General features: G+C 72.5%; 83 protein-coding genes and 5 tRNA genes. 73 read left to right on the top strand and 15 right to left on the bottom strand.

The annotated features are described in order from the left end of the window. Positions 1-235 precede the first annotated feature (235 nt). From ACFWPI_RS24020 to ACFWPI_RS24000, 5 genes are all read left to right on the top strand, one after another. Positions 236-307 (top strand) — tRNA-Gln (locus ACFWPI_RS24020). Positions 308-344: 37 nt separating this feature from the next. Further along, positions 345-417 (top strand) — tRNA-Glu (locus ACFWPI_RS24015). A gap of 27 nt (positions 418-444) precedes the next feature. Next, a tRNA-Glu gene (locus ACFWPI_RS24010) sits at positions 445-517 on the top strand. 26 nt (positions 518-543) lie between these two features. Then, positions 544-616, top strand: a tRNA-Glu gene (locus ACFWPI_RS24005). A gap of 49 nt (positions 617-665) precedes the next feature. Next, positions 666-740: transfer RNA gene (locus ACFWPI_RS24000), tRNA-Gln, on the top strand. A 105-nt stretch (positions 741-845) separates the two neighbouring features. On the opposite strand, the gene ACFWPI_RS23995 is transcribed toward ACFWPI_RS24000, so the two are convergent. Then, complete coding sequence (locus tag ACFWPI_RS23995; RefSeq protein WP_063347714.1) at positions 846-1,559, bottom strand: IclR family transcriptional regulator; 714 nt, start codon at positions 1,557-1,559, stop codon at positions 846-848. Between the two features lie 232 nt (positions 1,560-1,791). On the opposite strand from ACFWPI_RS23995, the gene leuC reads away from it, so the two are divergent. From leuC to ACFWPI_RS23975, 4 genes are all read left to right on the top strand, one after another. Then, positions 1,792-3,228, top strand: coding sequence for a 3-isopropylmalate dehydratase large subunit (gene leuC / locus ACFWPI_RS23990; RefSeq protein WP_063347713.1), 1,437 nt, complete (start codon positions 1,792-1,794; stop codon positions 3,226-3,228). 5 nt (positions 3,229-3,233) lie between these two features. Next, the gene (leuD, locus tag ACFWPI_RS23985; RefSeq protein WP_380376597.1) at positions 3,234-3,830 is read left to right on the top strand and encodes a 3-isopropylmalate dehydratase small subunit; all 597 of its coding nucleotides are present in this window, start codon (positions 3,234-3,236) and stop codon (positions 3,828-3,830) included. A gap of 181 nt (positions 3,831-4,011) precedes the next feature. Next, a complete protein-coding gene (locus tag ACFWPI_RS23980) occupies positions 4,012-4,359 on the top strand; it encodes a hypothetical protein (protein ID WP_371517045.1) in 348 nt (115 codons plus the stop codon). Between the two features lie 133 nt (positions 4,360-4,492). Next, the gene (locus tag ACFWPI_RS23975) at positions 4,493-5,209 is read left to right on the top strand and encodes an HU family DNA-binding protein (RefSeq protein ID WP_063347711.1); all 717 of its coding nucleotides are present in this window, start codon (positions 4,493-4,495) and stop codon (positions 5,207-5,209) included. A gap of 208 nt (positions 5,210-5,417) precedes the next feature. On the opposite strand, the gene ACFWPI_RS23970 is transcribed toward ACFWPI_RS23975, so the two are convergent. Beyond that, positions 5,418-5,639, bottom strand: a complete 222-nt coding sequence (locus tag ACFWPI_RS23970; protein WP_063347710.1) for a hypothetical protein — start codon at positions 5,637-5,639, stop codon at positions 5,418-5,420. Between the two features lie 56 nt (positions 5,640-5,695). After that, positions 5,696-6,379, bottom strand: coding sequence for a 2-phospho-L-lactate guanylyltransferase (gene cofC, locus ACFWPI_RS23965; protein ID WP_063347709.1), 684 nt, complete (start codon positions 6,377-6,379; stop codon positions 5,696-5,698). Between the two features lie 232 nt (positions 6,380-6,611). Between cofC and ACFWPI_RS23960 the strand changes: the two genes are divergently transcribed. From ACFWPI_RS23960 to ACFWPI_RS23950, 3 genes are all read left to right on the top strand, one after another. Continuing rightward, positions 6,612-7,436 carry a 1-acyl-sn-glycerol-3-phosphate acyltransferase gene (locus ACFWPI_RS23960; RefSeq protein WP_063347708.1) on the top strand — a complete coding sequence of 275 codons (825 nt, stop codon included), beginning with the start codon at positions 6,612-6,614 and terminating at the stop codon, positions 7,434-7,436. Positions 7,437-7,450: 14 nt separating this feature from the next. Continuing rightward, on the top strand, positions 7,451-8,434 hold the full coding sequence (locus ACFWPI_RS23955) for an NAD(P)H-dependent glycerol-3-phosphate dehydrogenase (protein WP_079135606.1): 984 nt from the start codon (positions 7,451-7,453) through the stop codon (positions 8,432-8,434). Between the two features lie 90 nt (positions 8,435-8,524). Beyond that, positions 8,525-9,670, top strand: coding sequence for a D-alanine--D-alanine ligase family protein (locus ACFWPI_RS23950; protein WP_363375958.1), 1,146 nt, complete (start codon positions 8,525-8,527; stop codon positions 9,668-9,670). A 66-nt stretch (positions 9,671-9,736) separates the two neighbouring features. Here ACFWPI_RS23950 and ACFWPI_RS23945 read toward each other — a convergent pair whose 3' ends face one another. Both ACFWPI_RS23945 and ACFWPI_RS23940 read right to left on the bottom strand, forming a co-directional pair. Beyond that, positions 9,737-10,255, bottom strand: a complete 519-nt coding sequence (locus ACFWPI_RS23945) for a DUF3515 domain-containing protein (RefSeq protein WP_380376604.1) — start codon at positions 10,253-10,255, stop codon at positions 9,737-9,739. Between the two features lie 20 nt (positions 10,256-10,275). Then, entirely contained in the window at positions 10,276-10,509 is a 234-nt protein-coding gene (locus ACFWPI_RS23940) for an Lrp/AsnC ligand binding domain-containing protein (protein ID WP_363375953.1), read from the bottom strand. A 206-nt stretch (positions 10,510-10,715) separates the two neighbouring features. On the opposite strand from ACFWPI_RS23940, the gene ACFWPI_RS23935 reads away from it, so the two are divergent. The 3 genes from ACFWPI_RS23935 (at position 10,716) to thiD (ending at position 13,782) form a co-directional block, all read left to right on the top strand. Continuing rightward, positions 10,716-11,681, top strand: coding sequence for a thiamine-phosphate kinase (locus ACFWPI_RS23935; protein WP_063347704.1), 966 nt, complete (start codon positions 10,716-10,718; stop codon positions 11,679-11,681). A gap of 196 nt (positions 11,682-11,877) precedes the next feature. After that, positions 11,878-12,903, top strand: coding sequence for a 6-phosphofructokinase (locus tag ACFWPI_RS23930; protein ID WP_063347703.1), 1,026 nt, complete (start codon positions 11,878-11,880; stop codon positions 12,901-12,903). Between the two features lie 81 nt (positions 12,904-12,984). After that, entirely contained in the window at positions 12,985-13,782 is a 798-nt protein-coding gene (gene thiD, locus ACFWPI_RS23925) for a bifunctional hydroxymethylpyrimidine kinase/phosphomethylpyrimidine kinase (RefSeq protein ID WP_063347702.1), read from the top strand. A 167-nt stretch (positions 13,783-13,949) separates the two neighbouring features. Here the strand turns inward: thiD and rpmB are convergent, their stop codons facing one another. Next, positions 13,950-14,135 carry a 50S ribosomal protein L28 gene (gene rpmB, locus ACFWPI_RS23920; RefSeq protein WP_014138233.1) on the bottom strand — a complete coding sequence of 62 codons (186 nt, stop codon included), beginning with the start codon at positions 14,133-14,135 and terminating at the stop codon, positions 13,950-13,952. Positions 14,136-14,434: 299 nt separating this feature from the next. On the opposite strand from rpmB, the gene ACFWPI_RS23915 reads away from it, so the two are divergent. From ACFWPI_RS23915 to mutM, 10 genes are all read left to right on the top strand, one after another. Further along, positions 14,435-16,066 (top strand): DAK2 domain-containing protein, encoded by a 1,632-nt coding sequence (locus ACFWPI_RS23915; protein WP_380376610.1) that lies wholly within the window; start codon positions 14,435-14,437, stop codon positions 16,064-16,066. 51 nt (positions 16,067-16,117) lie between these two features. Then, positions 16,118-18,334, top strand: coding sequence for an ATP-dependent DNA helicase RecG (gene recG / locus ACFWPI_RS23910; protein WP_380376613.1), 2,217 nt, complete (start codon positions 16,118-16,120; stop codon positions 18,332-18,334). Between the two features lie 105 nt (positions 18,335-18,439). Continuing rightward, complete coding sequence (locus tag ACFWPI_RS23905) at positions 18,440-18,973, top strand: hypothetical protein (protein WP_063347699.1); 534 nt, start codon at positions 18,440-18,442, stop codon at positions 18,971-18,973. Positions 18,974-19,117: 144 nt separating this feature from the next. Next, positions 19,118-19,702 (top strand): 16S rRNA (guanine(966)-N(2))-methyltransferase RsmD, encoded by a 585-nt coding sequence (gene rsmD / locus ACFWPI_RS23900; RefSeq protein WP_380376618.1) that lies wholly within the window; start codon positions 19,118-19,120, stop codon positions 19,700-19,702. A 49-nt stretch (positions 19,703-19,751) separates the two neighbouring features. Further along, positions 19,752-20,243 carry a pantetheine-phosphate adenylyltransferase gene (gene coaD, locus ACFWPI_RS23895; protein ID WP_063347697.1) on the top strand — a complete coding sequence of 164 codons (492 nt, stop codon included), beginning with the start codon at positions 19,752-19,754 and terminating at the stop codon, positions 20,241-20,243. A 207-nt stretch (positions 20,244-20,450) separates the two neighbouring features. Beyond that, positions 20,451-21,647 carry a cell division initiation protein gene (locus ACFWPI_RS23890; RefSeq protein WP_380376621.1) on the top strand — a complete coding sequence of 399 codons (1,197 nt, stop codon included), beginning with the start codon at positions 20,451-20,453 and terminating at the stop codon, positions 21,645-21,647. Between the two features lie 172 nt (positions 21,648-21,819). Further along, positions 21,820-22,464 carry a DUF177 domain-containing protein gene (locus ACFWPI_RS23885; RefSeq protein WP_063347695.1) on the top strand — a complete coding sequence of 215 codons (645 nt, stop codon included), beginning with the start codon at positions 21,820-21,822 and terminating at the stop codon, positions 22,462-22,464. A gap of 2 nt (positions 22,465-22,466) precedes the next feature. Further along, positions 22,467-22,640 (top strand): 50S ribosomal protein L32, encoded by a 174-nt coding sequence (gene rpmF, locus ACFWPI_RS23880; RefSeq protein ID WP_030056747.1) that lies wholly within the window; start codon positions 22,467-22,469, stop codon positions 22,638-22,640. A 20-nt stretch (positions 22,641-22,660) separates the two neighbouring features. Further along, entirely contained in the window at positions 22,661-23,452 is a 792-nt protein-coding gene (gene rnc, locus ACFWPI_RS23875; RefSeq protein ID WP_079135603.1) for a ribonuclease III, read from the top strand. 51 nt (positions 23,453-23,503) lie between these two features. Then, positions 23,504-24,382, top strand: a complete 879-nt coding sequence (gene mutM / locus ACFWPI_RS23870; protein WP_380376625.1) for a bifunctional DNA-formamidopyrimidine glycosylase/DNA-(apurinic or apyrimidinic site) lyase — start codon at positions 23,504-23,506, stop codon at positions 24,380-24,382. Positions 24,383-24,413: 31 nt separating this feature from the next. On the opposite strand, the gene ACFWPI_RS23865 is transcribed toward mutM, so the two are convergent. After that, a complete protein-coding gene (locus ACFWPI_RS23865) occupies positions 24,414-25,334 on the bottom strand; it encodes a hypothetical protein (RefSeq protein WP_380376627.1) in 921 nt (306 codons plus the stop codon). Positions 25,335-25,627: 293 nt separating this feature from the next. On the opposite strand from ACFWPI_RS23865, the gene ACFWPI_RS23860 reads away from it, so the two are divergent. The 5 genes from ACFWPI_RS23860 (at position 25,628) to ftsY (ending at position 33,147) form a co-directional block, all read left to right on the top strand. Then, positions 25,628-26,986, top strand: a complete 1,359-nt coding sequence (locus ACFWPI_RS23860) for a hypothetical protein (RefSeq protein WP_380376630.1) — start codon at positions 25,628-25,630, stop codon at positions 26,984-26,986. Positions 26,987-27,105: 119 nt separating this feature from the next. Continuing rightward, complete coding sequence (locus ACFWPI_RS23855; RefSeq protein ID WP_063347690.1) at positions 27,106-27,405, top strand: acylphosphatase; 300 nt, start codon at positions 27,106-27,108, stop codon at positions 27,403-27,405. A gap of 402 nt (positions 27,406-27,807) precedes the next feature. Then, a complete protein-coding gene (locus ACFWPI_RS23850; protein WP_063347689.1) occupies positions 27,808-28,011 on the top strand; it encodes a hypothetical protein in 204 nt (67 codons plus the stop codon). Positions 28,012-28,201: 190 nt separating this feature from the next. Then, positions 28,202-31,849 carry a chromosome segregation protein SMC gene (smc, locus tag ACFWPI_RS23845; RefSeq protein WP_380376633.1) on the top strand — a complete coding sequence of 1,216 codons (3,648 nt, stop codon included), beginning with the start codon at positions 28,202-28,204 and terminating at the stop codon, positions 31,847-31,849. A gap of 47 nt (positions 31,850-31,896) precedes the next feature. Then, entirely contained in the window at positions 31,897-33,147 is a 1,251-nt protein-coding gene (ftsY, locus tag ACFWPI_RS23840) for a signal recognition particle-docking protein FtsY (RefSeq protein WP_063347687.1), read from the top strand. 149 nt (positions 33,148-33,296) lie between these two features. Here ftsY and ACFWPI_RS23835 read toward each other — a convergent pair whose 3' ends face one another. Further along, positions 33,297-33,974, bottom strand: a complete 678-nt coding sequence (locus tag ACFWPI_RS23835; protein ID WP_063347686.1) for a bifunctional DNA primase/polymerase — start codon at positions 33,972-33,974, stop codon at positions 33,297-33,299. A 605-nt stretch (positions 33,975-34,579) separates the two neighbouring features. Between ACFWPI_RS23835 and ACFWPI_RS23830 the strand changes: the two genes are divergently transcribed. The 7 genes from ACFWPI_RS23830 to ftsH all read left to right on the top strand — a co-directional run bounded on the left by ACFWPI_RS23830 (position 34,580) and on the right by ftsH (position 45,211). Then, positions 34,580-36,034, top strand: coding sequence for a hypothetical protein (locus tag ACFWPI_RS23830; protein ID WP_363375923.1), 1,455 nt, complete (start codon positions 34,580-34,582; stop codon positions 36,032-36,034). 309 nt (positions 36,035-36,343) lie between these two features. After that, on the top strand, positions 36,344-37,756 hold the full coding sequence (locus tag ACFWPI_RS23825; protein WP_380376637.1) for an ammonium transporter: 1,413 nt from the start codon (positions 36,344-36,346) through the stop codon (positions 37,754-37,756). Continuing rightward, positions 37,753-38,091 carry a P-II family nitrogen regulator gene (locus tag ACFWPI_RS23820; RefSeq protein ID WP_063347683.1) on the top strand — a complete coding sequence of 113 codons (339 nt, stop codon included), beginning with the start codon at positions 37,753-37,755 and terminating at the stop codon, positions 38,089-38,091. The genes ACFWPI_RS23825 and ACFWPI_RS23820 overlap by 4 nt, the downstream gene beginning before the upstream one ends. 216 nt (positions 38,092-38,307) lie before the next feature. Beyond that, on the top strand, positions 38,308-40,731 hold the full coding sequence (locus tag ACFWPI_RS23815) for a [protein-PII] uridylyltransferase (RefSeq protein WP_380376640.1): 2,424 nt from the start codon (positions 38,308-38,310) through the stop codon (positions 40,729-40,731). A 199-nt stretch (positions 40,732-40,930) separates the two neighbouring features. After that, entirely contained in the window at positions 40,931-42,496 is a 1,566-nt protein-coding gene (gene ffh / locus ACFWPI_RS23810; RefSeq protein ID WP_380376652.1) for a signal recognition particle protein, read from the top strand. A 59-nt stretch (positions 42,497-42,555) separates the two neighbouring features. Next, complete coding sequence (locus ACFWPI_RS23805) at positions 42,556-43,098, top strand: GNAT family protein (protein WP_363375916.1); 543 nt, start codon at positions 42,556-42,558, stop codon at positions 43,096-43,098. Positions 43,099-43,267: 169 nt separating this feature from the next. Next, entirely contained in the window at positions 43,268-45,211 is a 1,944-nt protein-coding gene (ftsH, locus tag ACFWPI_RS23800) for an ATP-dependent zinc metalloprotease FtsH (RefSeq protein WP_380376643.1), read from the top strand. Positions 45,212-45,393: 182 nt separating this feature from the next. Here the strand turns inward: ftsH and ACFWPI_RS23795 are convergent, their stop codons facing one another. Further along, entirely contained in the window at positions 45,394-46,218 is an 825-nt protein-coding gene (locus ACFWPI_RS23795; protein WP_380376646.1) for a class I SAM-dependent methyltransferase, read from the bottom strand. 274 nt (positions 46,219-46,492) lie between these two features. Here ACFWPI_RS23795 and proS point away from each other — a divergent pair, with 274 nt between their 5' ends. From proS to ACFWPI_RS23705, 18 genes are all read left to right on the top strand, one after another. Next, positions 46,493-47,905: a proline--tRNA ligase gene (gene proS, locus ACFWPI_RS23790; RefSeq protein ID WP_380376648.1), complete on the top strand. Its 1,413-nt coding sequence runs from the start codon at positions 46,493-46,495 to the stop codon at positions 47,903-47,905. A 398-nt stretch (positions 47,906-48,303) separates the two neighbouring features. Further along, complete coding sequence (locus ACFWPI_RS23785) at positions 48,304-48,882, top strand: hypothetical protein (protein WP_063347677.1); 579 nt, start codon at positions 48,304-48,306, stop codon at positions 48,880-48,882. A gap of 646 nt (positions 48,883-49,528) precedes the next feature. Next, entirely contained in the window at positions 49,529-49,957 is a 429-nt protein-coding gene (gene rpsP, locus ACFWPI_RS23780) for a 30S ribosomal protein S16 (protein WP_063347676.1), read from the top strand. A 2-nt stretch (positions 49,958-49,959) separates the two neighbouring features. Then, positions 49,960-50,199, top strand: a complete 240-nt coding sequence (locus ACFWPI_RS23775) for an RNA-binding protein (RefSeq protein WP_063347675.1) — start codon at positions 49,960-49,962, stop codon at positions 50,197-50,199. A 130-nt stretch (positions 50,200-50,329) separates the two neighbouring features. Then, the gene (gene rimM / locus ACFWPI_RS23770) at positions 50,330-50,980 is read left to right on the top strand and encodes a ribosome maturation factor RimM (RefSeq protein WP_380377529.1); all 651 of its coding nucleotides are present in this window, start codon (positions 50,330-50,332) and stop codon (positions 50,978-50,980) included. 35 nt (positions 50,981-51,015) lie between these two features. Further along, positions 51,016-51,834, top strand: a complete 819-nt coding sequence (gene trmD / locus ACFWPI_RS23765; RefSeq protein ID WP_380377530.1) for a tRNA (guanosine(37)-N1)-methyltransferase TrmD — start codon at positions 51,016-51,018, stop codon at positions 51,832-51,834. 154 nt (positions 51,835-51,988) lie between these two features. After that, positions 51,989-52,339, top strand: coding sequence for a 50S ribosomal protein L19 (gene rplS / locus ACFWPI_RS23760; protein ID WP_063347674.1), 351 nt, complete (start codon positions 51,989-51,991; stop codon positions 52,337-52,339). A gap of 368 nt (positions 52,340-52,707) precedes the next feature. Then, a complete protein-coding gene (gene lepB / locus ACFWPI_RS23755) occupies positions 52,708-53,361 on the top strand; it encodes a signal peptidase I (RefSeq protein ID WP_380377527.1) in 654 nt (217 codons plus the stop codon). Positions 53,362-53,479: 118 nt separating this feature from the next. After that, entirely contained in the window at positions 53,480-54,400 is a 921-nt protein-coding gene (gene lepB / locus ACFWPI_RS23750) for a signal peptidase I (protein WP_380377525.1), read from the top strand. 240 nt (positions 54,401-54,640) lie between these two features. Beyond that, positions 54,641-55,657 carry a signal peptidase I gene (gene lepB / locus ACFWPI_RS23745; RefSeq protein ID WP_380377523.1) on the top strand — a complete coding sequence of 339 codons (1,017 nt, stop codon included), beginning with the start codon at positions 54,641-54,643 and terminating at the stop codon, positions 55,655-55,657. A gap of 145 nt (positions 55,658-55,802) precedes the next feature. Then, positions 55,803-56,558 (top strand): signal peptidase I, encoded by a 756-nt coding sequence (gene lepB / locus ACFWPI_RS23740; protein ID WP_363375895.1) that lies wholly within the window; start codon positions 55,803-55,805, stop codon positions 56,556-56,558. A gap of 112 nt (positions 56,559-56,670) precedes the next feature. Further along, positions 56,671-57,144: an NUDIX domain-containing protein gene (locus ACFWPI_RS23735; RefSeq protein WP_363375893.1), complete on the top strand. Its 474-nt coding sequence runs from the start codon at positions 56,671-56,673 to the stop codon at positions 57,142-57,144. Positions 57,145-57,199: 55 nt separating this feature from the next. Then, positions 57,200-57,526: a DUF2469 domain-containing protein gene (locus tag ACFWPI_RS23730; RefSeq protein WP_030056781.1), complete on the top strand. Its 327-nt coding sequence runs from the start codon at positions 57,200-57,202 to the stop codon at positions 57,524-57,526. A gap of 253 nt (positions 57,527-57,779) precedes the next feature. Continuing rightward, complete coding sequence (locus ACFWPI_RS23725) at positions 57,780-58,262, top strand: YraN family protein (RefSeq protein WP_363375975.1); 483 nt, start codon at positions 57,780-57,782, stop codon at positions 58,260-58,262. 1 nt (position 58,263) lies between these two features. Further along, a complete protein-coding gene (locus ACFWPI_RS23720; protein ID WP_380377521.1) occupies positions 58,264-60,117 on the top strand; it encodes a YifB family Mg chelatase-like AAA ATPase in 1,854 nt (617 codons plus the stop codon). Between the two features lie 5 nt (positions 60,118-60,122). Then, positions 60,123-61,292 carry a DNA-processing protein DprA gene (gene dprA, locus ACFWPI_RS23715; RefSeq protein WP_380425013.1) on the top strand — a complete coding sequence of 390 codons (1,170 nt, stop codon included), beginning with the start codon at positions 60,123-60,125 and terminating at the stop codon, positions 61,290-61,292. Between the two features lie 351 nt (positions 61,293-61,643). Then, positions 61,644-62,588: an RNA polymerase sigma factor WhiG gene (whiG, locus tag ACFWPI_RS23710; protein WP_380377519.1), complete on the top strand. Its 945-nt coding sequence runs from the start codon at positions 61,644-61,646 to the stop codon at positions 62,586-62,588. Positions 62,589-62,874: 286 nt separating this feature from the next. Next, the gene (locus ACFWPI_RS23705; RefSeq protein ID WP_063351115.1) at positions 62,875-63,459 is read left to right on the top strand and encodes a TetR/AcrR family transcriptional regulator; all 585 of its coding nucleotides are present in this window, start codon (positions 62,875-62,877) and stop codon (positions 63,457-63,459) included. 49 nt (positions 63,460-63,508) lie between these two features. On the opposite strand, the gene ACFWPI_RS23700 is transcribed toward ACFWPI_RS23705, so the two are convergent. Then, on the bottom strand, positions 63,509-64,072 hold the full coding sequence (locus ACFWPI_RS23700) for a M23 family metallopeptidase (protein ID WP_380377517.1): 564 nt from the start codon (positions 64,070-64,072) through the stop codon (positions 63,509-63,511). A gap of 694 nt (positions 64,073-64,766) precedes the next feature. On the opposite strand from ACFWPI_RS23700, the gene rpsB reads away from it, so the two are divergent. The 6 genes from rpsB (at position 64,767) to rlmN (ending at position 71,032) form a co-directional block, all read left to right on the top strand. After that, entirely contained in the window at positions 64,767-65,669 is a 903-nt protein-coding gene (rpsB, locus tag ACFWPI_RS23695; protein ID WP_380377515.1) for a 30S ribosomal protein S2, read from the top strand. 129 nt (positions 65,670-65,798) lie between these two features. Beyond that, complete coding sequence (tsf, locus tag ACFWPI_RS23690; protein WP_063347667.1) at positions 65,799-66,638, top strand: translation elongation factor Ts; 840 nt, start codon at positions 65,799-65,801, stop codon at positions 66,636-66,638. 261 nt (positions 66,639-66,899) lie between these two features. Beyond that, positions 66,900-67,664, top strand: a complete 765-nt coding sequence (gene pyrH, locus ACFWPI_RS23685) for a UMP kinase (protein WP_030056790.1) — start codon at positions 66,900-66,902, stop codon at positions 67,662-67,664. A gap of 98 nt (positions 67,665-67,762) precedes the next feature. Further along, positions 67,763-68,320: a ribosome recycling factor gene (gene frr / locus ACFWPI_RS23680; protein WP_063347665.1), complete on the top strand. Its 558-nt coding sequence runs from the start codon at positions 67,763-67,765 to the stop codon at positions 68,318-68,320. Then, on the top strand, positions 68,320-69,798 hold the full coding sequence (locus ACFWPI_RS23675; protein WP_380377513.1) for a phosphatidate cytidylyltransferase: 1,479 nt from the start codon (positions 68,320-68,322) through the stop codon (positions 69,796-69,798). The genes frr and ACFWPI_RS23675 overlap by 1 nt, the downstream gene beginning before the upstream one ends. 133 nt (positions 69,799-69,931) lie before the next feature. Beyond that, positions 69,932-71,032, top strand: coding sequence for a 23S rRNA (adenine(2503)-C(2))-methyltransferase RlmN (gene rlmN, locus ACFWPI_RS23670; RefSeq protein ID WP_063347664.1), 1,101 nt, complete (start codon positions 69,932-69,934; stop codon positions 71,030-71,032). Positions 71,033-71,076: 44 nt separating this feature from the next. On the opposite strand, the gene ACFWPI_RS23665 is transcribed toward rlmN, so the two are convergent. The 4 genes from ACFWPI_RS23665 to ACFWPI_RS23650 form a co-directional block, all read right to left on the bottom strand. Next, positions 71,077-72,234 carry a hypothetical protein gene (locus ACFWPI_RS23665; RefSeq protein ID WP_380377511.1) on the bottom strand — a complete coding sequence of 386 codons (1,158 nt, stop codon included), beginning with the start codon at positions 72,232-72,234 and terminating at the stop codon, positions 71,077-71,079. A 27-nt stretch (positions 72,235-72,261) separates the two neighbouring features. Next, complete coding sequence (locus ACFWPI_RS23660) at positions 72,262-73,017, bottom strand: ABC transporter ATP-binding protein (RefSeq protein ID WP_380377509.1); 756 nt, start codon at positions 73,015-73,017, stop codon at positions 72,262-72,264. A 212-nt stretch (positions 73,018-73,229) separates the two neighbouring features. Then, positions 73,230-74,624 carry an aspartate aminotransferase family protein gene (locus ACFWPI_RS23655; RefSeq protein WP_063347661.1) on the bottom strand — a complete coding sequence of 465 codons (1,395 nt, stop codon included), beginning with the start codon at positions 74,622-74,624 and terminating at the stop codon, positions 73,230-73,232. Then, positions 74,621-75,094 carry an Lrp/AsnC family transcriptional regulator gene (locus ACFWPI_RS23650; RefSeq protein WP_030243538.1) on the bottom strand — a complete coding sequence of 158 codons (474 nt, stop codon included), beginning with the start codon at positions 75,092-75,094 and terminating at the stop codon, positions 74,621-74,623. The genes ACFWPI_RS23655 and ACFWPI_RS23650 overlap by 4 nt, the downstream gene beginning before the upstream one ends. A 301-nt stretch (positions 75,095-75,395) precedes the next feature. On the opposite strand from ACFWPI_RS23650, the gene ACFWPI_RS23645 reads away from it, so the two are divergent. The 3 genes from ACFWPI_RS23645 to ACFWPI_RS23635 all read left to right on the top strand — a co-directional run bounded on the left by ACFWPI_RS23645 (position 75,396) and on the right by ACFWPI_RS23635 (position 79,728). Next, positions 75,396-76,841 carry a gamma-aminobutyraldehyde dehydrogenase gene (locus tag ACFWPI_RS23645; RefSeq protein ID WP_380377507.1) on the top strand — a complete coding sequence of 482 codons (1,446 nt, stop codon included), beginning with the start codon at positions 75,396-75,398 and terminating at the stop codon, positions 76,839-76,841. Positions 76,842-77,101: 260 nt separating this feature from the next. Next, positions 77,102-78,460, top strand: a complete 1,359-nt coding sequence (locus tag ACFWPI_RS23640; RefSeq protein WP_380377505.1) for an aspartate aminotransferase family protein — start codon at positions 77,102-77,104, stop codon at positions 78,458-78,460. Between the two features lie 68 nt (positions 78,461-78,528). Continuing rightward, positions 78,529-79,728 (top strand): spermidine/putrescine ABC transporter substrate-binding protein, encoded by a 1,200-nt coding sequence (locus tag ACFWPI_RS23635; RefSeq protein ID WP_380377503.1) that lies wholly within the window; start codon positions 78,529-78,531, stop codon positions 79,726-79,728. A gap of 39 nt (positions 79,729-79,767) precedes the next feature. Here ACFWPI_RS23635 and ACFWPI_RS23630 read toward each other — a convergent pair whose 3' ends face one another. Continuing rightward, complete coding sequence (locus ACFWPI_RS23630; protein WP_380377501.1) at positions 79,768-81,423, bottom strand: PucR family transcriptional regulator; 1,656 nt, start codon at positions 81,421-81,423, stop codon at positions 79,768-79,770. Between the two features lie 356 nt (positions 81,424-81,779). Between ACFWPI_RS23630 and ACFWPI_RS23625 the strand changes: the two genes are divergently transcribed. The 9 genes from ACFWPI_RS23625 (at position 81,780) to ACFWPI_RS23585 (ending at position 92,342) form a co-directional block, all read left to right on the top strand. After that, positions 81,780-83,291, top strand: a complete 1,512-nt coding sequence (locus ACFWPI_RS23625; protein ID WP_380377499.1) for a gamma-aminobutyraldehyde dehydrogenase — start codon at positions 81,780-81,782, stop codon at positions 83,289-83,291. A 69-nt stretch (positions 83,292-83,360) separates the two neighbouring features. After that, entirely contained in the window at positions 83,361-84,611 is a 1,251-nt protein-coding gene (locus tag ACFWPI_RS23620) for a spermidine/putrescine ABC transporter substrate-binding protein (protein ID WP_380377498.1), read from the top strand. Between the two features lie 47 nt (positions 84,612-84,658). Beyond that, complete coding sequence (locus ACFWPI_RS23615) at positions 84,659-85,801, top strand: ABC transporter ATP-binding protein (protein ID WP_380340579.1); 1,143 nt, start codon at positions 84,659-84,661, stop codon at positions 85,799-85,801. After that, positions 85,798-86,727: an ABC transporter permease gene (locus tag ACFWPI_RS23610; protein WP_350882859.1), complete on the top strand. Its 930-nt coding sequence runs from the start codon at positions 85,798-85,800 to the stop codon at positions 86,725-86,727. Before ACFWPI_RS23615 ends, ACFWPI_RS23610 begins: the two co-directional genes overlap by 4 nt. Continuing rightward, complete coding sequence (locus tag ACFWPI_RS23605) at positions 86,727-87,530, top strand: ABC transporter permease (protein WP_380377495.1); 804 nt, start codon at positions 86,727-86,729, stop codon at positions 87,528-87,530. The genes ACFWPI_RS23610 and ACFWPI_RS23605 overlap by 1 nt, the downstream gene beginning before the upstream one ends. 63 nt (positions 87,531-87,593) lie before the next feature. After that, positions 87,594-88,988, top strand: coding sequence for an NAD(P)/FAD-dependent oxidoreductase (locus ACFWPI_RS23600; RefSeq protein ID WP_380377494.1), 1,395 nt, complete (start codon positions 87,594-87,596; stop codon positions 88,986-88,988). Positions 88,989-89,169: 181 nt separating this feature from the next. Beyond that, positions 89,170-89,601 (top strand): hypothetical protein, encoded by a 432-nt coding sequence (locus ACFWPI_RS23595; protein WP_063347650.1) that lies wholly within the window; start codon positions 89,170-89,172, stop codon positions 89,599-89,601. Between the two features lie 71 nt (positions 89,602-89,672). Beyond that, positions 89,673-90,485, top strand: coding sequence for a hypothetical protein (locus tag ACFWPI_RS23590; protein WP_380377492.1), 813 nt, complete (start codon positions 89,673-89,675; stop codon positions 90,483-90,485). A gap of 333 nt (positions 90,486-90,818) precedes the next feature. Further along, positions 90,819-92,342, top strand: a complete 1,524-nt coding sequence (locus tag ACFWPI_RS23585) for a CoA-acylating methylmalonate-semialdehyde dehydrogenase (protein WP_350882849.1) — start codon at positions 90,819-90,821, stop codon at positions 92,340-92,342. Positions 92,343-92,672: the final 330 nt, after the last annotated feature.

Genomic DNA, 92,672 nt, shown 5'->3' with positions numbered 1-92,672 from the left:
CTGCGGGCCCGGCCTCGTGCCGGGCCCGCAGCCTGCCCGGACGTCACCGCCGGGACGTCACCGCCAGGTCGCCCGGCCGCTGCCTGGGGTTATCGATTTTGGAGCCGGGGCCGGCGTCGGGTAATGTTCTTTCTGCGCCGCCCGGGAGGGAACGGACGAGGGAGCGAAACCCTCCGCCCGGCCCCGAACGAGAGGCGCAACGCCTGAGAAGGCCCCGACAGGGGTTCAACTCTGGTGGGGTATGGTGTAATTGGCAGCACGAGTGATTCTGGTTCATTTAGTCTAGGTTCGAGTCCTGGTACCCCAGCGCAGTACGCAAGTCCAGCAGTACAAGTGAAGAACAAGCCCCCGTTGTGTAGCGGCCTAGCACGCTGCCCTCTCACGGCAGTAGCGCCGGTTCGAATCCGGTCGGGGGTACTGATCCCGCAAGGGATCACCTGGAAAGCCCCCGTTGTGTAGCGGCCTAGCACGCTGCCCTCTCACGGCAGTAGCGCCGGTTCGAATCCGGTCGGGGGTACTGATCCCGCAAGGGATCGCCAGGAAGCCCCCGTTGTGTAGCGGCCTAGCACGCTGCCCTCTCACGGCAGTAGCGCCGGTTCGAATCCGGTCGGGGGTACTTCAGAGCATGAAGCCGGTGGGTTATCCCATCGGCCCTTGCTTTGCGTTGGGGTATGGTGTAATTGGCAGCACGAGTGATTCTGGTTCATTTAGTCTAGGTTCGAGTCCTGGTACCCCAGCCAGAAATTCAAGGCCCCGGTTTCCGGGGTCTTTTTTTGTATTTCCCGGAGCATTCCGAAGGGCCCCGCGCGGTGGTGCTGCGCGGGGCCCTTTCCGGATGGCGGCGGTCAGCCGCGGCGGAGCGCCTCGGTGAGCCGGTTCGCGGCCTCGATGATGGCCTGGGCGTGCAGGCGGCCCGGGTGACGGGTCAGCCGCTCGATCGGGCCGGAGACGGAGACGGAGGCCACCACGCGGTTGGAGGGGCCGCGCACGGGAGCGGAGACGGACGCGACGCCCGGCTCGCGCTCGCCGATCGACTGGGCCCAGCCGCGCCGGCGGACGCCGCTGAGCGCGGTGGCGGTGAAACGGGCGCCCTGGAGGCCGCGGTGGAGCCGCTCGGGCTCCTCCCAGGCCAGCAGGACCTGGGCGGCCGAGCCGGCCTTCATCGGCAGGGTGCTGCCGACCGGGACGGTGTCCCGCAGGCCGGAGAGCCGCTCGGCGGCGGCTACGCAGATCCGCATCTCGCCCTGGCGGCGGTAGAGCTGTGCGCTCTCGCCGGTGACGTCGCGCAGGTGGGTCAGGACCGGGCCCGCGGTGGCGAGCAGCCGGTCCTCGCCCGCCGCGGCGGAGAGTTCGGAGAGACGGGGGCCGAGGATGAATCGCCCCTGCATGTCCCTGGTGACCAGACGGTGGTGTTCGAGTGCGACGGCGAGCCGGTGGGCCGTGGGGCGCGCCAGACCGGTGGCGGCGACCAGCCCCGCCAACGTGGCGGGGCCCGACTCCAGTGCGCTCAGCACCAGAGCGGCCTTGTCGAGAACGCCGACGCCGCTAGAGTTGTCCATGCCCTAAGACTGCAGTCTCATTCCGCGAGACGCAAGTTCAATCTTCCGGGAAAAGCGCCACTCTGGATGCAGCAGCCCGGGAGGCATCCAGGATGCGACCTCGCCAGAGTGTCCGCATCGTGGACAGCGATCCGGCGTGCAGGTCGCGAGAACGCGCCCGCCACAGGGCGGCGGGAGCTCCGACCTCGACGACACGAGAAGGCCGGCAACGCGGCCGGCTGGAGGGAATCCGATGGGACGGACACTCGCAGAGAAGGTCTGGGACGACCACGTCGTGCGGCGCGCGGAGGGAGAGCCCGACCTGCTCTTCATCGACCTCCACCTGCTCCACGAGGTGACCAGCCCGCAGGCCTTCGACGGGCTGCGGCTGGCCGGCCGGACGGTCCGCCGCACCGATCTGACGATCGCCACCGAGGACCACAACACCCCCACCGTCGACATCGACAAGCCGATCGCCGACCCGGTGTCCAAGGTGCAGTTGGAGACGCTGCGCCGCAACGCCGCCGAGTTCGGCGTCCGGATCCACTCGCTCGGCGACATCGAGCAGGGCGTCGTGCACGTGGTCGGCCCGCAGCTGGGCCTGACCCAGCCCGGCATGACCGTGGTCTGCGGCGACTCCCACACCTCGACCCACGGCGCCTTCGGCGCACTGGCGTTCGGCATCGGCACCAGCCAGGTCGAGCACGTGCTGGCCACCCAGACGCTGCCGCTGGCGCCGTTCCGGACGATGGCCGTCACGGTCGAGGGCGAACTGCCCGAGGGCGTCACCGCCAAGGACCTGATCCTGGCCGTGATCACCAAGATCGGCACCGGCGGCGGCCAGGGATACGTCCTGGAGTACCGCGGTTCGGCGATCCGGGGCCTGTCCATGGAAGCCCGGATGACCATCTGCAACATGTCCATCGAGGCCGGCGCCCGGGCGGGCATGATCGCCCCGGACGAGACCACCTTCGACTACCTCAAGGGCCGTCCGCACGCCCCGCAGGGCGAGGACTGGGACGCCGCCGTCGCGTACTGGTCGACCCTGGGCACCGACGAGGACGCGGTCTTCGACCACGAGATCTTCATCGACGCGGCCGCGCTGACCCCGTTCGTCACCTGGGGCACCAACCCCGGCCAGGGCGCCCCGCTGGGCTCCGACGTGCCGGACCCGGCCTCCTTCACCGACCCGCAGGAGCGCGCGGCCGCCGAGAACGCCCTCGCCTACATGGGCCTGGAGGCCGGCACCCCGCTGCGCGAGGTCACCGTCGACGCCGTCTTCGTCGGCTCCTGCACCAACGGCCGGATCGAGGACCTGCGCGCCGCCGCCGCCGTCGTGGAGGGCCGCCGGATCGCCGACGGCGTACGGATGCTGGTCGTCCCCGGCTCCGTCCGGGTCGCCCTGCAAGCCGTGGAGGAGGGCCTGGACAAGGTGTTCACCGCAGCCGGCGCCGAGTGGCGCCACGCGGGCTGCTCGATGTGCCTGGGCATGAACCCCGACCAGCTCGCCCCCGGCGAGCGCTGCGCCTCCACCTCGAACCGCAACTTCGAGGGCCGGCAGGGCAAGGGCGGCCGGACCCACCTGGTGTCCCCGCAGGTCGCCGCCGCGACCGCCGTCCTGGGCCGTCTGGCCGCACCGTCCGATCTGCCCTCCGACCTGGCGGACACCAACGTGGCTGTGGAGGCCTGAGAACCATGGAGAAGTTCACCACCCACACCGGCCGGGCCGTTCCGCTGCGGCGCTCGAACGTGGACACCGACCAGATCATCCCGGCCCACTGGCTCAAGAAGGTCACCCGTTCCGGTTTCGAGGGCGGCCTTTTCGAGGCCTGGCGCAAGGACGAGTCGTTCATCCTCAACCGGTCCGAGCGGCAGGGCGCCACGGTCCTGGTGGCCGGCCCGGAGTTCGGCACCGGCTCCTCCCGCGAGCACGCCGTCTGGGCGCTGCAGAACTACGGCTTCCACGCGGTCATCTCGTCGCGCTTCGCGGACATCTTCCGTGGGAATTCCCTGAAGAACGGACTGCTGACGGTCGTCCTGCCGCAAGAGACCGTGGAACGGCTCTGGGCGCTCACCGAGAGTAACCCTTCGGCCGAGATCACCGTTGATCTGGAAGCCCGCGAAGTCCGGGCCGAGGGCGTCACCGCGTCTTTCGAACTGGACGACAACGTCCGGTGGCGGCTGCTCAACGGGCTGGACGACATCAGCATCACCCTGCGGCACGAGGCCGACATCGCGACCTTCGAAGCGACCCGTCCGGCCTTCAAGCCCCGTACTCTGCCGGTTGCCTGAGATCCCCTCAGAACAAGCATTCTGGCGATCCACCGGATGGCCCGCCTCCCCTTCGGGGGGGCGGGCCATCCGCCGTTCCGGAGCACGAGTTAGCGCCGCGGCCCACCCCGGATTGCCCATTTGGCTTTGCCGGAGAGGGCCCCGCGCAAGTACAACTGCGGGTAGATGGCACAATCAGTACATGCACCGGCACCATGAACCTCCGTACGCGGGCGGCGAACCCGCGGCTCCGGAGTCCGTGGGCCGGGGATCCGAACGCCGAATTGACGATCGGCCGGACGTCGCCTCCGCACCAGCTGAGGGGCCGGACGACCAGGAAGTCGCAGCGCTCTACGCGCTTGTGGCCGAGCGGTTGAAGCAAGCTCACGCCCGCGTGCATGCGCTGAACGTGTCTGCCGATGCAAAGACCGCTCTCTCCCGTCAACTCCTCATCGTCACCGAGACCGCCAAGCGCGATCTTCCGGAGGCGGCAAGGCGGTTGAGTCGCTTTGTACATGACCTCGACGAGGGGCGCCCGCCCGTCGCCTGAGGTCGCCGACGCGCAAATCCATTGCGACACTAGGGTGATTCGCGCGTTTGGTAATTGAAAGTCCGCAGATACATACCTAACGTGCGAAAAGAACGGATGGAATCATCCGGCGCCCGTTTCCGAAGGGGAAGACGTGAACAAGGCTCAGCTTGTCGAAGCGGTGGCCGAGCAGCTGGGCGGTCGCAAGGCTGCCGCAGAGGCCGTCGACGCAGTGCTCGACACCATGGTCCGTGCCGTTGTGGCCGGTGACCGGGTTTCGGTCACTGGTTTCGGCACCTTCGAGAAGGTGGAGCGCTCCGCGCGCTTCGCCCGCAACCCGCAGACCGGCGAGAAGGTCAAGGTCAAGAAGACCTCGGTGCCCCGCTTCCGTCCCGGCCAGGGCTTCAAGGACCTGGTCAGCGGCAGCAAGAAGCTGCCGAAGGAAGGCCCCTCGGTGAAGAAGGCCCCCAAGGGCTCCCTCACCCCGGGCAAGAGCGGCGTCGCCGCCACCCCGGCCGCCAAGCGCGCCGCGACCAAGCGTGCCGCCACGGCCGCCGCCGCCGCTGCTCCGGCCAAGAAGGCCGCCGCCAAGAAGGCGACCACCACGGCCGCGGCCAAGAAGACCACCGCGACCGCGACCAAGAAGACGGCCGCCGCCGCCAAGAAGGCGACCACCACCGCCGCCGCGAAGAAGACCACCGCGACCGCGACCAAGAAGACGGCCGCCGCCGCCAAGAAGGCGACCACCACCGCCGCCGCCAAGAAGACCACCGCGACCGCCAAGAAGGCGACCGCGACGGCCAAGAAGACGGCTCCGGCGAAGAAGACCGCCACCCGCAAGACCACCGCGCGCAAGACCTCTGCCAAGTAGTCCCGCGCAGCGGTCCTCGGACGGCCTTCGGCAGAGAGCCGCGGCACCCCCCTCCGTGAATTGCGGAGACCGGGTCGCCGCGGCTCTTTCGATTTCCGGGCGCTTAGTCAGGATTCTCCGACCGACGGTGACCAGGCACGGAACGCGAAGGCGGGCGTGCCGGACGGGGGGGGGGAGGAGCAGCGGGGGGACGGCCAGCGGAGGGCGGTCAGCCCGCGGCGGGGTCGGGGAAGGTCTGCAGCGTCACGAAGACCACCCGGCGGGCCTCGCCGGCGCCCTCGGTGCGGATCCGCACCCGCTGGCCCGGCCGCAGCAGCCGCAGACCGCCGGCGTCGAAGGCGGCCGCGTCGAACGGCACCGGGGTCCCGTCGTCGAGCAGCACGGAGCCGGCCCGGGTGGCGGGGTCGAAGGTGAACGCGGTGGCCTGCATGGCAGCAGCATAGCGAGCGGCCCCGACCGGCCGGACGGCGTCCTGCGGGGCGGCGGTCAGGCCCGTGCCAGCCGGGCGAACAGACTGCTGGTGTACGGGCCGAGGCCGAGCACCGCGGCCTCGCCGAGGTCCGCGCCGGTGTCGACGTCCCGGCGCACCGACTCCACGTCCGCCAGGCGCAGTTCGAGTGCTCCGCCGGCCGCGTGCCGGGCCCGTGAGCCGTCCCCGAAGGCGGGGGAGAGCGGGCGGCCGGGGGTGCAGGCGAGCAGCGTGGTGCCGAGGCCGGGGGAGTCCGGCAGGAAGGCCCGGCCGTCCGGTGGCACCGCGCCCAGCACCCGGGCCAGTTCGACCGGGCGCAGGGCCGGCAGGTCCGCCGAGAGGGCGGCCAGCGGCGAGCGCGGGGCGAGTGCCAGGGCGGCCGCCGCGCCGTGCACCAGCGCCTCGTTGAGGCCCTCGCCGGGTTCGTCGGCGACCACCACCGCGCCCAGCGCCGCCAGCCGGGCGCCGGCCGCCGCGTCCCGGGTGACCACCAGGACCCGGGCGACGCCCGGGGTGGCCAGCGCGGCGGTGGCGGTGTCGAGCGCGAAGGACAGCGCGAGGTCCGCCCGGTGCGGCCCGGCGTACGGGGCCAGTCGGCTCTTCGCGAGGGCGAGCGGCTTGAGCGGCAGCACCAGCGACCAGTCGGTGGTGGGTGCGGGGGGCGCGACGGGCCCGTTGGGGCGTACGGTGTCCTGGGTCATCGGCGTCATTGTGACGCCGGTCCCGGAGCCCTCGCCAGGCCGTCCGATCTGTGCGGACGTGCGTTTGATCACGCCTGCCGGGCGGGTTGGTGCGGTCGCTCGACAGCCGGTGAGCAGCCGGGCGAGACTGTTCCGCACCCGTGATCCGGGCACCGGTCCCGTACCGGTGCGCGGTACCGGGAGGTTATGACCGCGGCACCCCACGTGCCGCTTCGGATGAGGAGGACCTGGGGTGGCCCGCCGCTCGTACGCCAAGTTCGGCAACGCCGACTACGGCATCTGGTACCGCTTCGCGGCCGTGCTGGTGAAGCCGGTGACGACCGCGCTGGTGAAGCCCGACTGGCGGGGCTGGGAGCACCTTCCGAAGGAAGGCGGCTTCATCGCCGCGGTGAACCACAATTCGATCATCGACCCGGTGATCTACGCGCACTGGCAGTACAACAGCGGCCGTCCGCCGCGCATTCTCGGCAAGTCCTCGCTGTTCTCGATTCCCTTCATCGGATTCATGCTGCGCAAGACCGGCCAGATTCCGGTGTTCCGCGAGTCCACCGATGCCGCGCAGGCTTTCCGGGCCGCTATCGACGCCGTCAACGGCGGCCAGTGCGTGCAGTTCTACCCGGAGGGCACGCTCACCCGGGACCCGGACCTGTGGCCGATGACCGGCAAGAGCGGCGTCGCCAGGGTCGCGCTGATGACCGGCGCGCCGGTCATCCCGGTCGCGCACTGGGGAGCGCACGAGATCATCCCGCCGTACGGCCGGCCGGGCTTCGGGAAGGGCAAGTTCAACCTCTTCCCGCGCCACCGGGTCACCGTGGCGGCGGGGCCCGCGGTGGACCTGAGCAAGTACCGGGGCCAGGAGCTCACCGCCCAGGTGCTGGGCGACGCCACCGAGGACATCATGACGGCGATCACCGCCGTGCTGGCCGACGTCCGCGGCGAGGAGCCGCCGGCCGAGCGCTACGACATGCGCAAGGCCGCCCGGAACCGCGCCGCCGCGGCCGCCGCCGAACGCCGGCGCGCCAAGGGCGGAAACGACGACGAGGAGGGCGGCCGGTGACCCGCTGCGCAGTGATGGGGACGGGCTCGTGGGGCACCGCCTTCGCGATGGTGCTGGCCGACGCGGGCAGTGACGTCGTCCTGTGGGCCCGCCGCCAGGAACTCGTCGACGCCATCAACACCACGCACGAGAACCCGGACTACCTGCCGGGCGTGCCGCTGCCGGGCTCCGTCCGGGCCACCACCGACGCCGCCGAGGCGCTGGCCGGCGCCGACTTCGCCGTCCTGGTGGTGCCCTCGCAGACGCTGCGCGACAACCTGGCCGCCTGGACGCCGCTGATCGAGCCGCAGACCGTGCTGGTGAGCCTGATGAAGGGCATCGAACTCGGCACCGCCAAGCGGATGAGCGAGGTGATCGACGAGGTCACCAAGGTCGGCCCGGAGCGCGTCGCAGTGGTCAGCGGGCCCAACCTGGCCCGGGAGATCGCCAACCGGCAGCCCGCCGCCAGCGTCGTCGCCTGTGCGGACGAGGCGGTCGCCAAGCGGCTCCAGGCGGCCTGCCACACGCCGTACTTCCGCCCGTACACCAACACCGACGTGCTGGGCTGCGAGCTCGGCGGCGCGGTCAAGAACGTGATCGGCCTGGCGGTCGGCATGGCGGCCGGCATGGGGCTCGGCGACAACACCAAGGCGACGCTGATCACCCGCGGGCTGGCCGAGACCACCCGGCTCGGCGAGGTGCTCGGCGCCGACCCGCACACCTTCGCCGGGCTCGCCGGGATGGGCGACCTGGTCGCCACCTGCTCCTCGCCGCTGTCGCGCAACAACACCTTCGGCATGAACCTGGGCCGGGGCATGTCGCTCGCGGAGACCATCGCGGCGACCCGGCAGACCGCGGAGGGCGTCAAGTCCTGCGAGTCGGTGCTCGACCTGGCCCGGCGCAACGGCGTCGACATGCCGATCGTCGAGGCGGTGGTGGACGTCGTGCACAACGGGCGGCCCACCCAGGAGGCGCTCCAGGCCCTGATGTCCCGTTCGGCGAAGGCCGAGCGGCGCTGAGCGGCGCTGACGGCGCGGCGGTGGTCCGGGGCGGTGGCCGGGGGCGGCTGACGCCCCGGAAACCCTTCGCACGGTAGTCTCAAACCCGATATGAGCATCGAACAGTCCTCCCCGAACCCGTCCGCTGCGAAGCCGCGCGTCGCGCTGGTCTTCGGCGGACGCAGCTCCGAGCACGGCGTCTCGGTGGTCACCGCCGGCAGCGTGCTTAAGGCGATCGACCGCGAGAAGTACGAGGTGCTCCCGATCGGGATCACCCCCGAGGGCCGCTGGGCGCTGGTCAGCGACGAGCCCGCCCGGATGGCCATCACCGACGGCCGGATGCCGGACGTCACGGGCGTCGCCGAGTCCGTGGACGGGCAGGTCGCGCTGCCGATCGCCCCGGGCGACCGGGAGGTCGTCCTGAGCGAGCCGGGCAGCACCCCCAAGGCCCTCGGCGAGGTCGACGTGGTGTTCCCGCTGCTGCACGGCCCCTGGGGCGAGGACGGCACCCTGCAAGGCCTGCTGGAGCTGTCCGGCGTGCCCTACGTCGGCAACGGCGTGCTCTCCAGCGCGGTCGGCATGGACAAGGAGTTCACCAAGCGGATCCTGGCCTCGCACGGCCTGGGCGTCGGCCGGTACACCATCGTGCGGCCGCGCGACTGGGAGAGCGAGGCCGGCCGCGCCGCGGTGCGCGAGCGGGCCGCCGAGCTCGGCCTGCCGCTGTTCGTGAAGCCCTGCCGGGCCGGTTCCAGCATGGGCATCACCAAGGTCAAGGACCTCGCCGACCTCGACGCCGCGATCGAGGAGGCCCGCCGGCACGACCCCAAGCTGATCATCGAGGCCGGCGTGAGCGGCCGCGAGATCGAGTGCGGCGTGCTGGAGACCGAGGACGGCCCGAAGGCCAGCCTCCCGGCCGAGGTGCTGGTCGGCGACGGCTTCGACTTCTACGACTTCGAGGCCAAGTACATCGACTCGTCCGAGGTGCAGATCCCGGCGAAGCTCGACGACGGGCAGACCGCCGAGATCCGCCGCCAGGCGGTGGCCGCGTTCGACGCGCTCGGCTGCGAGGGCCTGGCCCGGGTGGACTTCTTCCTGCTGGAGGACGGCACCTGGATGGTCAACGAGATCAACACCATGCCCGGCTTCACCCCGATCTCGGCCTACCCGAAGATGTGGGAGGCCACCGGGCTGTCCTACCCGGAGCTGATCGACCGGCTGCTCCAGGCGGCGCTGCGCCGCTCGACCGGCCTGCGGTAACCGCACGCGGACGACGGAGGGCGGGCCGGGAAGCTCCCGGCCCGCCCTCTCGGCGCCTTCGCGGGCTCAGCCCGGGATGGTGGCCTTCACCGCGCCGGTGAGGGCGGCGGCCGGGTCCAGCGGGCTGGCGTAGACGCCGGCCGGGGAGGTCACCTCGACGTACGCCGCACGCATGGTCGCGACGAAGCGGTAGCCGCCGTCGTCCAGCTTCTGCGACCACCACGTGAGGTCGTCGACCGTCGGCGACATGTCCGCGGCGTGCGGGCCGTTCAGCTCGTCCGGGCGGTCGATCCCGCAGCGCAGCACCGTCCGGGGTGTGGTGTCCCACGCGGCCACGTACGGAGAGGCGGGCGACGGGTCCTTGCGGGCGTGGCCGAGCAGCTCCTGCGGCAGGGCCGCGGCCAGCGCGCGGCAGTACTCGGCCGCCTTGCCGCCCGGCCGGGGGGCCGCCACCGATTCGTCGGCGGAGCCCCAACTGCCGAGCAGCACGACGACCGTGCAGGTCAGGGCGAGCGGCAGGGCCAGCCAGCGGACGGGCGCCGGCAGTGCCGTCAGCGCCCGGGGGATTCGGAGTTCTCTGGCCACCCGCCGATGGTAGCCGGGCCTTACAGGTGCACCACCGGACAGGTGAGGGTGCGGGTGATGCCCTCGACCTGCTGGACCTTGGCCACCACCAGGCGGCCCAGGTCGTCCACGGTGTCGGCCTCGGCCCGGACGATGACGTCGTACGGGCCGGTGACGTCCTCGGCCTGGAGGACGCCGGGAATCTCGGAGATCGACTGGGCCACGGCGGTGGCCTTGCCGACCTCGGTCTGGATCAGGATGTATGCCTGTACCACGGGGACCTCCGGCGGCCGGTTACGGGGATCGCCGCCGTGAGCGCCCGGACGGTCGTCGGGGTGGGAACGGGCTCACCGGCAGTCTGATCACCACGCTACCGCGCGGTGGGCCGGGGAGGGGAGACCCCGACACCCCGGAAGGGCGTACGCTGCGCGCGGGGGCGCGACGGGGACGAGTTCAGTATGGACATGCGAGAGGACGGCAGATGCAGGGGACCGTGGGCGAGCTCGGCGAGTTCGGTCTCATCAGGGAGCTGACCGCCCGGGTGCCGCTCACCGACGCGGTCGACCTCGGCCCCGGTGACGACGCCGCGGTGGTGAAGGCCCCGGACGGCCGGGTGGTGGCCACCACGGACGTCCTGATCGAGAACCGGCACTTCCGCCGGGACTGGTCCACCGCCTACGACGTGGGCCGCAAGGCCGCCGCCCAGAACCTCGCCGACGTGGCCGCCATGGGAGCGGTGCCCACCGCGATACTGCTCGGCCTGGTCGCCCCCGCCGACCTGCCCACCACCTGGGCCACCGAGCTGATGGACGGGCTGCGCGACGAGTGCCAGGTGGCCGGGGCGACGGTGGTCGGCGGCGACGTGGTGCGCGGCGACACCGTCACGCTGGCCATCACGGCGCTCGGCGACCTCCAGGGGCGCGCGCCGGTGACGCGCGCCGGTGCGCAGGTCGGCGACGTGGTCGCGGTGACCGGCTGGCTCGGCTGGTCGGCCGCCGGACTCACCGTGCTGCAACGCGGCTTCCGCTCCCCCCGCGCCTTCGTCGAGGCGCACCGCCGGCCCGAGCCGCCGTACCACGCGGGCCCGGCCGGCGCCGAGTTGGGCGCGACCTCGATGATCGACGTGAGCGACGGACTGGTCGCCGACCTCGGCCACGTGGCCCGGGCCAGCGCGGTGGACATCGACCTGAAGGCCGCCGACTTCGACGTCCCGGCGCAGATGGCCGACATCGGACAGGCGGTCGGGGTGGACCCGTTGGTCTGGGTGCTGTCCGGCGGCGAGGACCACGCGATCGTGGCGACCTTCCCGCGCGGGGTCCAACTCCCGGCCCGCTGGCGGGTGGTGGGCGAGGTGACCGGCCGCCCCCGGGGCAGCCGCAGCGGCCGGGTGACGGTGGACGGCGCGCCCTGGGACCGGGTCGGCGGCTGGGACCACTTCGCCGAGTGACGGGCGGCCGCGCCGATTGTCGTACGGCACACGGCGGGTGACCCCCGGACACCGGCGCGCGGCGGGCGGCGCGTGACCCCCGCACTCGCGGCGCACGGGCTTCGCGGGTCCGTTTTGCGTAGGCTGGCGACAACCGAGCCCGCCCGCCGTCTGCTGTGGGTGGTCTGAACCACTGCGAGCGGGAGCGCACCCAGTCATGCGTATCGGTGTACTGACCAGCGGCGGCGACTGCCCCGGCCTCAACGCGGTGATCCGCTCCGTCGTGCACCGGGGCACGGACGTGCACGGCGACGAGATCGTCGGCATCCTGGACGGCTTCCTCGGCCTGATCGAAGGCCGCACCCGGCCGGTCTCGCACGACGACGTCACCGGCCTGCTCACCCTCGGCGGCACCGTCCTGGGCTCCGCCCGGGTGCAGCGCGAGCGGATCTCCTGGGCGGTGGAGAACGCGAAGACGCTGGCCCGGGACATCGGCATCGACGCGCTCATCGCGATCGGCGGCGAGGGCACGCTGACCGCCGCCAGGCTGTTCAGCGACGCCGGACTGCCGGTCGTCGGGGTGCCCAAGACCATCGACAACGACATCAACGCCACCGACGCCACCTTCGGCTTCGACACCGCGGTGCACGTCGCGACCGAGGCGATCGACCGGCTCAAGACCACCGCGGAATCCCACCAGCGCGTCATGGTCGTCGAGTTGATGGGCCGTCACACCGGCTGGATCACCCTCACCGCGGGCATGGCCGGCGGCGCGCACGGCATCCTCATCCCGGAGAAGCCCTTCGACATCGAGGCGGTGGCCCGGATGGTCGACGACCGCTTCGACCGCGGCAAGAAGTTCGCCATCATCGCCGTCGCGGAGGGCGCCGCCCCGATGCCCGGCACCATGCGCTTCGACCACGGCGAGGTCGACCAGTACGGCCACCGGACCTTCGGCGGGATCGGCAACCGGCTCGCCCACGAACTGGAGAACCTGCTCGGCAAGGAGGCCCGCCCGGTCATCCTCGGGCACACCCAACGCGGCGGCACCCCGACCGCCCGGGACCGCGTGCTCGCCACCCGCTTCGGCTGGCACGCCGTCGAGGCCGTCCACCAGGGCGCGTTCGGCCACTTCACCGCGCTGCGCCGGACCGGGATCGAGCTGGTGCCGATCGCCGACGCGGTGACCCGGCTGAAGACGGTACCGGAGGACCGCTGGGTGGAGTCCGAGGCCGTGCTCTGAACGTGCGCAGGTAGGTTGCCGTGCTCCGAACGCGCGCAGGTAGGTTGCCGCGCTCCGAACGCGCGCAGGTAGGTTGACCTCATGGTTTCGACTGCCCCTCCCCGTGTGCTCACCGTCGCCGGCTCCGACTCCGGCGGTGGCGCCGGTATCCAGGCCGATCTCAAGGCGATGCTCGCCCTCGGCGTCCACGGCATGAGCGTGATCACCGCCGTCACCGCGCAGAACTCGCTCGGCGTCCAGGGCTACTGGGAGCTGCCCGCCGAGGCCGTCCGGGCGCAGTTCCGCAGTGTGGTCGACGACATCGGGGTGCAGGCCGTCAAGACCGGCATGCTCGCCTCGATCGAACTGGTCGAGACCGTCTCCGAACTGCTGGCCGGGGTGGACGCCCCGGTGGTCGTCGACCCGGTCGGCGTCTCCAAGCACGGGGACGCCCTGCTGGCCGCCGAGGCCGTCGCCACCGTCCGCGAGCGGCTGCTGCCGGTCGCCACCCTGGCCACCCCCAACCTGCACGAAGTGACCCAGCTCACCGGCCGGACCGTCGAGGGCGAGGGGCAGATGCTGGACGCCGCCAAGGCGTTGCTCGACCTCGGGCCGCGCTGGGCGCTGGTCAAGGGCGGCCACCTGGAGGGCGAGGCCGCGGACCTGCTCTACGGCGGGCCCGGCGAGGTGCACTGGTACCGGGCGCCGCGCTACGACAACCGGCACACCCACGGCACCGGGTGCACCCTGGCCAGCGCGATCGCGGCCGGGCTGGCCAAGGGCGAGTCGCTGCCGGAGGCGGTCGGCTCGGCCAAGGCGTACATCACCGGCGCGATCGCCGGTGGCTTCGCGCTCGGCGCCGGGATCGGCCCGGTCGATCACGCCTGGCGCTGGCGCTGACCCGGCCGGTGGGCGGGCCCCCGGTCCCGCCCACCACCACGGGTGTGGCGGGAAACACGGGTGCGGCGGGACAACAGCGGCGGGAAAGCGAGGCAGGAAAAACAGTGAAGCCGGTTCATCCGAGGATGAACCGGCTTCACTGGAGGACCGGCATGCCGGTCTGCGCGTCAGCGCGAGACCTTACCGGCCTTGATGCACGAGGTGCAGACGTTGAGCCGCTTCGGCGTCCGCCCAATCACAGCGCGCACCGTCTGAATGTTGGGGTTCCAACGACGGGGGGTACGGCGGTGCGAGTGGGAGATGCTGTTGCCGAAGCCCGGCCCCTTGCCGCAGACGTCGCAGTTGGCAGCCACAGGAGTCACTCCAAGACTTCAGATCATTTACGTTCGACAACCCCGCTGGACCAGCGGAGCACTCGCGTGAACCTGACCGGACCGAGGGGTGAGCCTGGATTGTTCCAGGCAACCGGAAGAGCATACAACGCCTGTTCCGGTTCAACGAAACTACCATGTCCGGCAGGGTGATCGCTCCGGTCGCCGGTCCGGGCGACCCTCCCCGGCCCCCGATAACCTGCCGGTATCACCCCTCGCCGCGGCCTTGGCCGTGCTGCTGCCCCGCAGGCCGTCGCGGCGTCCCACCCGGAGGAGACCTGGTGCTGCACACGCTCGACGCCCCGGCGGTGCGCACCTGGTGCCAGCTCGCCCTGCGTGCGCTCGGCCAGGCCCGCGAGGAGATCGACGCGCTCAACGTCTATCCCGTCCCGGACGGCGACACCGGCACCAACCTCTACCTGACCGTCGAGTCCGCCGCCGCCGAGGTGGAGAGCCGCTTCGCCGACCCCGCCGCCGACCCGGCCCCCGGCCTGGCCGACACCGCGCGGGCGATGGCCCGCGGCGCGCTGGTCGGCGCCCGCGGCAACTCCGGGGTGATCCTCGCCCAGTGGCTGCGCGGCACCGCCGAGACGCTCGCCGAGGGCGGCGGCGCCGACCAGCTGCGGGCCGCCCTGCAACGGGCCGCCGACTCCGCTTACCAGGCCGTCGCGGAGCCCGTCGAGGGCACCCTGCTGACCGTCGCCCGGGTTGCCGCCCGGGAGGCCGTCCGGGCCGGGGGCGGACTCGCGCAGGTCGCCGACACCGCCTACCGGGCCGCCCGGGACGCGCTGCGGCACACCCCCGAACAACTCGCCGTGCTGGCCGAGAACGGGGTCGTGGACGCCGGCGGGCGCGGCCTGGTCGCCGTGCTCGGCGCGCTCGCCGACGCCGTCGCCGGGCAGCAGCCGATGGGCCCGGTCGCGCTGCGCGGGGACGTCCGGGCGGTCGAGAGCTGCGCGGTGCACCTGAGGCCGCCGGGCCCCGGCCACCCCGCGTTCGAGGTGATCTACCTGCTCGACGCTCCCGACGAGGCCCTGCCCGCGCTGCGCGAGCGGCTCGGCGCGCTCGGTGACTCCCTGGTGGTCGGCGGCGGCGACGGCCTGTGGAACGTGCACGTCCACGTGGACGACGCGGGCGCCGCCGTCGAGGCGGGGGTCGAGGCCGGGCGGCCGCACCAGATCCGGATCACGCACTTCGCCGAGGCCGCCGCCCGGGCCGGCAGTGCCGCCGAGCGCGGCGAACGCCGGGAACGGGCCCGCGCGGTGCTCTGCGTGGTGTCCGGCGAGGGGCTGGCCGAGCTGTGCGAGCAGGCCGGCGCCGTCGCCCTGCACGCCGACCCGGACCGCCCGCCGGCCAGTGCCGAACTCGCCGCCGCCGTGCGCCGCTCGGCCGCCCGCGAGGTCGTCCTGCTGCTCAACGACCCCGAACTGCGTGCTGCCGCCGGGGCCGCCGCCGACCAGCTGCGCGAGGAGGGCGTGCGGATCGCCGTGCTGCCGACCCGCTCGCCGGTGCAGGGCCTGGCGGCGCTCGCGGTGCACGAGGGCGGCCGCCGCTTCGACGAGGACGTGGTCGCCATGACCTCCGCGGCCGGCGCCACCCGGTACGCCGAACTCGCCGTGGCCGAGGGGGAGTCCTGGACGATGGCCGGGGTCTGCCAGGCCGGGGACGTGCTCGGCCTGATCGACGGCGACGTCGCGGTGATCGGCACCGGGCTGGCCGAGGTCGGGGCGAGCGTGCTGGACCGGATGCTCGGCGCGGGTGGCGAACTCGTCACCCTGGTCCTCGGCGAGGGCGCCGACGAGGCGCTCGCCGACCGCCTGGTGGCGCACGCCCGGCACCGGCGGCCCGAGGTCGACGCGGTGGTCTTCCACGGCGGCCAGGAGTCCGCGCCGCTGCTCATCGGGGTGGAGTAGGGCACGCCGCGGGGCCCGGAATGTCGGCCCCGTGGTGTAGACAGGGGCCTGATGGGCGCTCTCGATGAACCACTGACCAAACTCGTCGGCGACCGCACCGCGAAGGTGCTCGCCGACAGCCTCAAGCTGCGCACGGTCGGGGACCTGCTGCACCACTATCCGCGCCGCTACGTCGAACGCGGCCAGCTCACCAGCCTGGACGAGCTGGAGATCGACGAGCACGTCACCGTGCTGGCCCGGATCGAGAAGGTCACCCTGATCCCGTTCCGCGGCCGCAAGGGCGACCGGCTGGAGGTCGTCGTCACCGACGGCCGCAGCCGGCTCTCGCTGGTCTTCTTCAACCAGGGCTGGCGGCAGAAGGAGCTCAAGTCCGGCGCCCAGGGCCTGTTCGCGGGCAAGGTCGGCGTCTTCAACCGCAGCCGCCAGCTGGTCTCGCCGGACTACCAGCTGCTCGACGAGGAGGCCGGGTCGGACGCCGCCCGGCAGTTCGCCGGCCGGCTCATCCCGGTCTACGGCGCCAGCGCGCAGATGCCCAGCTGGAAGCTGTCGATCTGCATCGAGACGGCCCTCACCAAGCACCTGGGCGACGTCGGCGAGCCACTGCCCGCCGAACTGCGCGAGCGGCACGGGCTGATCCCGTTGCCCGAGGCGCTGGAGCTGATCCACCGCCCGCGCGGCCAGGCCGACCGCGAGCTCGCCCAGAGCCGGCTGCGCTGGGACGAGGCCTTCGTCCTCCAGGTCGCCCTGGCCCAGCGCCGGGCCGCCGAGTCCGCGCTGCCCGCCGTCCCGCGCCGGGCCCGCGCGGGCGGCCTGCTGGACGCCTTCGACGCCCGGCTGCCGTTCACCCTCACCGAGGGCCAGCAGAAGGTGTCCGCCGAGATCGCCGCCGACCTCGCGAGCGAGCACCCGATGCACCGGCTGCTCCAGGGCGAGGTCGGCTCCGGCAAGACCCTGGTCGCGCTGCGCGCCATGCTCGCCGTGGTCGACGCGGACGGCCAGGCGGTGCTGCTCGCGCCCACCGAGGTGCTGGCCCAGCAGCACCACCGCTCGATCGTCGAGATGATGGGAGACCTGGCGGAGGGCGGCATGCTCGGCGGCTCCGACCTCGGCACCCGGGTGGTGCTGCTGACCGGCTCCATGGGCGTCCCGGCCCGCCGCCAGGCGCTGCTCGACATGGCCTGCGGCGACGCGGGCATCGCCATCGGCACCCACGCGCTGATCGAGGACAAGGTCCAGTTCCAGGACCTCGGCCTGGTCGTGGTCGACGAGCAGCACCGCTTCGGCGTCGAACAGCGGGACGCCCTGCGCGCCAAGGGCGAACAGCCGCCGCACCTGCTGGTGATGACCGCCACCCCGATCCCGCGCACCGTCGCGATGACCGTCTTCGGGGACTTGGAGACCTCCGTCCTCGACCAGCTGCCGGCCGGCCGCTCGCCGATCTCCACCCACGTCGTCCCCGCGCTGGAGAAGCCCAACTTCCTCACCCGGGCCTGGGAGCGCGTGCGCGAGGAGGTCGCCAAGGGCCACCAGGCGTACGTGGTCTGCCCCCGGATCGGGGACGAGGAGCCCGCCGCCGAGCCGAAGAAGAAGCGGAAGGCGGCCGAGGAGGACCTGGAGGACGTCGCCGACGCCGGTGCCGGGAGCGACGAACGGCGGCCCCCGCTCTCGGTGGTGGAGACCGCCGGGAAGCTGGTCGAGGGGCCGTTGCAGGGCCTGCGGGTGGAGATCCTGCACGGCCGGCTGGCTCCGGAGGCCAAGGACGAGGTGATGCGCCGGTTCACGGCCGGCGAGGTGGACGTGCTGGTCGCCACCACCGTCATCGAGGTCGGCGTCAACGTCCCCAACTCGACCGCGATGGTCATCATGGACGCCGACCGCTTCGGCGTCTCCCAGCTCCACCAGTTGCGCGGCCGGGTCGGCCGCGGCAGCGCCGCGGGCCTGTGCCTGCTGGTCAGCGACATGCCCGCGGGCAGCGCCGCCCGGGCCCGGCTGGACGCGGTGGCCGGCACCCTGGACGGCTTCGAGCTGTCCCGGATCGACCTCGAACAGCGCCGCGAGGGCGACGTGCTGGGCCAGGCGCAGTCCGGGGTGAAGTCCTCGCTCAAGGTGCTCTCGGTGCTGGAGGACGAGGAGGTCATCCTCACCGCCCGGACGGAGGCCACCCGGCTGGTCGCCGAGGACCGCGAGCTGGCCGCCCACCCGGAGCTGCGCACCGCGCTGGAGAGCCTGCTCGACGAGGACCGCGCGGCCTACATGGAGAAGGGCTGAGCGGCCGCCGCCGGCCCCGGAATTGTCAGACCCCCGCGAGAGAATGAAGGTGTTCAGGGCGCACCCCCAAGGTGCGTACCTGGCACGACATTTGGGGGTCCTGCCATGGCATTCCGTCATCTCAACGAGCTCCCGCTGGGCGACAAGGTCTTCCGGATCGAACTCGCCAGCGACGACGACCGCGAGGTCACCCTCACCCTGACCGGCTGGCGCGAGGGGGCGGCCGCCCAGCCGCTCGCCTCGGGCAAGCTCCGCCTGCCGGTCGAGGACGTCGCCTCGCTGCGGATCGCGCTCAACCGCGCGCTGCGGGCGCTGGCGATCGTCGCCGACGTCTCCGAGCCCATCCCCGACCGCGACGTGCTGCGCGAGCTGTACCCCGGCCACGGCGCCCCCTGGGTCCCGCAGCACGAGGAGGAGCTGGTCCGGCGCTTCCACGACGGCGAGACCATCGCCCGGATCGCCGCCCGCTTCGGCCGCACCCCCGACTCCGTCCGCACCAAGCTGCGCGAGCTCGGGCACGACCCGCGCCGCCCCGAGTTCTGCCCGCCCGACGGCTGCCTGTCCTGGTCCCGCTACGCCTCGCCGGCGCTGCTCGGCGCGGCCGCCCCGGTCCCGCCGGCGGGCTCCGAGGCGAGCTGAAAGGCAAGCTGAGAGGCGCCCCGGGGCCGGCTGGGACGGTCTCCGGGGCGAGCTGAGCCGTGACCCCGAGGCCCCACCGATCCGTCGGTGGGGCCTCGACCCGTATAGCGTGGTCGGGCAGCGACGAAAGGACCTTCCCCCACCATGACCCGCGTGATCGCCGGGCTGGCCGGCGGCCGCCGGCTGGCCGTACCGCCAGGCCGGGGCACCCGCCCGACCTCCGACAAGGCCCGCGAGGCGATGTTCTCCACCCTGGAGGCGCTGCGCGGCACCCTGCACGGGGCCCGGATGCTCGACCTGTTCGGCGGATCGGGCGCGGTCGGCCTGGAGGCGCTGTCGCGCGGCGCCGAGCACGTCCTGCTGGTCGAGGCGGACGGCCAGGCGGCCCGGGTGATCCGGGAGAACGTCCGCACGATCGGCCTGCCCGGCGTGGAGGTGAAGGCCACCAGGGCCGAGCAGGTGCTCGCGGGCCCGCCCCCGCAGACCCCGTACGACCTGGTCTTCCTCGACCCGCCGTACGCCGTGACGGACGACGAGCTGCGCGAGATGCTGATCACACTCCTGGCCGGGGACTGGCTCGCGGAGGACGCACTCGTCACCGTGGAGCGCAGCACCCGTGGCGGCGAGTTCGGCTGGCCCGAGGGCTTCGAGGTGCTGCGCTCGCGCCGCTACGGCGAGGGCACGCTCTGGTACGGTCGCGCCGCCGCCGAGACCAGCCAGCACGAGTAGCGGGCCGAGGCCCGCAGCAGCCGTCACCCCCCGAGGGAGCACCCACGCCATGCGCCGCGCCGTCTGTCCCGGTTCGTTCGACCCGATCACCAACGGTCATCTCGACATCATCGGGCGGGCCTCGAAGCTGTACGACGTCGTGCACATCACGGTCCTGATCAACCGCAACAAGCAGGGCATGTTCAGCGTCGAGGAGCGGATCGGCCTGATCGAGGAGGTCACCGCGGACTTCGGGAACGTGGTGGTCGAGTCGTACCACGGCCTGCTGGTGGACTTCTGCCGGGAGCGCGGGATCCCCGCGATCATCAAGGGCCTGCGCGCGGTCAGCGACTTCGACTACGAGTTGCAGATGGCCCAGATGAACCACGGCCTGTCCGGGGTGGAGACGCTGTTCGTGCCGACCTCCCCGACGTACAGCTTCCTCTCCTCGACGCTGGTCAAGGAGGTCGCCTCGTACGGCGGGGACGTCTCCCACCTGCTGCCGGAGACGGTGCACCGGCGGCTGGTCGAGCGGATCGCGGAGCGCAAGGCCCAGCAGTAGGCGGGAGCGTCGGTGGCCGCGGGGCGGCCGTCCGTTTCTGCCGGTTCGTCATGACTTGTCCGCTGCCCGGTCGACCGGTTCGGCTCGGGCGTTGTGACCTCGCCGCGCGGTGGCCGTACAGTCTGTATTCCTGCCCCTGCGGTGAGGTTCACCGCGTCGGGCCTGCCTCCGCCGGACCGTCGGCGGCACACGGAAAGACGAAGCCCCGTGGACGTGCAGAACAAGGTCGACGAGATCGTCGCGGCGGTCGAGAACGCCCGCTCGATGCCGATGTCGGCCTCCTGCGTGGTGAACCGGGCCGAGCTGGTCGGCCTGCTCAACGCCCTCAAGGCGGAGCTGCCCGCCGAACTCGCCCAGGCCCAGTCGATGATGGCCGACCACGAGCAGGTGGTGGCCGGGGCCCAGGCCGAGGCCGACCGGATCATCCAGGGTGCACACGCCGAGCGCGGCTCGCTGATCTCGGACACCGAGGTGGTCCGCCGGGCCCAAGCCGAGGCCGACCGGATCCTCGCCGAGGCCCGTGGCGAGGTCGAGGCCAAGCGCGCCGAGGCCGACGACTACGTGGACAGCAAGCTCGCCAACTTCGAGGTCGTGCTGACCAAGACGCTCGGCGCCGTCGGCCGCGGCCGGACCAAGCTGCGCGGTGACTCCAGCGTCTTCGAGACCGACTTCGACGGCGAGACGGACGGCGAGGAGTTCCAGCCGCAGCGGATCACCCCCAGCCCCGAGGTCGACGAGTACGTCGATGTGAAGCTCGCCACGCTGGAGAACGTCCTCAGCGCCACCCTGGAGGCCGTCGGCAAGGGCCGCGACAAGCTGCTCGGCAAGCGGCCGATCGACGAGCTGGGCGCCTACCTGGCCGCCGCCGACGAGGCGCAGCAGGCCAAGGAACGGGCCGAGGCGGTGGCCGCCGGCTTCGCCATCGACGGCGACGCCAACGGCGACGACATCGCCTGGTACCGCGAGGACGTCCCGCAGCAGCAGACCTGGCCGGAGCAGACCCCGGCCGCGGCGGGCTGGCAGGCCCCCGGCGTCGACCAGTACGCGGCCGCCCAGCAGCAGGGGCAGTACGCCGAGGTGTACGCCGGCGGCTACGACCCGGCCGGCCAGGGCGACCCGTACGGTGCCCAGTGGGGGCACCAGCAGCAGGGCGCCGCGGACGGCTACCCGCAGCAGCAGCCGGACTACGCGGCCCAGCAGCAGCACGGGGACTACGGCTATCCGCACCAGCAGCAGCCGGGTTACGGCGCGCAGCAGTACGACGCCTACACCTACCCGCAGCAGCCCGCCGCCCCGCCTGCCGTGCCGCAACAGCAACAGCAGCAGCCGGGCCTGGACGAGACCAGCTTCTTCGACACCAGCATGATCGACATGACCCGGCTCCGGGAGCTGGGCGGCCGCTGAGCCGGCCCCGCGCGGGCCCGGCGCAAGCTCCTGACGGGAGCGAAGTTGGGCCTGGCGGGAGACTCCGGTAGGCTGACCACTCCGGCCTTTTCGTGTCGGACTGTCGGCTTGCCCGCGCACCGCTGGTGCGGAGGCACCGCGATCGAAGATTCCCCATGGAAGTCAGGACACCTTGAACCGCCTCGACCACCGCGACCCCCTCGTGTTCGACACGCACGAGCTGGGACGTCGCCCGGGCTCGCTGCGCAAGGTGTCCCGCACTCTGGAGGCCCCCGCGGGCCTGGGGATCATCGACGTGATCGGCGTCCCCGAGAAGAGCGAGCTCCGGCTGGAGCTCCGCCTGGAGTCCGTGGTCGAGGGCGTGCTGGTCACCGGCACCGCCGAGGCCCAGGTCGAGGGCGAGTGCGCCCGGTGCCTGGAGCCCGTCGAGGACGACCTCGACGTCGACTTCCAGGAGCTGTACTACTACCCGGAGTCCGACGAGCGTCACCGCGCCCGGACCGCCGGGGCCGAGGACCTCGACGAGGACTCGGAAGAAGATACTTACCGTCTGGAGGGCGACTTCTTCGACCTCCAGCCGGTGCTGCGTGACGCGGTGGTGCTCGCACTGCCGCTGCAGCCGGTGTGCCAGGAAGACTGCCTGGGCCTGTGCTCCGAATGCGGAGCGCGCCTGAGCGACGACCCGACGCACCACCACGACGCCGCCGACCCCCGGTGGGCGGCTCTGCAGGGACTCTCCGCCGCCCCCGGCGACGAGGGTGACGGGATCAAGAACAGCGACACCCGTGAGGGTCTCGCCGAGAACCAGGAGAAGTAGCCGTGGCTGTTCCGAAGCGGAAGATGTCGCGCAGCAACACGCGCCACCGTCGGTCCAACTGGAAGGCCGTTGTTCCGGCCCTCGTGGCGTGCGACCGCTGCCACGAGCCGAAGCTGGGTCACATCGCGTGCCCGAGCTGCGGCACGTACAACCGTCGCCAGGTCCTCTCGGTCTGATCGGCGGGGTGCACGGATCGATGTCGGACGGTAACTCCACCCGCAAGGCGTCCTCCGCCCCGAAGGGTTCCTCTTTGGGCGGTGGCAGGGCCGGTGGGCCGGCTTCGACCGAATACGACGTCCTGGAAGGGCGCCTCGGGTACACACTCGAGCGCGCCCTTCTGGTGCGTGCCCTGACCCACCGCTCGTACGCGTACGAGAACGGGGGCCTGCCCACCAACGAGCGCCTGGAGTTCCTCGGCGACTCGGTGCTGGGCCTCGTGGTGACCGACACCCTCTACCGCGTCCACCCGGACGTGCCGGAGGGCACGCTCGCCAAGCTGCGCGCCGCGGTGGTGAACTCCCGCGCGCTCGCGGACGTCGGCCGGGGCCTGGAACTCGGCACGTTCATCCGGCTCGGCAAGGGCGAGGAGGGCACCGGCGGCCGCGACAAGTCGTCGATCCTCGCCGACACGGTCGAGGCCGTGATCGGAGCCGTCTACCTGGACCAGGGTCTGGACGCGGCCACCGAGTTCGTCCACCGGCTGTTCGACCCGCTGATCGAGGAGTCCTCCCAGCTGGGCGCAGGCCTGGACTGGAAGACCAGCCTCCAGGAGCTCACCGCCTCGGTGGGCATCGGGGTGCCCGAGTACGTGGTCATGGAGTCCGGTCCGGACCACGAGAAGACCTTCACCGCGGCGGCCCGGGTGGCCGGCGAGGACTTCGGCAGCGGCGTCGGCCGTTCGAAGAAGGAGGCCGAGCAGAAGGCCGCCGAGAGCGCCTGGCGGGCGATCAAGGAGAAGTACGCCGACCGGCTGCCCGCCGGGGCGTGAGGGAGCAGTAGCCTTCCTCCTGCTGATCCCTTCCGCAGGAGGCCTGTTCCCGTGCCCGAACTTCCCGAGGTCGAGGTCGTCCGCCGCGGTCTGGCGAACTGGGTCGCCGGGCGGACCGTCGCCGACGTCCAGGTGCTGCACCCGCGCGCGGTGCGCCGCCAGCCCGCCGGCGCCGCCGACTTCACCGCCCGGCTGACCGGCACCACCCTCGGCACCGCGCAGCGGCGCGGCAAGTACCTGTGGGTGCCGCTGGCGGGGTCCGGCGCGGGCTTCTCGCTGATCGGCCACCTCGGCATGAGCGGCCAACTCCTCGTCCAGGACCCGTCCGTACCCGACGAGACGCACCTGCGGGTGCGGCTGCGGTTCGCCGACGGCGGGCGCGAACTGCGCTTCGTCGACCAGCGGACCTTCGGCGCCCTCGCGGTCGAGGAGGCCGAGGACGGCGACCCGGAGGGCACGCCGCTCTCCATCGCGCACATCGCCCGCGACCCGCTCGACCCGCGCTTCGACGACGCCGCCTTCGCGGCCGCGCTGCGGGCCAAGCGCACCACCGTGAAGCGGGCGCTGCTCGACCAGACGCTGATCAGCGGGGTCGGCAACATCTACGCCGACGAGGCGCTCTGGCGCTCCCGGCTGCACTACGACCGCCCGACCGCGACGCTCACCCGCCCGCAGGCCGCCGAACTGCTTGCGAACGCCCGCGAGGTGATGACGGCGGCGCTCGCCGTCGGCGGTACCAGCTTCGACAGCCTGTACGTCAACGTGAACGGCGAGAGCGGCTACTTCTCCCGCGACCTCGACGCGTACGGCCGCGAGCACGAGCCCTGCCGCCGCTGCGGCACCCCGATCCGGCGGGCCGCCTGGATGAACCGCTCCAGCTACTTCTGCCCCCGCTGCCAGCGGGTGCCGCGGGTCCGCAGCGGGGGCTGACAGCAGGGGCAGGGGGCGGGGGCCGGGGAGCTCAGTGCTTGGCGAGTTCCGGCTGGTCGGCCGCCGCCTCGCCGGGGGAGCCGTGGGTGTCCTGGCCGAAGTAGGCGACCCCGACCGCGGACACCACCGCGAGCAGGAAGCCGACCACGCCGAGCCAGCCCAGGCCGGACTTGGAGGAGTCGCCGAGCCAGAGCACGCCGATCGCGCCGGGCAGCACCGTCTCGCCGACCACCAGCGCTGCCGTCGCGCCGTTCACCGAGCCGATCTGCAGTGCCACGGTGTGCACGTACATGCCGCCGATGCCGCCGACCAGGATCGCGTACAGCGCCGGGTCGGAGAGCAGCTTGGCGAGGTCGAACGGGTCGATGCCGTTCAGGATGCGCACGCCGACGCCCAGCGCGCCGAAGCCCAGGCCGGAGAGCAGACCGGCGACGATCGCGCCCTTGGAGCCCATCCGCCGCACCAGCAGGCCACCGCCGACCAGCAGCACGGTGGTGACCAGCAGCAGGCCCCAGTGGAAGGCCATCGACGCGTGGTGGCCGCCCTCCGGGCCGGCCGAGACGGCCAGCAGCACCAGCGCCGAGCAGAGCACGCCGATCGAGGCCCACTCCAGCTGCTTGAGCCGGATGCCGAGCAGCTTGATGCTCAGCACCGCGGTGATCACCAGGTTGGCGCTGATGATGGTCTGCGAGAGGAACAGCGGCAGCAGCCGCGCGGCCAGCGCGCCCAGCCCGAAGCCGATCAGGTCGAGCACCGTGCCGACGATGAACTCCCAGGTGACGGCAGCCTTCGCGGTGGAGGACAGGCTCGGCCCGCCGTGCTCGGTGGTGGCGCCGGCGGCGCCCTTGGCGGCCTCCTCGCGCGCGGAGCGGCGGGATCCGACGGCCTGGAGGACTGAGCCGGTGCCGTAGCAGGCGGATGCCGCCACGGCGGTGACGAGGCCGATGATCACCGGGTGCTCCGATCGGGAGATGGGTCAAGAACAGGTAATGGGACCAGTGGTCCGGGACCACTATGCCCGTCCGCGCGGTACGGTCGGCGCACCGCCCGGAACACCCTGGGCCCGCCGGGACGTACGTCCGGGCGCCGGCCGCGGTTCCCGCGCACCGCCCGGATCAGGGGCGAGTGGGGGAAACATCATCCCCGAGGAGGGGCGCGGCCCCGGCGGTCGGCGGGGAATCTTGTCACTACCAGTATGCGAAGGGTATGCCGTGCCTTGACGCCCGTCGGGGTAGCGTCGAGGGCATGAGAACCCTTGCACGACGTTCCCGGGGCGCCGGGCCGCTTGCCCTGGTGGCGGCGCTGCTGGGGCTGCTGCTCCTGCTCGCACCGACGGCCTCGGCCGCGGGCGGGCTGGACGACGCGGCCTCCACCCTGAAGCAGGGTCGGGTCTACGTCGACCCGGCGATGACCAGCCGATTCAGCCAGAGCCAGGCCGACGCCCTGACCGAGAAGATCAAGAAGGCCGACAAGCCGATCTTCGTCGCGGTCGTCCCGGCCAGCGCCCCCTACGGCGAGCGGACCGTCTTCAACGACCTGCGCACCAAGGTCGGCATCGACGGTGCCTACGCGATCTGGCGCGGTGACCAGTTCGCGGCCAAGGCCGACCGCGGCGCGATGTCGCAGGGCAGCGCCGAGCGGATCGCCGGCGCCGCCTTCCGCTCCCACAACGGCGACATCGACGCCACCCTGAACGAGTTCGTCGACAGCGCCGCCCCGCAGGCCAAGGGCACCGGGGTGAACCACAGCACCTCGATCGCCTGGGTGGTCATCCCGGTCGTGCTGCTCGCGCTGGCCGGTGCCGGCGTCTTCCTCCTCTTCCGCCGCGCCAAGGCGCGCAAGGAGGAGCAGGCCCGGACCGAGCTGGAGCAGCTGCGCCGGGTGGTCGACGAGGACATCACCGCCTTCGGCGAGGAACTGGACCGGCTCGACTTCAACCCGGCCGCGACCGACGCCGACGACACCCAGCGCACCGACTACACCCACGCCCTGGACTCGTACGAGAAGGCCAAGCGGCTGATGGACGAGGCCAAGCGGCCGGACGACGTCAAGCCGGTCACCGAGGCGCTGGAGGACGGCCGGTTCGCGCTGGCCACCCTGGCCGCCCGGCGGGAGAAGCGTCCGGTGCCCGAGCGCAGGCCCCCGTGCTTCTTCGACCCGCGCCACGGCCCCTCGGTCAAGGACGTCGACTGGGCCCCGGCCGACGGCGCCGCCCGCACCGTCCCGGTCTGCCGGTCCGACGCGGACCGGCTGGCCGCCGGCCTCGACCCGGCCATCCGCACCGTCGAGACCGAGCACGGCCCGCAGCCGTACTGGAACGCCGGCCCGGCCTACGCCCCCTGGGCGGGCGGCTACTTCGGCGGATTCGGCGGCGGCCTGCTGCCGGGCCTGCTGGTCGGCACCATGCTCGGCTCGATGATCAGCAGCCCGGCCTACGCCGCGGCGCCGATGATGGACCAGGGCTACCAGGACCAGCACGAGGGCGGCGACTTCACCGGCGCCGACTTCAACTCCTCCGACTTCAGCGGTGGCTTCGGCGACGGCGGCGGCTTCGGTGGCGGGGACTTCGGTGGCGGCGGCGACTTCGGCGGCGGCGACTGGTGACCCGCTGAGCCCCACCGCGACACCCCTGCGGCCCCGCCGGACTTCCTCCGGCGGGGCCGCTCCGCGTGGTCGACGGCCCCGTGGAGCTGTGACCGTCGGACACGCCTTAGGCTCGGGGCATGCACGGTCGCGACGCCCACAGTGAGGAACCGGTCCGGGTGACCGCCTGGGTCCGGGGGAAGGTCCAGCAGGTCGGGTTCCGCTGGTGGACCAGGGCACGGGCGCTGGAGACCGGCCTGACCGGCTACGCGAGCAACCTCGGGGACGGCCGGGTGCAGGTGGTCGCCGAGGGACTGGCCGCCGACTGCGAACTGCTGCTGGACCTGCTGCGCGGCCCGGGAACCCCGGGCGAGGTCAGCGGCGTCACCGAGATCTGGACGGCCGTGGGCCCCGGCTACGAGGGCTTCGAGATCCGCTGAGCCCGGCCACACCCGCGCGGGCCGGAACTGATCGGCAACTGCCGGTGTCATGCGGTTGCCATTCGGGCAGACTCGTGGTTGACTCCGCATCGAACGATGATCCACGAGCAGCTGGTGGACCCGGCCCGAGGCCCCCAGGCGTGACGACACCGCCAGGCAGGTGACAGGGTCGCGGTAGCGTGCGGTGATCGTGTTGACCCTTTCCGTCTTTGGTGAGACGCTGGAAGCCCGCGCACACGACCGCGTTTTCCCGGCAGGCGTCTGCCCTCGTGAGCCCAGCTCACGATGGTTGTGCCGTAAGTGCCCAGCCAGCACTACCGGTGACGCGCCGCGCGTGCGTCCCCCTTCCCCCTAGACCTGTACCGTTCCGGTTCGGTCACTCAGCGTGGAGGACCATTCATCATGGCAAAGGCGCTTCTCGGGTACGTCGGCGGCCCCGACCCGCGAATGCTCTCCGAGATGCGACGGCTTCAGCAGCGCGTCCAGGACCTTGAATCCGAGCTCCTTCGGATGCAGGCCGAGAACGACGCGCTCGCCGCTGTCGCTGACGGGCACTCGCTGCTCAACAGCATCGATCTGGATCAGCGGGAGCCGGCTCTCACCTGAGTCCCGCCCGGTCCTCGCAGATCGACGCCGCTGTGCACTGAGCCGCTCCGAAAGGGACGCAGCTTGCAAGGGACGCCCGGTTGTGGCGTCCCTTCGTCGTGTCCGGGCCCGGGACGCACGGCCCGCCGGGGATACAGTCGCCGTTGACGACAGGCCCCGGGCCCTGGCGAGCGACGAGGAGACCGGCCGCGTGCACCTGAAGAGTCTGACGCTGCGCGGGTTCAAGTCCTTCGCCTCCAGCACCACCCTGCGCTTCGAGCCCGGCATCACCTGCGTGGTCGGCCCGAACGGCTCCGGCAAGTCGAACGTCGTCGACGCGCTGTCCTGGGTGATGGGGGAGCAGGGCGCCAAGTCGCTGCGCGGCGGCAAGATGGAGGACGTCATCTTCGCCGGGACCAGCGGGCGCGCCCCGCTCGGCCGGGCCGAGGTCAGCCTCACCATCGACAACGCCGACGGCGCCCTGCCGATCGACTACACCGAGGTGACCATCACCCGGACCATGTTCCGCAACGGCGGCAGCGAGTACGCGCTCAACGGCGAGACCTGCCGCCTGCTGGACATCCAGGAGCTCCTCTCCGACTCCGGCATCGGCCGCGAGATGCACGTCATCGTCGGCCAGGGCCAGCTGGACTCCGTCCTGCACGCCGACCCGATGGGCCGCCGCGCCTTCATCGAGGAGGCGGCCGGCGTCCTCAAGCACCGCAAGCGCAAGGAGAAGGCGCTGCGGAAACTGGACGCGATGCAGGTCAACCTCAACCGCGTCCAGGACCTGGTGGCAGAACTGCGCCGCCAGCTCGGACCGCTCGGCCGGCAGGCCAGGATCGCCCGCCGCGCCGCCGGCATCCAGGCCGACCTGCGCGACGCCCGGCTGCGGCTGCTCGCCGACGACCTGCTGGCCCTCCGGCAGGCCGTCGAGGCCGAGATCGCCGACGAGCTGGCACTGCGGCTGCGCCGCACCACCGTCGAGCAGGAACTGGCCGGTGTCGTCCAGCGCGAGGCCGTGCTGGAGGCGCAGGTCCAGCAGCTCGGCCCGAGCCTGGAGGCCGCCCGGCAGACCTGGTACCGGCTCTCCGCCCTAGCCGAGCGCACCCGCGGCACCATCGGACTGGCCGAGGCCCGCGCCCGGCACGCCGCCGCGGGCGGGCAGGCCGAGGAGCGGCGCGGCCGCGATCCCGAGGAACTGGAACGGGAGGCCGCGCGGGTCCGCGAGGACGAGGCCGCGCTGGCCGAGGCGCTGGAGGAGGCGCAGTACGCGCTGGCCGAGGCGGTCGAACGCAGGAGTGAACTGGAGCGCGGGCTGGCCACCGAGGAGCGTCGCCTGCGGGACGCCGCCCGGGCCATCGCGGACCGCCGGGAGGGCCTGGCCCGGTTGCAGGGGCAGGCCGCCGCCGCCCGCTCCAAGGCGGCCTGCGCCGAAGCGGAGATCGGCCGGCTGACCGAGGCCGGCGGCGAGGCGCTGCTGCGGGCCGAGGCCGCCCAGGCCGAGTACGAGGAGCTCCAACGGCAGGTCGGCGGCCCCGCCGGGGACGACGAGCAGGCCGAGGCCGCCCACCAGGAGGCCCGGGAGCGGCTCGCCGCCGTCGAACGCGACCTCGCCGCCGCCCGGGAGGCGGCCGGCGCCGCCGAGCGCGAACGGGCCGGACTCACCGCGCGGCACGAGGCGCTCTCCCTCGGACTGCGCCGCAAGGACGGCACCGGCGCCCTGCTCGACGCGGGGGAGCGGCTGAGCGGACTGCGCGGCCCCGCGGCCGCGCTGCTGCGGATCGCCCCCGGGTACGAGGTGCCGGTGGCGGCGGCGCTCGGCGCGGCCGCCGACGCGGTCGCCGTCGACTCGCCCGGCACCGCCGCCGAGGCGCTGCGGCTGCTGCGCGCCGAGGACGCCGGCCGGGCCGCGCTGCTGATCGAGGACGCCGGCCGGGCCGCGCTGCCGATCGCGGGTGCCGGTGAACCGCTCGCCGGCGTCGGGGAGTTGCCGGACGGAGCCCGCTGGGCCGCCGAACTCGTCGACGGGCCGGCCGGGTTGGTCGGTGCCGCGCGGGGCCTGCTGGCCCGGGTGGCGGTCGTCGACACCCTCGACGAGGCGCTGCGGCTGGTCGCCGACCACCCCGGGCTGACCGCCGTCACCGCCGCCGGGGACCGGCTCGGCGCCGACTTCGCGCAGGGCGGATCCGACGGTGTGCCGAGCCTGCTGGAGATCCGGGCGGCGGTCGAGGAGGCCGCCCGGGAGATCGCCGAACTCACCCTCCGTTGCGCCGAGTCGGCCGTACACCTGGCCGAACTCGCCGAGCAGCGACGGGAGTCGGCCGCCGCCGTGGAGCAACTCGCCGAGCAGCGGCGGCGGCAGGAGAAGGAGCGCGCCCAGGTCGCGGGTGCGCTCGGCCGCCTCGGCGGGCAGGCCAGGGCCGCCGCCGGCGAGGCCGAGCGGCTGTCCGCCGCCGCCGCGCGGGCCGACCAGGGCCTGGCGGAAATCCTCGCCACCGCAGAGGAGTTGGCCGAACGCCTGGCAGCGGCCGAGGACTCGGAGGACGCCGGGGAGGACGAGCCGGACACCGCCGAGCAGCAGCGGCTGGCCGAGGCCGCCACCGGCTCCCGGCAGGCCGAGCTGGAGGCCAGGCTCGCGGTGCGCACCCACGAGGAGCGGGTCCGCGCGCTCGCCGGCCGGGCGGACCAGCTGGACCGGGCCGCCCGCGCCGAGCGCGAGACGCGCGCCCGGGCCGCCGAGCGCCGCCGACGCGCCGAGCACGACGCCGGGGTGGCGAACGCCGTCGCGGCGGGCGCCCGGCAGCTGCTGGCCTGCCTGGAGGTGTCGCTGTCCCGCGCGGACGCCGGGCGGGCGGCGGTCGAGCAGGCGCGCGCCGAGCGCGAGACCGAACTGCGGGCGCACCGCGAGCACGGCCGCGGCCTCAAGGAGGAACTGGACAAACTGGTCGACGCCGGCCACCGGGACGAGGTGCTGCGGGCCGAGAAGCGGCTGCGGATCGAGCAGTTGGAGGCCCGGGCGCTGGAGGAGTTCGGCATCGACGGCGGCGAACTGCTCGCCACCTACGGGCCGGACCAGCCCGTCCCACCGTCGACCTCGGAAGAAGGAGGGGAACCGGGCGAGCCGCGCCCGTACGACCGGGCCGAGCAGGAGAAGCGACTCAGGGCGGCCGAGAAGGCGTACCAGCAACTGGGCAAGGTCAACCCGCTGGCACTGGAGGAGTTCGCGGCGCTGGAGGAGCGCCACCAGTTCCTCGGGGAGCAACTGGACGACCTCAAGCGCAGCCGGCGCGACCTGTTGGACATCGTCCGGGAGGTGGACGAGCGGGTCGAGCAGCTGTTCGCCTCGGCGTACCACGACACCGCCGCCCAGTTCGAGGGCGTCTTCGCCCGGCTGTTCCCCGGCGGCGAGGGGCGGCTGGTGCTGACCGACCCCGACCACATGCTCACCACCGGCGTCGAGGTGGAGGCCCGCCCACCGGGCAAGAAGGTCAAGCGGCTGTCGCTGCTGTCCGGCGGCGAGCGCTCGCTGACCGCGGTGGCACTGCTGGTGGCGATCTTCAAGGCCAGGCCCAGCCCGTTCTACGTGATGGACGAGGTGGAGGCGGCGCTCGACGAGACCAACCTGCGCCGGCTGGTCGGGATCATGGAGGAGCTGCGGGAGAGCTCCCAGCTGATCGTGATCACCCACCAGAAGCTGACCATGGAGTCCGCGGACGCCCTCTACGGCGTGACCATGAAGGGCGACGGCATCTCACAGGTGATCAGCCAGCGGCTGCGCGTCGGGGCACCTCCCGGCCGCCGGTCCGGAGGAGGACACCGGGAGCGGCCGGAGGCCGTCCGTACCGCATCGGCGTAGGGCGGCTGCGGTCCATCCGGGCTCCGGTCGCGGATACTGGAGCAGTTATGGAATACGTGATCCTTGCCGTAGTCATCGCCGTGGTCGCCATCGGCGCGATCGCCGGCCTCGTCGTTTCCGGCAGACGACGCCAGCAACTGCCCCCGAAGTCGCAGTCGCCGGTCATCACGGCGCCGCCGACCACCCCGCAGGAGCCCCAGGTCGGCGAGGAGGCCGCGCCGCCGACCGAGGAGCCCCGCCGCACCGTCGAGGAGGTGCAGCTCCCCGAGACCGAGGCTCCGACCGAAGCCTCGACCGGAGCCCCGGCCACGGCCCCGACCGAGGTCGAGGTCGAGGCCGCCGAGGCCGAGACGGCACCCGCCGTCGAGGTCCCCGAGCCCACCGCGGGCCGGCTGGTCCGGCTGCGCTCCCGGCTTTCCCGCTCGCAGAACTCGCTCGGCAAGGGCCTGCTCTCGCTGCTCTCCCGCGAGCACCTGGACGAGGACACCTGGGAGGAGATCGAGGAGACCCTGCTGACCGCCGACGTCGGCGTGGCCCCCACCCAGGAGCTGGTCGAGCGGCTGCGCACCCGGGTGAAGGTGCTCGGCACCCGGACACCCGACGAACTGCGCGCCCTGCTGCGCGAGGAGCTCGTCGAGCTGATCGGCAAGGACGCCGACCGCACCGTCCGCTCCACCAAGCACGCGGAGGGGCCGGCCGTGGTCCTGGTGGTCGGCGTCAACGGCGTCGGCAAGACCACCACCACCGGCAAGCTCGCCCGCGTCCTGGTCGCCGACGGCCGCAAGGTGGTGCTCGGCGCCGCCGACACCTTCCGGGCCGCCGCCGCCGACCAGCTGCAGACCTGGGGCGAGCGGGTCGGTGCGCGCACCGTGCGCGGACCGGAGGGCGGTGACCCGGCCTCGATCGCGTTCGACGCGGTCAAGGAGGGCATCGCCGAGGGCGCCGACACCGTGCTGGTGGACACCGCCGGCCGACTGCACACCAAGACCGGCCTGATGGACGAGCTGGGCAAGGTCAAGCGGGTCGTCGAGAAGCACGGCCCGGTGGACGAGGTGCTGCTGGTGCTGGACGCCACCACCGGCCAGAACGGCCTGATCCAGGCCCGGGTGTTCGCCGAGGTGGTCGACATCACCGGCATCGTGCTGACCAAGCTGGACGGCACCGCCAAGGGCGGCATCGTGGTCGCGGTCCAGCGCGACCTGGGCGTGCCGGTCAAGCTGGTCGGCCTGGGCGAGGGTGCGGACGACCTGGCGCCGTTCGAGCCGGGCGCGTTCGTGGACGCGCTGATCGGGGACTGAGGCCCCGTACGCACGAAGGGTCCGCTCCGCGAGGGGCGGGCCCTTTCGCGTTGCCGCCCGGGACCGGAGGAGCGTGCCGGGGCGGAGGAGCGCGCCGAGCTGGAGGGGCGCACGCCGAGGCGCGTGGGGCGGGTGGGGCGCGCTGAGGCCTACGAGGCGAGCCAGGCGGGTTCGGCGGTGCGCTCGCGGCCGCGGTGGCAGGCGTAGGCGAGGGTGCCGAGCAGCAGCCGGGCCTCGGGCGGGCAGCCGGCGTTGTCGCGGGTGGGGCGGCGCAGCCAGCGGACCGGGCCGAGCGCGCCGAGCACGGTGGGCGGGGCGGCGACGTAGCTGCCCTCGCCGTGGCAGGTGAGGTCGAGCGCGGCGTCGTCCCAGCCCATCCGGTAGAGCAGGTCGGGCAGTCGGCGGGCGGCGCCGGCGGCGACCAGGAACTGCAGCCGGCCGGTGGGCGCGGCGAGCACCGGGCCGACCTGGGTGCCCATCCGCTCCAGCCGGACCAGCGCCTGCAGTCCGGCCTGCTCGGGAACGTCCAGGACGTCGAAGGCGCGGCCGGTGGGGAACAGCACCGAGCCCCCGGCGCGCGCCTCCCGGGACCGGTCCTCGCCGCCGGGTACGGGATGCAGGCCGGGCGCGGCGCAGCGGTCGGAGCCGCAGGGACAGCGGGTCGGGGCGGTGGCGGAGCCGGCCGGGGCGCCGGTGGCGACCGTCCAGCCCCAGCGGCCGGTGTACTCCGCGGCGGCTTGGGACGCGGTGACCTTGGTGCGGCGGCGCGCGCCCAGCGGCGTCAACCGCAGGTGTCCCAGTCGAAGTTCGCCGAACAGGTTGTCCATGCCTCCCCCAACAGGTTCCCGTCGCCGATGGTTACGGGATGGTGACTGTGTGTTGATTGTCCGTTGCGTGGTGCGTTGTGCGGTGGCGGCGTGCAGCGCCCGGTGTGCGCCTGTCGTGGTGGTGCGCCTCGAGCGCCGCCTTGTGGCTGGCGGCACCGATGCCGGATCGTGGGGTGGGCGAGGCGGCCGCCGATCAGGGTGGGCGGCGAACTCGCCTGTGACTGCGGTGGGTTGCCGGGGCTGCCGGGTTTCGCCGGTGGCCTTGGCGGCCCGCATATGCCGGGCCGTCGGACCTACCTAGTGAAGCGCGTGGGCCGTGGCTTCGGTTCACTCGTGGGGGTGGCGAAAGGTGGCGTTTCGCCAGGGCCGCTCCCGTGGGCGCCGCGCGGGGCATTACGTTCAGCACACGGACGTCTTCGTGGAATCGACTCCGGTCCGACAGGGCGCGGGAGTTGGGAACCTGACGGTCCGTCCGTAACGATGGCACACCAGTGCGAGAGCGTGGTACGGCAACACCTCAGGCACGGCACGTCTGGCAAGGGCCCGAAACCGTCGGGCGTCACGATCGGGGCCCCGAGGGGGCCGGGCGGGATGGGGACGTTCCCATGGCAGAGAAGCAACCCAACGAGAAGCTGACCACCTGGTTCGCCCGCAGCGGCTGGTCCAAGGGCGAGCTGGCCCGCCAGGTCAACCGCCGGGCCCGGCAGATCGGCGCCCACCACGTGTCCACCGACACCTCGCGGGTGCGCCGCTGGCTCGACGGCGAACAGCCCCGCGAGCCGATTCCCAAGATCATGTCGGAGCTCTTCTCCGAGCGCTTCGGCTCGGTGGTCTCGATCGAGGACCTCGGCCTGCGCGCCGCGATCCCGGTCTCCACCGTGGGCGGCGGCGTCGACCTGCCGTGGAGCGCGCCGCAGACCGTCCAGCTGATCAGCGACTACTCCCGCAGCGACCTGATGCTCAACCGCCGGGGCTTCCTCGGCACCTCGCTCGCGCTGACCGCCGGCGCCGCGCTGATCGAGCCGATGCAGCGCTGGCTCACCCCCGGCCCGACCGGCGCCCCCACCCCGATCCTCGCCGCGGCCAACGGCGGCGACCCGTTCACCGGCCGGCTGTCCGAGCCCGAGCTCGAACTGCTGGAGCAGACCACGGTCATGTTCCGGCAGTGGGACGCGCAGAACGGCGGCGGGCTGCGCCGCAAGGCCGTCGTCGGCCAGCTCCACGAGGTCACCGACCTGCTCCAGGAGACGTACAACGAGAACACCACCCGGCGGCTGTTCCGGCTCACCGCCGAACTCGCCCACCTGGCCGGGTGGATGTCGTACGACGTCGGGATGCACCCGAGTGCGCAGAAGTACTACGTGCTGGCCCTGCACGCCGCCAAGGAGGCCGGGGACCGCCCGTTCGGCGCACTCATCCTCACCGACATGAGCCGCCAGATGATCCACCTCAACCGGGGCGAGGACGCCCTGGAGCTGATCCACCTGGCGCAGTACGGCAGCCGGGACACCGCCAGCGCGCGCCAGCAGTCCCTGCTGTACGCGATGGAGGCGCGCGCCTACGCCACCATCGGCGAGGTGAACCGCTGCGCCCGGGCCGTCCGGCTGGCCGAGGACACCTTCACCGACATCCGCGAGGGGGAGGCGGAGCCGGACTGGCTGAAGTTCTTCTCGCCGGCCGAGCTGAACGCCGAGAACGCGCACTCCTTCCGCGACCTCGCGTACCACTCCGACAACGCCCAGCTGTACGCCTCGATGTCCGCGCCGGTGATGGAGCGCGCGGTCGACCTGTTCCGCCAGGACGGCGACCACGTGCGCTCGTACGCCTTCAACCTGATCGGCATGGCCAGCGTCCACCTGCTGCAGCGGGAGGCCGAGCAGGCCGCGGTGATGGCCGAGCAGGCGGTGGACATCGCCACCAAGGTGCGCTCGGAGCGGCTGAACTCCCGGGTCCGCAAGACCACCGAGGCCGCGGCCGCCCGGTTCAAGGGCGTGGACGCGGTGAGCCGGCTCAAGGAGCGCGTCGTCCAGGACATCCCCGAGTACGTCTCGGTGGTCTGAGCACCCCGAGCCCGTGGGCCGCGGACCCGGCCCGAGGACCCCGCCGACCGTGACGGCCGCCGCCGCCACGGTCGGTGGCCGTCGTGCCACCGGCCGTCCCGTTCGGCGGCACGGTAACCCGTTCGGCCCTGCGGCGCGGCCGTCGTTCACGCAGGTGTAACCCGGGCGTCGCACGCGTCACGGCCGCGAAACAACGAGCCGCACTGGCCGAAACCAGCCTTCGGCACTCTCCTCTTCATCGCCGACACCCCGGGTGGCACGGGACGGGTAATCCGGGTTTGGATCGGCTTCCACGCAGAGGAGACGCCGATGCCGGACGGCTTCAGCGCGGGCGACACCGCCTTCGTGCTCATCAGTGCGGCCCTGGTCATGGTGATGACCCCGGGCCTGGCCTTCTTCTACGGGGGCATGGTCAGGGCCAAGAGCACCCTGAACATGCTGGCGATGAGCTTCCTCTCGCTCGGCATCGTCAGCGTGCTCTGGGTCCTCTACGGGTACTCGCTCAGCTTCGGACCCGACTCCTTCGCCGGTCTGATCGGCAACCTGGACTTCCTCGGGATGCGCGGCATCGGCCTGAACGACCTCACCGGGACCATCCCGGTCACCGCGTTCGCCACCTTCCAGCTGATGTTCGCGATCATCACCCCGGCGCTGATCAGCGGCGCGATCGCGGACCGGGCCAAGTTCGGCGCCTGGGGCCTGTTCATCGCGCTCTGGGTGACCGTCGTCTACTTCCCGGTCGCGCACTGGGTGTTCTTCTTCGACGGCGGCCACGGCGGCTGGCTGGGCGACCGCAACGGCGTGATCGACTTCGCCGGCGGCACGGCCGTGCACATCAACGCGGGCGTGGCCGGCCTCGCGCTCTGCCTGGTGCTGGGCAAGCGGGTCGGCTTCAAGAAGGACCCGATGCGCCCGCACAGCCTGCCGCTGGTGATGCTCGGCTCCGGGCTGCTGTGGTTCGGCTGGTTCGGCTTCAACGCGGGCTCGGCGCTGGCCGCCAACGGCGTCGCCGCGATGGCGATGGTCAACACCCAGGTCGCCACCGGTGCGGCGCTGGTCGGCTGGCTGGTCTACGAGAAGCTCAGGCACGGCGCGTTCACCACGCTGGGCGCCGCCTCCGGCGCGGTGGCCGGCCTGGTCGCGATCACCCCGGCCTGCGGCTCGGTCAGCCCGCTGGGCGCGGTGGCGATCGGCCTGATCGCCGGCGCGGTCTGCGCCGCCGCGGTCAGCCTCAAGTACCGCCTCGGCTTCGACGACTCGCTCGACGTGGTCGGCGTGCACGCGGTGGGCGGCGCGATCGGCTCGCTGCTGATCGGCCTGTTCGCCACCGGCGGGGTCGGCCAGACCGCCAAGGGCCTGTTCTACGGCGGCGGGCCGGCGCAGCTCGGCAAGCAGGCGATGGGCGTGGCCGTGGTCGCGGCGTACTCCTTCGTCCTCTCCTGGCTGCTGGCGAAGGCGATCGACAGGACGGTCGGCTTCCGGGTCGCCGAGGAGGTCGAGGTGGCCGGTATCGACCAGGCCGAACACGCCGAGTCCGCCTACGATTTCAGCGCGGTGGGCGCGGGCCTGGCGCGGGCCCTGCCGGGCCTGGTCGGTGCCGCGGCGGCCGCGAGGTCCGCGGAGAAGCCCGCCACCGGGAAGACCGCCGCCAAGGCCGCTGGGAAGGCCGCCGACAAGACCACCGCCGAGCCCGCCGAGAAGACCGAGGTCGACGCCCGATGAAGCTCATCACCGCCGTGATCAAGCCGTACCGCCTGGACGAGGTGAAGGCCGCCCTACAGGCCTTCGGGGTGCACGGCCTGACCGTCACCGAGGCCAGCGGCTACGGCCGCCAGCGCGGCCACACCGAGGTCTACCGGGGCGCCGAGTACACCGTGGACCTGGTCCCCAAGGTCAGAATCGAGGTGCTGGTCGAGGACGAGGACGCCGACGAGCTGATCGAGGTCCTGGTGAAGGCCGCCCGGACCGGCAAGATCGGCGACGGCAAGGTCTGGAGCGTCCCGGTCGACACCGCCGTCCGGGTCCGCACCGGCGAGCGCGGGCCGGACGCCCTCTGAGGGACCTTCGCCGAGGGCCCTTCGTCGAGAGACCTTCGCCGAGGGCCCTGAACCGTAGGGCCCGCCGCAGGCGGGCCCGCCGCCCCCGAGGGGTCGCGGGTCCGCCGACGGCGCATCGGCGCCGGGCCGCCCGCAGGCCGCCCGCGGACCTCCCCGCAGCCGCCCGCAGGCCGTCCGGCGCCGCCCGCTCAACCGCACGACGGACGGGACCACGCCATGACCACCGAGACCAGCCCTCCCGACTACGGCGCCGCCCGGGCCGCGCTGCTCGCCGGCCCCGGCCCGGCCGGGCGGCCCCGCCGCGCGGCTCTCGCCCGGCTCACCGACGACTGGCTGGCAGGTCTGCTCGCGGCCGCCGACGGCCCGCCCGGCGTCGCGCTGGTCGCGGTCGGCGGCTACGGGCGCGGCGAGCTGTCCCCGCGCAGCGACCTCGACGTCCTGCTGCTGCACGACGGCCGGCTCGACCCCGACCTGCCCGAGCGGATCTGGTACCCGGTCTGGGACGCGGGCGCCGCGCTCGACCACTCGGTGCGCACCGTCGCCGAGGCCCGGTCCGTCGCCGCCGCCGACCTCAAGGCCCAGCTCGGCCTGCTGGACGCCCGACACCTCGCCGGGGACCAGGCGCTCACCGCCGCCCTGCGCTCCGCCGTGCTCACCGACTGGCGCGCGAGCGCCCCCGCGCGCCTGCCGGAGCTGCGCGACCTCGGGCGGGAGCGGGCCGAGCGGCACGGCGAGCTGTCGTTCCTGCTGGAGCCCGACCTCAAGGAGGCCCGCGGCGGCCTGCGCGACGCCGTCGCGCTCAACGCCGTCGCCGCGACCTGGCTCGCCGACGCCCCCCGGGACGGCCTGGACGCCGCCGCGCTGCGGCTCGCCGACGTCCGCGACGCGCTGCACCTGGCCACCGGCCGGGCCACCGAGCGGCTCGGCCTCCAGGACCAGGACCAGGTCGCCGAACGGCTCGGCGTGCTGGACGCCGACACCCTGCTGCGCCAGGTCTACGAGGCCGCCCGCACCATCGCCTACGCGAGTGACGTCACCTGGCGGGCGGTGGACCGGGTGCTCGCCGCCCGGTCCGGCCGGGGCCGCCGGGCCGCCCGGCCGGCCTTCCCGTTCACCGGCGCCGGGCGCGGCGCGGGCGCGGTGGCCCGGGGCACGGTCGCGCGCCGACCGCTCGCCGAGGGCGTGGTCGAGCAGGACGGGGAGGCGGTGCTCGCCCAGGGCGCCCGCCCGGCCGCCGACCCGGTGCTGCCGCTGCGCGCCGCGGCCGCCGCCGCGCAGAACGGGCTCACCGTCTCGTACGCGACGGTGCGCCGGCTGGCCGCCGAGTGCCGCCCGCTGCCGGTGCCCTGGCCGGACGAGGCGCGCGAGCAGCTGGTCACCCTGCTGGGCGCGGGCGAGGCGGCCGTCCCGGTGTGGGAGGCGCTGGAGGCGGAGGGACTGGTCACCCGGCTGCTGCCGGACTGGGAGCGGGTGCGCTGCCGTCCGCAGCGCAACGCCGTGCACCGCTGGACGGTCGACCGGCACCTGGTGGAGACGGCGGTGCGGGCCGCGGCGATGACCCGCCGGGTGGCCCGGCCGGACCTCCTGCTGGTCGCCGCGCTGCTGCACGACATCGGCAAGGGCTGGCCCGGCGACCACAGCGAGGCCGGCGAGGTCATCGTCCGTGACGTCGCCGCCCGGATGGGCTTCGGCCCCGAGGACACCGAGACCCTGGCGGTGCTGGTCCGCCACCACCTGACCCTGGTCGACACCGCGACCCGACGGGACCCGGACGACCCGGCCACCGTCGAGGCGATCACCAAGGTGGTCGGCACCGCGGCACAACTGGAGCTGCTGCACGTGCTCACCGAGGCGGACGCGCTGGCCACCGGCCCGGCCGCGTGGAGCGGCTGGCGGGCCTCGCTGGTGGACGGCCTGGCGGCCCGGGTCGCCGCCCGGCTGGCCGGCGCCTACGCCGCGCCCGTGGAGGCCGCGCCGACCGCCGCGCAGGAGCGGCTCGCGGTGGAGGCCGCCCGGACCGGCGGGCCCGCCCTGTCGCTGCTGGCGCAGTCCGAGGGGGCGGACCCGGGCGCCGAGCCGATGGGCGTCGAGTTGACGCTGGCCGTCCCGGACCGGCCCGGACTGCTCGGCACCGTCGCCGGGGTGCTCGCGCTGCACCGGCTGGCCGTCCGCTCGGCCGGCCTGCGCGAGCTGGACCCGATCGGCGCCGGCCCGGTGCTGCTGCTGTCCTGGCGGGTGGCCGCCGAGTTCGGCGAGCTGCCGGAGGCCGCCCGGCTGCGGGCCGACCTGCGCCGGGCGCTGGACGGCTCGCTGGACGTCTCGCGCCGGCTGGCCGAGCGGGACGCCGCCGCCCCGCGCCGCCGGGGCATCCCCACCCCGCCGCCGGTGGTCGCGGTGGCGCCCGCGGTGGCCTCGGCGACCGCGACCGTCCTGGAGGTTCGCGCGCACGACGCCCCGGGGCTGCTGCACCGGATCGGCCGGGCGCTGGACGGGGCGGGCGTGCGGGTGCGGACGGCGCACGTCTCGACGCTGGGCGCGGAGGCCGTCGACTCCTTCTACCTGACCGACGGGGCGGGCCGGCCGCTCGCCGCCGGGCGGGCGGGGGAGGTGGCGGCGGCGGTCCGGGCGGCGCTGGGCTGAGTCGCGCCGGGGCCCGCCGGATTCCGCCGGGGTCGGTCCGCCGGGGTCCGCCGACGCCTGCCGAGGTCCGTTCCAAGGCCTGTTCCGAGGCCCGTTCCGAGGTCGTGGCAACCCGGGTGGAGACCATACCCGGGGCGGCCGGATACCCTGGTGGGCGACGACCGTACCGATACCGATGCCGCAGAGGACCCGCGACGACGTGTTCGACACTCTTTCCGATCGCCTCGCAGCGACGTTCAAGAACCTCCGGGGCAAGGGCCGCCTGAGCGAGGCGGACATCGACGCCACCGCCCGCGAGATCCGCATCGCGCTGCTGGAGGCGGACGTCGCGCTGCCGGTCGTGCGGGCCTTCATCAAGCAGGTCAAGGAGCGGGCGGCCGGCGCCGAGGTCTCGGGCGCGCTCAACCCCGCGCAGCAGATCATCAAGATCGTCAACGAGGAGCTCATCGCGATCCTCGGCGGCGAGACCCGCCGGGTCCGGTTCGCGAAGAGCGGCCCGACGGTGATCATGCTCGCCGGTCTGCAGGGTGCCGGTAAGACCACCCTCGCGGGCAAGCTCGGCCACTGGCTGAAGAGCCAGAAGCACACCCCGCTGCTGGTCGCCTGCGACCTCCAGCGGCCCAACGCCGTCAACCAGCTCCAGGTGGTCGCCGAGCGCGCCGGTGTGGCCTTCTACGGCCCGCAGCCGGGCAACGGCGTCGGCGACCCGGTGCAGGTGGCCAAGGACTCGATCGAGTACGCCAAGCAGAAGCAGTACGACGTCGTCGTCGTCGACACCGCCGGACGCCTGGGCATCGACGCCGAGCTGATGCAGCAGGCCGCGGACATCCGCGCCGCGGTCAACCCGGACGAGGTCCTGTTCGTCGTCGACGCGATGATCGGCCAGGACGCGGTCACCACCGCGCAGGCCTTCCTCGACGGCGTCGACTTCACCGGTGTCGTGCTCTCCAAGCTCGACGGCGACGCCCGCGGCGGTGCCGCCCTGTCGGTCGCGCACGTCACCGGCCGGCAGATCATGTTCGCCTCCAACGGCGAGAAGGTCGACGACTTCGACGCCTTCCACCCCGACCGGATGGCCTCGCGCATCCTCGGCATGGGTGACGTCCTCTCGCTGATCGAGAAGGCCGAGCAGACCTTCTCGCAGGAGGAGGCCGAGAAGATCGCCGCCAAGCTGCGCGGCGGTCCGAAGGCGTTCACTCTGGACGACTTCCTGTCGCAGCTGGAGCAGGTCCAGAAGATGGGCTCGATCTCCAAGCTGCTGGGGATGCTGCCCGGGATGGGCCAGATCCGCGACCAGATCAACAACATCGACGACAAGGACGTCAACCGGGTCGGCGCGATCATCAAGTCGATGACCCCGGCCGAGCGCGCCGAGCCGGAGCTGATCAACGGCTCCCGCCGGGCCCGCATCGCCAAGGGCTCGGGTGTCCAGGTCGGCGAGGTGAAGAACCTGGTCGAGCGGTTCTTCGACGCCCGCAAGATGATGTCCGCGATGGCCTCCGGCAAGGGCGTGCCCGGCATGCCGGGGATCCCGGGCATGGGCGGCGGCGCCAAGAAGTCCGGCAAGAAGGCCCCGCAGGCCAAGGGCAAGCGCAAGAGCGGCAACCCGCTCAAGCGGGCGCAGGAGGAGGCCGCGGCCGCCCAGCGCCGCGCGCTCGGCCCGGGCGGCGACCAGGACCCGGCCGGCGGCGGCGCGTTCGGCCTCGGCGCGGGCAAGGGCCCGGCCGACTTCGAGCTGCCCAAGGAGTTCAAGGACCTGCTGTAGACCGGTCCGTCGTTCGAGCGGCCCGCCGTCCGGGATCTTCCGGGCGGCGGGCCGCTCGCATGCCCGATGATGGTGGTGTGCGAGTGACGATCAGGGCCCCGCGGGCCGAGGACAAGGACGTGTACGCCGAGGCGGTCCGACGGTCCGCCGACCACATCGGGCGGTGGAACCCGGTCGAGCCGGACGGCCTGGCCGAACTGCTGGACCGCCAGGGGCCGGGCCTGCGCACCTTCCTGATCGTCGACCGGGACACCGGCGGGCTGGTCGGCAAGGTGAACGTCGCCAACATCGTGATGGGCCGGTTCTGCAACGGCGCGCTGGGCTACGACGCGTACCTGCCGTTCGCCGGCACCGGGCGGATGACGGAGGGGCTGCGGCTGGTCCTGGACCGCTGCTTCGCCCCGCAGTCGGCCGGCGGGCTGGGCCTGCACCGGCTGGAGATCAACGTGCAGCCGGACAACGAGCGGTCGGTCGCGATGGCCAAGCGGCTGGGCTTCCGGCACGAGGGCTTCACCCCCCGGATGCTGTTCCTCCAGGGCGACTGGCGGGACCACGAGCGGTTCGCGCTGACCGCCGAGGAGTGGCCGGGCGCCGAGGCGTAGCCACGGGCGGGGCGCCGAGGCCTCTGAGTCACGGGCGGGGATCCGGGCGCAGGCACTGACGGGGCGGCGGGGATCAGGCACTGGCGGGCCCCGTCGCGGCTGGTCAGGGGCGTGCTCGGCGCGGCGTTTCGGGTGGCTCGCCCGAGCCCGCGTCCGTATCGTCCGATGGGTGACCGAACCCGTGCCGCCGCGCCAGACCCCCGACCAGCCCTGGCGCTCCGAGGGCGCCCCGCCCCCGCCGCCGCCCCGCCGCCGGATGCCCGGCGGCTGGATGGGACTCGCCCTCACCGCGCTCGTGGTGTTCCTGATCTCCGACCTGCTGCTGTCCTTCTTCGGCAACGCCGGTGCCACCACGATCTCCTACACCGAGTTCAACAACCAGCTGAACAAGGGCAACATCACCAAGATCTACTCCAAGGGCGACGCGATCGAGGGCACCCTCAAGAGCGCCCAGCCCAAGCCGGACGGCGGCAAGGGCGACTACACCGACTTCGCCACCCAGCGGCCGTCCTTCGCCAACGACAACCTGTGGACCACGCTGCAGCAGCAGGGCGTCGAGGTCACCGCCACCTCCCCGGTGGTCCAGCAGCGCAGCTTCCTCGCCAACCTGCTGATCTCGCTGGCCCCCATGGTGCTGCTGATCCTGATCTGGGTGCTGCTCGCCCGCCGGATGGCCGGCGGGCTGGGCGCCGGCGCGCTCGGCCGCAAGGCCCCGCCCAAGCCGGTCACCGCCGACCAGGGCAAGCGCACCACCTTCGCCGACGTGGCCGGCATCGACGAGGTCGAGGCCGAACTCACCGAGGTGGTCGACTTCCTGAAGAACCCGCAGCAGTACCGCAGGCTCGGCGCCAAGATGCCGCGCGGCGTGCTGCTGAGCGGCCCGCCCGGGACGGGCAAGACCCTGCTCGCCCGGGCCGTCGCCGGCGAGGCGGACGTGCCGTTCTTCTCCGCCTCCGCCTCCGAGTTCATCGAGATGATCGTCGGCGTCGGCGCCAGCCGGGTCCGCGAACTGTTCGCCGAGGCCCGCAAGGTCGCCCCGGCGATCATCTTCATCGACGAGATCGACACCATCGGCCGCCAGCGCGGCGCGGGCGGCGGCATGGGCGGGCACGACGAGCGCGAGCAGACGCTCAACCAGATCCTCACCGAGATGGACGGCTTCACCGGCTCCGAGGGCGTCATCGTGATCGCCGCGACCAACCGCGCGGACGTGCTCGACCCGGCGCTGCTGCGCCCCGGCCGGTTCGACCGGCGGATCACCGTCAGCCCGCCGGACCGGGACGGCCGCGCCGCCATCCTGCGCATCCACACCCGGACCGTCCCGCTGGCCGGCGACGCCGACCTCACCCGGCTGGCCAAGGTCACCCCCGGGATGACCGGCGCCGAACTCGCCAACCTGGTCAACGAGGCCGCCCTGCTGGCCGTCAAGCGCAAGCAGGACGCGGTGAACGAGCGGGACCTCTCGGACGCTCTGGAGAAGGTCCAGCTCGGCGCCGTCCGGCCGCTGGTGATGCCGCAGGAGGAGCGCGAGCGCACGGCCTACCACGAGAGCGGGCACGCGCTGCTGGGCATGCTGCAGCCCGGCGCCGACCCCGTCCGCAAGATCACCATCGTGCCGCGCGGCCGGGCGCTCGGCGTCACCCTGTCCACCCCGGAGAACGACCGCTACTCGTACACCGAGCCCTACCTGCGCGGCCGGATCATCGGCGCGCTCGGCGGGATGGCGGCCGAGCAGGTGGTCTACGGGGTGATCACCACCGGAGCGGAGAGCGACCTGGAGCAGGTCACCAACATCGCCCGCGGGATGGCCGGCCGGTGGGGGATGAGCGAGCGGGTCGGCCGGTTGACCGCGGTGCCCGCCGACCCGCAGGGCGCCTACGGGCTCTCCGCCGCGCCGACCACCCTCGACGCGGTGGACGAGGAGGCCCGGCGGATCGTCGCCGAGTGCTACGAGCACGCGGTACGGCTGCTGACCGAGGAGCGGGCCCGGCTGGACGCGCTGGCGGCGGCGCTGCTGGAGGCGGAGACGCTGGACGAGGAGCAGGCGTACCGGGCGGCCGGGGTGCCGCGGAAGGGCTCTGGCTCCGACGGGAAGTCGCTCGACCAGGCGTGAACCGGCTGGCCGGGGGCGCTCGCCGTGCGGGCGGGCGCCCCCGGTTTCGTCGCTGTCGGATCTGTTGTCGCCCGGGGCCGTCCGATTGCTGCTGGGGGGTCTCGTTCCCGGTGCCGCCGGGGGCTCGTCCGGGCGTCGCCGTGGGCCTCGTTCCCCGCGCCGTCGGGGCCGGTCGGCCTCCGCTACCGGGGCCGTTCGGCGACCAGGTAGCGGAAGACGTTCTCCATCCGGACCGAGCCGTCCGCGCGCAGGTACGGCTGCAGCGCCTCCTCCAGCTCCTTGGCGACCAGCGACGCGCCGGAGAACTCCTCGGCCGCCTCGAACAGGCCGGTGGAGAGCAGGCCGCGCACCGCGCTGTCCAGGTCCGCGTAGGCGAACGGGCAGCTCACCCGCCCGCTGCCGGCCGGGCGCAGGCCGGCCGGGGCGAGCAGGTCCTCCAGCGTGCCGGGCGTGCTCAGCTCGAACGGGTCGCGCGCGGTGGTCCGGCCCGCCCGCCGCCGCGCCACGTCCAGCACCGGGGCGCTCTGGCAGCGCTCCGGAGGGCCCCAGGCGGCCAGCACCACATGCCCGCCCGGGAGGGTCAGCCGGGCGGCCTCGACGACCACCGGACCCGGCTCGGCGCAACCGGGCAACTGCTCGAAGACCGTCACCAGCGAATGGGCCGAGCGGGGGACGGCCGCGATCGGCCGGGCCCCCGCGCACACCCGCAGCCGGCGGCCATGGGCCAGCTCGCGCAGCTCGTCCCGCGGCTCCTGGCCGGTGACCTGGGCACCGCGCCCGGCGGCGAGCAGCAGCGCCAGTCCGGACCGGCAGCCCAGGCCCAGCACGCTGGTCGCCGGGCCGACCTCCAGCCGGTCGTGGACCGCCTCGTAGAGCGGCACCAGCATGCGCTCCTGGATCTCCGCCCAGTCGCGCGCCCGCGCGGGCCGCGCCGCCCCGGGCTGCGGGTGGTGCGGTCGTGCGCCTGTCGGTCGTACGGTCGTGCCGGTCGTCCGAGCTGAAGCCATCGCGGCCTCCCATCCGGTCCTTCGGTGTGCTGCTACGGCTCCCCCAAAGTCCCGCCCCACTCCAGCGAACAGCGGGTCGGGCCCGGCGTCCAGAGGGGTGCAGGGTGGTGCGCGCGTGTCGCGGTCGTGCGCCCCCTGCGGTCGGCGGGTGCCGCCGTCTGCTGCCGGCGGGTGCGCGGTCGTCCGTCCGGCGGGTGCGGTGGTCGTCCGTCCGGCGGCCGCCGGCGTGTTATCGATTCGAAGTCAGGGGGCCGCGCCCCGTACCATTCGGGCCATGGCTAAGGCACCCGTTCTCACCCCTCAGGCGGAAGACTTCCCGCGCTGGTACCAGGACCTCATCAACAAGGCCGAGCTGGCCGACAACGGTCCGGTGCGCGGCACCATGGTCATCCGACCGTACGGCTACGGCCTGTGGGAGCGGATGCAGCAGGAGATGGACGCGCGGATCAAGAAGGCCGGCGCGCAGAACGCCTACTTCCCGATGTTCATCCCGCAGTCCTACCTGACCAGGGAGGCCGAGCACGTCGAGGGCTTCGCCCCCGAGCTCGCGGTGGTCACCCACGGCGGCGGCAAGCAGCTCGACGAGCCGGTCGTCGTCCGGCCCACCTCCGAGACGATCATCAACGAGTACTTCTCGAAGTGGGTGCAGAGCCACCGCGACCTGCCCCTGCTGATCAACCAGTGGGCCAACGTGGTCCGTTGGGAGCTGCGCCCGCGCGTCTTCCTGCGCACCACCGAGTTCCTCTGGCAGGAGGGCCACACCGCCCACGCCACCTACGAGGACGCCCGCGCGTACGCGTCGATGATCCACACCCAGGTCTACGGCGACTTCATGACGAACGTGCTCGGCATCGACGTCGTGCTCGGCCGCAAGACCGCCAAGGAGCGGTTCGCCGGCGCCATCAACACCCTCACCCTGGAGGGCATGATGGGCGACGGCAAGGCGCTGCAGATGGGCACCAGCCACGAGCTGGGCCAGAACTTCGCCAAGGCGTTCAACACGACCTACCAGCTCCAGGGCGCCGAGCGCGAGTACGTCTGGCAGACCTCCTGGGGCGTCTCGACCCGCATGGTCGGCGGCCTGATCATGTCCCACGGCGACGACAACGGCCTGCGGGTGCCCCCGCGACTGGCCGCCGTCCAGGCCGTCGTGCTCGCCATCAAGGGCGACGACGCGGTCATCGCCAAGGTGCGCGAGATCGGCGCCACGCTGGAGGCCGCCGGTGTCCGGGTGGTCGTCGACGACCGCACCGACACCCCGTTCGGCCGCCGCGCGGTGGACTGGGAGCTCAAGGGCGTGCCGCTGCGCATCGAGGTCGGCCCGCGCGACCTCGAGAACGGCACCGCGATGCTGGCCCGCCGGATCCCCGGCGGCAAGGAGCCCGTCTCCATCGACTCCCTGGCCGCGCTGGTCCCGGGCATCCTGGAGGAGGACCAGGCGCTGCTGCTGCGCCAGTCCCGCGAGCGCCGCGAGGCCCGTACCGTCGACGTCAAGACCATCGAGGAGGCCGCCGAGGCCGCCGCGACCGGCTGGGGCCGGATCTCCTGGGCCGACCTCGGTCCGGAGGGCGAGGCCAAGCTCGCCGAGCAGGGCGTTTCGGTGCGCTGCATTGTCGCGGCCGACGGCTCGGTGCCGCTGGCGGACGACCAGGACGGCAATATCGCGATCGTCGCCCGCGCGTACTGATGCCTGTTACCAGCAGGTAATGACCGTTGGCGGCGACATTTGCCCGGAATGCGGATGAGTAAGAATCCGGTAACTGTCCGAGAGGCGCCCCGACCGCGGACATCCCTACTGGCCGGTCAACTGCCGGTATTAACGCAATAGCGGTACGGTGTACGGCCCGTGGCCCTGTCAACTCGACGGGCCCACGGGCCGTACGTCCAGGGGGCGACAGCCCGCCCCCAGGCGGAATTCACGAGGCCCGCCGAGCTGCGGCGGGCCGAAACCGGCAGGGGGTCGGTCTTGCATCAGATCCGGAACGCGCAATTCGCGCGCGACCATGCATTCCTGGGAGTTCCCTGGGAATTCCCGAAGAGCGAGAACATGCGGAACATCGGCTCGCACTCCATCGTTGGTCTAGCGTGAGCACGACACAGCCCCTCGTCCTCGCGGCCGAACTGGCCGCCGCCTGGAGTGACATCCAGGCCCACCACCAGGACCTCCCCGACCTGGCCTCGCCCGAGGCCCTGATCGGCGAATCCTCCTCGGCCTGTGGCACCCGGCTCGGTTTCGAGCGGCTCCTCCACGAGGCTGCCCACGGTCTGGCCGCGGCCCGGGACATCCGGGACACCTCGCGAGCCGGCCGCTACCACAACCGGCGCTTCCTGCTGCTCGCCTCCGAGCTCGGCCTGGCGCACCCGGTCGAACCGCACGCGAGCAGCGGCTTCTCCCAGGTGACCATGCTCAAGGAGACCCAGGAGCGCTACGCGGAGACCATCGAGCGACTGGACCGCGCCCTCGGCGCGCACCAGGAGGCGGTGGCCGGCGACGGTACGACGCGGGCCTTCCGCGGCCCGGCCGCCCGGCACGGTTCCTCCGGGGGCGGCGTCCGGGTCAAGGCGGTGTGCGGCTGCGGACGGAACGTCCGGGTCGTGCCGTCGGTGCTCGCCCAGGCGTCCATCGTCTGCGGCGCGTGCCAGCAGCCGTTCAAGATCTCGTGACCGATCGGTCCACCGGGACACCGGAGGGCCGGGCGGTCGTCGGATCGGACGACCGGCGCGTCGGATGACCGGGGTGGCGGAAGACCGTCCTGCCGGGCGACCGGTGCGGCGGAGGACTGCTGGACCGGGAGATCGCTGAACCGGAAGACCGTTGGACCGGGAGATCGGTTGGGCCCGGAGATCGGTCAGGCCGGGAGATCGGTTGGACCGGGAGATCGGTCAGGCCGGAACACCAGAAGACGGGGAAGGCCGGCGGACGGCTGTGCGGGCAGCGGATCCGGCCGGAACGAGCGGTACATCGGTGAGTTCGTGGGCGGACCGGGAGCGAGGGCTCCCGGTCGCGCCTTGTGAACGGGCCTGCGGAGGCAGTCGGGGGGCGGCCTCCGGAGGGTTTCGCGCGGCCCGCGGCCCGCGGACAGCCGGGCGCGCGGCGCCGGGGTACGGCTGAGAAGCAGCCGGGATGCGTCCCGCGGATGGCCGAGCGAAGGCGGTTCGCGCCGGTATGGCAGAATGGACAGCTGAGTACTCGGCAGCCGAGCAGGACCCCTCTCTCCTACGGCTGGCGTGTCCCTTGAACGGCCCACGGCGCAACCCCACGCGACGGCGCGGCCGCTCACCCACGTCAACACCAGGAGAATCCACTCCCGTGGCAGTCAAGATCAAGCTCAAGCGTCTCGGCAAGATTCGCTCCCCGCACTACCGCATCGTCGTCGCCGACTCGCGCACCAAGCGTGACGGCCGCGCGATCGAGGAGATCGGCATCTACCAGCCGACCTACAACCCCTCGAAGATCGAGGTCGACACCGACCGCGCCCAGTACTGGCTGTCCGTCGGCGCCCAGCCGACCGAGCCCGTGCTCGCCATCCTCAAGCTGACCGGCGACTGGCAGAAGTTCAAGGGCCTCCCGGCCCCGGCGCCGCTGCTGGTCGCCGAGCCCAAGGTCGAGGACTTCTCGCACCTGTTCGCGAAGGCCGTCGCCGGCTTCGAGGACGCCACCACCGGTGTTGCCATCACCCCGAAGGCCAAGAAGTCGGACAAGGTCGAGGCTGAGGCCGACGCCGCCGCCGAGGCCTGAGCGTGATCGAGGACGCCCTCGACCACTTGGTGAAGGGCATCGTCGAGCACCCCGACGACGTGCAGGTGCGCTCGCGCAACCTGCGTCGGGGCAACACCATCGAGGTGCGAGTGCACCCCGATGACCTCGGCAAGGTGATCGGCCGGGGTGGCCGTACGGCGCGCGCACTGCGCACCGTCGTCGGCGCCCTCGGCGGTCACAACGTCCGGGTCGACCTGGTCGACGTGGACAACATTCGCTGACACAGCTGCTCGTTCAGCCGTCAGGGCTTGTGAGGCCGACCGGGACGCATGTCGTCCCGGTCGGCCTTTTCGCGTTTCTCGCGCTTTCCGCATTCCGTCCCGCTCTAGGAACTCCAGGAGAACGATCACCGTGCAGCTCGTCGTCGGCAAGATCGGCCGCGCCCACGGCATCAGGGGGGACGTCAGCGTCGAGGTCCGCACCGACGAGCCGGAGCTCCGGCTCGGCCCCGGTGCCGTCCTGTTCACCGACCCCGCGTCGGTGGGACCGCTGACCATCGAGTCCGGCAAGGTGCACAGCGGCCGGCTGCTGCTGCGCTTCGCCGGCGTCAAGGACCGCAACGCGGCGGAGGCGCTGCGGGGCACGCTGCTCATCTCCGAGGTCGACCCGGAGGAGAGCCCCGAGGACCCGGAGGAGTACTACGACCACCAGCTGATCGGCCTGGACGTGGTGCTGCTCGACGGCACCCTCGTCGGTGAGCTGACCGAGGTCGTCCACCTGCCGTACCAGGACCTGCTCACGGTGGAGAAGGCCGACGGGACGGAGGTGCTGGTGCCCTTCGTCCGCCAGATCGTGCCGACCATCGACCTGGAGAACCAGCGCGCCGTGATCACCCCGCCGGTCGGCCTGATCGAACCCGAGCAGGCCGAGGTCGCCCGTGGCGCTTCCGCCGAGGGCGAGGAGGCTGAGGACACCGAGAGCGCTGAGGGTGTCGAGGGCGCCGAGGGTGTCGACGGCGCCGAGGGCGCGGCCGGTGCCGAGGGCGCGGAGGGGGCGAAGTGACGGTGGAGGAGGGCGTCGCGCAGGTCCAGAACGGGATGCGGATCGACGTCGTCTCGATCTTCCCCGAGTACCTGGAACCGCTGAACATCTCGCTGGTCGGCAAGGCCCGCTCCCGCGGTCAGCTGGACGTGCACGTCCACGACCTGCGCGAGTGGACCCACGACGTGCACCGGACGGTGGACGACAGCCCGTACGGCGGCGGCCCCGGCATGGTGATGAAGCCCGAGCCGTGGGGCGAGGCGCTGGACGCGGTGGTCGCCGGCGGGCCCGAGGGCCAGCTGCCGACGCTCGTCGTGCCCACCCCCAGCGGGCGGCCGTTCACGCAGGAACTCGCCCAGGAGCTGGCGAGCCGCCCCTGGCTGGCGTTCACCCCCGCCCGGTACGAGGGCATCGACCGGCGGGTCATCGAGGAGGCGGCCACCCGGATGCCGGTGGTCGAGGCCTCGATCGGCGACTACGTGCTGGCCGGCGGCGAGGTCGCCGTGCTGGTGATGGTCGAGGCGATCGCCCGGCTGCTGCCCGGGGTGCTCGGCAACGCCGAGTCCCACCGGGACGACTCCTTCGCGCCCGGCGCGATGGCCGACCTGCTGGAGGGCCCGGTCTACACCAAGCCCGCCGAGTGGCGCGGCCGGACCGTGCCGGACGTGCTGCTCAGCGGAAACCACGGCCGGATCGCCCGCTGGCGGCGGGAACAGGCCTTCGCCCGGACCCTGGTGAACCGCACCGACCTGGTCGAGCGCTGGCGCTACGGCGCCTTCGACAAGAAGGATCGGGAGGCGCTCAGCATCCTCGGCCTGGCCTGGGACGAGGAGCTCGGCCGATTTCGGTCCGTGGCCGTTGGTGTGGAAGAATAGGCCGCTGTTGTCTGTCGCTGGGCCCCCTTCGTAGGGGCCACGTGGACCGGCGCCCTCGCCACGGGGGGATCGTCGTCAGCCGATGCGGCCCGCAGCAAACCCCATTGTGACGAACTTCCGTGGGCGGCCCGTGGCGCCTGCGATGGAGAGCAACATGAGCAACAAGCTCGCTGCTGTCGACGCGGCCTCGCTGCGTAGCGACATTCCGGCCTTCCGCGCCGGTGACACCCTGAAGGTCCACGTCCGGGTCATCGAGGGCAACCGCTCCCGTGTCCAGGTCTTCCAGGGCGTCGTCATCCGCCGCCACGGCGCCGGCGTCGGTGAGACCTTCACCGTTCGCAAGGTCAGCTTCAACGTCGGCGTGGAGCGCACCTTCCCGGTGCACACCCCGGTCGTCGAGAAGATCGAGGTCGTGACCCGCGGTGCGGTTCGCCGCGCCAAGCTGTACTACCTGCGTGACCTCCGCGGCAAGGCCGCGAAGATCAAGGAGAAGCGCGACCGCTGATCCACCGTCCCCCGGCCTCGCCGGGGGATCGGATCGCTCCGAGGGGCCGGGCCACCGCACGGTAAGCTCAGCCCCCGATGAGCACGCACGAACCACCCGCGGACCGCGACGGCAGTCCCGCACCCACCGGTGCGGACTCGCTGCCGCGGTCCGCGGTCGTTTCCGGGGTCGTCCCGGGGCCCGGCGGGGAGGGATCCGGCCCCGGTGGGGATCCGCGGGCGGACGCCGGGGGTGCGCCGGAGGGCGAGGTCGCGTCCGAGGACGAGAACGCGCCAGAGGGTGAGAACGCGCCAGAGGGTGAGAGCGCACGGGGGGATGAGAGCGGACCGGGGGATGAGGAGCAGGGCCACTCGCGCTCGCGGGACCTGTTGCTGCTGGTGGGGATCTGCCTGCTGGCCCTGCTGCTGGTGAACGCCTTCGTCGCGCGCCCGTTCTCGGTGCCGTCCGGGTCGATGGAGGAGACCCTGCGTCCGGGCGACCGGCTGATCGCGAACCAACTCGCCTACGCCTTCGGCGGCCACCCCCAGCGGGGCGACGTCGTGGTCTTCGACGGGACGGGCTCCTTCCTGCCGGAGTCGGGCGGGCCGACCGGCTTCCGGGACGGGCTGAGCTCGCTCGGCCGGGACCTCGGGCTGGCCCCGGCCGGGAACACGGTCTACGTCAAACGGGTGATCGGCGTCGGCGGGGACCGGGTGACCAGCACCGGCCCGGGCGGGCCGATCACCGTCAACGGGGTGCCGATCGACGAGTCCTCCTACCTGGCCCCGGGGGACCAGCCGTCGAGTGTGGCTTTCGACGTGGTGGTGCCGACCGGCAAGCTCTGGGTGATGGGGGACCACCGCAGCGCCTCCCGCGACTCGCGCGACCACCTCGGCGAGCCCGGCGGCGGCTTCGTGCCCGAGAGCAGGGTGATCGGCCGGGCGGACTGGGTGGTCTACCCGTTCTCGCGCTTGACCGGCCTGGACCGGCCCGCGGCCTTCGCCGCGACTGCGGGAACGGGCGGTCATGGGGAGCAGGGGTAGCAGAGGCAGGGACCGGCTGGCGGACCGCCCGGGCCCGGAGCCGGACGCCGGCGGACCGGTCGGCGCCGGATCGGCAGGTGCCGGATCCGCGGATGCCGGATCGGCGAGTGCCGGATCCGTGAGTGCCGGATCTGACGGTGCCGGGCCAGGAGGCGCCTCCCCCGGGGGTGCGGGCCCGGCCGCGGTGCTGCCCGTCCGGGGCCGGGCCGATCGCCGCCGCAGCGCCCGACGCGCGGCCCGGCGGCGCAAGCGGTCGCTGCTGCGGGAGTTCCCGCTGATCATCGTGGTGGCGCTGCTGGTCGCGCTGGTGATGAAGACCTTCCTGCTCCAGGTGTTCGTGATCCCCTCCGGCTCGATGGAGCAGACCATCCAGGTGGGGGACCGGGTGCTGGTGGACAAGCTGACCCCCTGGTTCGGCAGCGAGCCGCAGCGCGGCGACGTGGTGGTGTTCAAGGATCCGGGCGGCTGGCTGGAGAGCGACCACAAGCCGTCCGACGACGGTCCGGTGCTGGGGGCGGCCAAGCAGGTCCTCACCTTCGTCGGGCTGCTGCCGTCGGACAGCGAGCAGGACTTGATCAAACGGGTCATCGGCGTCGGCGGGGACACCGTGGAGTGCTGCGACGCGCAGGGGCGGTTGAGCGTCAACGGCACGCCGGTGGACGAGCCGTACCTCGCGCCCGCCAACCCGCCGTCCCGGCAGCCCTTCAAGGTGCAGGTGCCGCAGGGTCGGCTCTGGGTCATGGGCGACCACCGGGACGTGTCCGCCGACTCCCGCTTCCACATGGGGAACCCGGGGCAGGGGACCATCCCGCTGAGCGGTGTGGTCGGCCGGGCCTTCATGAACGCCTGGCCGCTGGACCGCCTCCATCAACTTGACGTGCCGAGTTCACTCTCCTCGTTGGCGCGGGCTCCGCAGGCGCGCGGAACTGCGCCGGAATCCGTGGGCGTTGGGCCGGTTCCGATGGAACCTCCGCTCGTTATGGGTGTGTTGGGCATCTTTCCGGCCGTCGTTCGCCGGTCAGGGCGGCCGCCCGAGTGAGCCGGGCCGGGCGTCTCGCGGCCGGGCCGCGCGCGTGGGACCGCGAGCCGGATGCCTTGGAGTGATAGAGAAGTGCAGGTGCGGCCGGGAGGTCCCGGTCGTGCGTCGAGGCTGTGCTGGTGTCAGGGGAGCCCGTGATGGGCAGTCCCGAAGCGTCCATGGTCGTGGTGAGCGTGGTGCCCGCTGTGCGGCACTGTGAGCGCGGGCGCTCGGGCGTCCGCACAGCAGGGAGGAGACGTTGTGGGGGATGTGGTGATCGGCGCCCGCTCAGGTGCCGGCGAGCCCGAGGGCTCTGGCGGTCGAGCGGCCCGGTCCGCTGAGTCCGGTGCGTCCTCGGCCTCGGTCGAGGACGCGGCGGCCCAGACCGCCGACGAGCATGGCGACGGGACGGTGGGCCCCACCGGGGGCTCTTCGGAGTCCCACCGGCCCGACGCCGAGTCGGCGGACCAGTCGGAGTCGCAGGCCCCCGGCAAGCAGCGCAAGCAGCGTTCCTTCTGGAAGGAACTGCCGATCCTGGTCGGCATCGCGTTGGTCCTGGCGCTAGTGATCAAGACCTTCTTCGTTCAGGCCTTCTCCATTCCGTCGGAGTCGATGCAGAACACGTTGCAGGTCGGTGACCGTGTCCTGGTGGACAAGCTGACCCCCTGGTTCGGCGCGGAGCCCGAGCGCGGTGAGGTCGTGGTGTTCCACGACCCGGGCGGCTGGCTGAACGACGAGCCGACCCCGCAGAGCAGCAACTCCTTCGTCCGGGGCGTCCAGGACGTGCTCAGCTTCGTCGGTCTGATGCCGTCGGCCAACGAGAAGGACCTGATCAAGCGGGTCATCGCGGTCGGCGGGGACACCGTCGAGTGCCAGGGCACCGGGCCGGTGAAGGTCAACGGCGTCGCGCTCAACGAGCCGTACGTCTACCAGGGCAACACCCCCTGCGGTGACCACCCGTTCGACCCGGTGAAGGTGCCCAACGGCCGGATCTGGGTGATGGGCGACCACCGCGCCGACTCGCTGGACTCCCGCTTCCACATGGACCAGCCGGGTGGCGGCACCGTTCCGGTGGGCAACGTGATCGGGCGGGCCTTCGTCGTGGCCTGGCCGGTCGGTCACTGGTCGACGCTCTCGGTGCCGAACACCTTCGACCAGAAGGGCCTGGCGGCGGCCGCGCCTCTGGCGCCTCCCGTGGCCGGTGCGGTGGGCGCGGTCGCGCTGCTTCCGCTGGTGCGTCGGGTGCGGGAGCGGAGGGACGGCCGGAAGGACTCCTGAGCTCCACCGGGTTCTCCCCAGCCCTTGCGCGGGCCGTGGTACCGACGAGTAATCTGCTCGGACGTGCCACGGCCCGTCGGCTTTTATGCCGGTGCCCCCGGCGTGCCAGTGGTGTTCTCCGGTCGGCCAGAGGTGGACGGTTTCGATGAGCGGTGTCGTTGAGCAGACGGCCGACCACCCGGCTTCGCCCGCCCGTCCGGGCCGCCGGCCCGCAGCGGTGCTGCAGGGCGTCGCGCTCGCGCTCGGGCTGGTGCTGATGATCGGCGGCTTCGCCTTGATCGCGATCGACTACCGGCCGTACAGCATCCCGACCGCCTCGATGTCCCCCACGCTTCGGATCGGGGACACCGTGCTCGCCCGGAAGATCGGCGGCGGGGCCGTCGGCCGGGGGGACGTGGTGGTCTTCCGGGACCAGGACTGGGGTGGCGAGCTCATGGTCAAGCGCGTGGTCGCGGTCGGCGGGGACACCGTCGCGGCCACCGGCAACGACCACCGGCTGACGGTCGACGGACAGGTGGTGGAGGAGCCGTACCTCGCGGCGCAGGGCCCGCAAGGCTCCTCGTTCAGCGTCACGGTGCCGCCGGGGCGGCTGTTCCTGCTCGGCGACAACCGGCTGGGCTCGCTCGACTCCCGCACCCACCTGGAGGTCGACGGCGGGACCGTCCCGGCCGGTGCGGTGGAGGCCAGGGTCGAGGCCACCCTGATGCCGTTCGGCAGGACGGGCGACCTCGGCCGGACCGCGGCCTTCGACGGGCTTCCCGGACCGAAGGCCGGTGCGCCCGGGCCGCTGCAACCGGCCGCCTTCGCGACCGTTGCGGGCGCGGCGCTGATCCTCGTGACTTCGGCGGTGGGCGGGGTGGCGGGCCTGGCCCGCCGGCTCAGCCGGGGGCGCAGCTCCTGATCGCGGTCGTCGCGGCCCGGGCCGCTCTGCCGAACATCGCCCCGGACGGCGGCGCCGGGTGGCAGGATCGGTAGCGCCACCGACGCGAACGGAAGGAGCGTGGAGCGCTGCCATGACGGCACAACGGCGCAGGGCGGCGCGGATCCTGCTGCTGGACGGGCAGGACCGCATCCTTCTCTTCCTGGGCTCCGACCCGGCGACGCCGGGGGAGGCTTGGTGGTTCACGCCCGGCGGCGGCTTGGAGCCCGGGGAGGACGTGCGGGAGGCCGCCGCGCGGGAACTCGCGGAGGAGACCGGCCTGCGGGGTGTGGACCTGGGGCCCTTGGTGGCGTACGGCACGGTGTCGTTCTCCTTTCAGGGACGGCGTTACGAGCAGGATCAGTGGTTCCATCTGGCCCGGACCACGGAGACGGGTCTCGACCACTCGGGGATGGGCGAGGAGGAACACGCCCAACTGCTCGCGGCGCGCTGGTGGACGGTCGAGGAGCTGAGGGGGACCGCCGAGACGGTCTACCCGGTCGGATTGGCGGACTTCTTGGAGCGACTGCTGGCCGAGGGCCCGCCGGTCGCCCCGGTACGGCTCTGAGCGTGGGTGCGGTGGTCCACAATGGGTGGACGTGACAAGTTGAGGGGACGCCTGGATGAGTGCCGAAGATCTCGAGAAGTACGAGACCGAGATGGAGCTCAAGCTCTACCGGGAGTACCGGGACGTCGTCGGCCTGTTCAAGTACGTGATCGAGACCGAGCGACGGTTCTACCTCACCAATGACTACGAGTTGCAGGTGCACTCGGTGCAGGGCGAGGTCTTCTTCGAGGTGTCGATGGCGGATGCGTGGGTCTGGGACATGTACCGGCCGGCCCGGTTCGTCCGTAAGGTCCGGGTGCTGACCTTCAAGGACGTGAACATCGAGGAACTCGCGAAGAGCGATCTGGAGCTGCCCTCGGACGAGTCCGGCTTCGGGAACTGACGTTGGACCGCTCGGACCCGCGTTGTCCAGCGGAATTTCGCGCGATCGGGGCGTCTCACTCCTGCGGGTGACAAAAGTTATCCACAGGCCCGAGTTATCCACAGGGAAACGGAAATTCCCGGCCTCGCCGTGCGCGACGGGTGCAACCTCCACGTCGGAGGTGGTCACCGTGCAGAACACGATCACGCAGGACCAGGCCGTACCGGGTGCGGCCGTACTGGACCAGGCCTCAGCGGCCACAGCGGCCGGAGCCGTGCGGGACGGCACGAAGGACGGCACCGGGCCGGGCCCGGGTCGCAGTACCGGCGGTCGCAGTACCAACAACGGGCTCGGCCGCTACGGCGAGCGGGTCGCCGCCCGCCGTCTCACGGAGGCCGGGCTCCGCATCCTGGACCGCAACTGGCGCTGTGTCGAGGGCGAGTTGGACATCGTCGCCCTCGACGGCGACACCGTGGCGGTCTGCGAGGTGAAGACCCGCTCCGAGCGGGGCTTCCAACAACCCAGCGAGGCCATCGGCCAGGCCAAGGCCGCCCGGTTGCAACGCCTGGCGGAGCGCTGGATGGCCGAGCGCTGGCCCGGCCACTTCGCACGGCTGGCCGGTCCCGGGTACGACCCCGGGCCCACGGACCCGCACTGGCCGCCCGCTCCGCCCGGGGGCGTGCGGATCGACCTGGTGGCCGTGGTCAACCGGGCCCGGGGTGCGGCCCTGGTCGACCACCTGCGGGGGGTGGTCTGAGATGGCCTTCGCCCGTACCTGTTCCGTCGCGCTGGTCGGCGTCGACGGAGTGATCGTCGAGGTCCAGGCCGATCTGGAGCCCGGGGTGGCCGCGTTCACCCTGGTCGGCCTGCCCGACAAGGCGCTGTCCGAGGCCCGCGACCGGGTGCGCGCGGCCGTGGTCAACAGCGGTGAGGCCTGGCCGCAGCGCAAGCTGACCGTCGGGCTCAGCCCGGCCTCGGTACCCAAGAGCGGCAGTGGCTTCGACCTCGCGGTGGCCTGCGCCGTCCTGGCCGCGGCCGAACGGCTCGACCCCTCCTCCATCGCCGAGCTGCTGATCATCGGCGAACTGGGGCTGGACGGCCGGGTGCGGCCGGTCCGCGGGGTGCTGCCGTCGGTGCTGGCCGCGGCCGACGCGGGATACCAGCGGGTCGTGGTCGCGGAGCAGACCGCGCCCGAGGCCTCGCTCGTCCCGGGCGTGACCGTGATCGGCGTCCGCAGCCTGCGGCAGCTGGTCGCCGTCCTGACCGGCGCGTCCGCGCCGGAGGAGCCGCCCGACCCGATCGCCGGCCGGCCGGATCCGCTGATGGCCGGCCTGATGCTGCCCAGCGCCGGCGTCCGAGGGCTGGTCGACGACAAGGCGGCGCGCCTCGATCTGGCTGATGTGGCCGGACAGTACGAGGCCCGGCGCGCCCTGGAGATCGCCGCTGCCGGCGGTCACCACCTGTACCTCAAGGGCCCACCGGGCGCGGGCAAGACGATGCTGGCGGAGCGGCTGCCCTCGCTGCTCCCGCCACTGACCCAGAAGGAGGCTCTGGAGGTCACCGCCGTGCACTCGGTGGCCGGGCTGCTCCCGGTCGGGCGCCCGCTCATCGACACGGCGCCGTACTGCGCCCCGCACCACTCCACGACGATGCCGGCGATCGTCGGCGGCGGCAGCGGCCTGCCGAGACCGGGGGCGGTCTCGTTGGCCCACCGGGGCGTGCTGTTCCTGGACGAGGCGCCGGAGTTTCCGGTCCGGGTGCTCGACTCGCTGCGCCAGCCGCTGGAGTCGGGCGAGGTGGTGATCGCCCGCTCGGCCGGCTCACTCCGACTCCCGGCCAGGTTCCTGCTCTGCCTGGCCGCCAACCCCTGCCCGTGCGGCCGCCATTCACGGCGGGGTGAGGGGTGCGAGTGCACCCCTGCGATGGTCAGCCGCTACCAGGGGCGGCTCTCCGGGCCGCTGCTGGACCGGGTCGACCTCCAGGTCCAGGTCGCCCCGGTGACGAGGATCGAACTCATGGAGCGGGACATCACGGCGGAGAACACCGAGACCGTCGCGGCCCGGGTACTGGCCGCGCGGGAACGGGCAGCGGCCCGGCTGGCGACCACCCCGTGGCGGACCAACGCGGAAGTCCCGGGCCACGAGCTGCGGACCCGCTGGCAGCTCGCCCCCGGCGCACTGAACGATGTCGCCCGCCAGTTGGAGCGCGGGCTGCTGACCGCCCGGGGCCTGGACCGGGTGCTCCGGGTCGCCTGGACGGTTGCCGACCTCGCCGGTCGTGACCGGCCGGACCAGCGGGACGTCCGCACCGCACTGGTCCTGCGCACCGGCGTCGAGCAGGGGCTGCCGCTGGCCGAGCGGGTCTACGGCCGACTCGGTGGCATCCCGGCCCAGCGCGTCGGCCCGGTCGACGAGCCGCCCGAAGGGCAGAGCCGGTCGGGCCGGTGCGAGAAGCCCGATCGTCCCGATCGTCCCGACCCGGAGAGCCCTGACCCGGAGAGTCCTGGTCCGCCGGACCGCCCCGATGCCCTTGGCCGATCCACCCGGTCCGGCTCCGTCAAGCGGTCCGGGAAACGCGACCAGCATCCGGCGGACGAGGGCGGTGAGGCATGAACCCGATGATGACGCACCTTCAGCCGCCCAGCCGGGCAGAGTCCGAGTCCGGTCCCGATCCGGAGCGCCTCGCCCGCGCCGTGCTCAGCCGGCTGAGCGAGCCCGGGGACGCGGTGGTCGGCCGGTGGCTCGGTCAGCTCTCCGCAGTCGACGCCGTCCGGGCGATCCGTGACGGGACGGTGCCCGCACACCCCGGGCTGGACGGGCCCCGGTTGGCCGGCTACCAGGCGAGACTCCCCGGTCTGGACCCGGCCGAGGACCTTGAACGGGTACGAGCCGTCGGTGGACGCTTCATCATTCCGGGGGACACGGAATGGCCCAGCCAACTGGACGATCTGGGCGACGGGCGCCCGATCGGGCTCTGGACGACCGGCACGGGTTCGCTGAGGCTGCTCGCGCTCCGCTCGGTGGCGATGGTCGGCTCCCGAGCCTGCACGGCCTACGGCGCCCACGTCGCGGGGGAGCTGTCGGCCCAACTGGCCGAGCGAGGTTGGGTCGTGGTGTCCGGAGCCGCCTACGGGATCGACGCGGCCGCCCACCGAGGGGCGCTCTCCGTCGGCGGGATGACGATCGCGGTGCTCGCCTGTGGGGTCGACGTGGCCTACCCGAAAGGGAACGCCGAACTGATCCGGCGGATCGGCGCCCAGGGGCTGCTGGTCAGTGAACTCCCACCCGGGGAACACCCGAACCGCTTCCGCTTCGTGCTCCGCAACCGGGTCATCGCGGCGCTCACCCGGGGCACGGTGGTGGTCGAGGCGGCGATGCGCAGCGGCGCGCTGAGCACGGCCAGACGGGCGCGGGACCTCAACCGCCACACCATGGGCGTCGCCGGCCCGGTGACCTCGGAACTCTCGGCCGGGGTGCACGCCCTGATCCGCAGCGGCGGCGCCACGCTGGTCACCGACTCCGCCGAGATCGCCGAACTGATCGGGGCGATCGGGGACGACCTGGCGCCGCAGCGCAGCGGCCCGGTCCTGCCCCGGGATCTGCTGGAGCCGGCGGTGGCCCGGGTGCTGGAGGCCGTCCCGGCGACGGCGGAGGGCGCGCCGATCGAGCGGTTGGCCCGGCAGTCCGGACTCCCGCCGGACGAAGTGCTGCAGCGGCTCTACGAGTTGGGCTCGCTCGGTTACGTCGAGCGGCACGGCGCGCACTGGCGCCTGGTGCGGAGGAGGTGACGGTCGGGACGAAGCGCACATCCGTGTCGTGGGGAGGGGTCGCGGGGAGGGAGTGTCGGAATCGCCCGGTTGACCTGCTGATCCGGTTCGTCCGTTCGCGTGCCCGGATCCGGTGACGTGAACGCCACCGGATCGGGGGACGACCGAGTGGCGGTAGCGCATTGCAGCGAGTCGGTCACGCTACGCTCCACATGCCTTCCCTATCAGCACATGACTCGGCAGAACGGCGCAGACCAACGCATGCCCACACACATTCCCGGACACAGAGTGACCGGTGGCGCCCGGTCCTCGGGAGGGCCGCGGACCGAGCGGCGCCCCGTGACTGAGTTCCCGCCCAAGGCGACGGGGACAATGGGGGGCCTGTCGCGCCAGGGCGGCCGGCCGACGGCGGTGCCGGGCCAGCCCGCCGACGCGGTCGGCGCCGCCACCGGCGACGGCGCAGCCCGCCCGATCGCTGCCGGTGCCCTGCCGCCGGACGGCACCCCCCCGCCCGGCCCGGAGCAGGGGTCGGGCGGTCAGGGCCCCGGAGCCCAGGGGCGCACCGCGCTCGAAGAGCTCTGGCGCTCCTACAAGGAGACCGGCGACCAGCGGCTGCGCGAGCAGCTGATCCTGCACTACTCGCCGCTCGTCAAATACGTGGCGGGGCGGGTCGGGGTCGGCCTGCCCTCCAACGTCGAGCAGGCCGACTTCGTCTCCTCGGGGGTCTTCGGGCTGATCGATGCGATCGAGAAGTTCGACATCGACCGCGCCATCAAGTTCGAGACCTACGCGATCAGCCGGATCCGCGGCGCGATCATCGACGAACTGCGTGCCCTGGACTGGATCCCGCGCTCGGTGCGGCAGAAGGCGAAGGCCGTCGAGCGGACGTACGCGACGCTGGAGGCCCGGCTGCGCCGTACGCCGCACGAGCCCGAGGTCGCGGCCGAGATGGGCATCGCGATCGAGGATCTGCACGCGATCTTCAGCCAGCTGTCCCTGGCCAACGTGGTGGCCCTGGACGAACTGCTGCACCCGGTGGGGGAGGGCGGCGACCGGCTGAGCCTGATGGACACCCTGGTGGACCACGGTGCCGACAACCCGGTCGAGGTGGCCGAGGACCGCGAGCTGCGCAGGCTGCTGGCCCAGGCGGTCAACACCCTCCCCGAGCGGGAGAAGACCGTGGTGACGCTCTACTACTACGAGGGCCTCACCCTCGCCGAGATCGGCCAGGTGCTGGGGGTGACGGAGAGCCGGGTGAGCCAGATCCACACCAAGTCCGTCCTCCAGCTGCGCGCCAAGCTGTCGGACATCCGGTAGCGCGGTCCGGGACCGTCCCGTCCCGGCCGACCTCCGGGTCGCGACCCCGGCCACGTTGCAGGTCCGCGCCTGCCCGGCCGCATCCTCGGGCCGCACCTGCCCGGCCGCACCGGCCCGGCCGTAACCCTGGGCCGTTACTCCGGGCCGGATCCCCGGGTTGCGCGCCCGCTCGCACGCCTCGCCGCGCGCCTGCGCGCTCTCGCTCCCCGCTCAAATGCGCGGCGCCGTACCGGCCGCAGGTAGGGCTCCGTACAGTGGGAGCGTGCCGAAGATCCGAGCGGCCACGGTGGCCGAGCATCGCCAGCTGCAGCGTGCAGCCCTCCTTGACGCTGCCCGCACCCTGCTCACGGAGGGCGGCATGGAGGCGCTGACCTTCCCCGCGCTCGCTGCGCGCACCTCCCTGGCGCGCTCCTCGGTCTACGAGTACTTCCGCTCCCGGGCCGCCGTGGTCGAGGCGCTCTGCGAGGTGGACTTCCCGCTCTGGGCGGCCGAGATCGAGGCCGGGATGGAGAGCTGCGACAGCGCGGCCGACCGGATCGAGGCGTATGTCCGTGGCCAGCTGGCGTTGGCCGCAGACCCGCGCCACCGGGCGGTGGTGGCGATCTCCGCGCTCGAACTCGACGAGGCCGCGCGCGAGCGCATCCGGGCGGCGCACGGCAAGCTGGTCGGCCTGGTCGTCCGGGCCCTGGAGGATCTCGGTCACGCGCAGCCCCGGCTCGCTGCGGCGTTGCTCCAAGGGGTCGTGGAGGCGGCCGTGCGCCGGGCCGAGCAAGTGGCCGCGGGGGAGCGTGCCGGGTGCGCGGCCGAGCGCCCCGAGCTGATCGCGGACGCCGCCGTGGCCATGGCCCTGCACGGCCTCGACCGGGCCTGAGCCGCCGTCCGGCCCGGTTCGTTTGGTTCGTTCGGTTCATCTGAATTCATCAGGTGCGCCCGGCGCCGCCCAGCGGCAGCAGCCGCGCCGCTCCCGCGCCGAACAGGGCCAGCGGGTCGAGGTAGCGCCCGCCGCGCAGCAGCCCCCAGTGCAGGCAGTCCCGTGCTGGGCAGTGCCGTCTGTCGGGGGCGAGCCGTCCGATCACCTGTCCGGCGGGTACCTCGGTGCCGACCGGGGCGGTGCCGGCGACCGGCAGGTAGGTGGTCCGCAAGGGGGGTGACCCCGAGCCGGGGTGGGTGACGGTCACCACCGGGCGCCCCGCCACCAGCCCGGAGAACGTGACCACCCCGGCGGCAGCCGCCCGCACCTCCGCCCCGGGCGCGGCGGCGAGGTCCACTCCCCGGTGTCCGGCGGCCCATGGCGTGGCCGGTGGCTCGAACCGCCCGAGCACCCCGCCGGGCCCGCCCACCGGCCAGGCCCGCGCACCGCCCGAACCGGTCCGGCCGGTCTCGCCAGTACCTCCGCCGCCCCCGCCGAGAGTGGCGCCCCGCACCGCACCGCCCGAGACCAGCAGCACCAGCGCCGCCAGTACGGCGACCAGCCCCCGCAGCACACCAAACGAGCCCAGCCTCAACCGACCCAGCCCCAATCGGTCAAGCCTCAACCGGTCCGGCCCCGAGCAGGCCGGACCGACGGCGGGCGGAGCCGGGCATTCGGCGCGAGCAGTCATGCCCCGAGGCTTGCTGCGCGGCCGCCCCGGCGCCACCCACTTCCGGACTCCTGTGGACAAACCGCCCTCGTGGCCTGATCCCGTCCCTCCAGCGGGTGTACGGATGCCGCCATCCGGTGTACAAGCACCGCAGCAGCAGCACTCCCAAGGCCCGGCCGCCCCGCCCCCGCCCCGCCTCGGCCCCGCCTCCGCCCAGCTCCCGCCAGCGCGGACCCGCCCGTCCAGGGCCTCCGTCAGTCGCGGAGTCGCCCGCCCCGCGGCGCTTCCCGTACACTTCACACGCGACCCGGTCCGCCGGGTCGACTTCGCACGCCCCGCCACCGGTGGACGGACGCGGCCCGGCCGCTGCCCCCGCCAGGTGCGAGTGCCGCTCGGTCCGCCGAGCCCGCCTGGTCCCCGGACCGTGCGGGTTCAAGCGGCTCGGCACGTTCGGGGCGTCAGGCGTGGCTGTCACCTGGCTGCCACGGACAAACCGAGCCTGACCCGGCCGGACGCACCGCGCGAGCGGGGAGCGCCACCGCGCGAACCCGCCGTCCGTTGCGCGACCGCCGGGCCGTAACACCTGAGGAGCACGGCTATGGCCGTCGTCACGATGCGGGAGCTGCTGGAGAGCGGCGTCCACTTCGGTCACCAGACCCGCCGTTGGAACCCGAAGATGAAGCGCTTCATCATCACGGAGCGCAACGGCATCTACATCATCGACCTCCTGCAGTCGCTGAACTACATCGACCGCGCCTTCGAGTTCATCAAGGAGACCGTTGCCCACGGCGGCAGCGTCCTCTTCGTCGGCACGAAGAAGCAGGCCCAGGAGGCCATCGCCGAGCAGGCCACCCGCGTGGGCATGCCCTACGTGAACCAGCGCTGGCTCGGCGGCATGCTGACCAACTTCTCGACCGTCTACAAGCGCCTGCAGCGCCTGAAGGAGCTCGGCGAGCTGGACTTCTCGGACGTGGCCGGTTCCGGCCTCACCAAGAAGGAGCTCCTGGTCCTCCAGCGCGAGCACGACAAGCTGGAGAAGACCCTCGGCGGTATCCGCGACATGCAGCGCGTTCCCAGCGCCGTGTGGATCGTGGACACCAAGAAGGAGCACATCGCGGTCGGCGAGGCCCGGAAGCTCAACATCCCGGTCGTCGCCATCCTCGACACCAACTGTGACCCCGACGAGGTCGACTACAAGATCCCGGGCAACGACGACGCGATCCGCTCCGTCACCCTGCTGACCCGCGTGATCGCCGACGCCGTGGCCGAGGGTCTGAAGTCCCGCGCCGGTGTCGCCAAGGGCGACGTCAAGGCCGAGCCGGGCGCCGACCAGCCGCTGGCCGACTGGGAGAAGGACCTCATCGAGGGCGAGAAGAAGGCCGAGGAGGCCCCCGCCGCCGCCGAGGCTGAGGCCGTCGAGGCCCCCGCCGCCGAGGCTGAGGCCGTCGAGGCCCCCGCCGCTGAGGCTGAGGCCACCGAGGCGCCGGCCGAGCAGGCCTGACGTACCAAGGGTGAGGGGCACCCGCCGGTACGACACCGGTAGGTGCCCCTCTCTCCCGCGCCGGGACCGAATCATCGGTCCCGGCGTCTCCCCACGCAGACACGCGAGACGCGAGAAGAGATTCACACCATGGCGAACTTCACCGCCGCGGACGTCAAGAAGCTCCGTGAGCTCACCGGCGCCGGCATGATGGACTGCAAGAAGGCCCTGGACGAGGCCGAGGGCAACGTCGAGAAGGCCGTCGAGCTCCTGCGCATCAAGGGCCAGAAGGGCGTTGCCAAGCGCGAGGGCCGTGACGCCTCCAACGGCGCCGTCGCCGCGCTGATCGCCGAGGACAAGAAGTCCGGCGTTCTGGTCGAGCTGAACTGCGAGACCGACTTCGTCGCCAAGGGTGACAACTTCGTCAAGGTCGCCGACGCGATCGCGGCTCACGTGGCCAAGACCGCCCCGGCCGACCTGGATGCCGCCCTGGCGTCCGAGATCGAGGCCGGCAAGACCGTCCAGCAGTTCGTCGACGAGGCCAACGCGACCCTGGGCGAGAAGATCGTCTTCCGTCGCTTCGCCCAGTTCGACGGTGACGGCTTCGTCGCGGTCTACCTGCACAAGACCAGCCCCGACCTGCCGCCGGCCGTCGGCGTCCTGGTCGAGCTGGACAAGGAGAACGCCGAGGTCGCGAAGGACGTCGCGCAGCACATCGCCGCGTTCGCGCCGAAGTTCCTGTCCCGCGAGGAGATCCCGGCCGAGGACCTCGAGAACGAGCGCCGCGTCGCCGAGGCCACCGCGCGTGAGGAGGGCAAGCCCGAGGCTGCCCTGCCGAAGATCGTCGAGGGTCGCGTCACCGGCTTCGTCAAGGAGAACTCCGTCCTGGAGCAGGCCTTCGCGAAGGACAACAAGAAGACCGTCGCCAAGGTCCTCGAGGAGAACGGCGTCGCCCTCAAGCGCTTCGCCCGCTTCCGCGTCGGCGCCTGAGCCACGTTCCACCTGGTCCCCGGCACCCTTACGCTGGGAACCGCCCCCGCCCGTTGACCAGGGCGGGCGGAACGCCGAACGGGCTCACCCAGTGCCAACCGTCCACGGGCGGGCCGCGTCGGCACCATGAACGACGAGGAGGCCATTGCCGTGCAGGACACCGAACCGGTTCCCGCGGCAGTGGCCTCCTCTCGCGTACGCGCAGGCCGGGCATCCGCACACCCGCGCCTGTGAGCCAGTAGGTGCAAAAAGGAGAAGTCCATGCAGGAGACGCAGGAGACCGCGCAGGACCCCAAGGCCGGCTCGCGCCGCCGGGTGCTGCTCAAGCTGTCCGGTGAAGCCTTTGCCGGTGGTGGCGGACTCGGCGTCGACCCGGACGTCGTGCACGCGATCGCCCGGGAGATCGCCACCGTCGTCCGTGCCGGTACCGAGGTCGCGGTGGTCATCGGCGGCGGCAACTTCTTCCGGGGCGCCGAGCTGCAGGTCCGCGGCATGGACCGGGCGCGCTCCGACTACATGGGCATGCTCGGCACCGTGATGAACTGCCTGGCGCTGCAGGACTTCCTGGTCAAGGAAGGCATCGAGACCCGGGTCCAGACCGCGATCACCATGGGCCAGGTCGCCGAACCGTACCTGCCGCTGCGGGCCGTCCGGCACCTGGAGAAGGGCCGTGTGGTGATCTTCGGCGCCGGTATGGGCATGCCGTACTTCTCGACCGACACCACCGCCGTCCAGCGGGCCCTGGAGATCCACGCCGACGTCCTGCTGATGGGCAAGAACGGCGTGGACGGCGTCTACGACTCGGACCCCCGGACCAACCCGGACGCGGTGAAGTTCGACGCGCTGGAGTACTCCGAGGTCATCGCGCGCGACCTCAAGGTCGCCGACCTCACCGCGATCACGCTGTGCAAGGACAACAACCTCCCGATGCTGGTCTTCGAGCTGCTGGCGGAGGGCAATATCGCGCGCGCGGTGAAGAGTGAGAAGATCGGCACACTCATCAGCCAGGATTCTGTCCGGGCCTGAGCAGCAATCAGCCGTACGGGACGGCGCCGTCGCCGTGACCGGCCTCGACGCCGACACCGGTCGGGACAATCGCAGATGAACCGGACAGGGAGATCACAGTGATCGAAGAGACCCTCCTCGAAGCCGAGGAGAAGATGGAGAAGGCCGTCGCCGTCGCCAAGGACGACTTCGCCGCCATCCGCACCGGCCGTGCCCACCCGGCGATGTTCGCCAAGATCGTCGCCGAGTACTACGGCACCGTGACGCCGATCAACCAGCTGGCCTCGTTCTCGGTGCCGGAGCCCCGGATGGCGGTCGTCTCGCCGTTCGACAAGACCGCGCTGAAGGCGATCGAGCAGGCGATCCGCGACTCCGACCTGGGCGTCAACCCGTCCAACGACGGCTCCCTCATCCGGGTGGTGCTGCCCGAGCTGACCGAGGAGCGCCGCCGGGAGTTCATCAAGGTGGCCCGGGGCAAGGGCGAGGACGCGAAGGTCTCGATCCGCGCGGTGCGCCGCAAGGCCAAGGACGCCATCGACAAGCTGGTCAAGGACGGCGAGGTCGGCGAGGACGACGGCCGCCGCGCCGAGAAGGAGCTCGACGACACCACGGCCAAGTACGTGGCCGCCGTCGACGAGCTGCTGAAGCACAAGGAAGCCGAGCTGCTCGAAGTCTGATGAACGACGCCCCTGACGCCCCTGGCTACTGGGGCCCGTCCGACCAGCAGTTCCAGCCCTACCGCCCGGTGCCGCAGCCCCGGCCGCAGGCTCCTCTGCAGCAGGCGCACCCGGCGCCGGGGTACGGCGAGTACCCGGCGCCGCCGCAGGCCCAGGGCTACCCCGGTCACCCGGGCGGCCGGGCGGCCTACCCGGGTGCGCCGGGCGGCGCGCCGGGTGGCCCCGGCCACCGTTCGGATCACTCGCAGCAGCCTCCGGTGTACTGGGGCGGCGACGCGGAGGAGACTCAGGTCATGCCTCCCGTACCGGCGGGCCCCGGCCCGTTCCCCGGCGTGCCGGACCAGGGCCCGCCGGCGGGCTCCGGTCGGCCGGGTGACCCCGCCGCCGGTCAGTCCCGGGAGGCCGGTCGGCTGAGCGGCCCGCTGTTCCGGGACGACCGGTCCGAGGCGGCGGTGCCGGGCGTGACGGAGACGGTCGTGCTGCGCGCGATAACCGATGACGCCACCCCCGGCCGCGGCGCCCCGCCGCGCCCCGGGGCCCCGGTGCCTCCTGCGCCGCCGTCGACCTACCCGGCGGCCGGGCAGCCCCACTTCGTGCCGTCGTCCCATCCAGGGCAGGAGACACCCGTGGCCGCCCAGTCCGCCCCGCAGCCGCAGCCGCGCAAGCAGCGCGGTGGCCGTAACCTCCAGGCCGCGATAGGCGTGGGGGTCGGTCTCGGTGTGGTGATCATCGCCTCGCTGTTCGTGGTGAAGGCGCTGTTCCTGTTCGTCGTGATGGCCGCGGTGTCGGTCGGTATCTGGGAGCTGACCAGCCGGCTCGCCGAGCGCAAGCAGATCAAGGCGCCGCTGGTGCCGCTGGTCGCAGGCGGCATCGCCATGATCGCCACCGGCTACTGGGCCGGGGTGCAGTGGGCCGCGGCCTCGCTCGCGCTGACCGGGCTGGCGGTGATGGTCTGGCGGATGGCCGAGCCGCCGGAGGATTACCTGCGGGACATAACGGCCGGGGTGTTCACCGCCTTCTACGTGCCGTTCCTGGCCAGCTTCGTGGCGTTGATGCTGGCGGCCGACGACGGCCCCCAGCGGATCGTGCTGTTCCTGATCGTCACGATCTGCAGCGACACGGGCGCCTACGCCGTGGGCTACAAGTTCGGCAAGACCAAGCTCGCCCCGACGATCAGCCCCGGCAAGACCCGTGAGGGCCTGGCCGGCGGCATCGGCCTGTCGATGCTGGCGGGCGCCGTGCTGATGGAGCTGATCATCGACGGCGGCAGCTGGTGGCAGGGCCTGATCCTCGGCGGCTGCGCGGCGGTCACCGCGACCCTGGGCGACCTGGGCGAGTCGATGATCAAGCGAGACCTCGGCATCAAGGACATGGGCACGCTGCTGCCCGGCCACGGCGGCATCATGGACCGGCTGGACTCGCTCCTGCCGACCGCCCCGGTGGTCTGGCTGCTGCTGGCGGCCTTCGTCGGCAGCTAGGGCCTCGTCCGGCCGTAGGACGCCTCAGAACCTGTCCTCCGGCCGCGAGTGGTGGAAGGGCCCCGGACGCCTGCGCGTCCGGGGCCCTCGCACGTCCTGGCCTGCTCCCGGCGTCTGCGACACTGGATGAACCATGCCTAAGCCCGGAGAACTCACCTTTGTCGCGCCGCGCGGCGCCAAGCCCCCGCGACACCTCGCCGACCTGAGCCCCGCCGAGCGCAAGGAGGCCGTCGCCGAGCTGGGCGAGCAGCCGTTCCGCGCCAAGCAGCTCTCCAACCACTACTTCGGCCGGATGTCGAACGACCCGGAGGGCTGGACGGACATCCCCGCCGCCAGCCGGGAGAAGCTCACCGGGAGCCTGCTGCCGGAGCTGATGTCGGTCGTGCGGCACGTGTCCTGCGACGACGACACCACCCGCAAGACGCTCTGGAAGCTCTTCGACGGCACGCTCGTCGAGTCGGTGCTGATGCGCTACCCGGACCGGGTCACCATGTGCATCAGCTCGCAGGCGGGCTGCGGCATGAACTGCCCCTTCTGCGCGACCGGCCAGGCCGGGCTGACCCGCAACCTGTCCACCGCCGAGATCGTCGAGCAGATCGCCGCCGGGATGCGCGCGCTCAAGGCCGGCGAGATCCCCGGCGGCGAGGCGCGGCTGTCGAACGTGGTCTTCATGGGCATGGGCGAGCCGCTGGCCAACTACAACCGGGTGCTGGCCGCGATCCGCCGGCTGACCGACCCGGCACCGGACGGTTTCGGCCTGTCCCAGCGCGGTGTCACGGTGTCGACCGTCGGCCTGGTCCCGGCGATGAACCGGCTGGCCGACGAGGGCCTCAGCTGCCGCCTGGCGCTGTCGCTGCACGCCCCGGACGACGAGCTGCGCGACGAGCTGGTGCCGGTGAACACCCGCTGGAAGGTCGCCGAGGTGCTGGACGCCGCGTGGAACTACGCGGAGAAGTCCGGCCGGCGGATCTCCATCGAGTACGCGCTGATCAAGGACATCAACGACCAGGCGTGGCGGGCGGACCTGCTCGGCCGGCTGATCAAGAACCACCGGGTGCACGTCAACCTGATCCCGCTGAACCCGACGCCGGGCTCCAAGTGGACCGCCTCCCGGCCCGAGGACGAGCGCGAGTTCGTCCGTCGGCTCCAGTCGCACGGGGTGCCGACGACCGTCCGCGACACTCGGGGCCAGGAGATCGACGGCGCCTGCGGTCAGCTCGCCGCGGCGGGCTGAGCCGGCGGGTCAAGGCAAACCGGGAGGTCGGCGCCAGCCGCAGGTCAGCGCAGGCCGGCGGCCGCCAGTGCGGCGGTCGCCCCGCCGGTCACCAGCAGCGTGGTGCCCACCGCCAGGGTGCGCAGCGCGACCGCGCCGAACAGCAGCCGGGGCGAGGTGCCGAGGCGCAGCAGCACGTCGGTGACGTCCCGGCGGTCGGTGCGGACCTCGGCCAGCCGGGTGACCACGGCGGCGGCCGCGCAGCCGAGCACCAGGCAGGCCTCGACGGCGGGCAGCGCGTCGGCGCTGTCGGGCGTGCCGATCCAGTAGCGGATGGTGGTGAGCACCAGCGCGAGGGCGAGGGTGAGCACGGCCAGCGGCGGGCCGAGGCGGCGGGCCTGGGCGGTGAGTCCGCGGCCGGCCAGCAGCCGCAGCGGGGTGGGCCGGCCGAGCGCGAGCAGCCGCCCGGTCCAGGACAGCAACGGGCCGGTGAGCAGGGCGAGTCCGACCGCGCTGGCGGCCCAGCCGCCGAGTGCGGCGGTGCTGGTGCTGCCGAGCCCGGCGGGCAGGTGGATCGGCCGGCCGTCGGCGGCGGCGCCGGGCCGCAGGGCGATGAGTTCGAGGGCGAGGCCGATCACGGCGAGCCCGACGGGCAGGGCGACCCGCAGGGCGCCGAAGCCGGTGCCGCCGCGGGTGCGGGTGCGGCCGCCGGGCAGGTACTCGGTGGGCGGGACGGCGCAGGCGGCGGCGATCCCGGCGGTGAGCGGGACCAGGGCGAGCAGGGCGACCGGCGCGACGGCCGGCAGCGGTACGCCCATGCCGAGGTCGGGGGCGAGCGCGGGCCCGGCGATGTCGTTGCGCAGGACCAGGAAGACCAGCAGGGTGAGCACGCTGCCGAGGGTGCAGGCGAGCACGACCTCACCGGCGATCAGGGTGCGGATCCGGCCGGAGCCGGCTCCGGCGGCGCGCAGGCCGGTGATCCGTTCGGGCCGCTGGGCGGGTACGGCGCGGGCGGTGACGGCCGCGAACCAGGCGACGGCGGCGAGCGGGGGCAGGCACCAGAGCAGTCGCACCAGCGCGTCCTCGCCGCCGAGCGGGTCGCTCATCGCCCGGCCGAGGGAGCGCAGCAGGAAGGCGGAGACCACGGCGGCGGCCAGCACGGTGAGCAGCCAGCGGCCGAGGTCGGGCACCCGGTAGCCCCGGGCCAGACGGAGATAGAACACGTCGACTCTTTCAGCGGCTCGGCGTCGTCAGCGGCGGGTGCCCGAGACGGCGGACGCGCCGGCCGCGCCCGGGACGGCGTGCCCGCGCGGGACGGGGGCGGCGGGGGCGGTGAGCCGTCCGTCGACGAGGGCGACGGCGCGGTCCGCGAACCGGACGAGCTCGGGGTCGTGAGTGGCCAGGACGAGGGTGAGCTGGTGCGACCGGGCCGCGCTGGTCAGTATCCGCAGGACCTGGTCGGCGGCCTCGCGGTGGAGCGGGGCGGTGGGGTCGTCGGCGAAGACGACGGGCGGCAGCGGGGCGAGGGCGCGGGCGACGGCGATCCGCTGGCGCTGGCTCTGGAGCAGCCGGTCGGGGCGCTGCCGGGCGACCTCGCCGACGTCGAGGCGTTCCAGCCATTCGTCGGCGGCGGTGTAGGCGGCCTTGTTGCCGGCGCCGGCGAGCAGCAGCGGCAGGGCGACGTTCTCCCGGGCGGTCAGTTCGGGCACCAGGTGGGGTTCGGAGCCGACGAAGCCGAAGCGGTCGCGGCGCAGCCGTTCGCGCCCGGCCCGGCCGAGGGTGTGGACGGGCGCGCTGTTGAACCAGACCTCGCCCTCGTCGACGGTGAGGAGGGCGGAGAGGCAGCCGAGGAGGGTGCTCTTGCCGGAGCCGCGCGGGCCGGTGACGGCGAGCACTTCGCCCTCGCGGACGCCGATCGAGATGCCCCGCAGGGCGGGGGTGCCGTGATGGGACTTGACGATCCCCCGGGCCCACAGCACGTCGTTGTCAGGCGGTGCCGCTGACATGAGGTTCCATCCTGGGTGGCCGCAGGGATATGACAGTCGTCAGATTAGAACGACTGGGGCCTGGTGCGGTTGCGGCGCTCTGGTCCATCGCGGGCAAATCACCCGCAATCAGGCATGTTTGATCGGCCGGCAGCGCCGGAAAAACGCCGAAGGGCGGTCCCGGGGGAGTGGGACCGCCCTTCGGCGGAGGGCGGGGAAGGAGGATCAGGGGGTCAGATCTTCGCCCACGCGTCGGTGAGGCTGGTCCGCAGGATCTGCTCGATCTCGTCGAAGGTCGACTGGTTGGAGATCAGCGGCGGGGCCAGCTGGATGACCGGGTCGCCACGGTCGTCGGCGCGGCAGTACAGGCCGTTGTCGAAGAGGGCCTTCGACAGGAAGCCGTAGAGGACGCGCTCGACCTCGTCGTCGTTGAACGACTCCTTGGTGACCTTGTCCTTCACGAGCTCGATGCCGTAGAAGTACCCGTTGCCGCGGACGTCGCCGACGATCGGCAGGTCGCGCAGCTTGTTCAGGGTGCCCAGGAACGCGGCCTCGTTGTCGAGGACGTGCTGGTTCAGGCCCTCGCGCTCGAAGATGTCGAGGTTGGCCAGCGCCACCGCGGAGGAGACCGGGTGGCCGCCGAAGGTGTAGCCGTGCAGGAAGGTGTTGTCACCCTTGTAGAACGGCTCGGCGAGGCGGTCCGAGATGATCGTGGCGCCGATCGGGGAGTAGCCCGAGGTCATGCCCTTGGCGCAGGTGATCATGTCGGGCTGGTAGCCGAACTTGTCGGCGCCGAACATGGTGCCCAGACGGCCGAAGGCACAGATGACCTCGTCCGAGACCAGCAGCACGTCGTGGCGGTCGCAGATCTCGCGCAGGCGCTGGAAGTACCCGGGCGGCGGCGGGAAGCAGCCACCGGCGTTCTGCACCGGCTCGACGAAGACGGCGGCGACGGTCTCGGCGCCCTCGTTGAGGATGGCCACCTCGATCTCGTCGGCGCACCAGCGGCCGTAGGCCTCGGGGTCGACCGTGCCGTCCGGGCCTTCGAGGAAGGCGGGGGCGCGGTAGATGTTGGTGTTCGGGGCCTTGTGGGTGCCCGGCACCAGCGGCTCGAACGGGGCCTTCAGGCCCGGCAGGCCGGTGATCGACAGGGCGCCCTGCGGGGTGCCGTGGTAGGCGACGGCGCGCGAGATGACCTTGTACTTGGTCGGCTTGCCGGTCAGCTTGAAGTACTGCTTGGCGAGCTTCCAGGCGGTCTCGACGGCCTCGCCGCCACCGGTGGAGAAGAAGACCTTGTTCAGGTCGCCCGGGGCGTAGTTGGCCAGGCGCTCGGCCAGCTCGACGGCCTTCGGGTGGGCGTAGCTCCACACCGGGAAGAAGGCGAGCTCCTTGGCCTGCTTGGCGGCGGCCTCGGCCAGCTCCTCGCGGCCGTGGCCGGCCTGGACGACGAACAGGCCGGCGAGGCCGTCGAGGTACTTGCGTCCCTTGTCGTCCCAGACGTAGGTGCCTTCGCCCTTGACGATCGTCGGCACGGGGGAGTTCTCGTACGACGACATGCGGGTGAAGTGCATCCACAGGTGGTCGTAGGCGGTCTTGGAAAGGTCCTTCTGCGCCGGGTCGGCTGTCATCGGGTGCCCCAGGTGTAGGTCTGTTTCCGGAGCTTCAGGTAGACGAAGCTCTCGGTGCTCCGCACGCCGGGAAGCGCGCGGATGCGCTTGTTGATCAGTTCGAGCAGGTGCTCGTCGTCCTCGCAGACCAGTTCGGCCAGGAGGTCGAACGAGCCTGCGGTGCAGACGACGTAGTCGACCTCGTCGAGGGCGGCCAGCGCGTCGGCGACGGGCTCGATGTCGCCCTCGACCCGGATGCCGACCATCGCCTGGCGGGTGAAGCCGACGGTGAGCGGGTCCGTGACGGCGACGATCTGCATCACGCCCTGGTCGAGCAGCTTCTGGACGCGCTGGCGCACGGCCGCCTCGGACAGGCCGACGGCCTTGCCGATGGCGGCGTACGGGCGGCGTCCGTCCTCCTGGAGCTGCTCGATGATCGCCTTGGAGGCGGCATCGAGGGGAACGCTCGCGTTCCGGTCGCGGTTGGCCACGCCGCCACTGTGCCTGATCGTTCCCCTGTTCGCAAGCGAGGAATCTGCTGATTTCGTCGCAATCTTGGAATCCGCGTACGGATTTCATCGCCTACGCGCACCGCACCTGTCGATACCGGCAGTCATGCGGCTACCCTGGCACGGTACGCGCGCAGCCCCGCAGCGCAGCGCGCGTTCCCCCAAACCAGTGGACCGCGCCGTCCAGGGCCCGGCCACCCGACACCCTTCGTGCGCCGGACCCGCCGACGTACCATGGCGCCGGAATCTGCAACGCCGCAGGCCCAGACCGAGGAGAGACCCCGTGAGCGACCTTCGCACGCTGCGCAACTACATCAACGGTGAGTTCGTCGACGCGGCGGACGGCCGCACGCTCGACATCGTCGACCCCACCACCGGTGAGGCCTACGCGACGTCCCCGCTGTCCGGTGCCTCCGATGTGGACGCCGCGATGGCCTCGGCCGCTGCCGCCTTCCCGGTCTGGCGCGACGCCACCCCGAGCACCCGCCAGAAGCTGCTGCTCAAGATCGCCGATGCGGTCGAGGCCCGGGCCGACGAGCTCGTCGACGCGGAGGTCCGCAACACGGGCAAGCCGCGCGGGCTGACCCTCTCGGAGGAGATCGGTCCGATGGTGGACCAGATCCGCTTCTTCGCCGGTGCCGCCCGCATGCTGGAGGGCAAGGCCGCCGGGGAGTACATGGACGGGATGACCTCGATCGTCCGCCGCGAGCCGGTCGGCGTCTGTGCCCAGGTCGCGCCGTGGAACTACCCGATGATGATGGCCGTCTGGAAGTTCGCCCCGGCCATCGCCGCGGGCAACACCGTCGTCCTGAAGCCCTCGGACACCACCCCGGCCTCCACCGTCCTGCTCGCCGAGATCATCGGCGGCGTGCTGAAGGACCTGGAGCTGCCGGCCGGCGTCTTCAACGTGATCTGCGGCGACCGCGAGTCCGGCCGGCTGATGGTCGAGCACAAGACCCCGGCGATGGCCTCCATCACCGGTTCGGTCCGGGCCGGCATCCAGGTCGCCGAGTCCGCCTCCAAGGACGTCAAGCGCGTCCACCTGGAGCTGGGCGGCAAGGCCCCGGTCGTGGTCTTCGAGGACGCCGACATCGCCGAGGCCGTCGAGGGCATCTCGGTCGCGGGCTACTTCAACGCCGGCCAGGACTGCACCGCCGCCACCCGCGTGCTGGTGCACGAGTCGATCCACGACGCCTTCGTCGAGGCGCTGGCCAAGGCCGCGGCCGAGACCAAGACCGGCGGCGTGGACGACGAGGACGTGCTGTACGGCCCGCTGAACAACGCCAACCAGCTGAAGCAGGTGGCCGGCTTCATCGAGCGGCTGCCCACCCACGCCAAGATCGAGGCCGGTGGCCACCAGGTCGGCGAGAAGGGCTACTTCTACGCCCCGACCGTCGTCTCCGGCCTGCGGCAGGACGACGAGATCATCCAGAACGAGGTCTTCGGCCCGGTCATCACCGTGCAGAAGTTCACCGACGAGGACCAGGCCGTCGACTACGCCAACGGCGTCGACTTCGCGCTGGCCTCCTCGGTGTGGACCAAGGACCACGCCCGCGCCATGCGGATGTCGCGCCGGCTGGACTTCGGCTGCGTCTGGATCAACACCCACATCCCGCTGGTCGCCGAGATGCCGCACGGCGGCTTCAAGAAGTCCGGCTACGGCAAGGACCTCTCCGCGTACGGCTTCGAGGACTACACCCGGGTGAAGCACGTCATGACCGCGATCTAGCGGGTCGTGGCGGTCGGGCGCTGTATGACCGCGATCTAGCGGGTCGTGGCGGTCGGGCGCTGTATGACCGCGATCTAGCGGGTCGTGGCGGTCGGGCGCTGTATGGCCGCGATCTGATCGCATGTCCATCGTGTGAACGGACAATGGGCCCGGGTCCTTTCGACCCGGGCTCGGTGTCTTTGCATCCTGTCGGCCGTTCGCGTGACCGGCTGACAAGATGAAACTGCACTTCGGGGCCGCGACTCCCTAGCCTTACCGGCATGAGCATCCCCACCGCTGACTCAGCCGCCGGCCAGGCGGTCAAGGCCGCCGACCGCGCGCACGTCTTCCACTCGTGGTCCGCCCAGGCGCTGATCGACCCCCTCGCGGTGGCCGGCGCCGAGGGCTCGTACTTCTGGGACTACGACGGCAACCGCTACCTCGACTTCTCCTCGCAGCTGGTCAACACCAACATCGGCCACCAGCACCCGAAGGTGGTCGCCGCGATCCAGGAGCAGGCGGCGAAGCTCTGCACCATCGCCCCCGGCTTCGCGGTCGAGGCGCGCAGTGAGGCCGCCCGGCTGATCGCCGAGCGCACCCCCGGTGACCTCGACAAGATCTTCTTCACCAACGGCGGCGCCGAGGCGGTCGAGAACGCCGTCCGGCTGGCCCGGCTGCACACCGGCCGGCAGAAGGTCATGTCCGCCTACCGCTCGTACCACGGCGCCACCGCCAACGCGATCGCCCTCACCGGCGACCCGCGGCGCTGGGCCAACGAGACCGGCGTCTCCGGCGTGGTGCACTTCTGGGGCCCGTACGCCTACCGCTCCAACTTCCACGCCGAGAACGAGGCGCAGGAGTGCGAGCGCGCGCTGGAGCACCTGGAGCAGGTGATCGCCTTCGAGGGCCCCGGGACGATCGCGGCGATCATCCTGGAGACCGTGGTCGGCACCGCGGGCATCCTGATCCCGCCGGCGGGCTACCTGGCCGGGGTGCGGGAGATCTGCGACCGCTTCGGCATCGTGTTCATCCTCGACGAGGTGATGGCCGGCTTCGGCCGCACCGGCGAGTGGTTCGCCGCCGACCACTGGGGCGTCACCCCGGACCTGCTGACCTTCGCCAAGGGCGTCAACTCGGGCTACGTCCCGCTGGGCGGCGTGGCGATCAGCGCCGAGATCGCCGCCACCTTCGCCGAGCGGGCGTTCCCGGGCGGGCTCACCTACTCCGGCCACCCGCTGGCCTGCGCCTCGGCCGTCGCCACCATCACCGCCATGGCGGAGGAGGGCATCGTCGAGAACGCCAAGCACATCGGCGAGACCGTGCTCGGCCCCGGCCTGCGGGAGCTGGCCGAGCGGCACCCCTCGATCGGCGAGGTCCGCGGCCTCGGCGTGTTCTGGGCGCTCGACCTGGTGAAGGACCGCGGGACCCGCGAGCCGCTGGTCCCGTACAACGCGGCCGGCCCCGCCAACGCGCCGATGGCCGAGCTGGCCGCCGCCTGCAAGCAGCGCGGGCTCTGGCCGTTCGTCAACATGAACCGCCTCCACGTCGTCCCGCCGTGCACCGTCACCGAGGAGGAGGCCAAGACCGGTCTCGCGGTGCTCGACGAGGTGCTGTCGCTCGCCGACGCGCACACCGCCTGACGTACCGACCGGACGGCCCCGGGTGTCGCGCACGCCCGGGGCCGTCCCACGCTCCGGAGGCCTTCCCCATGCCCAGCAGCACCACCCCGACCCGCCCCCACAACTCCCGTACGATCCGCCGGCGTTCGGTGCTCGGCGGGGCCGCGCTGCTCGGCGCCGGCACGCTGACCGGCTGCGGCATCCCGTCCGCGTACGTCGCCGAGGACCGCCGCTCGGTCCAGGACCGCTCGGACCGCGAGCAGCGGCTCGCCTTCTCCAACTGGACCCAGTACATCGACACCGACGACCAGGGCCGCCGGCCGACCCTGGACGCCTTCACCGAGCGGACCGGCATCGCGGTCACCTACACCGAGGACATCAACGACAACGACGAGTTCTTCGGAAAGATCAGCCCGGTGCTCACCCAGGGCGCCGACCCCGGCCGGGACCTCATGGTGGTCAGCGACTGGATGGCCGGCCGGTACGTCTCGCTCGGCTGGGTGCAGGCCATGGACCGGGCCAACCTGCCCAACGTCACCGCCAACCTGGACCCGCAGCTCGCCGACCCGGCCTTCGACCCCGGGCGCCGGCGCAGCGTGCCCTGGCAGTCCGGGATCACCGGCATCGCGTACAACCGCAAGGCGCTCGGTCGGGAACTGAAGTCGACCGCGGACCTCTGGGCGCCCGATCTCAAGGGCCGGGTCACCCTGTTCGCCGGGCTGGACGAGGCGCTCGGGCTGCTGATGCTCGCCCAGGGTGCGGACGTCTCCCGGTTCGGCGAGGACGACGCGCACCGGGCGATGGACACCGTGCAGAAGATGGTCGACACCGGCCACATCCGCCGCTTCACCGGCAACGACTACACCAGCGACCTCGCCTCCGGTGCCGCCGTCGCCTGCCAGGCCTACTCCGGCGACGCCGTCCAACTGACCGCCCAGAACCCGGACATCGAGTTCGTGGTGCCGCAGGAGGGCGGCGAGCTGTGGGCGGAGAGCCTGATGATCCCCAACCGGGCCCGGCACAAGCGCAACGCCGAGCTGCTGATCGACCACTACTACCAGCCCGAGGTCGCCGCCGAACTCGCCGCGTTCGTCCAGTACATCTGCCCGGTGCCGGCCGCCCGCGAGGTGCTGGCGGCCAGCGGCGACAAGGACAAGGCCGAACTGGCGGAGAACCCGCTGCTCTTCCCGACCGACGAGATGCGCGCCCGGCTGCACACCATGCGCGACGTCACCTCGGCGGAGCGGCCCGAACTGCACAAGGTCTGGGGGCGCATCACCGGCGTGTAGGCCACCGGCGGTCAGCGGTCAGCGGTCAGCGGTCGGCGGTCAGCGGCGGACGGCGTCCAGGGCGAGCAGCGCCACGTGCAGGGAGAGGCAGGACTCCACCTGGTCGAGGTCGACGCCGAGGATCCGCTCGACCTTGTGCAGGCGGTCGTAGAAGGACGGCCGGGACAGGTGCGCGGCGTCGGCCGCCGCCGACTTGTTCCGGCCCTGCTCCAGGTAGATCCGCAGCATCTGCACCAACTGGCCGTTGTGCTCGGCGTCGTGGGCCAGCAGCGGGCCCAGCTCCCGTTCCACGTAGGTCTGCAGCCGGGCGTCGTCGCGCAGCAGGTGGAGCAGGCCGCGCAGCCGGACGTCCGGCAGCCGGTAGTACGAGGCGGCCCGGCCGCCGGGCGCGTCGTGCAGGGCCGCGTCGGCGACCTGGGTGGCCTCCAGCAGGGTGCGCCGGGCGTCCCGGACGGAGCCGACCGAGGAGCCGACCGCGACCACCGGGGCGGGTGCGGCGGCGGCGTCGTCCCGGCCGGCCTCGGCCGACATCCGGCGCAGCGTGGCCGAGAAGGCGTCCAGGGCGGCGTGCTCGTCCTGCTGGGTGCCGAGCGTGATCAGCACGCCGACGCCCTCGTCGTCCAGCGCGCCGACCAGGGCGGAGAGTCGGCAGGCCCGGACGGCTCCCGCGGCGAGCTCGGTGAAGTCGCGCAGCCGGGCCTGCGCCTCCAGGGCGGCCGGGATCGGGCCGCGCCGCTGCCGCAGCACCACTCCGACCAGCCGGCGGCCCTCCAGCGGGACGCCGAGCGCCTGGGCGCGCAGGGCCACCTCGGAGACGGTCAGCGCGTGGGTGAGGATGCCGGACAGCAGGGTGCGGTGGGTCTGCCGCTCCAGGCTCTCCCGGTCGCGCACCACCAGCCGGTTGAGCGCCAGGGCGGAGGCGCCGCGTTCCAGCAGCATGGTGTGCGGGTGGGCCTCGTTCTCGGGCAGCGGGCCCGGATCCTGCACCAGCACGAGTCGGCCCCAGTCCTGGCCGCGGGCGCCGACCGTGGTCACCAGCCAGCCGCTGCGCGGGTCGTGCCCGGTGCGGCCGGGCGGGCGGACCCCGCGGGAGCGGCGCTCCCAGTCCTCCAGCAGTTCGACCTCCGGGCGGCCGGCGGTGTCGTGGGCGAGCACCTGGTGCGCGAGGTTCTCCAGGACGACCGGCGCGCCCGCCATCCGGGCCACCTGGCGGATCACCTCGGGCGGCTCGGCGCCCTCCACCACCAGCTCGTTGAACACCTGGTGGACGGCCTCGGAGACGCGCAGCTGCTCCAGCTGGGCGTTGACCACCAGCGCGTGCACGGCCTCGGTGACGGCGACGAAGCGCAGCTCGCGGCGGAGCGTGATCAGCGGCAGGCCGCGTTGTTCGGCGGCGTGCACCAGGGCGCGGGGCAGCGAGTCGAAGTAGCGCCGGCCGTACTCGACGACCAGTCCGGCGACCCCCACCTCGTCCAGTTCGCGGATGTAGCGGGCCAGGCCCTCGCGGTCGTCGGGCAGCGCGATGCCGGTGGTGAGCACCAGTTCGCCGCCCTGGAGCATCCCGGCGACGTCGGGCAGTTCGCTCACGTGGACCCAGCGGACCGGCCGCTCCAGGTGGTCGGCGCCGGCGACGACCTGGGGCAGGCCGCGCCGCATCACCTCCAGGTCGAGCACGCGGGCGACGGTGGGGAGCATCGCGGGCCTCCAGGGCCTTGAGGGACCAGAGTGTCAGGTAAATCATCCATCGCGGCGACGACCTGTCGCCCTCGGTGAACCCTTGCACCCTGTAAGGCCCTACCCACCGAGGTTGTCGGAGTGACCCTTGTCACGCCGGGGCGGCAACGGGCATGGTCAGCGGGTCGGCTGTGGCGAAAAACAGACCTCACGCCGGAATCCATCGCGTTGCCGGAATGCAACAGCGGAATCCCTTGTCCGGAGTCCGCCGGACTGCCAGGATCGCGCAACCCCGGTGATCAGCCGGTCGGATTCCCCCACCGCACAACCGTGAGAATCGCCGTGGCAGTCGACCCACCGGCACTTGGAGGAACCAGATGGACCTGACCGACTTCGGCGCGGGCGCGCAGTACATCGCGGGCCGTCGGACCCGGGGGAGCGGCGAGCCCTTCCAGGTCGTCAACCCCGCGGACGGCAGCGTGGTCGAGCAGGTCGCCCTGGCCACCACCGGCGAGGTCGACGCGGCCGTGGCCGCCGCGAAGGCGGCCCTGCCCGGCTGGTCCCGCGCCACCCCCGGCGCCCGCTCCGAGGCGCTGACCGCACTGGCCGCCGTCCTGACCTCGGCGAGCGCAGACCTCGCCCGGGTGGAGACCGCGCAGACCGGCAAGCCGGTCAAGCTGGCCACCGAGTTCGACGTCCCCGGCACCATCGACAACGTGGCGTTCTTCGCCGGCGCCGCCCGCAACCTGGAGGGCAAGGCGGCCGGCGAGTACTCCGGCGACCACACCTCCTACGTGCGCCGCGAGGCGATCGGCGTGGTCGGCTCGATCTCGCCGTGGAACTACCCGCTGCAGATGGCCGCCTGGAAGGTCCTGCCGGCGATCGCGGCGGGCAACACCATCGTGCTCAAGCCGTCCGAGCTGACCCCGCTCACCTCGCTGATGTTCGCCCGGGCCTGCACCGAGGCGGGCATCCCCGACGGCGTGGTCAACGTGGTCACCGGCGCCGGACGCACCACCGGCGAGCACCTGGTCGCGCACCCGGACGTCGCCATGGTGTCCTTCACCGGCTCCACCCCGGTCGGCCGCAGGGTCGCCGAACTCGCCACCGCGAGCGTCAAGCGCACCCACCTGGAGCTCGGCGGCAAGGCCCCGTTCGTGGTCTTCGACGACGCCGACCTCGACGCCGCCGTGCACGGCGCGGTCGCCGCCTCGCTGATCAACGGCGGCCAGGACTGCACCGCCGCCACCCGCGCGTACGTCCAGCGCCCGCTGTACGACGCGTTCGTGGCCGGCGTGGCCGAGCTGTACGCCGCGATCCGGATCGGCGACCCGCTCAACCCGCACACCGACCTCGGCCCGCTGGTCTCGTACACCCACCGGGACCGGGTGGCCGGCTTCGTCGAACGCGCCCGCTCCTACGCCACCGTGGTCACCGGCGGCCGCGCGCCGGAGAAGGGCCACGACGGCACCGACCTCACCCGCGGCGCGTACTACGCGCCCACCCTGATCACCGGCGCCGCCCAGGACAGCGAGGTGGTCCAGGGCGAGATCTTCGGCCCGGTGCTCGTCGTGCTGCCCTTCGACACCGACGACGAGGGCCTGCGGCTGGCCAACGACACCCCCTATGGCCTGGCCGCCTCCGCCTGGACGGGCAACGTGCACCGCTCGCTGCGCGCCACCCGGGAGATCGCGGCCGGGTGCGTCTGGGTCAACGACCACATCCCGATCATCAGCGAGATGCCGCACGGCGGCTACAAGGCGTCCGGCTACGGCAAGGACATGTCCCAGTACTCGCTGGACGAGTACACCCAGGTCAAGCACGTCATGTTCGACACCACCGCGGTGGCCCGCAAGGACTGGCACCGCACCGTCTTCGGAGACAGATAACCCCTGCCCAGGGGCGCGCCGCCCCCAGGGCGCCCCGATTCGACCTCTTACCCCCAGGAGGCCCGTTCCATGGCGTTCAACGAGTTCACCGACGGTCTGCCCGAACCGGTCCGCAAGGCCTGGGAACGCAGCCAGACCAGCGGCCGGGCCGCGATCGGCCGCCGTACCCTGCTGCGGGCCGCCGCGCTGACCGCCGGTGCGGGCACGCTGGCCGCCTGCGGGATCCCGGCGGCCAGGACCGTCGGCGGCGACTCGACCGCCAACGCCGCCAAGGACCTCTCGGACACCGAGAAGGTGGTCAACTTCTCCAACTGGCCGCTGTACATCGACACCGACGAGAAGGACAAGGAGAAGCACGGCACCCTGGACGCCTTCACCGCGGCCACCGGCGTCAAGGTCAGGTACAACGAGGACGTCAACGACAACGTCGAGTTCTTCGGCAAGGTCAAGCCGCAGCTCGCGGCCGGCCAGGACACCGGCCGCGACCTGATGGTCCTCACCGACTGGATGGCCGCCCGGATGATCCGGCTCGGCTGGGCGCAGAAGCTCAACCCGGCGAACGTCACCACCGCGATCACCACCATCGACTCCCGCTTCCGCGCCCCCGACTGGGACCCGGGCCGGCTGTACTCCTACCCGTGGGCCGGCATCCAGGTCGTCATCGCCTACAACAAGAAGGCGACCAAGGGGAAGGAGGTCACCAGCGTCTCCCAACTGCTGGACGACCCCGACCTCAAGGGCCGGGTCACCTTCCTCTCCGAGATGCGCGACAGCATCGGGATCACCCTGCTGGACCTGGGCAAGGACCCGGCGAAGTTCACCGCCGACGACTACGACGCCGCCGTCGCCCGGCTGCAGAAGGGCGTCGACAGCAAGCAGATCCGCCGTTTCACCGGCAACGACTACGGCCAGGAGCTGTCCTCCGGTGACATCGCGGCCTGCGTCGCCTGGGGCGGTGACCTGATCCAACTGCGCGCCGACAACCCGGACATCGAGTTCGTCATCCCGGAGAAGGGCTACGTCTCCTCGACGGACAACATGCTGATCCCGGCCCGGGCGCAGCACAAGGCGAACGCGGAAAAGCTGATCGACTTCTACTATCAGCCGAAGATCGCGGCGCAGCTGGTCGCGGGCATCGGCTTCGTCTCCGCCGTCACCGGGATGAAGGACGAACTCGCCGCCCTCGCCCCGGACAGCGCGGCCAACCCGCTGGTCGTACCCACCCCCGAGATGGCGGCCAAGTCGCACGTGTTCCGCACCCTCACCGAGACCGAGGAGAGCGACTTCGAGCAGAAGTTCTCCAAGCTCATCGGCGCCTGACCCCCCACGCGCGGCCCACTCCCGGCAGAGAACCCAGGAAGACACCCATGACAGACCAGCAGCGCGACGCGGCCGCCGGCGGCGACGTCCGCCTCACCGGCATCGGCAAGACCTACGGCGCCTTCACCGCCGTCCACCCGCTCGACCTCACCGTCCCGCAGGGCTCCTTCTTCGCCCTGCTCGGCGCCTCCGGCTGCGGCAAGACCACCACCCTGCGCATGATCGCCGGCCTGGAGGAGCCCACCAGCGGCACCGTCCTGATCGGCGGCCAGGACGTCACCGCCCTGCCCCCGTACAAGCGGCCGGTGAACACCGTCTTCCAGAGCTACGCGCTCTTCCCGCACCTCGACATCTTCGAGAACGTCGCCTTCGGCCTGCGCCGCCGCGGCCGCAAGGACGTCAAGAAGCAGGTCGAGGAGATGCTGGAGCTGGTCGAACTCGGCCAGTACGCCCGGCGCAAGCCGCACCAGCTCTCCGGCGGCCAGCAGCAGCGCGTCGCCGTCGCCCGTGCCCTGATCAACCACCCCCAGGTGCTGCTCCTCGACGAGCCGCTCGGCGCACTCGACCTCAAACTCCGCCGCCAGATGCAGCTGGAGCTCAAGCGGATCCAGACCGAGGTCGGCATCACCTTCGTGCACGTCACCCACGACCAGGAGGAGGCCATGACGATGGCCGACACCATCGCGGTGATGAACGGCGGCCGGGTCGAGCAACTGGGCGCCCCCGCCGAGCTGTACGAGAACCCCGCCACCACCTTCGTGGCCAACTTCCTCGGCCAGTCCAACCTGCTGCCCGCCGAGGTCACCGGCACCGACGGCGGCGACCTGCTGCTCACCGCGGCCGGCGTCCGCCTCGCCGTGCCCAAGGCGCGCTGCGCCACCGAGGCCAGGCAGGTCCACCTGGGCGTGCGCCCCGAGAAGATCACCATCGCGCACGCCTCCGCCGAGGTCGCCGACGGCCGCAACCGGCTGGCCGGCACCGTCCTCGACTCCAGCTTCATCGGCGTCTCCACCCAGTACGTGGTGCGCACCGACGGCGGCCAGGAGGTCACCGTCTTCGAGCAGAACATGGAGCGCGACGCCCGGATCGTCCCCGGCGCGCCCGTCCTGCTGCACTGGAACCCGGCGCACTCCTTCGCCCTGGACGCCGCGCAGGCGATCGACGCGGGCACCGCGGAGGAGGCCGCATGACCACCACCACCCCGGCCGCTCCGTCACAGGTCATACCGCTCGCGGAACCGGCACGGAAGCCGAAGCGCAAGCTCACCGCGTACTGGCTGCTGCTGCCCGGCATCGCCTGGCTCGTCGTCTTCTTCGCCGTCCCGATGGTCTACCAGGCGTCCACCTCGCTGCAGACCGGCTCGCTCGAAGCGGGCTTCAAGGTCACCTGGCACCTCGCGACCTACTGGGACGCCCTGGTCGAGTACAAGTGGCACTTCGTCCGCTCGTTCTCCTACGCGGGCATCGCCACCGTGCTCTGCCTGGCCGTCGGCTACCCGCTCGCGTACACGATCGCCTTCAAGGCGAGCAAGCGCTGGCGCAACGTCATCCTGATCCTGGTCATCGCGCCGTTCTTCACCAGCTTCCTGATCCGCACGCTGGCCTGGAAGACCATCCTGTCCGACGGCGGGCCGGTGGTCGGGGTGCTCAACACCCTGCACGTCCTGGACGTCACCAACGCTCTCGGCCTCACCTCCGGCGACCGGGTGCTCGCCACGCCGCTCGCCGTGGTCTGCGGTCTCACCTACAACTTCCTGCCGTTCATGATCCTGCCGCTGTACACCTCGCTGGAGCGGATCGACCCCCGCCTGCACGAGGCGGCCGGCGACCTGTACGCCCGGCCGTTCACCACCTTCCGCAAGGTCACCTTCCCGATCTCGCTGCCCGGCGTGGTCGCCGGCACCCTGCTCACCTTCATCCCGGCCTCCGGCGACTACATCAACGCCCAGCTGCTGGGCTCGCCGAGCGAGCAGATGGTCGGCAACGGCATCCAGAAGCAGTTCCTGAACGTGCTCGACTACCCCACGGCTGCCGCACTGAGCTTCATCCTGATGGCCCTGATCCTGGGCATGGTGACGGTCTACATGCGCAAGGCCGGGACGGAGGAACTGGTCTGATGTCCCGGATTACCAAGTGGATACGCGCCCACCTGGTGGTGCTGGCCGGCGTGCTGGCCCTCGCCTACCTGGTGCTGCCCAACCTGGTCGTGCTCGCCTTCTCGTTCAACAAACCGGTCGGCAAGTTCAACTACGAGTGGAACGAGTTCTCCACCGACGCCTGGACCAACCCCTGCGGCGTGGCCGACATGTGCCAGTCGCTCTCGCTCAGCCTGCAGATCGCGGTGCTCGCCACCATCGGCGCCACCGTGCTCGGCACCATGGTCGCCTTCGCACTGGCCCGCTACCGCTTCCGCGGCCGCTCGGCCACCACCGCGATGATCTTCCTGCCGATGGCCATGCCCGAGGTGGTCATGGCCGCCTCGCTCGGGACCCTGTTCCTCAACATGCGCATCCCGTTCGGCTTCACCACCATCCTCATCGCGCACATCATGTTCTGCCTCAGCTTCGTGGTGACGGCCGTCAAGGCCCGCGTGATGAGCATGGACCCGAGGCTCGAACAGGCCGCCCAGGACCTCTACGCGACCCCCATCCAGACCTTCCTGCGGGTCACCCTGCCGCTGGCCGCCCCCGGCATCGCGGCGGGAGCGCTGCTCAGCTTCGCGCTCTCCTTCGACGACTTCATCATCACCCAGTTCAACTCGGGCCCGACCACGGTCACCTTCCCGATGTTCGTCTGGGGCGCGTCGCAGCGCGGCATCCCGGTACAGGTCAACGTCATCGGCACCGCGATGTTCATCGCCGCCGTCGCGCTGACCGTCGCCGGCCAGTGGCTGGGCAACCGCCGGAAGGCCACCGCCTGACGTACGGTCGGGTGTGGTGGCCGAACAAACCATCGCCTAAGTACAGAAAGTGGCTGATAATGCATGGACTCCGCCCGCGCACTCAGTGACGCCAGGCCCACCCCCTTCTGGCTGGAGGATCCGGGCCGGCCGGCGGCACTGCCCGCCCTGGTCGGCGACACCACCTGCGACCTGCTGGTCGTCGGCGGCGGCTACTCCGGCCTCTGGACCGCCCTCATCGCCAAGGAACGCGACCCCTCGCTGGACGTCGTGCTGGTCGAGGGCAACGAGGTCGGGTGGGCCGCGTCCGGGCGCAACGGCGGATTCTGCGCGGCCAGCCTCACCCACGGCTTCGGCAACGGCCTGCAACGCTGGCCCGCCGAACTCGCCCAGCTGGAACGCCTCGGTGCCGCCAACCTGGACGGCATCGAGGCCACCCTCAAGCGCTACGGCATCGACGCCGAGTGGGAGCGCACCGGCGAGATCGACGTCGCCACCCAGCCGCACCAGGTCGAGGAACTCCACGAGATCGCCGAGGCCGTCGCCCGGTACGGCTTCGACATCACCGTCCTGGACGCCGACGAGCTGCGCGCCGAGGTCGACTCGCCGACCTTCCTCGGCGGCCTCTGGGACAAGGAGGGCGTGGCGATGGTCCACCCCGCCAAGCTCGCCTGGGGCCTGCGGGACGCCTGCCTCGGCCAGGGCGTGCGGATCTTCGAGCACACCCGGGCCACCGACCTGCGGGAGTACGGCAGCGGCATGGCCGTCCGCACCCCGTACGGACGGGTCTTCGCCCGGCGCGTCGCACTCGGCACCAACGTGTTCCCGTCGCTGGTCAAGAGGGTCCGGCCGTACATCGTGCCGGTGTACGACTACGCGCTGATGACCGAGCCGCTCAGCGACGAGCAGCTCGCCGCGATCGGCTGGCGCGGCCGGCAGGGACTCGGCGACAGCGCCAACAAGTTCCACTACTTCCGGCTCTCCGCCGACAACCGGATCCTGTGGGGCGGCTACGACGCCGTCTACCACTACGGCGGCCGCGTCCGGCACGAGTACGACCAGCGGCCGGAGACCTTCCGTACGCTGGCGAACCACTTCTTCCGCTGCTTCCCGCAGCTGGAGGGCCTGCGGTTCACCCACGCCTGGGGCGGCGCCATCGACACCTGCAGCCGGTTCTCGGCGTTCTTCGACACCGCCTACCGGGGCAAAGTCGCGTACGCGGCCGGGTACACCGGGCTCGGCGTCGGCGCGACGCGCTTCGGCGCCGAGGTGATGCTCGACCTGCTGTCCGGCGAGCGCACCGAGCGCACCTCGCTGGACATGGTGCGCAGCAAGCCGCTGCCGTTCCCGCCCGAGCCGGTGCGCTGGGCCGGGATCGAGATCACCACCCGCTCGCTGGAGCGCGCGGACCGCAACGGCGGCCACCGCAACCTCTGGCTGCGCACGCTCGACCGCATGGGGCTCGGCTTCGACAGTTGACCTCGCTGTCCGTGAGCTGACCTCGCCATCCCTGCTATCCGTGTTATCCGTGCTATCCGCGTTATCCGTGTAAGAGAGACCCGCCGTCCGCCTCTCCTTGGTGACGGCGGGTCTCGGTCTCCCCGCCGCGTCCCGACCAGGACGATCCGACCGGAACCAGCGGCAAGAAGCGGGGACAGACATGGAGAGCACCGGACTGCACTGGCTCGCCCAGGTGGCAGCGGACCCGGAGGCCTTCCGGGAGCAATGGGAGCGCACCGGGCTGGGGCTGATGCTGCTACCGGCCGGCCGCCGCTGGGACGTCCTCTCCGTCCCCGGACGGCTCGGGCGCCCGGCCCTGGAGATCCTGGACCCCGGCTCCTGCGGCCCCGTCCTCACCGACTTCGGGGACGAACACGTCAGCTTCCTGGTCCCCGTCGGCACCGCCGCCCGCTGGATCGGTACGGGCGTGCGCAGCGCGGGGGAGGGTACCTGGATCGTCGTCCCGCACCCCGAGCGCCGCAGCCGCGGGGTGCGCTGGCTCGTCCCGCCCGACGGCTCCGGACGGCTCAACGACCCGGTGCTGCTGGAGCTCGCCCTGCACGAGGCCGCGGCCGGGCTCAGCGGCTGGTGATCCCCCGGTCCGGACTCCGGCCCCCGGCCGGCGGTGGCGCGCGGGGCGGGCGGTCGCGTCAGACTGGAAACGTGACCACCGCCCCGGACGCCGTCGACGCGCCCCTTCGACCGGGCCACACCCAGCTGCGCCTCGCCGCACTGGCGGCCCCCGTCTGCGACCGGTACGGGCTCGCCCTGGCCGGTGGGCACGCGCTGCGCGCCCACGGCGTCGCGGCCTGCCCGCAGGACGGACTCACCCTGGTGACCGGTGGGGCCGACCTGCCGGAGGTGGCCGCCGCGCTGGGCGAGGCCTACCGCGCGGCCGGCGGCGGGGTCGCCGAACGCCCGGGCACGCCGCGGCTGGAGCAGCTCACCGTCCGGCTCGCGCTCGGCGGGCGGTCGCACTCGGTGGAGCTGCGGAAGGAGCCGCTGGCGCACCGGCCGGTGCGCTTCGACCTCGCCGCGCCCCCGCCCGGCGAGCCGGCGGTGGCGCTGTCGGCGGCCCTGCCGGTGGCGCTGCCGGTCGTCCTGCCAGTTGTGCTGCCGGTCGTCGCCCTGGAGGACGCCGCCGCGCTCACGACCGCGCTGCTGGTGGACCGTGGCATGCCGCGGGACCTGGTCGACGTGCACGCCCTCACCGACTGCTACCGGGAGGGCGAACTCATCGCGCTGGCAGGCGAATTGGACGCGGACTTCCAGCCCGCGGCGCTCGCCGACCGGCTGGAGACGCTGGCCGAGGCGGCGGACGGCCGGTTCCGGGCCCGGGGTGTCGCGGCACGCGCGGTCGGCGGGCTGAAGCGGTGGGCGCTCGCCTGGGCCCAGGACCTGCGGCTGGACCTGCTGGAGACCCAGGAGGCGGCCGACGGTCTGCACGACCCGTACCTGGAGGACGAGGAGTCCTGAACGCGGGGTGGCGGCGCTTCGTCCTCGCGCGTTCCTCCTGGCGCGTTCGTCCTGCCGCGTTCGTCCTGCCGCGTTCGTCTTGCGGGGTCGTCTTTGCGGGTCCGGCTTCACACGTTCGTTCGTGCCCCCTCACCCATTCGGCCGAGCAACCGGACGACCTGTAAGGCTGAATCCGCGATCCCCGTCAGCCTGTTCGTTGAGGCCTGGCGCGGCGGGCACCAGACTGGAGACGAACGCGGTAGCCCCGTGAATCCCGTCGCCCGGCCCACTCGCGGGCGGCGCCAGACAGGACCGGCGGCAGGACGCCGCCCGGGACTTCGGAGGCAGACGGACTTGAGCAAGCACATCACTCACTGGATCGGCGGCGAGCCCGTCGCCACCGCCGGCGCGGCGCCCCGCCGCGGTGACATCTTCGACCCGGCCACCGGCCAGGTCGCCGGCCAGGTCGACTTCGCCGGGATCGCCGAGGTCGACCAGGCCGTGGCCGCCGCCGCCTCGGCCTTCGCCGAGTGGCGCACCGCCTCGGTCGCCAAGCGCACCACCGTGCTGTTCGCCTTCCGCGAGCTGCTGAACGCCCGCCGCGACGAGCTGGCCGCGATCATCGTGTCCGAGCACGGCAAGGTCCACTCCGATGCGCTCGGCGAGATCGCCCGCGGCCTGGAGGTCGTCGAGTACGCCTGCGGCATCCCGCAGCTCGTCAAGGGCGGCTTCACCGAGCAGGCGTCCACCGGCGTCGACGTCTACTCGATCCGCCAGCCGCTCGGCCCGGTCGCGATCATCTCGCCGTTCAACTTCCCGGCCATGGTGCCGATGTGGTTCTTCCCGCTCGCCATCGCGGCCGGCAACACCGTCGTCCTGAAGCCCTCGGAGAAGGACCCGTCCGCCGCCAACTTCCTCGCCGGGCTGTGGAAGGAGGCAGGCCTGCCGGACGGCGTCTTCAACGTCGTGCACGGCGACAAGGCCGCCGTGGACCGCCTGCTGGAGCACCCGGACGTCAAGTCCGTCAGCTTCGTCGGCTCCACCCCGATCGCCCGCTACGTCTACGAGACCGGTACGCGCTACGGCAAGCGCGTGCAGGCCCTGGGCGGCGCCAAGAACCACATGCTGGTCCTGCCCGACGCCGACCTCGACCTGGCCGCCGACGCCGCCGTCAACGCGGGCTTCGGCGCGGCCGGCGAGCGCTGCATGGCCGTGTCCGTCCTGGTCGCGGTCGACCCGATCGGCGACGAGCTGGTCGACAAGATCAAGCAGCGGATCGCCACCCTGAAGGTCGGCCCCGGCTGCAACGGCGACTCCGAGATGGGCCCGCTGGTCACCGGCCAGCACCGCGACAAGGTCACCTCCTACGTCGAGTCCGGTGTCGCCGACGGCGCCGAGCTCGCCGTGGACGGCCGCAAGCACCCGGTCACCGCCGAGGACGAGAACGGCGCCCCGACCTCGGACGGCTTCTGGCTCGGCCCCACCCTGTTCGACCACGTGAAGCCGGGCATGTCCGTCTACAACGACGAGATCTTCGGCCCGATCCTCTCCGTCGTGCGCGTCGCCTCCTACGACGAGGGCCTGGCGCTGATCAACGCCAACCCGTACGGCAACGGCACCGCCCTCTTCACCAACGACGGCGGCGCGGCCCGGCGCTTCCAGTTCGAGGTGGAGGTCGGCATGGTCGGCATCAACGTGCCGATCCCGGTCCCGGTCGCCTACTACTCCTTCGGGGGCTGGAAGGCCTCCCTGTTCGGCGACGCCCACGCGTACGGTCCGGACGGCGTGCAGTTCTTCACCCGCGGCAAGGCCGTGACCCAGCGCTGGCTGGACCCCTCGCACGGCGGCATCAACCTCGGTTTCCCCACCAACAGCTGATCCCCCGCCCCGCGGTCGTGCCGGCCGGACCCCTCTCCCCGGGGTCCGGCCGGCCCTTTGCACCCCGTTTGCATCCGGTCGCGATCACGCGTAGAGTTCTTCGAGCTGCCTGGCTGGGAGCACCGGACACGCATCTCCGCGCGGACGGTCCCGGGGTAGCCAATCCTTTTGAAACACCATTTCCTGGTTCGGGCTGGGTCGCGTCTTGTCGCGGCTTGGTTCTTATTCGGCGTGTTCGTTTTATTGGATTGCGGCCGATTCGCTTTTCGGAGCAGGGATCGGCTAGAGTTTGAAACGTCGGACGGGGCGTCAAGCCGCAGAAGACACCAG

The sequence above is a fragment of the Kitasatospora sp. NPDC058492 genome (assembly GCF_042720685.1).
In the GTDB taxonomy this organism is placed as follows: Bacteria; Actinomycetota; Actinomycetes; order Streptomycetales; family Streptomycetaceae; genus Kitasatospora.
The sequence above is the reverse complement of the archived record's forward strand: the minus strand, read 5'-3'. Positions and strand labels throughout refer to the sequence as shown.

What these genes read in the sequence shown, in the direction of transcription:
- ACFWPI_RS23830 (WP_363375923.1), top strand. Translation starts at nt 34,580, where the DNA reads ATGGCAGAGAAGCAACCCAACGAGAAGCTGACCACCTGGTTCGCCCGC.
- ACFWPI_RS23795 (WP_380376646.1), bottom strand. Translation starts at nt 46,218, where the DNA reads ATGGCTTCAGCTCGGACGACCGGCACGACCGTACGACCGACAGGCGCA.
- proS (WP_380376648.1), top strand. Translation starts at nt 46,493, where the DNA reads ATGGCTAAGGCACCCGTTCTCACCCCTCAGGCGGAAGACTTCCCGCGC.
- ACFWPI_RS23720 (WP_380377521.1), top strand. Translation starts at nt 58,264, where the DNA reads ATGGCCTTCGCCCGTACCTGTTCCGTCGCGCTGGTCGGCGTCGACGGA.
- ACFWPI_RS23950 (WP_363375958.1), top strand. Translation starts at nt 8,525, where the DNA reads ATGAGCATCGAACAGTCCTCCCCGAACCCGTCCGCTGCGAAGCCGCGC.
- ftsY (WP_063347687.1), top strand. Translation starts at nt 31,897, where the DNA reads ATGGAATACGTGATCCTTGCCGTAGTCATCGCCGTGGTCGCCATCGGC.
- rsmD (WP_380376618.1), top strand. Translation starts at nt 19,118, where the DNA reads ATGACCCGCGTGATCGCCGGGCTGGCCGGCGGCCGCCGGCTGGCCGTA.
- ACFWPI_RS23970 (WP_063347710.1), bottom strand. Translation starts at nt 5,639, where the DNA reads ATGCAGGCCACCGCGTTCACCTTCGACCCCGCCACCCGGGCCGGCTCC.
- recG (WP_380376613.1), top strand. Translation starts at nt 16,118, where the DNA reads ATGGGCGCTCTCGATGAACCACTGACCAAACTCGTCGGCGACCGCACC.
- ACFWPI_RS23620 (WP_380377498.1), top strand. Translation starts at nt 83,361, where the DNA reads ATGGCGTTCAACGAGTTCACCGACGGTCTGCCCGAACCGGTCCGCAAG.
- dprA (WP_380425013.1), top strand. Translation starts at nt 60,123, where the DNA reads ATGATGACGCACCTTCAGCCGCCCAGCCGGGCAGAGTCCGAGTCCGGT.
- ACFWPI_RS23735 (WP_363375893.1), top strand. Translation starts at nt 56,671, where the DNA reads ATGACGGCACAACGGCGCAGGGCGGCGCGGATCCTGCTGCTGGACGGG.
- ACFWPI_RS23625 (WP_380377499.1), top strand. Translation starts at nt 81,780, where the DNA reads ATGGACCTGACCGACTTCGGCGCGGGCGCGCAGTACATCGCGGGCCGT.
- ACFWPI_RS23595 (WP_063347650.1), top strand. Translation starts at nt 89,170, where the DNA reads ATGGAGAGCACCGGACTGCACTGGCTCGCCCAGGTGGCAGCGGACCCG.
- coaD (WP_063347697.1), top strand. Translation starts at nt 19,752, where the DNA reads ATGCGCCGCGCCGTCTGTCCCGGTTCGTTCGACCCGATCACCAACGGT.
- pyrH (WP_030056790.1), top strand. Translation starts at nt 66,900, where the DNA reads ATGCAGGAGACGCAGGAGACCGCGCAGGACCCCAAGGCCGGCTCGCGC.
- ACFWPI_RS23955 (WP_079135606.1), top strand. Translation starts at nt 7,451, where the DNA reads ATGGGGACGGGCTCGTGGGGCACCGCCTTCGCGATGGTGCTGGCCGAC.
- ACFWPI_RS23610 (WP_350882859.1), top strand. Translation starts at nt 85,798, where the DNA reads ATGACCACCACCACCCCGGCCGCTCCGTCACAGGTCATACCGCTCGCG.
- leuC (WP_063347713.1), top strand. Translation starts at nt 1,792, where the DNA reads ATGGGACGGACACTCGCAGAGAAGGTCTGGGACGACCACGTCGTGCGG.
- trmD (WP_380377530.1), top strand. Translation starts at nt 51,016, where the DNA reads ATGCGGATCGACGTCGTCTCGATCTTCCCCGAGTACCTGGAACCGCTG.
- ACFWPI_RS23655 (WP_063347661.1), bottom strand. Translation starts at nt 74,624, where the DNA reads ATGACAGCCGACCCGGCGCAGAAGGACCTTTCCAAGACCGCCTACGAC.
- ACFWPI_RS23805 (WP_363375916.1), top strand. Translation starts at nt 42,556, where the DNA reads ATGCCCGATGATGGTGGTGTGCGAGTGACGATCAGGGCCCCGCGGGCC.
- ACFWPI_RS23675 (WP_380377513.1), top strand. Translation starts at nt 68,320, where the DNA reads ATGAACGACGCCCCTGACGCCCCTGGCTACTGGGGCCCGTCCGACCAG.
- ACFWPI_RS23815 (WP_380376640.1), top strand. Translation starts at nt 38,308, where the DNA reads ATGACCACCGAGACCAGCCCTCCCGACTACGGCGCCGCCCGGGCCGCG.
- ACFWPI_RS23860 (WP_380376630.1), top strand. Translation starts at nt 25,628, where the DNA reads ATGAGAACCCTTGCACGACGTTCCCGGGGCGCCGGGCCGCTTGCCCTG.
- rpsB (WP_380377515.1), top strand. Translation starts at nt 64,767, where the DNA reads ATGGCCGTCGTCACGATGCGGGAGCTGCTGGAGAGCGGCGTCCACTTC.
- rnc (WP_079135603.1), top strand. Translation starts at nt 22,661, where the DNA reads ATGTCGGACGGTAACTCCACCCGCAAGGCGTCCTCCGCCCCGAAGGGT.
- ACFWPI_RS23995 (WP_063347714.1), bottom strand. Translation starts at nt 1,559, where the DNA reads ATGGACAACTCTAGCGGCGTCGGCGTTCTCGACAAGGCCGCTCTGGTG.
- ACFWPI_RS23850 (WP_063347689.1), top strand. Translation starts at nt 27,808, where the DNA reads ATGGCAAAGGCGCTTCTCGGGTACGTCGGCGGCCCCGACCCGCGAATG.
- ACFWPI_RS23825 (WP_380376637.1), top strand. Translation starts at nt 36,344, where the DNA reads ATGCCGGACGGCTTCAGCGCGGGCGACACCGCCTTCGTGCTCATCAGT.
- ACFWPI_RS23905 (WP_063347699.1), top strand. Translation starts at nt 18,440, where the DNA reads ATGGCATTCCGTCATCTCAACGAGCTCCCGCTGGGCGACAAGGTCTTC.
- leuD (WP_380376597.1), top strand. Translation starts at nt 3,234, where the DNA reads ATGGAGAAGTTCACCACCCACACCGGCCGGGCCGTTCCGCTGCGGCGC.
- thiD (WP_063347702.1), top strand. Translation starts at nt 12,985, where the DNA reads ATGGTTTCGACTGCCCCTCCCCGTGTGCTCACCGTCGCCGGCTCCGAC.
- ACFWPI_RS23820 (WP_063347683.1), top strand. Translation starts at nt 37,753, where the DNA reads ATGAAGCTCATCACCGCCGTGATCAAGCCGTACCGCCTGGACGAGGTG.
- ACFWPI_RS23660 (WP_380377509.1), bottom strand. Translation starts at nt 73,017, where the DNA reads ATGTCAGCGGCACCGCCTGACAACGACGTGCTGTGGGCCCGGGGGATC.
- ACFWPI_RS23835 (WP_063347686.1), bottom strand. Translation starts at nt 33,974, where the DNA reads ATGGACAACCTGTTCGGCGAACTTCGACTGGGACACCTGCGGTTGACG.
- ACFWPI_RS23635 (WP_380377503.1), top strand. Translation starts at nt 78,529, where the DNA reads ATGCCCAGCAGCACCACCCCGACCCGCCCCCACAACTCCCGTACGATC.
- ACFWPI_RS23855 (WP_063347690.1), top strand. Translation starts at nt 27,106, where the DNA reads ATGCACGGTCGCGACGCCCACAGTGAGGAACCGGTCCGGGTGACCGCC.
- whiG (WP_380377519.1), top strand. Translation starts at nt 61,644, where the DNA reads ATGGGGGGCCTGTCGCGCCAGGGCGGCCGGCCGACGGCGGTGCCGGGC.
- ACFWPI_RS23640 (WP_380377505.1), top strand. Translation starts at nt 77,102, where the DNA reads ATGAGCATCCCCACCGCTGACTCAGCCGCCGGCCAGGCGGTCAAGGCC.
- tsf (WP_063347667.1), top strand. Translation starts at nt 65,799, where the DNA reads ATGGCGAACTTCACCGCCGCGGACGTCAAGAAGCTCCGTGAGCTCACC.
- ACFWPI_RS23935 (WP_063347704.1), top strand. Translation starts at nt 10,716, where the DNA reads ATGCAGGGGACCGTGGGCGAGCTCGGCGAGTTCGGTCTCATCAGGGAG.
- lepB (WP_363375895.1), top strand. Translation starts at nt 55,803, where the DNA reads ATGAGCGGTGTCGTTGAGCAGACGGCCGACCACCCGGCTTCGCCCGCC.
- cofC (WP_063347709.1), bottom strand. Translation starts at nt 6,379, where the DNA reads ATGACCCAGGACACCGTACGCCCCAACGGGCCCGTCGCGCCCCCCGCA.
- ACFWPI_RS23630 (WP_380377501.1), bottom strand. Translation starts at nt 81,423, where the DNA reads ATGCTCCCCACCGTCGCCCGCGTGCTCGACCTGGAGGTGATGCGGCGC.
- ACFWPI_RS23930 (WP_063347703.1), top strand. Translation starts at nt 11,878, where the DNA reads ATGCGTATCGGTGTACTGACCAGCGGCGGCGACTGCCCCGGCCTCAAC.
- rplS (WP_063347674.1), top strand. Translation starts at nt 51,989, where the DNA reads ATGAGCAACAAGCTCGCTGCTGTCGACGCGGCCTCGCTGCGTAGCGAC.
- ACFWPI_RS23605 (WP_380377495.1), top strand. Translation starts at nt 86,727, where the DNA reads ATGTCCCGGATTACCAAGTGGATACGCGCCCACCTGGTGGTGCTGGCC.
- ACFWPI_RS23980 (WP_371517045.1), top strand. Translation starts at nt 4,012, where the DNA reads ATGCACCGGCACCATGAACCTCCGTACGCGGGCGGCGAACCCGCGGCT.
- ACFWPI_RS23730 (WP_030056781.1), top strand. Translation starts at nt 57,200, where the DNA reads ATGAGTGCCGAAGATCTCGAGAAGTACGAGACCGAGATGGAGCTCAAG.
- rlmN (WP_063347664.1), top strand. Translation starts at nt 69,932, where the DNA reads ATGCCTAAGCCCGGAGAACTCACCTTTGTCGCGCCGCGCGGCGCCAAG.
- ACFWPI_RS23615 (WP_380340579.1), top strand. Translation starts at nt 84,659, where the DNA reads ATGACAGACCAGCAGCGCGACGCGGCCGCCGGCGGCGACGTCCGCCTC.
- ACFWPI_RS23600 (WP_380377494.1), top strand. Translation starts at nt 87,594, where the DNA reads ATGGACTCCGCCCGCGCACTCAGTGACGCCAGGCCCACCCCCTTCTGG.